This window comes from Streptomyces chengmaiensis, from assembly GCF_029846775.1.
Classification (GTDB): domain Bacteria; phylum Actinomycetota; class Actinomycetes; order Streptomycetales; family Streptomycetaceae; genus Streptomyces; species Streptomyces chengmaiensis.
On sequence record NZ_JARWBG010000009.1, the window covers coordinates 56,179 to 171,521 of the forward strand.

Sequence of the window (115,343 nt, forward strand, 5' to 3'; positions counted from 1 at the left end):
GCGGGCACGTTCGACGGCCCCACGGGCGTGTTCGCCGGCGTGGCGGGCAGCGGCTATCTGCGTGAGCGGGTGCCCCCCACGTCACAGGACGGCCGGGTCTCGGACGAGATCCAGGTCGCCGTCGGCAACGACCCGGGCATGCTCGCGCTGCGTGTGTCGTACAAGCTCGGTCTGACCGGGCCCAGCTTCACCGTGCAGAGCGCCTGCTCGTCATCGCTGGTGACGGTGCATCTGGCGGTGCAGTCGCTGCTCACCCGGGAGTCGGATCTGGCGCTGGCCGGCGGTGTGGCGGTGCGGGAGTTCGAGCCGCGCGGCTACCGGTACGAGGAGGGCGCGATCCTGTCCTCTGACGGCCGCTGCCGTCCCTTCGACGCCGCTGCTACCGGCACCGTCTCGGGCGACGGCGTGGCGATGGTGGTGCTCAAGCGGCTGGAGGACGCGGTCGCCGACGGCGATCACATCCATGCCGTGATCCGCGGCAGCGCCGTCAACAACGACGGCTCCGCCAAGATCGGCTTCACCGCTCCGTCGCAGCGGGGGCAGAGCGAGGTGATCGCCGAAGCGCTGGCCGTCGCCGGCGTGGAGCCGGGCACGGTCCAGTACGTCGAGGCGCACGGCACCGCCACACCGCTCGGCGACCCGATCGAAGTGCAGGCGCTCACCGAGGTCTTCGGCCCGGAACTCGCACCGGGTTCGGTCCATCTGGGCTCCGTGAAGTCAAACGTCGGCCACCTCGACGCCGCGGCGGGGGTCACCGGCCTGATCAAGGCGGTGCTGGCGCTGGAGCACCGCTTCATACCGCCGACCGCCCACTTCACCGATCCCAATCCGCGGCTGAACCTGGAGAAGGGGCCGTTCCGGATCGACGCCGCGGGCCGGCCGTGGCCACGGACACAGCTGCCGCCGCGCGCCGGGGTGAGCGCCTTCGGCATCGGCGGCACCAACGCCCATGTCGTGCTGGAGGCCGCCCCGGCCGCCGGTCGTCTCCACGGCGGCCTCGACGCCGCGGACCGGGACGGCGGGGCCGCCGCGGACCGGGACGGCGGGGCCGCCGCGGAGGCGGCCGACGACCACTGGCATGTGCTGCCGCTGTCGGCCCGCACGCCCGAGGCGCTGCGGGCCGCCGCGGAGCGGCTGGCCGCGGCCCTGGAGGCGGAGCCGGACGCAGGTCTCGGCGACGCCGCGTACACACTGCAGCTGGGGCGGGTCGCGTTCGCCTGCCGCCGTGCCGTGGTGGCCTCCGACCGCGCCGCGGCCGTCGCCGCGCTGCGCCGCCCCGCGGCCGCGACGGAACCCGTCCCGCAGGGCGGCCCGACGCCCGACGTGGTGTTCCTCTTCCCCGGTCAGGGGGCGCAGTTCGCGGGCATGGGCGCGGAGCTCTACCGCACCGAGCCGGTGTTCCGCGAGGCGTTCGACCGCTGTGCGGAGATCCTGCTGCCGCTGACCGGCTGGGACGTCCGCGAGGTCGCGTTCGCCGCCGGCTCCGGCGCGAAGGAGGCGGACGGACCCGGGGCGGACGCACAGGAGGCGGACGCACAGGAGGCGGCGGAGCGGCTGCGGCAGACCAGGTACACCCAGCCTGCCGTGTTCTGCGTGGACTACGCCGTGGCGCGGCTGCTGATGTCCTGGGGGGTGCACCCCGACGCCATGACCGGGCACAGCCTGGGCGAGCTTGTCGCGGCCTGCCTGGCCGGGGTGTTCACGCTCGAGGACGCGCTGCGGGTGGTGGCCCGGCGCGCCGAGCTGATGCAGGAGCTCGCGCCCGGCCGGATGCTGTCGGCGCCGCTCGACGAGAAGTCGCTCGCCGAGGCGCTGGACGGCCGTGCGACGATCGCCGCCGTCAACGCACCGGAGTCGTGCGTGGTCGCGGGCGCCCCGGAGGAGATCGCCGAGGCGCGCCGGCTGCTTCAGGAGCGGGGTGTGCCGGTGCGCGAGCTGGAGACCTCGCACGCCTTCCACACCGCGCTGGTGGAGCCGGCGCTGCCCGGGCTCGCCGAGGTGCTGCGTTCGGTGCGGCTGAACAAGCCGCGCATCCCGTTCCTGTCCAATGTCACGGGCGCCTGGATCACCGACGAGCAGGCTGTGGACCCGGAGTACTGGGTGGCCCACACCCGCCGTCCGGTGCGGTTCGCGGACGGAATCGCCGCTCTGGCACAGCGCGGTCCCGCCGTGCTCGTGGAAGTCGGACCGGGCAGTCAGCTCAGCGGTCTGGTGCGCAGCCGCCCCGAGCCGCCCCCGACGGTGACGCTGCTGCGCAGGCCGCGCGGCGAGCAGGGTCCGGCAGAGCAGCGGGCACTGCGCGAAGGGCTGGCGGAGCTGTGGCGGCTGGGGACCGGGCCGGACTGGGCGGCACTCCACCGCGGCAGGGAGCGACGCCGTGTCCCACTGCCCGCATATCCCTTCGAGGGCCGCAGCCATCTGCTGCCCAAGCCGCAGGAGGCGCCCGGCGGGAATCTGCGTGCCGACCCGGCCCGCTGGACGTACGCCCCGGTGTGGCACCGCGCGCCGCTGCTGCCGGACGCGCCGGAGCCGTCGGAGGCATCGGCGGCGCCGGGAGCGCCGGGAGCGCCGGGAGCGTCGGGAGCGCCGGGGGCGTCGGCCGGCGAGGCGGACGCGGGTTCCGCGGAGGCGACGGCGGCCTGGCTGGTCCTCGCGGACGAGCACGGTCTGACCGACGAGGTCTCCGCCGGACTGCGCGCCCGCGGCCACACGGTCGCCACGGTGCGCAAGGGCGCGGCGTACGCCCGTTCCTCGGCGTACGACTTCACCGCCGACCCCGCGGACCCCGACGCGCTGCCGCAGGTCGTGCGGGAGCTGGGGCGGGACGGCCTGCTGCCCGGCCGGGTGCTGCACGCCTGGTCGGTCACGGGCCGGGCGGACGACGGGCGGGACGCCGCCGGCCGCTGCGCCGAGGCGCTGGACGCGGGCTTCCACAGCCTGGTCTGTCTGGCCCAGGCCCTGGGCGAGGGCGGCGGGACCCGGCCGGTGCGCGTCGACGTGGTCACCGACGGACTGCAGGACGCCCACGGGACCGCCGTGACCCGGCCGGAGCGCGCCGCCGTGTACGGCGCGGTCACCGTGCTGCCCCAGGAGTACCCCTGGCTGGCCTGCCGCGCCGTCGACATCACGCTCCCCGAGGACGCCGCCGGGCTGGCCCGGACGACGCGCCGGCTGACCGCCGAACTGGCGGGCCCGGGGCGGGAGTCGCTCGTCGCCCTCCGCGGCGCGCAGCGGCTGGTGCGCGCGTTCGCGCCCGTGGAGCTGGAGGCGGTCCCGGCAGAGCGGGCATGGCGCGAGGACGCCGGCTACCTGGTGACCGGTGTGTCGGGTGAGGCCGGGCTGGCCTTCGCCGAGGAACTGGCGGCGGCCGGAGCGCGGCTGCTACTGGTCGGCGACCCGGAGTTCCCCGCCGAGGGCGACTGGGGGGCGTGGCTGTCGGGGACGGCGGGCGGCGACGAGCGGGTGCGGGACCGGGTGGCGCGGCTGGCGGCGCTGTGCCGGGCGCGGCCGGAGGCGGTCGCGTACCGCGGCGCGGACCTCGGTGACCCCGCCCAGGCCGCCGACGTCGTCGCAGGGGCCCGGGAACTGCTCGGCGCCGTCCGCGGTGTGCTGCACTGCGCCGACGCCCGCGGCTCCGGCCTGGTGGCGCTGAAGACGCGCGGCGACTTCGACCCGGTCCTGGCCGCCCGGGTGCGCTCGACCCTGCTGCTGGAGGAGCTGCTGGCCGCCGAGCCGCTCGACTTCTTCCTCGTCGGCTCGGCCGCCACAGGCGTCATCGGCGGCTTCGGCCAGTCGGAGAACTGTGCCGCCGCCGCGTTCCTGGACTCCTTCGCGCAGGCCGCCGCGGCGGCCGGGCGGAACACGGTCGCCGTGGACTGGGCGCAGTGGGAGTGGGACGACTGGTTCGAGCAGCAGATGGCGGGCCTGCCCGAGGTGCGGGAGCTGTACGAGCGGCTGCGCCGCACGCAGGGCGTGCCGGTCGCCGACGGCCTGGCGCTGGCGCGTGCGGCACTGGCCGGGGGGCTGCCGCAGGTCGTGGTCTCCAAGGCGGACTTCCAGGACGTGCTGGCCGATCAGGCGGGCCTGACGGCGACGTCGTTCACCGACGCGCTGGGCAGCGGGCGGGAGCAGTCCGACGACGACTGGGATCCGGCGACGGTGTGGCCCGACGACGATGTCGCCCAGTCCGTGGCCCGGGTGTGGCGCGACATGCTCGGGGTGTCGCCGATCGGCCCCGACGACGACTTCTACGACCTGGGCGGCAACTCGCTGTTCGCGATCCAGATCGTGGGACGGCTGCGGCAGGCGCACGGCGACTTCCCGATGAGCGCCGTCTTCGAGGCGCCGACCGTGCCGCGTCTGGCCGCCGCGATCCGCGCCCACCAGGCCGAGGCGATCGGGCTGGACGAGTTCGAGGCGCTGCTGCGCGAGGTGGAGGGCCTCTCCGCGGACGAGGCCGAGGCGAAGCTGAAGGGTGATCATGTCTGACGAGACCGAGACGACGCAGCGGCTCCAGGAACGGCTGGCCTCGCTGACGCCCGGTCAGCGCGCGGTGCTGGAGCGGTCCCTGCGCGACCGCGGCGCGAAGGCACCCGGCGGCCTGGGCGCCGGGGAGCGCACGGCTGCGAAGTCCGCCGCCCCGCGCCGCAGACGGAGGCCGGGCAGCACCATGGACTTCAGCCTGTTCTTCTTCTCCGGCGACGGGACCGCCGCAGGGCCGGGCAAGTATCAGCTGCTGCTGGACAGCGCACGCTACGCCGACGCCAACGGCTTCAGCGGCATCTGGGTCCCCGAGCGCCACTTCGTGGACTTCGGCGGCCTCTACCCGAACCCCTCGGTCCTGGCGGCCGCCATCGCGGTGCTGACCGAGCGCCTCCAGATACGGGCCGGCAGCACCGTCCTGCCGCTGCACCACCCGGTGCGGGTGGCCGAGGAATGGGCCGTGGTCGACAATCTGTCGGGCGGCCGGGCCGCGATCTCCGCGGCGTCCGGCTGGCACCCCGACGACTTCATCCTGGCGCCGGGCGACGGGCAGCAGCGCTACCCGCGCCGCAAGGACGAGATGTTCGAGGCGATCCACACCATCCAGCGGCTCTGGGCCGGCGAGAGCGTCGAACTGCCGCGCGCCGACGGCTCGCCGCAGACCGTGCGCACCCTGCCCCGCCCGCTCCAGCCGGCGCTGCCCGTGTGGGTGTCCGCACAGGGCAGCGTCGAGACGTTCACACGCGCCGGGGAGATCGGGGCGCATGTGCTGACCGGGCTGGTGGCGCAGCGGCCGGCCGATCTGAAGGACAAGGCGGCGGCCTACCGCGAGGCGCGGGCGAAGGCCGGGCACGATCCGGCCGCGGGCCGGGTGACGGCGATGGTGCACACCTTCCTGTGGCCCGACGAGGACGAGGCCAGAGAGCTCGTGCGCGGTCCGCTGACCGGCTATCTGAAGACCTTCCTGGCCCAGCAGGACAGCTTCGGCAGCGAGTTCTCCAAGCTCGGCGAGGCCGAGCGGGACACGATGCTCGCCGCTTCCTTCGAGCGGTACTTCGACACGCTGGCGCTGCTCGGCACACCCGACAAGTGCGAGTCGCTGATCGAGGACCTGGTCGACATCGGGGTGGACGAGGTCGCCTGCCTGATCGACTTCGGCCTCGGCCAGGACCGGGTGCTGAAGGGGCTGGAGCACCTCGCCGAACTCAAGAACCGGTACCAGGGCATGTCCGAAGGAGAGCAGCCGTGACCGAACTGGCTGACCGGCTGGCCGGTCTCACCCCGGCCCAGCGGGCCCTGCTGGACCGCAGGATGCGCGAGCGCGCCCAGGCCCCCGCGACGACGGGCCCGGTCACCCGGCGCACCGGCGGCGACCGGGTTCCGCTCACGGTGGACCAGGAGCGGATCTGGCTCATCCACCAGTTCGACCCCGACGACCCGGTCTACAACGTGTACTTCGCCTCGCGGTTGCGCGGCGAACTGGACGCGGACGCCCTCCAGCGCGCGGTGGACGCCTTCGTACAGCGCCACGAGGCGATGCGCACCACGTTCGAGCAGGACGGCCACGCGCCCGTGCAGGTCGTGCACGAGGCGATGCGGGTGCCCGTACGCCATCAGGACCTGCGCGATGTGCCGGCAGAGCGGCGCGAGGAGGAGATGCTGCGGCTGGCCACCGAGGAACTGCGCAAACCGTTCGACCTGGTGCACGGGCCGCTGCTGCGGATCGCGCTGCTGCGCCTGGGCGAGCGGGAGCACGTCCTGGTCGGCACGGTGGACCACCTGGTGTGGGACCGCGGCTCGATGGGCATCTTCAACGCCGAGATCGCCGAGCTCTACACGGCGTTCGCCACGGGCCGCGAGCCGAAGCTGCCCGAGATCGAGGTGCACTACCCCGACTACGCGCAGTGGCAGCCGCGGTGGCTGCGGGAGGAGGCGGCGCGCCGCCATCTGCCCTTCTGGAAGAAGCAGTTGGAAGGCGCCGATCCGGTGCTGGAGCTGCCTGCGGACCGGCCCCGCCCGCCGCTGCAGACGTCCAACGGCGCCCGGTACCAGTTCGCCCTCACACCAGAGCTGACGCAGGCGGTGCGGGACCTCGCCAAGCGGGAGGGCGTCTCCGTCTTCGTCGCCCTGCTGGCCGCCTGGCAGCTGCTGCTGCACCGGCTGTCCGGACAGGAGGACATCGTGGTGGGCACCACGTCCTCCACCCGCGGCCGGCCCGAAACGGAGCCGATGGTCGGCTACTTCCTGACCATGCTGCCGCTGCGCACCGCGGTGCGGCCGGGGATGACGGTGCGCGAGCTGCTCCAGGCGACCCGGACGACGATGCTGGGCGCCTTCGACCACAACGACATCCCGTTCGGGACGCTCCTCGACGAGCTGGAGCTGGACCGCGACCCGAGCCGTACGCCGATCTTCCAGACGTCGTTCATCCTCGTGGACTTCCACTACGAGGACGAGGCGCCCATGGCGGGGCTCGACGTCGAGGAGCTGATGCTCGACAACGCCACCGCCAAGGACGATGTGATGCTGGGCTTCTTCGACGACCCGGCGGTCGCCGAGGACCACTTCCACGCGGTGCTGGAGTACAACACCGATCTGTTCGACGAGAGCACGATGGCGCGCCTGTCCCGCCAGATCGTGCGGCTGCTGGAGCAGATGACCGCGGACGCGGGCCGCACCGTGCGCGATCTGTCGCTGACGGGCCCCGAGGAGGTCCGCACCCTGCTCGTGGAGTGGAACCGCACCGCCGCGCCGCGCGAGCCGGGGCTGTGCCTGGAGGACCTGGTGCTCCGCCGGGCGCGGGCCACGCCCGACGCGGTCGCCGTCTCCTGCGGCGACGAGCGGGTCACATACGCCGAACTGGTCGACCGGGCGGGCCGGCTCGCCGCGCATCTGCAGCGCCGCGGGATCGGCGCGGAGTCGGTGGTCGGGGTCTGCCTGGAGCGCTCCGTCGAACTGGTCACCGCGCTGCTCGGCGTGGTGATGTCGGGCGGCGCGTACCTCCCGCTGGACGGGCGGCACCCGGCGCGGCGGCTGGCGGACATGACCGCCGACGCGGGGGCGGAGCTGGTGGTGACGCGCACCGAGCTGCTCGAAGCCCTCGCCGACTGCCCGGGCGGGCGGCTGTGCCTGGACGCCGACGCCGCGGCCGTCGCGGCCGAACCGCCTGCTCCGGCCCGCCCCGCGGGCGGTGAGGACCGGCTGGCGTACGTGATCTACACATCCGGTTCGACGGGCCGCCCCAAGGGCGTCGAGGTCACCCACCGCAACCTGGTCAATCTGCTGCTGGCCATGGCAGAGGAGATCGGGTTTGGCGCGGGCGACGTCCTCGCCGCCGTCACTCCGGTCACCTTCGACATCGCGGGCCTGGAGCTGTACGCCCCGCTCGTCAGCGGCGCGCGGACGCATGTCGTGCGCAAGGAGGAGGCCGTCGACGGCCGACGGCTGGCCGCCCTGCTCGAGGCGGTGGGCGCGACCGTCGTACAGGCCACCCCCGCCACCTGGCAGCTGCTGGCGGAGGCGGGCTGGCGCAACGACGGCTCGGTGCGGGTCCTGGTGGGCGGTGAGGCGCTGCCGCCGTCCCTGGCCGAGCAGCTCGTCCGCAGGCCGGGCCGCACCTGGAACGTCTACGGCCCGACCGAGACGACCATCTGGTCCACCGCGCACCGGCTGGACAGCGGCACGGAGCAGATCTCCATCGGCCGCCCGCTCGCCAACACACAGGTGTACGTCCTCGACGACCGCATGCGCCCGGTGCCCGTCGGCATGCCGGGCGACCTGTATCTCGGCGGCACGGGCGTGGCCCGGGGCTATCGCGGCCGCCCGGCGCTGACCGCCGAGCGGTTCGTGCCGGACCCGTTCGGCGACCGGCCCGGCGCGCGGCTGTACGCGACGGGCGACAAGGCGCGGCTGCGGGCGGACGGTTCCCTGGTGTTCCTGGGCCGGGACGACGGGCAGGTCAAGCTGCGCGGGTTCCGCATCGAACTGGGCGAGATCGAGGCCCGGCTGGAGGAACACCCGGGGGTGCGCCGCGCGGTCGCGCTGGTGCGCGAGGACCGTCCCGGCGACAGGCGGCTGGTGGGCTACGTCGAAGCAGCCGCGGGCGCCCCGGACGCGGACGGCGCCCCGGACGCCGACGACTCCGTGACCGCGGAGCAGTTGCGTGAGCGGCTGCGGGGCGTCCTGCCGGACTACATGGTCCCCTCCGTGATCGTGCGACTGGAGTCCTTCCCGCTGAACGCCAGCGGCAAGATCGACCGCAGGGCTCTGCCGGAGCCGGCCGTCGAGCGCGACGCAGCGGACTATGTGCCGCCGCGGGACGCCGTGGAGCTGGAAGTGGCCCACATCTGGGAGGAGGTGCTCGGAGTCAGGCCGGTCGGCCTGCACGACCGGTTCTTCGACCTGGGCGGCCACTCCCTGCTGGTGCTGCGGCTGATGGCGGAGATCGAGAAGCGGTTCGGGCAGCAGCTGCCGATGGCCGCGATCTTCCGGGGCGCCACCGTGGAGCGGTTCGCGCGCATGCTGCGCGAGGGCTACACGGAGGACGACGGCGTCCACCTCGTGGAGATCGGCTCCGGCGGCGCGGGCGACCCGGTGTTCTTCGCCCACCCGGCGGGCAGCGAAGTCGTCTGCTACATGCCGTTCGCCGGGCTCGTCGAGGGCGACCGGCCGCTGTACGCCCTGGCGTCGCCGCCCCCGGTCGACGGCGCACTGCCCTTCGCCGGCTTCGGGGAACGTGCCGCCGCCTACGCCGACCTGATCCGCGAGACGCAGCCCACGGGCCCGTACACGCTGGCCGGCTGGTGCTACGGCGGCGCCAACGCCTTCGCCGTCGCCGGTGAGCTGGAGAAGGCAGGCGCAGAGGTGTCCGTCGTCATGATGGACGCGCACGCGCCCGCCGTGGTGCAGGCCGGGTCGGAGCCGGACACGGCCGACATCGTCGAGGCCGTCGCGGCGAACCTGCAGTGGGACTACGGCGAGCGGCTCAGGCCTGCGGCGGAGCTGCGGGCCATGACGGCCGATGAGCAGCTCGACTATCTGCTGGGCATCGCCCGCGCATCGGACTATCTGCCGCCGGACGCCGGACGGGAGCAGATCCGCCATGTGCTCGACCTGTGGGCAGCCAATCTGCGGCTGCTGTGGAACTTCCGTCCCGCGCCCCTCAAGGGCCGGGTGACCCTGCTCCAGGCGGCGGAGGAGGAGCACGACCTCGCCGCCTCGTGGCGCGAGCTGACCGGTCAGGACGTCACCGTGCGGACGGTCGCCGGCAACCACTACACGATGATGCGCCACCCGAACGTCGAGGACGTCGCGAGGGCGCTCAACGAGGTCCTCGGCGGTGCCGCGGACGGAACGGCGGCCACGGATGCTTGAGCTCCTCACGGACCGGACGTACATCCGGTACTGGCTGGCCGTCGTGGCGTCCTTCCTCGGCGACGCCATCACCAAGATCACTCTGATCTATGTGGTGGCCACCGAGACGGCCAACCCGGTGCTGTACGTGTCGCTCGTCGTCATCGCGCAGCTGCTGCCCTCCGGCGTGCTCGGCGCGTTCGTGGGGCCGCTGGCCGACCGGCTCCCGGCCCGGCTGCTGATGGTCGGCTCCGACCTGGTGCGCGCCGTCCTGGCGCTGGCGATGATCGCCGTACGGGACGCTCCGCTGCTGCTCCTCACGCTGATCCTGCTCAGCGGTGCGGCCAAGGCGGTCTTCGAAACCGCGCGGATCACGGCGATCCCGCTGATCGTGCGGGGGCACAGCATCCCCACGGCGGTGGCGCTGTTCCAGTCCACCAACCACACCCTGAACCTGGTGGGGCCCGCGCTCGGCGGTCTGCTGCTCGCCTTCGGCAGCGTCACGGCGGTCTTCGTCATCGACGCGGCCACCTTCGTGGTGTCGGCGGTGCTGCTGGCCAGCATGGCGGTGCTGCGCGAGGTCCCGGCGCCCGGCCCGGACAGCGGCCGCGAGTCCTACTGGCAGTCCCTGCGGACCGGTGTCGGCGGTGTGCTGGCGGTGCCCTCGCTGCGCTTCCTCGCCGTCGTGCTGGTGCCGGTGATGCTGGCTCTCGGTCTGTTCACCACCAACCTCAACTCCCAGCTGCTCGCGGTGTTCGGGCTCGGTCCCCTCGCCTTCGGCCTGGCCCAGGCCGCGTTCGGGGCCGGCTCGATCGCCGGGGCGCTGACCGGGCCGCCGCTGGTCCGCCGGTTCACCGACCGGAAGCTGCTCATCGGCTCGATCGTCCTGTTCGGCGCGTCGCTGCTGCTGCTCGACCCGACGGGCCGGCTGCGGGACTCGCTGGGGGTGCCGGTCGTGCTGGCGTGGTGCCTGCTGGCGGGGCTCGGCTCCGGGCTGTTCCAGGTGCCGGTGGCCAACACTCTGCTGAGCGACCTGCCCGAGCATCTGCGCGGCCGCGGCGTCGGACTGCTCAACGCCCTGATGGTGAACTTCACCATCCTCGGCGTGGTCCTCGGCGGCGTCGTCGCCGACGCGGCCGGCATCGCCGAATCGATCATCTTCACGGGTGCGCTGCTGCTGCCCGCCGCCGCTCTGCTCGCCGCGGTCTCGCGGCGCGGCTCCCGGCGCACCGGGCACGGCGGCACGGCCGTCGGCCCGACGCCCGCCGACTCGGAGGTGCCCCGGTGACCGCGGACTCGCATCTGCCGCTCACCCCCGCCCAGCGCAGGCTGTGGACGCTGGCCCAACTGCGCCCGCAGGACCCGTTCTTCAGCGTCCCGTTCGCCGTCGCCGTCGACGGGCCGCTCGACACGGCCGCCCTGGGCCGCGCCCTGGACGAGCTGGTGCGCCGGCACCCCGCGCTGCGTACGCGCATCGTGCGCGGTGCGGACGGCGAGCCGGTGCAGTGCGTCGACGCCGCCCCGCCCGCCGGGACCGCGGTCGAGGCCGATGTGGTGGCGTCCGGGGAACGCGCCGCCCAACTCGCCGACGACTTCGCCCGCACTCCCTTCGAGGTGGACGGCGGCCCGCTGCTGCGGGTCCGGCTGCTGCGACTCGACGACACGGCGCACCGACTGCTCGTCGGCGTCCACCACATCGTCTTCGACGGGGCTTCGCTGGAGGTCTTCACCTCCGAACTCGCCGCGCTGTACGAGGCGTTCTCGAAGGGCCTGCCCCCGCCCCCGACCGAGCCCGCCGTCGACTACGGGACGTTCCTCGCGGCCCGTACGGCGCGGGACGAGCGCGCCCGCGGCGAGAACCTGCGGTACTGGACCGAGCGGCTGGCGGACGCCCCCGAGGTGCTGGAACTGCCGCTGTCCGGGCCGCGTCCGGCGCGCGGCGGCCACGAGGGCGGCCGCCGCACCGCCGTGGTGCCGCACGAGACGGCGGAGCCGCTGCGGAGGCTCGCGCGCGCCAGGCGGTGCAGCCTGTACATGGTCCTCAAAGCCGCGACGGACGTGGTGCTGAGCCGGTACGGCGGCGTCGACGTGCTCACCGGCATGGCCGTCTCCGGCCGGGACACCCCCGGCAGCGCCGGGCTGATCGGCTATCTCACGCGGCCCGTGGTGCTGCGCGGCGACCTGTCGGGCGACCCGCGCTTCGAGGAACTGCTCGGCGCGGTGCGCGGCGACCTGCTGGACGCCCTGGACCATGCGGACCTGCCCGTCGACGAGGTGATGGACGCCCTCGGCGTCTCCCGCGATCCGAGCTACCACCCGCTGTACCAGGTGATGTACACCCATCAGCCGGCGGCGCGCGTCCACCGGGCGGGCGAGGCGGTGTTCCGGGCCGCGGAGCTGCGGCTGCCGACGATGAAGACCGATCTGGCCATCGACACGGTGGAGACCGACGAGGGTCTGCTGGCCGTGGTCGACTACCGCACCGAGCTCTTCGAGGACGCCGCCGCCGAGCAGTTGCTCACCTGTCTGCGGACCGTGCTGGAGCGCGTCGGCGCCGACCCGGCGGCCCGGGTGTCCGAGCTGCTGCGGCCCACCGAGGCGGAGCTGCTGCGGTCGGCGCCAGACGGCGGGCGGACGGCTGGGGAAGCCGTCGAGGAGTGTGTGCACACGCTGGTGGCCGAGCAGGTCGCGCGCACGCCCGACGCGGTCGCCTTGAGCGCCGGGGAGCGGTCGTGGACATACGGCGAGCTGGACGCGGCGGCGGAGCGTCTCGCGGACCGGCTGCGGCATCGCGGCGTCGGCCCCGAGGTGCGGGTCGGCGTGTGCGCCCCGGCCTCCTTCGAACTGGCCGCCGCTCACCTCGGCGTGCTGAAGGCGGGCGGCGCATGCGTCCCGCTCGATCCGGCGCTGCCCGCCTTCCTGCTGCGGCTGGCCGTCGAAGACGCGGAGGTGGAGACCGTCCTCGCGGACGGCGTCTCGTTCTCCCTGTTCGACCACACACGCGTGCACGTGGTGGAACTGGACGACGCGCGCAGCGCCGTGCCGGACGCCCCCGCGGCGTCGGATGACGGCGGGCCGGACGCCCGCGCCCGGTCCGCCGGCCCCCGCAACGCGGCCTGGGTGCTGCGGACCTCAGGCGTCACCGGGGAGCCGCTGCCCGTGGTCGCCGAGCACCGCCAGCTGGCGTCCCGGCTGCGCTGGGCCCACCGCGAACTGCCCGCGGGCGCGCTCGACTCGGTGGCGCTGCAGAGCCCGCCGGACACCCCGGGCGCGGTGTTCGAACTCTTCGCGCCGCTCACCCGCGGCGGCCGGGTGCTGGTTCCGGACGGCGACGCCGTCTCCGGCACGGTGTACGCGGCGCCGTCGCAGCTGTCGGCTCCCGAAGCGGCCGGGGCGGCCTTCGTGCTGGCGGGCGGCGAACCGCTGGAGCCCGCCCAGGTGCGGGCGGCCTACGACGCCGGGGCCCGGGCACTCCACCATCTGTACGTCACGGCCGAGACGGCCGGATGCGCCCTCGCCCAACCGGTCGGCGCGGATGACGCGGTGCGCACGGTCGAACTGGGCGTGCCCGCCGGGGCCACGGCGTATGTGCTGGACGCCCTGGGGCGGCCGGCGCCGCCGGGCGTCGTCGGTGAACTGCACATCGGCGGCCCGGCCGTGACCCGCGGCTACCTCGGCCGACCGGGCCTGACCGCGGAGCGGTTCCGGCCCGATCCCTTCACCGGGAGCCCGGGCGCCCGGCTGTTCGCCACCGGGGATCTGGCGCGCCGAACCCCGGACGGCCGACTGCTGTTCGCGGGGCGGACCACGGAGCAGGCGCGGGTGCGGGGCGTACGGGTGTCTGCTTCCGACGTCCGGGCGGCGCTGCTGGCGCACCCGGCCGTCGTACACGCCGAGGTGCTGGCGGATGCCGGAAGCGACGCGGACGCCGCCGCGGCCGGGACCGGCGACGCGGCCGCGGACGCGAACCGGACCGCAGCCGCGAACGGGACCGTCCCCGCAACCGCAAGCCCGGACGCGACCGGGACCGGCGACGCGGCCGGGGTCGCCGGGACCGGCACGAGGGGCGGAATCGCAGCCCGGGCCCGGGCGGCAGCCGGGAGCGGGGCGGAGACCCGGGCCGGGGCCGCAACCGGCGCCGGGGCCGCGGTCACAGCCGAAACCGGAGGCACAGACGCGGACGGGACCATCGCCGGGACGCCGACCTCGCACGTGAACAGGACCGCAGCCGGCAGCGGGGCCGCGGTGGCAGCCGGAGCCGAGGACGCCGCCTGCGGGAACGGGGGCGCGACCGGGACCGGGGCGGAGCGCCGGGCCGGGGTCGGGGCCGCAGCCGGCGCGGAGGCTGCGGTCGGAACCGGGGACGGGACCCGGGCGGCAGCCCGGGGCGGCGGCCTCGTCGCGGCGGCCGTCGTCCGCCCCGGCTCGGGCGTGACCGCCGACGTTCTGCGCACCCGTCTCGCCGAGACGCTGCCCGGCTTCATGGTCCCCGCGCAACTGGAGGTGCTGGACCGCATTCCGCTGCTGCCCAGCGGGCGTACGGACCGGTCCGGCCTGGTCACGGCGCTCGCCGAGGCCGCCGCCCGGCGCACGGCGGCGCGCAGCGCGACGGGGCGGCCTGCGAGCTCCGTGGAGCGGCATGTCGCCGATGCGTGGGAGCAGGTCCTCGGCCGCGCCGTCGGCCCTGACGTGAGCTTCTTCGACGCGGGCGGCAACTCGCTGCTGCTCATCCGGCTGCGCGACCGGCTGCGCACCGCGCTGGAGCGCGACGTCGACCTGATCGACCTGTTCCGGCACTCCACCGTCCGGGCCATGGCGGCGCTCCTGGCCGGTGCGAACGACGCCGCCGGCGCGGCCGAAGACGCCCGGCCGGCCGCCTCCGGCCGCGCTCAGGCACGGCAGCTGGCCATGAAGGCCCGCGGCCGCACACGCACCCACGGGAGGACACGATGACGGTGACGGCGGTGGACAGCACCGCGGCCGTGCCCGAGCTCGGCCGGGGATACGCCGACGACTGCGCGGCGACGGCCCGCTGTCTCGCGCGCTTCGAGGACGAACTGCGTGCAGCCGGGCCGGGCGAGGCCGCGGTCCGGCTGCACACGGCGGCCCGCCGGGCCCGGCGGCGATTCGTCGAGCTGCACGCGGAAACCCTGTACGCGGAACTGACCGACGGCCGACGGGCGTTCCTCCGGCTGGACGACCTCGCCGCCGGGGCGGCCCGTCTGATCCCCGGTCTGACGCCGACGAAGGAGCAGATCGAGGCGGAGCGACGGCGTCCGCAGCGGGAGAAGGAAGGCCGGGAGATCGACCACGGCATCCTCTTCTGGGGGCTGCTGCGCTCCGCCGCCGCGGGGCGGCATCTGATGGAGGCCATGCGCAGGCCGACCCCGAAGGCGCTGGCGGCCCTGCCGGCCTTCCGTGCCACGGGCCGGGCCGACTTCGGCATCGTCTCCGTCGAACGGCGGGACGGGGTGGGCGAGGTGACCGTGGACAACGCGCGGTTCCTCAACGCCGAGGACGACCTGCTGGTCGCCGCGCTGGAGGCCGCGGTCGACCTGGTGCTGCTGGACGACGGGATCCGGGTCGGCGTGCTGCGCGGCGCGGCGATGACGCACCCCCGCTACGCCGGACGGAGGGTGTTCAGCGCGGGCATCAACCTGACTCGCCTGTACGAGGGCGAGATCTCGCTCATCGACTTCTTCCTGGCCCGGGAGCTCGGGTACATCAACAAGATCTTCCGTGGTCTGAGCATGCCGGACGACGGCGGCGACTGGCTGCCCGAGCCCGTCGAGAAGCCGTGGGCGGCCGCCGTGGACACCTTCGCGATCGGCGGCGGGGCGCAGATCCTGCTCGTCTTCGACCGGGTGATCGCCACCGACGACGCCTACTTCACGCTGCCCGCACTCCGCGAGGGCATCATCCCGGGCGCGGCCAACCTGCGGCTGTCCCGGGTGGCGGGCAACCGGCTGGCCCGGCAGGCGATCTTCGCGGACCGGCGGATCGACGCGCGGTCCGGGGAGGGCCGGCTGCTGTGCGACGAAGCCGTGCCGGCCGACCGCATGGACGCGGCGGCAGCGGCGGCGGCCGCCGAGCTCGCCGACCCCGCGGTCGTGGGCAACCGGCGCATCCTGCACGCGCATGAAGAGCCCGAGGACGTGCTGCGGCTCTACCTGGCCGACTACGCCGTCGAGCAGTGCCGACGTCTCCACAGCCCCGACCTGGTGGAGAACCTGGAGCGCACATGGATATCGAGGAACCGATGACAGCCGTTCAGCAGCGCACCCTGTACCAGTGGTTCGAGGAGACCGCCGTGCGGCTGCCGGACCACCCCGCCCTGGAGGTCGGCGACGAAGTCCTCAGCTACGCGGAACTGCGGGCGCTGGCCCTCACGGTGGCCGAGCGGATCGTGCACAAGCACGGCCGCACGCCCCGCCGGGTGGCGCTGGCGGCCTCCCGCACCGTCGCCGCGTACGCCGGGTACCTGGCCGTCCAGCGGCTCGGCGCCGGCGTGGTCCCGCTGAACTCCGACCATCCCGTGCAGCGCAACCTCGACGTCGCCCAGCGCGCGGGCGTCGAGGTCGCCCTGGTCGACGGCCGGTCCGCCGGCCTGTTCCGGCAGCTGCCCGAGCGCCACCGGCCGACGGTGCTGGAGCTCGCCGAGGACGAGCGGGCAGACGCTCCGCCGCCGGCGGGGGCGCTGCCGCCGGCGGCGCGCGACCTCGACGGCGAGGCGTACATCCTGTTCACCTCGGGGTCGACGGGCCAGCCCAAGGGCGTGCCGATCCTCCAGCGCCAGATCTCCCCGTACCTCGCGCACAACATCCCGCGCTATGAGATCGCGCCGGGCAGCCGGCTGTCACAGGCGTTCGGACTGACCTTCGACGCGCATGTCTTCGACCTGTTCGCGACATGGGGCGGCGGCGGCACGCTGGTCGTGCCGACGGCCACAGACCTGTACACGCCGGTGGACTTCGTCGTGGAGCGCCGTCTGACGCACTGGTTCTCGGTGCCGTCGGTGGTGCGGGAGGCGCAGCGGCTCGGCAGTCTTCCGCTGGGCCGGGCCGTCTCCCTGAGGCACAGCATGTTCGGCGCGGAGCCGGTCACCGCCCAGCATGCCGCGCTGTGGCGCGAGGTGGCCCCTCAGTCGCAGATCCACAATGTGTACGGCCCCACCGAACTGGCCATCTGCTGCACCAACCACAGGCTGACCGGCCCCGGTTCCGACTGGCCCGAGTACCCGGGCGGCACCGTGCCCATCGGGACCATGTACCCGCACATGGAAGGCGTCCTGCTGGACGACGAGGGGCTGCCCGCCGACGAGGGCGAGCTGTGCGTGCGCGGCCCGCAGCGGTTCGACGGCTATCTCGATCCGCGGGAGAACACCGGCCGGTTCCTGTCGTACGAGAAGGGCGGCCGGGCCGTCGTGTACGACGGCTCCGCCCCGCTCACCGCAGGCCACTGGTACCGCACCGGCGACCGGGTCCGGCGTGTGGACGGGGTGATGGTGCACTGCGGACGCCTCGACCAGCAGGTCAAGGTACGCGGCCACCGGGTGGAGACCGGCGAGGTGGAAGCGGTGCTGCGACGCCACCCGCATGTGGTCGACGCCGCGGTGGTCGCACTGCCCGCGGACGACGGCGAGACCGAGCTGGCCGCGGCCTACGCCGGACGCGCGGCAGACCCGGCGGCGCTTGACGCATGGCTGCGCGACCAGATGCCGCTGCACATGGTGCCGGCCCGGATCCGGCTGCTGGACGGCCTGCCGCTCAACGACAACGGAAAGACGGACCGCACGGCGCTGGCGCGGATCCTCGGCACCCGGGAGGGGTCATGACCGACGCAACCACCGACGCGCTGGAGCGGCGGCGGACTGAACTGGCGGACCTGGAACCGCTGGAGCTGCCTGCCGACCGGCCGCGCACCCTGGCGGCGGACGGCGGCACGTCCCGGCACACCCGCCTCGTCCCGGCGGGTGTCGCGGACGCCCTGCGCAAGGCGGCGGCCGACCGCGGGGTCGGTCTGCCCGCCGCGCTGCTCGCCGTGTACCACACGCTGCTGGGGCGGTGGAGCCGTCGGCACGATGTGGCGGTGGGCGCCCTGGTGGACGACGTCCCGGTCGTCGTCCGGGCGGATCTCGACGCCGGAGTTCCGTTCGGGCGGCTTGCGGAGCAGGTGGACGCGGCCCTGCGGCTCGCCCCCGAGCAGCCGCCGTTCGAGCGGCTGGCCGCCGCCCTCGTACCGGAGCCGACCGCCGGCCATCATCCCCTGGTTCAGGCCGTGTTCACTCGGGCGCAGTCGGTGTGGCCCGTGCCGGCCGGGAGTTGTCCGCCCGATCTGGCGCTGGCCCACGACGAGCAGCGCTCCGGTCTTGTGCTGCATCTGGACTACCGCACCGCGCTGTTCGACGCCGCCACCGCCGAGCGGTTCGCCGGGGCGTACCTCACGCTGCTGGAAGCCGTGGGCGACGCGCCGGACACCGTCCTCGGCGAGTTCGACCCGCTCACTCCACGGGAACGGCATGTGCTGGTGGGCGCATGGGGAAGGAACGCCGTCTCCTTCCCGGCGGACACGACGGTCGCCCGGCTGTTCGCCGAGCAGGCGGCGCGCACCCCGGGTGCGACGGCGGTGGTCTTCGGCTCCGAGGAGGTCGCCTACCGGGAGCTGAACGCACGGGCCAACCGCCTCGCGCACCGCCTGAAGGACCTGGGCGTCGGCCCCGACGTCCCGGTCGGGGTCTGCCTGGAGCGCGGCGTCGAACTTGTCGTGGCGCTGCTCGCGGTGCTGAAGGCCGGCGGGGCGTATGTTCCGCTCGATCCGGAACACCCCGTGGAGCGGCTTGCGTTCGTCCTCGGCGACACGGCCGCGCCGGTCGTCGTGACCCAGCGCTCCCTGTGTGAGCGGCTCGCCGGGGAGGGCCGCGCCCTTGTGGCGGTGGACGGGGACCGGGAGGCGATCGCCGCCGGCCCGGACCACGACCCCTCCCCCGCGGCCGGGCCGGAGCATCTGGCGTATGTGCTCTACACCTCGGGCTCCACCGGCGCCCCCAAGGGCGTGGCCGTCACGGTCGTGTCCCTGGTGAACCTGGTCTACGGGATGCGCGAGACGTTCCCCGCGCCGACGAGCGACCGGGTGCTGTTCACCACCTCCGCCACGTTCGACATCGCGGGTGTCGAGGTGTTCCTGCCGCTGACCACCGGTGGCCGGATCATCGGCGCGGACCGCGACCAGGTGCACACCCCGAGCGCGCTCGCCGAACTCGTCGACCGGCACTCCGTCACCCTGGTGCAGGCCACCCCCTCGGCCTGGCGGCCGCTGCTGGACGCCCTGGGCGAGCGGGAGACGCCGCGCGATCTGACCGTCTTCACCGCGGGCGAGGCCCTGCCCGCGGAGCTGGCCGCGCGGATGCTGCGGGCGGGCCGCCGCGTCGTCAACGGCTACGGGCCGACGGAGACCACCGTCTATGCGACCGTCGCCGAGATCCGGGACGCGACGGGCCCGGTCCCGATCGGCCGGCCCACCCCCAACACCGAGGTGTACGTCGTCGACGCCTCCGACCGGCCCGTGCCGACAGGCGTCCCGGGTGAACTGCTCATCGGCGGAGCGGGGGTGGCCCGCGGCTACCTTGGCCGGCCGGAGCTGACGCGGGAGCGGTTCACCGACACGCGGATCGCGGACGGAGCGGCCGGGCGCGTGTACCGCACCGGCGACCTGGTGCGCTGGTTGCCCGACGGCAACCTGGAGTTCCTGGGGCGGCTGGACCACCAGGTGAAGGTGCGCGGATTCCGCATCGAGCCGGGCGAGATCGAGGCGGCGCTGCTCGCCCACGAGGACGTCGCCTCCTGTGTGGTGACCGTCCGGGAGGACGTGCCGGGCGAGCGGGCCCTCGTCGGCTACTGCGTTCCGGCTGCGGGGCGCACGCTCGGCGCGGAGGCGCTGCGGGCATGGTGCGGGCGCACGCTGCCCGGCTATATGGTGCCCGGCGCGTTCGTCTTCCTGGACCGGCTGCCGCTGACGCCCAGCGGCAAGACGGACCGTGCGGCGCTGCCCGCGCCGGACGGCGGCCGGTCCGGCCTGGAGGCGGCGTTCACCGCGCCGCGCACCCCGGCGGAGCGGGCCGTGGCCCGGATCTGGGCCGAGGCGCTGTGGGCCGACGAGGTCGGCGCCCACGACGACTTCTTCGCCCTGGGCGGGGACTCGCTGATCGCCACCCGGGTGGCGCTGCGGCTCCAGGAGGAGTTCGGCCTTCAGATCCCGGTCCGGGTGCTGTTCTCCTGCTCGACGGTCGAGACGCTCGCGCGGGCGCTGACGACCGCACGCCGGGGCGGAGGCTTCCCGGCGTCCTGAACGGGTGCGCGGCCGGCCCTTCCCCCCCCCGTCGGCCGCGCACCTTCTCCCCCGCGCTCCCCCACCGCAGGCGCCCCGCCCCCGCGCGCCCCGCTTCGCCTTTCCGACCGACACAGAGGTTGAACCCATGAGTGACCAACCGGTGCTGCTCGTCGTCTACGACGCCGGCAGCCTCGCGCCGACCCGGCTGGCCGAGGCCGCCCGTCAGGCGGGCTGCGCGCTCCTGTTCGCCGTGGCCGGCACCGACCACGCACAGGAGATGATCCCGACGCTGGAGACGGTCGGCTCCGTGGTGAACACCGCGGGCCGCACCGAGGCGGAGACCGTCGAGGCCCTGCGCGCCCTCGGGCCCGCGGGCATCATCACCTTCAGCGAGTTCCAGATCTCCGCCACGGTCCGGCTGGCCGACGCGCTGGGCCTGCGCTACCACCGGCCCGCGGACGTCGAGGCCATCACCCACAAGGACGCCCAGCGGGCCCGCTTCGCGCAGGCCGGTATCGACTCGGTCCGCTTCCGCACGGTCACCTCGCCGGAGGGGACGGACGCAGCGGTCGCGCACGTCGGGCTGCCGGCCATCGTCAAGCCCGTCATCGGCGCCTCCAGCCGCAACACCCGGGCGGTGACAACCCTTCAGGAGTGCCGGGACGCCGTCGCCGAGGCGTTCGACGCGGCGGGCGGCGGTCCGGTGGAGACCGCGGTGATGGTCGAGGAACTGCTGGTCGGCCGCCCCACCCCGGCGCCGTGGGGCGACTACATCGCGGTGGACTGCGCGGCGGACGGGGACGATGTCCGACCCGTCTTCGTCACCAGCAAGTTCGCGCTCGCCGAGCCGTTCCGCGAGCGCGGCGGATACGGCGGCTTCTCGGCGGTGTCCGAGGAGGACGAGCGCGCGGTGCGGGACCTGGCCTGTCGCGCGGTGCGCGCGCTCAACATCCACGGCGTCGCCGACGTCGAGATCAAACTGACCGCCGACGGTCCCCGGGTCATCGAGGTGAACGGCCGCCTCGGCGCCTGGGTGGACGACCTGGCGGTCCGCTCCGGCACCTCCGATCCGGCCCATGTCGCCGTCGCCGCCGCCCTCGGCCTTCCGTACACGACGCCCGAGGTGAAGAAGGACGGGCCGATCGCCTTCCACTACCTGATCGTGCCGCCCGCCGGCGCCCGCCGGGTGCGGGCGATCCGCAACGTCCCGGCGCTGCGGCGGCTGCCGAACGTGGACCGGGTCGCGGTGCTCACCGAGCCGGGCGCGCCGGCGGACTGGCGCATCGGCGCCCGCGGGAACACCGCGGCCGTGCTCGGCTCGGCCGCCTCCCACCAGGACCTGGCCGCCACCGTGGCCGCCATCGAGAGCGTGGACTGGATCGACTATGAGTGAGCTGTTCGTCATCTTCGACCTGGACGGCGTCCTGGTCGACACGCAGGACGCCGAGAACGGCGCGCTCGCCCACGTCGGCGAGCTGATGGGCCTGTCGCTCGGCACTGAGCAGCGCGACGAGCTGTTCTCCGGGAAGAAGATGCAGGAGTGCCTCGACCTGATGGCCGAGCTCACCGGCAAGGCTCCTCCCCGCGACGCCATGCCGATCGCCCGCGCCAAGTGCGAGGAGCTCATCGGCGACCGGCTGGAGCCCCTGGAGGGTGTCGCCGACGCGCTCGACCGGCTGAGGGCACTGCCGCTCGCCGGCATGTGCGTCGCCTCCAACAGCCCCCTGGAGATCATCGAGAGCCGGCTGGCCAAGGCGGGGATTCTGCACTGCTTCGACGGCCAGCTGTTCTCCGCGTACGACGTGGGGGCCTGGAAGCCGGATCCGCGGCTCTTCTCATGGGCGGCCGAAAGCTGCGGCGCGGCCGCCGAGGACTGCGTGGTGGTCGAGGACAGCCCCGTCGGCGTGGACGCCGGGCTCGGCGCCGGCATGCGGGTGCTGCAGTACACGGCCGATCCGGCGGCAGGCCCGCACCGCGAGGGCGCCGTCGCCTTCTCCTCGATGCACGAGCTGCCCGCCCTGATCGGCGATGCGCGGCGGCTCGTCCCCCTTCCGCCCGCCCTTGTCACCGCTTCCCCCGGAGGTACCTCGTGAACGACGCACGCAAGATCATGGTCTTGGGCGCGGGCGATCTGGGCCGCCGGGTGTTCCACGAGCTGGCGCACAGCGACCGGCCGCGCCAGGTGCAACTCGTCGGCAGGGACGGGGAAGCGGTGCTGCGTGCCGCCAACCTCACCCGGTTCTGCAGCATCCAGCGCGGCCACACCCCTGCGCTCAGCCATGCGCTGACGGATCTGACGGATGTGGCGCGGACCGCCGAGCGGATCGCCTCGTTCGCGCCCGACGTGCTGTTCCTGGCGGCGAGCTACCAGTCGTGGTGGGTCATCTCCACACTGGAGGAGTCGGCGTTCAAGCGGGTGTACGCGGCCAACTACGGCCCCTGGCTGCCGATGCACCTGACGCCGGTGATGAAGGCGATGGAGGCCGTCCGGCTGTCCGGGACCGAAGCCGTCGTGGTCAACGCCGCCTACCCGGACGCCGTGCACCCGGTGCTCGGCGCGGTCGGGCTCTCGCCGGACATCGGCATCGGCAACGTCGCCAACAACGTCCCGGGCATCACCGCCACCGTGGCCGACGAGCTGGGCCGCGCCGCGGAGGACGTCGAGGTGCGGCTGGTGGCCCACCACTATGTCTCGCACCGGCTGTCCCGCCACGGCGACAGCGGCCCCGCCGCCATGGGGCTGGGCGTGCGCGTGGACGGCCGGGACGTCACGGCGGAGCTGGACGTGCCGGGCCTGCTGAAGCGGCTGCCCGCGCGGTACCGCCGCACCGGAGGCATGGCCGGGCAGGCGATGACCGCGGCCTCCGCCCTCAGCGTGCTGGAGCCGCTGGCCGACGGGAGGGACGCCGTCGTCCACGCTCCCGGCGTGGACGGGGCGCTCGGCGGCTACCCGGTGGCGATCGAGTCCGGGAAGTTCCGCAAGCTGCTGCCCGAGGGCATGACGGAGGAGCAGGGGCACGCGGTCAACGTCTCCGGGCAGGTGCAGGACGGCATCAGCGAGATCCGGGCCGACGGAACCGTCGTCTTCGAGCCGTCGTCGATGGCGGTCATGTCCGCGGAACTCGGCTACGAGTGTGCCGAGATGACGCCGGCGGAGGCGGAGGGCCGCGCCCTGGAGATCGCCGAGCGCTTCGAGGCGTACCGCGTGCGGACCTCCGGGTGACGCGGCGGTCGACGCCGCCGCGGCGGGCCGACCCGACGGGAGGTCAGCTGTGAAGACTGTGACTGTGAAGGGAGAGCTGTGAGACTGCTGTTGCTCGGGGGCACGGACTTCGGGGGCCGGGCGATCGCCGAAGCCGCGCGTGACCGCGGCTGGGAGGTGACGGTCTTCCACCGCGGCGAGCACCCGCCGCCGCCCGGCGTGGCCGTACTCCACGGGGACCGCACCGCACCGGACGGCCTGGCGGCCCTCGCCGCCGGCGAGTGGGATGCCGCCGTCGACACCTGGACCTCGGCGCCGCGCGTCGTGCGGGACGCGGCGAGACTGCTCGCCGGACGGGTGGGCCGCTATGCCTTCGTCTCCAGCCGCTCGGTGTACGCGTGGCCGATCCCCGCGGGGTTGGACGAGGACGGCCCGCTGGCGGACGGCGACCCGGACGCCGAAGCGACGGACTACGCCGCCGACAAGCGGGGCTCGGAGCTGGCGGCGGTGCGGGAGTTCGGTGCGGAACGCACCCTGCTGCTCCGGGCGGGGCTCATCCTGGGGCCGCGTGAGAACTCGGGCCGGCTGCCGTGGTGGCTGGAGAGGGTGTCGCGGGGCGGCCCCGTCCTGGCTCCGGGCCCCAGGGACACCCCGCTGCAGTACGTCGACGCCCGCGACCTGGCGGCGTGGACCCTCGACGCCCTGAAGACCGGGCTGCACGGAGCGTTCAACGTGGTGAGCCCGACGGGGCACACGACCATGGGCGAGCTGCTGGACGCCTGTGTCGACGCCACGGGGTCCGACGCGAAACTGGTGTGGACGGACCCGGCGGCCATCGAGGCCGCGGGCGTCGCCGCCTGGAGCGACCTGCCGATCTGGTGCCCGCCCGGCGGCGAGCTGCATGACGCGCTGCACCGCGGCGACGTCTCGCGGGTCCTGGCCGCCGGTCTCCGCTGCCGCCCGGTCGCCGAGACGGTGGGGGACACCTGGGCGTGGCTGCGGTCGCTCTCCCCGGCGTCCGAGAGCGCCTGAGCGCGTCTCGGCAGCCGGTCGCAGGCAGGCAGAGCCTGACCGCGACGCCCGCCGACGGGCTTGCGGCCAAGGCCCGACGCCCCTTGGACGGGCCGCTCATGCGGACGGACAACAGACCGCGCCCTGGTTCACGGCAGCACTGCGGTGACGGCCCGCTGATCGACGTCGCCGTCCGGTGGCCGGGCGCCAGGGCGCGAAGCGCGCGCAGCGCCCCCGCGTCAGGCGCGGTGCGGGTGGCGGCGGCCGTGCGGCGTGCGACCGGCGACCGGCGACCGGCGACCGGGCGGGCGCCGGTCTGCTCGTGGTGGGCAACGGCCGGTAAGGTCGCCCCATGACGGAGGCACCGGCCCATGCGCACCGCGGTATGCGGTCGCGGGACGCGATTCTCGACACCGCGACGGAGCTGATGTCGCTGCACGGCTACGCCGCCACGTCCATTTCGATGGTCTCCGCCGCCTGTGGTCTGCCGGCCAGTTCCATCTACTGGCACTTCGGCAGCAAGGACGGCGTCTATGTCGCGGTGCTCGAACGGGCCAGGACCTCCTTGCTGTCGGCTCTGCCCCCCGTCGAGGTGCCGGGCGCGGACGTCTCGCAGCGGCTGGACGGATTCCTCGGAGCGGTCGGTGAGGCCTTCCAGCGCCACCCGGACGGCGTGAAGCTGCTGATCGGCCTGGGCATGCTGCAGCGGACCGCCAGTGCGGCGGCCGTGGCCGAACTGCGCCGCTACCGCGACGGCCTGCTGGCCTGGGCGCGCGACGCCCTGGGGTTCGTCTTCGATGTGCGCGACCGACCGGAGGTGGCCGAGGCACTCGCCCGCTTCACCCTGCGAGCGGCGAGCGGGACGGCGGTCGCGCGGTGGTTCGATCCGGCCGCTTCCCTGGACGCCGAGTCGCTGCGCGTCGCGTTGCTCGCCCTGGCGGCCCATCGCGGCGTTCCTGTCGTCACCGGCAGGGGATGACGACCCGGAACTTGCCGCCCGCGGACTGCACGGGCGGCTCCTGGGCACGTTCGACCGTGACGTGGGCCGCTCCGTGCCGGGTGAGCAGGCCGGTGATGCGGGCCCGTACCGCGCACCACACCCGGTCCGGGTCCGCTCCGGCAGCGGGCCGTATCCGTATCCGTACGGTGGTGGGTGTGGTCTGCACGATCTGGAACAGGTCGATGTCGGGGACGGTCTCGACGAGGGTCTCGAACGCCATCGGCACGATGCGGACGGGATCGCCGTCCGGTCGTGGGAAGGACAGCAGGTCGGCGGCGCGACCGCGGACTCTGATCGCGGGCAGTGGATCTCCGCAGGGGCAGGGGTCCGGCCGACACAGGACGCTGTCGCCCAAGTCGTAGCGGAGGATGGGCTGCACCAGGCGGCACAGGCTGGTCAGCAGCACGGTGGAGGACTGCTGTCCGGGCGGCGTGGGACGGTGGTCCGCGTCGACCGGTTCCAGGATCAGCCAGTCGCTGTGCACATGCAGCCAGCCCTGTGGGCAGCCGTACGCCAGCGCGAGGCTCTCGTTGCAGCCGTAGGTGTCCATGACGCGCGCCGCTGTAAAGGCCCTGCGGATACGCCGGCGCCCGCCGTCGGTGAGACCCTCGGCCACCAGGGACACCAGGGCCGGTGCGATGCGCAGCCGCCCGGCCAGTTGCTCGCCAGCCAGCAACGCGATCACGGTGGCGTAGCCGACCAGGACGAGGGGACGGCACCGGTTGAGCTGCTCCACCAGTTCGGGCAGAGGCGTGTGCGCGGAGAAGACCCGGCCGGCCGTGGCGTGCCGGCGGCCGTCCGCGTGCATCCTGGTGATGACCGCGTTCGCGGCCAGATGGCCGCCGGTGGCGATGACATGGGCCGACGGCGCCCGCCGGGCGAGCATCCGCACCAGCAGTCCGGGGGTGAACACACGGGAGGCGGCGCGGAGCGACAGCGCTCTGAACACCGTCGCGGCGCGCTCGTCGAGCAGGAAGATCCCGCGGTGTCCGGTGGTACCGGAGGTGGTGGAGACCAGGTACCTGCCGAGGAAGCGGTCGCCGATCCGGTGGGGGTCGTCGACGAAGGACCGCACCCGGTCGAGGGTCACCTCCCGGTCGGTGACCCAGTCGTCGAAGTGCCTCATCAGGGTCTGTTTGTCCGTCACCGGCAGCAGGGCGGGGTCCGTGACCCGGGTGGGGACTCGTCGGTACAGCCGGCGGTAGTACGGGGAGTGGACGCGGGCGAAGTCTGTCATCGCGGCCAGGCGGTCGCGGCGACGGGCCGCCAGGGCGTCCGGGCCCTGGCGGCAGGCCCGGCGTCCGTCCCGCAGCAGTGCGAACGTCGACGTCGTCCGCCGGGAGGCGTCCATCACGCTGCCCCGTGCCGCTGCCAGAACGCACAGCGGTGATCCGCCGCGAAGGCGGTCGTGGGGGCCGTCCGGTCCGGGGCGAGCACCTGGACGGCGTCGCGGTGGGCGGTGTACCGCGGCCATGCGGGAGCGCCGGGCCCGTTGGGGTCGCCGGTGGCGGCGAACCTGGCCCAGTAACCGGTCATCGTCGCGGAGAGCCGCCGCTGGGCGGGGGTCAGCGGGCGCAGGGCGTCCGTCGGGAACAGGTAGGCCAGTTCCGCGGCGTGGAACGCGCCCTGCGGGGTGTGCGGCGCGGGGATGAAGGGCGGGGCCTCGGGATCGTCGAACTCGTAGGCGTAGACGGCTGCTCGGCCGCTGTACAGGCGACCGTCGCCCCTCGCCGGGCAGGCGAACAGCCGGTCCGTGCCGACGGCGGAGTACGCCAGGTTGGGCGAGGGGTGGGCGGAAGCCGGGTAGGCGGCGAGGACGGCGGCCGCTTCGCCCGGGTACTGCTGCCGGATCAGCGCGGCGTAGGTGCTGGGCGTGAGCGGTCCGTCTCCGAGCAGGTCGACGCGCAGGGCGGTGAAGTACCGGTACTCGTCGTGGGTGCTGCCGCTGAGTACGGGGACCGCGTTCGCCCGGCCCGCGGCCCACGCCTCGCGAGGCGAGTGCGGAAGGATGCGCGGACCGGTGTTCGCCGCCCACGGGGACGCGGTCCCCGAGCCGTCGCGGATCAACTCGGTGACGGGGGCGGCCCTTAGGCAGGCCGCCGCGGTCGAGGGGTCGGCGCAGCCGACGGAGGCCGCGAAGCCGTGGCCCCGCCTCTCGGCCGCGGCCAGGGTCAGCGGGGCGAGGGCGGCGTCCGACAGGCAGCTGCCGCTCTGCTGAATCGCCCGGTGGAACAGGCCCTTCGCGGTCGGCGAGGCGATGTGGAGGCAGGTGTCGGCGGACCCGGCGGACTGACCGCCGAGAGTGACCCTGTTGCGGTCACCGCCGAACGCGCCGATGTTGCGCCGTACCCAGCGCAGGGCGGCCTGCTGGTCCATCAGACCGTAGTCGCCCGAGGCGTGGTCGGAGCTCTCCGCCGAGAGGGCGGGGTGGGCGAGGAACCCCAGGGCGCCCAGGCGGTAGTTGACGGTCACCACGACCACTCCCCGCGCGGCGAGGGCGGCTCCGTTGTAGTCGCTCCCCGCGCCGTAGGCGTTGGCGCCTCCGTGCAGCCAGACCAGCACCGGCAGACTCCTGCCGGCGGTGCGGACGGGGGTCCATACGTTGACGTACAGACAGTCTTCCGAGGTGCTGCCGGTCCTGTTGGAGTCACCGGGCAGGACGGGACCGCCGTCCGGGAGCAGCGTCAACGGCTGCTGGGCGCAGGGGGCGGCCGGTGCGGTGGCGTCGCGCACCCCCGACCAGGGTGCGGCCGGCCGGGGCGGGCGCCACCGCAGTGCCCCCGTCGGAGGCGCGGCGAAGGGGATGCCCTGGAAGACCCGGCCTCCATCAGGGCCGGCGGCGCCGCGCACCGAGCCGGCCGCGGTCCGGACGACCAGTGGGTCGTGGCCGCCGCTGCCGACGCTCACATCGGGGGCAGCCGCTGCGGGTGCCGGGCTCGACAGCAGCAGGGCGGCGAGGGTCGCCGCGCTGGCGGCCATGAGACGGGTCGCGGTGCTGCGGGTCGCCGTGCGGCAGGAGTTGCGGTGCGCGGTGCGGGTCGCCGTGCGGAGTGCGCTGCGGGTCGCCGTGCGGCAGGAGTTGCGGTGCGCGGGGCGGGGGGCGCTTCGGTGTGCGCTGCGTAATCTCATCGTCTGCTTCCTCACTGCGTGCGCTCGTAGGCGCCGATGTCGCAGGCCTCGCCCTGGGGACGGGAGACGCCGCGCTGGTCGGTGGCGAAGCAGTGGGCGGCCGCGTCCAGGGCGGGGCTGCCCGGCAGAAGCGCATGGGTGTCGGTGGGTCCTCCGTTGTCGGCCAGAGGCCCGAGCAGTGCGGGACGGCTGGGCAGGTCGCCCTCCGCGGTCAGACGGCAGCTGCCGTCGCTGTCGATGTTGTGCCCGAGGGACTCGATGACGGCGAAGGCCTTCGCGCAGTCACCCGATGTGCCGGCGGCGCCGGTGTTGCCGGCGACGATCGAGTTCTGCAGGACGAGATGACCCAGCGGCAGGTCGATGACGTCGGGGATCGGCCGGGGCAGGCTGTCCAGGTACGCGGGGGCGATGTTGATCCCGGCACCGTGGGGCGAACTGTTGCCGGTGATGGTCGAGTTGAGGATCTTCACGGTGCCGAGGCCACGGATGTCCACGCCTCCGCCGTAGCCGCCCAGGCTGCCGGGACGGTCGCCGGGATCCGTCACACGGTTGCCTGTGATCGTCGAGTTGATCACTGTGCCGCTGTCGTCGAACCTGATCCCTCCGGCCTCCCCGGCGGCGTTCCCGCTGACGGTGCTGTCGATGAGGTCCAGATGGGAGCCTGGGACGTTGAAGATGCCGCCGCCGTAGCCTGCGGAGTTCCCGGTCACGGTGACGCGGCGCAGCGTCATTTTCTCGGTGTTGGCGATGCCGCCGCCACCGGGGTCTGCGATGGGCACCTCTCGCTGCTTGGCGACTCCTCCCGTGATCGTCAGATCGGACAGCTCGGTGTCCGCCCGCATGCGGAAGGCCCGGTCGACGCCGTTGGCGTCGATGACGGTGGCGCGTGCACCGGCGCCCCGGATCGTGGTGGGTGCGTTGACGTTCAGGTCGCCCCTGCTCGGATCAGCGTAGGAGCCGACGAGGAGCAGCGGGTTGGGCGGGATGGTCAGGCGGTATCGGCCGGCGGGCAGAGTGATGGTGCTGCCCGGCCGGGCGTTGGCGGCCATGACCGCCGCACGCAGGCTGCACAGGCCGGCCGCGGTGCGGCAGACGCCGTCCGACGGATCGGCGTCCACGGCGTCGGACGTGGTGTCGACGGTGAACTCCGCCCGGGGGGCGGGCGCGGCCGAGACGGCGGGTGCGGCGGCCAGGCTCGACGCCAGGGCGAGGAGTGCGGCGGTGAGCGCGGTGGGTACGGGTCGGTCCCTCATCGGGGGAACTCCTGTCCACGTAGGGGCGCTGATTCGTGTTCCGTGCCACGGGATGAGCCGAGAGAGCAAGGCGGGCGTGCGCGTCGAGCACCGCCGAGGGGTGGGGCGAGCGCATATGCCCGCGTGCGGGGCGGCGCGATCGGCGCCAACCGCACTCTGTAACGAGCGTTCCATTCAGAGTCGCCTGCTGTCCAGAGGGCCGACACGGAAAGAACGGAGGCGCCTTCGGCCCCGTGCCCGCGCGCACCGGGATGCACCGCTACGCGACGCGCACGGGATGGCACGACCACCTTCGGACAGCCGACCCTGCCGACGCCGGCGGCACGCCCTCGACGGCAGAGCGGGCGCACCCGCAGGGGCCCGGCCCGGGGGCCGGGCCCCTGCCCGCGCTCATGCGCATGCTCATGCGCATGCGGCGAGAGAAGCGTCAGGCTGTGGCGAGGTCGATGTCACCGGATGACGTATCCGAGGCGTCCGTCCTTGTTGGGGTAGCCCTCACAGTTGGGGCTGGTCGTGGTGAGGTGGTCGCCGTTGCCCGGGTTGTAGCAGCGGTACAGGGGGATGGAGCCGCTGACCTGGGTGGTGTAGATGAAGCCGAGGCGTCCGTCCTTGTTGGGGTAGCCCTCACAGTTGGGGTTGGTCGTGGTGAGGTGGTCGCCATTGCGCGGGTTGTAACAGCGGTAGAGGGCGACGGCGTCAGGGGCTTGTTGGGCGGGAATGTGGCCGAGGCGTCCGTCCTTGTTGGGGTAGCCCTCACAGTTGGGGCTGGTGGTGTCGAGGTGGTCGCCATTGCCCGGGTTGTAGCAGCGGTAGAGAGCGACGTGGGCTGTCGCGGTCCCGCTGGCTGTGACGGGGGCGGACAGAGCGCTGGTGTTCCTGCTGCCGTCGCTCGCGGTGATCCTGTAGGTGTAGGTGGATCCGGGTGTGACGTCGGTGTCGGTGAAGGTCAGCTGCGGGCGCTTCCAGTACATGGAGGAGCCGGTGACGGTGTGGACGGGGGTGCTGGAGCCATTGCGGTAGACGCGATAGGTGAGCTTGCTGTCGTCGTGGTCGAAGCTGGACTTCCAACGGACGTCGATCTCGCCCGATCTGGTACTGGAGGCGCTGACCTCCTGCGGCACCGACGGCGCGCCGGTGTCCGGGCCGCTGGCGAAGCGGGTCAGGCCCTGCTGCGGCTTGTCGGCGTAGAGGCTGGTCGAGGTGCCGGTCACCTTGGTGAACTCGCCGCCCACCCACAAGTAGTCCGTGCCGTTCTTGGAGGCGGTGGTCATTGCACGTGGCCCGACTCCCTCGCCGAGCCCGTTGTTGGTATCGGGGGTCCAGCCCAGCAGCGCCGGGGCGTTGACCGACTGGGCGAGCAGATGCTGGCGCAACCCGTTGGCCTGCTCAGGGAAGCCGTCAATGCCGCTGCAGTCGTGTGCGTGTGATCCGGAGTAGACCACGCCCTTGTGGACCTCGACCGCCTGGGTCGCGCCCTTGCAGGGGTCCCGCCAGCGCTGGCGGAAGTCGGAGAGGCTGATGGCGGACCGGCCTTCGTCCTGGCTTCCAACGGCCTCGCTGGCGGTATAGAAGCCGGTGGCGTCGGTGGTGATGTCCTTCACCACAACGAGGGCGGCGAAGAAGCCCAGCGGATAGTTCCGGGTCGGGGTTCCCCTGTTGCTGTCGACGACGGCGAGGGCATGGGAGTCGGCGCCGTTGATGCGGAAGAAGTCGCCGCCGAGGAGGACGTTGTTCCCGTCCGGGGTCACCTCGATCGCCCGGCCTGTTTCGTCGGCGTCGGCCTTCCAGGGGCGCAGCGCGCCCGAAGTGGTGACGGAGGCGAAGTAGCGGCGGGCCTGGCCGGCTACGGAGGTGAAGTCGCCGCCGAGGTAGACGCTGCCGTTGGCGACGGCCAGCGCCCGTACGGTGGCGTTCACCACTGGCCTGAAGCTGGTCTTCGGTCTGCAGGTGGCGATGTCGATGGCTGCCACATTGCTCACCCCGACGCCGTTGACTGCGCCGAAGCGGCCACCGGCGTACAGGGTTTTCTTGTCTTTCGAGACGGCCAGGGCGCGTACGGTGGCGGTGCCTTCCCGGATCGTGAAGGAGAGGTCGCACGAGGTGGGCTTACCCGTGGCGGCGTCGAGCGCGGCAAAGTTCAGCGCCTTTCGCTCCGGGCCGGCCGTCCCGGCTGGCGGGCGGACCACCGAGAAGGTGCCGCCGGCGAAGACGACGCCGTTCGCCTGTGCCATGGCCCACACGATGCCGTTCGTCTGCCAGGTGGGCAGGTTGTCGGCGGTGAACCCCACGGGCGGGGTCACCGCGGATGCCTTCGGCACCACTCCCGCACCTATTCCGATGCCGGCGCCGACCAGTGAAAGGACGAGAGCTGCGGTCAGCCTTCTGGATCTACGCATTGATTCTCCTGGAACAGTCACCTGGTTGAGTGACTCTGGGTCTTGCCGTTGATCAAATGCACGCGCGCGGCGCGGAGGCGCGAAGGGCCGGCCGGCTCGGCCCCAGGCCGCTGGCGCAGACCCTTGTCAGGGGCCTACGGGGCACCGCGTGGGTCGTGCTCTGGTGGTGCAATGCGAGCTTGGCCTACCCGCGGCCACAGCCTCGACCTTTGGCACCCTGCCCCCGGACAGTGCTTGCACTCCGCGCCGGGCTGCAGACCCAGCACGCGCACGCGACGATCAGCCTGGTCCACACCCGATTCACGAACCCGGCGCAGGGGGCAGTCATGCGTACCTCAATTCCTTGGTCATAGGAGTGGGTGCACGGAAGTCTGCCAGACCCATCGATGAGGTAACTCAGACAAACGGGAAGACGCTGCGAGATATCTGACCGTGACCTGGACATGTGATCTGATGAACTCTCACTTCTCTTTATCTGCAAGCGAGTTGCATCGCAGACCCCTGGAAGGTCCGTACCTTTTCGACCGACGTCGTTATCAAATCGAGATATTGGCCAGGGTCTATTGACGATAAGTCAGTCAGCGATTCGGCCGGCCATCATGGACCGAACCCCTAGGTTCTCCGAGGCACCCCGGGGTAAGGGAAAGGCCGTCACAGCGCCTCGGGCGGGCCTGAGGAAACGGAGAGGCCGACCGCGAGGCCCAGCGGCGGAACGCCGCATGGGCCACCCTGGCGTCGGCCGATGCGGACCTCCCGGGCGCCGACGCCCCGGAGGTGTCAGCTGCCAGGCTGCTGCACTGGTCCTAGGGTCAGCGCGCGCGCTTCCGTTTCCGCGCCGGGGTTTCGGCGCTCTTGGCCTCGTGGGCGGCCGCGGAGACCACACGCGGGTCCGGGTGGCGGTCGGCGAGGTCCGTCAGTACGCGCAGCGCCGAGGCCGCGCCGGCGGCGGCGAGCGCGCGGAGGAGCCCCGCGGAGCCGCCGGGCCAGGTGGCCGCCGCCGTGTCGAAGGCGTCGAGCAGGGCCCTGGGCGGGGTCTCGGGCTCCCCCTCCCCCGCCCCGGCGGTGACCTGGGCGCGCCGGTCCGCCAGCCATGCCCGGTCGAGGTCTTCGAGCAGCAGCACCGCACGGGCGTTCTCCGGCACCGCGTCCTCAGGAGCGTCCTCGCCGCGGGCCAGCAGGCTGCGGCGGGCGTAGCCGCCGATCACCGGGTCGGCGAGGGCGGCGCGCAGGGCCGTTGCGGGGATCTCGGCGCGGTCGAGGCGGGCGAAGACCGCGGGGGTGGCGACATGCGGGAGGTCCGCCCCCCTGGCTGCGGAGAGGGCGCCGAGCAGCTGGCTCCATGCGGGCTCGCCGCCGTGTGCCTCGGCCCACTGCCCGAGCTCCGCGGCCGCCACGGCGATCGGCCAGGCCTGGGCCGCCCTGACAGTGTCCTCGGCGTTCCAGGAGAGGGCGGTCTGAAGGTCGGGGGCGGCGACATGGGCCGCGGTGAGGACGTAGCGGAGTACGGCGGAGCCGAACGAGGTGAGCCCGTAGACGTCGCCGGTGCGGAACACGCAGCCGGTCTCGGCCAGCCGGTCGACGACGACCGCCAGGGCGCGGGCGTGTGCGTCCAGTTCCGCACGGTCGTCCTCGGTGAGGCCGGGGATGCCGAGCGTCGCGGAGAGATCGGCCGCGGCGGGCGTGACATACGGGGCGGTGTACGCGGCGGCTGTGTCCGGCACGTCGACGGGGGCGTCCTCCAGGTCCGGGTCGACCCGCCAGTCGGCCATGTCGGAGGCCTTGCGCGCCACCGAGTCCGGGGTGCCGCCGCGTTCGTACAGGGCGTACAGCACATGGACGGCGTCGAGGTCGTAGCCCTCGTCGGCGGCTTCCGGCCCGGCCGATGCGGCGGGGATGCGGTCGGCCTCCAGGGCGAGGACGTTCGCGGCGAGTTCCAGTGCCTCCTCGGGGGTGCCGGACTCCCAGACGACGTCCGCGGGGCCGGGGAACCCGCACTGTTCGGCGAGCGGGCGCAGTTCCTCGTCGTCCGCGGCGCCCGTGGCGAGGGTCGCGGGCAGCGGCGCGGCATGCAGCAGGCCGAGGATCTCGTCCGGGTCGGGCAGTGCCTGCGGCGGCGGAAGCGGGACGCCCGAGTCGCCGTAGTAGTCGAGGTGCTCGTCCAGCAGGCGGTCCGCGAGCGCCATGTGCGGCATGGTCTCGGGGCCGGGGGCGAGCTGCGCGAACGGCCCGGCGAGGGCCTCGCTCAGACCCGCCGCGCTCCAGCGGTCGACCAACGTGGCCGCGATCCGTTCCAGTTCCTCGGTGAGGGCGTCCTCGGGGCGGTCGGCGGACAGGGCGGGGGTGACCGGCAGCAGGGGCCCGGCCGGGGAGGGGGCCTCCACATCGCGGGCGAAGGCGGCCAGCAGCCGCTCGGTGAGCCAGGCGCGCACGGCGAAGGTCCGCGCCGTGACGTCGGCGCGGTGCAGCGGTGCGGGCAGTTCGGGCCGATCGGCGTGCGGCAGGGCGTCATGGGCCGCGAGCCACGACCGCACGGCGTCGGGGTCGTCGGCGTCCACGCCGTCGGCGCGCAGCAGCGAGGCGTACCAGCGCGGCCAGGTCAGCTTCCACGGGCTGGCGGCGGCGCTGCGCGCCCCGGGTACGAGGTCGTCGACGGCGTCGAGCAGCCGCGCGCGGCGCTTGGCGTTGAGCCGGCCGGCGGCGCGGACCCGGTCGACAAGGGCGGTGAGTACGTCGGGGAGCGCGTCGAGCTCCGTCTGGATCGCGGCGAGCAGGACCGGCGCGTCGTCGTGCAGCACCTGCTTGAGCAGTTGTGGCGTCGGCTCCGGCACACCCGCCCTGCGGTCCGCACCCCGCAGGGCGAGCAGTGTGAGCACCGCGTCCGCGGTACGCGCGGGCAGAGCGGTGCCGCGTTCCTGCTCCGCCCAGGAGAGGAAGTCCTGGAGTCCGACGTTCAATGCAGCGCTTTGGGTCACCGAGGGAGCCTATGAGCGCGCGGCCCGGCAGTCGCGCTGCGGCATCCGCTGATGGCCCGATCAGGTGACCTGCTGCCCTGCGCCGATGAGTTTCGGGCGGCCGGCCGGTCTGCCGTCGTATGGACTCTTCCACCGCCGCCGACCACCCCGACCTGCGGCCCGCCGCCCATGGTGTGGCGCGGCTCCTCCGCTCCGTCCGCGACGACCGGCTGTCCGGTCCGACGCCGTGCCCCGAGTACGCGGTACGGGAGCTGCTGGCCCATCTGACCGACCTGTCCGCCGCCTTCCGCGACGCCGCCCGCAAGGACCTCGGGCCGACGACCGGAACGGACCCCGGCGCCGCGCCGCCCGTGCTGCGTGACGACTGGCGTGCCGTCCTGCCGCGGCGCCTCGACGAACTGGCCGACGCCTGGCGGCAGCCTTCCGCGTGGCAGGGCGACACCCAGGCGGGCGGCGTGCGCCTCCCGGCCGCCGTGGCCGGGCGGGTCGCCCTGAACGAACTGCTGATCCACGGCTGGGACCTGGCCCGCGCCACCGGTCAGCCGTACGCGCCCGAGGAAGCGAGCCTCGAGGTGTCGTACGAGATGCTCGCGCCTGCGGCGGAAGGCGCGGGTGAGAGCGGTGACGGCACGGACGGGGGCGGACTGTTCGGCCCGCCCGTCCCCGTTCCGCGGAGCGCCCCGCTGCTCGACCGGGTGATCGGTCTCAGCGGCCGCCGCCCGGACTGGCGGCCGGGAGACTGACCGCCTCGGCGCGCAGCGCGCAGCGCGCCGCCGACGCGATGGCGCACGGCGCACGCGTGGCGTCAGGCCACCGGCGCACGCCGCTCTCGGGCCAGCAGGTCGCGGGCGCATGCGCGGAACAGTTCGTCGCGCACCACCGCTTCCCAGACGAGATCCGAAGCCGCCACGCGACGGTCTCGTTCGGCCAGTTCGGTCAGCCGGGGCAGCACCCCGCCGCTCGTCCGCAGCTCCGGGTGGTGCGCCAGCAGTTCCCGGAGCGCGTCGAGGGCGCTCTCCGGCCCCGGGGCGCACTCGGCCGCGTCGAGGAGCCGGTCCGCCACGCGGTCGGGGTCGGTGAAGCGGTGGCCGAGGGCCAGCAGGGCGCCGACTGCGGCCGGGGCCGTCTCGGGGTCCCCCAGGAGGCGCTCCAGCGCGGGGATCAGCGGCCTGCCCTCCGGGCCGAGTCCGGCTGCGGCTTCGGCTGCGTGGAGCACCGGCCAGCGGCAGCCCGGCCGGGCGCGGGCGACGTCGTCCAGCACGCCGGAGAGGACGGCCACCGCCTCGTCAGCCGTGCCGCCCAGCCGGTAGAGCGCGAGGGCCGTCTCCGCTTCCGCCGCCAGCTGCCGCTCGTCGCGGCCGATTTCATCGCGCGGGGCGAGAGCCGAGCGGAGGGCAGGCCGCAGCCGCGCCGCGCCACGGCCGAGGCCTGCTGCCTGCGCGGCGGCGTTCGCGACCTGGAGGCCGTATCCGTCCAGTGCGTCGGGGAGCGCGTCGAGCAGCGGCCCGGTCTCCTCCGTCAGCTCGTGCAGGGCTGCGGCGGCGGCGAGCCGTCCCTCCTGTGGGCCGTGAGTCGCGGCCGCACGCAGCAGTCCGGCGACACGGTCGCGGTCCGTCGAGCCGTGTGTCGGGCAGACCGCGGCGAGTGCGCCGGGGACGTCGTTCGGGAACCGGGGCAGCGCGGCGGTGAGTTCGGGCAGGGCGGCCGCGGCCGCGGGGCCCCATGCCGTGAGTCTGCGCGACAGCATGTGCCCGTCGAAGGCTTCAAGGTCGGGCACGGTCAGCCGGGCGCGGACCGCGTCGAGCAGCTCGGGCGTGCAGGGTATCGGCGGAGCCGGACGGTCCTCGGGCAGGCCGCACGCGGCCGCCAGCGCGCCGGGCCGCAGTCCGAGGGGGCTCCGGGCGAGCAGCGGGGCGGACGCCTCGGGGGCCACCCGGACCAGCGCTTCGAGCGCGCGGTCCGCGAGATCGTCGTCGTCGGCCGCGGCGAGGGCGGTCAGCTCGGGGACAGCCGGTGCGGCCTGCCGGCCGAGCCTGGCCAGCAGGTCCAGCGCCTCCCGCACGACGTCCGGCTCGTCCGCCGGTGCGGCGTCGCGCAGCAGGGCGGCGAGGGCCGGAACGAGCCTGCCGGGCGCGGCCCGTGAGACGGTGCAGGCGTGGTCGGCGGCCTTCAGCGCCTCTGCCTGCGCCCGCGGGTCGGGGGACCGCAGTGCCGCGTCGAGCAGTGTGTACGCGCTGTCCCTGTCCTCGTCGGCCCCCCGGGCCAGAAGTGCGTCCAGCACATAGCGCACAGGGTCGGTGCGCTCCTGGTCGTGGGGGGCGAGAACCAGTGGTTCTGCCGGCAGCAGCGACAGCGCCGTCTCGTGCAGGGACGGCGTCCACGGCAGACCCGCGTCCAGGCACATCAGCACGGCGACGATGCGCACGGAGCCGTGGTGCTCGGAGCCCAGGGACGGCAGGGCGAACTCCGCGGCGCACCGGGGGTCGAGGCGCACCAGCCCGGCGAGCAGCTCGGCCCGCACGAGGGGGTCCTGCTCCTCGGCCCAGCGCCGGCGGAGCACCGGGGTCGCCTCGGCTGCCGCGCCGGTGCGGGCGGCCGCCCAGGCGGCGGTCTGCCGCACCCTCGGGTCCGCGGTTTCGCCGGTCAGCGGGAGGATCAGGGGCAGTTGGGCGGCCAGGGCACGGCGGCAGGCGGCGGTCTCCGCCGACGGGGCGTGCTCCTCCCGCGGGTCTCCCGTCGCAGCGCCCAGGAACTCCAGCAGTCCGCGGGACTCGCACCCGGCGGCGGCCAGCCGCGCCAGGAAAGGGATCGCCGCGGCGGTCGCCTCGCAGACCGCGCCGTCGTCCAGCAGCGTCTCGTAGAGGCCGAGGAAAGCGGTGTCCGCCTCGTCCTCGTCGGCGCTCGCCAGGGCGCGCAGCATGCCGGGGACATGCTCCGCGCTGCCGCCGCCGCAGGTGCGCAGCTCCCCCCACGGCGCCTGGCCCACATCCGCGAAAATCTGTGCGATGTCCATGCGCGGAGCATGGCACGGGGGTCTGACATCGACGGCCGGCGCAGGGCGCGCCCCGGTCCGACACGGCTCAGTGGCCTGGACCTGCCACGTGCTGTCCCGCCGTCGTCCCAGTCGCCGTCGCCCCAGGCACCGTCGGCTGCGACTCGGCGTCGGCCGTGCTCCCGGCCGTACTCGCCTTCCTTCCCAGGTGGTTGAAGGCGAGATTCAGCAGGATCGCCGTGATGCAGCCGGTGGAGATGCCGGAGTCCAGAACCACCAGGAGGTCCTCGGGGAAGGAGTGGTAGAAGGCGGGCGCGGCGATGGGGATCATTCCGACGCCCAGGGAGCTGGCCACGATCAGCGCGTTCTCGCCCTTCTCCAGCGCGGCCGCGGCCAGCGTCTGGATTCCGCTCGCGGCGACGGAACCGAAGAGCACGATGCCCGCGCCGCCGAGGACCGGCAGGGGGACGAGGGCGATGACGGAGGCGGCGACCGGGAACAGGCCGAGCAGGATCAGGATGCCGCCGCCCGCGGCGACGACGAAGCGGCTGCGCACCTTGGTCATCGCGACCAGGCCGATGTTCTGGGCGAAGGCGCTGCACATAAAGCCGTTGAAGGCGGGGCTGAGCGCGCTGCCGAGGGTGTCGGCGCGCAGTCCGCCCTCGATGGTGCGCTCGTCGGCGGGCCGGTCCACGATCCTGCCGAGGGCGAGCATGTCGGCCGTCGACTCGGTCATGCACACCAGCATCACGATGCACATCGAGACGATGGCGGCGATCTCGAACTGCGGCGCGCCGAAGTGGAAGGGGGCCGGGAAACCGATCAGATCGGCGTTCCTGAGGGCGCCGAAGTCCGTCATGTTCAGCGGGATCGCGACGAGTGTGCCGATGACGAGGCCGAGCAGGATCGCGATCTGCTGGAGGAAGCCGCGCAGCACCCTGCGCAGGACGAGCACGACGGCCAGAGTGAACGCCGCCATGCAGATGTTGCGCAGCGAGCCGTAGCCGGCGGCCGTGGGGTCCCCGCCCTGGGACCAGTTGAAGGCGACGGGCAGCAGCGAGACCCCGATCAGGGTGATGACGGTGCCGGTGACCACGGGCGGGAAGAAGCGCACCAGCCGGGAGAAGTACGGGGTGAGCAGAAAACCCAGCAGTCCCGCGACGATGATCGCGCCGAAGATGACGGCGATGCCGTCGGCGCCGCGGTCCTTGCCGATGGCGATCATCGGGGTGACTCCGGCGAAGGAGACGCCGTTGACGAACGGCAGCCGTGCGCCGACCTTCCAGAAGCCGATCGTCTGGAGCAGGGTGGCGAGGCCGGCCGTGAACAGGCTCGCCCCCATCAGGAAGGCGGTCTCCACTGCGCTGAGGCCGACGGCGGGCCCCACGATCATGGGCGGGGCCACCACGCCCGCGTACATGGCGGCCACATGCTGCAGACCGCTGGTGAACATCTTGAACGGCGGGAGCGTCTCGTCGACGGGATGCTTGGGAGCGGCCACGAATGTTCCTCCGGTCGGCTGGACACGTCGGCGGGGACGTGGGTTTCAGGGAGGTGGTGCGGGTGCTGCACGGGGTGGCGCGAGTGGTGTGCACGGACACGCGTGAGGTGCACGGACAGCGGTGCACGGGACGGTGGTGCACGGGGTCGGTGGCGCACGGGGTCGGTGGTGCACGGGGTCGGTGGTGCACGGACGGTTGGCACGTGTCACCGCACCGGGGGGCACGCACACCGCCTGGCGGCGTCGTACCCCCCGGTCACGGCTGCCGTGGACCCCGCTCGGGTTCACGGCCGGCCGGTCGAGGGCCGTCCCCCTCGACCGGACGTATGGGGGTGTTGTCAACCCTGGGCGGCGATGCGCGCCAGGCGCTGTGCCTCGGCCCGCGTGGTGCGGGCGATGGCGTCCTCGTCGACGGTGGTGAGCCGGCTGTTCTCCACGATGGCCTTGCCGTTGACCAGGGAGAGCGTCACCGGGGCGGCCGCGCCGAAGACCAGTGCGACGACCGGGTCGGCGATGGAGGAGTGGGCGAGCGTGTCCAGCTTCCACAGCACGAGGTCGGCAAGCTTGCCGGCCTCCAGGGAGCCGATCTGGGCGGCGCGGCCGAGGACCTGCGCACCGCCGTAGGTGCCGAGCCGCAGCGCCTGGCGGGCGTTGAGGGCGGCCTCGCGGTGCGCGCCGAGCCGGTTGATGAGCAGGGCGTTGCGCAGTTCGGTGTGGAGTTCGCCGGACTCGTTGGAGGCGGTGCCGTCCACGCCGAGGCCGACCGGGACGCCCGCCTTGAGCATGTCGGGCACCCGCGCGATGCCGGCCGCGAGCCGGGCGTTGGACGACGGGCAGTGCGCGACGCCGGTCCTGGTCCGGGCGAAGGCCTCGATGTCGGAGTCGTTCATATGGACGCAGTGGGCCATCCACACGTCCTCGCCGAGCCAGCCGGTCGACTCGAAGTAGTCGGTCGGTCCCATGCCGAACAGCTCATGGCACCACTTCTCCTCCTCCACCGTCTCCGAGCCGTGGGTGTGCATGCGCACACCGAGCCGGCGGGCCAGTTCGGCGCCCTGCTTGAGCAGTTCGGTGGAGATGGAGAAGGGGGAGCACGGGGCGACGGCCACCTGCGTCATGGCGTCGAAGGAGGCGTCGTGGTGCAGCTTGACGGTCTCCTCGGTGGCGGCGAGCGCGCCTTCGAGGGTCTCGACGGCGAAGTCCGGCGGCAGGCCGCCGTCCTTCTCGCTGCGGTCCATGGAGCCGCGGGCGAGGGTGAAGCGCACACCCGTCTCCCGGGCCGCGCCGATGATCGCGCCGGACAGGTCGCCGGCGCCGTGCGGGTAGACGTAGTGGTGGTCCATGGCGGTGGTGACGCCGCCGCGGGCCATCATGGCGAGGGAGCCCTGCGCGGCCGAGCGGGCCATGGGTTCGTCGATGCGCGCCCAGATCGGGTACAGCGCCACCAGCCAGTTGAAGAGGTTGTGGTCGGTGGCCAGGCCGCGGGTGATCCACTGGTAGAAGTGGTGGTGCGTGTTGACCAGGCCGGGCGTGACGAGGTGGCCCGTGCCGTCGACGCGCCGTACGACGTTCGCGAGGCCCTCCGGCGCCTTGCCGGCCCCGACCGACTCGATCCGGTTGCCTGCGACGACGACATGGCCGGAGGCGTACTCGGTGTCATGGGCGTCGACGGTGGCGATGGCGCAGTTCTCGATGACGATGCGCTCGACCGCGTCGACGAGCGCGCCGGCCGCGCTGTCAGGGGCTGCCGATCCTGCCATGGCTGATCCTCGTTCTTTCTGTGGCGGTTTGGGCACGGCAGGGCCCTACGGGATTTGAGTGCCGGAGCCGGACCCGGCAGCTGACAGCACTGCCGTCCGTGGGGATGCTCCGGGTGCCGAGGTTGAGGAAGCTGCGGGAGGCCTCCCGTCAGCGGTTGTGCCTCATACGGGGGCTCCCTTCGTGTGATCGCGTTGCGGTGCGGTCCCCCGCCGGCGGTACGGCCGCCGGGGTGTGTCCCCGGTGGTACGTCCCCGGCGGGGACCGACGGGTCAGAGGTTGGTCATGTCGACCGGGATCTGCGGCTCCACGCCGTCGCGCAGCACGGTGGCCTCGATCAGGCCGTACGGGCGGTCCGCGGCGAAGTAGACCTCGTTGTCGTTCTTGAGCCCGAAGGGCTCGAGGTCGACGAGGAAGTGGTGCTTGTTGGGCAGCGAGAAGCGGATCTCGTCGATCTCGCTGCGGCTGTTGATGATGCGCGAACCCATCTGGTACAGGGTCTGCTGCAGCGACAGGGAGTAGGTCTCCGCGAACGCCTGGAGCATGTGCTTCCTCGCCTGCGCATAGGACTTGTCCCAGTTCGGCATGCGCTCCTCGTCAGAGGACCAGCCGTAGCGCCACTGGGCCGCCACCTGGGTCGCGAGGATGCGGTCGTACGCCTCCTGGAGCGTCGTGTACTTGTCCTTGACGTAGCCCCAGAACTCGGAGTTGGTCGAGTTCATCACGACGAGGTCTTTCAGGCCGGAGACGACCTGCCACCTCTCGCCGTCGAAGGTGATCTGCGTCGTGCGGGTCTCCTGGCCCTTGCGGACGAAGGAGTGCTTGACCTCGTCGGCGCCGATGAACTTGGAGTTGCCGTCGGAGGTCTCGATGCGCTCCCAGGCGTACTCCTCGATGCGGATGCGCGCCCGGTGGATCGGCTCCTGCGAGGTCACGAAGTGACGGGCGAGGTGGATGCCGAACTGCTCGGCGGAGTCGATGCCGTACTCCTTGGCGAACGCGTACACCGTGTTCTTGGTGGTGTCGGTAGGCAGGACGTGGGCGTTGGAGCCGGAGTAGTGGACGTCGTCCATGTCGCCGGAGAGGGCGACGGAGACGTTCAGGTCCTTGATGTGGTGCGTGTCGCCGTCCCGCGTGATCCGAACGACGCGGTTCTCTGCTTTGCCGTACTGGTTCTGGCCGAGAATCGTAGGCATTTCTCTGCTAGCTCCCTCGGTAAACGGAGTAGCCGAACGGGTTGAGCAGCAGCGGTACGTGGTAGTGCTCGCCCGGTACGACGGCGAAGGTGATCGCCACCTCGGGGAAGAACACGCCGCTGTCCCGTGTCGCGGGGGCGTCCTGCTGTGCCTCGGCTTGCTTCTTGACGAAGTACGCCTCGGTCTCGAAGTCGAGGCGTACATGGGTGGTGCCTTCCGGCAGCGCCGGCAGGTTCTTGCAGCGCCCGTCCGCGTCGGTCGCTCCGCCGCCGAGCTCCGTCCACTCGGCGTCGCCGCCGCTGCGGGCCGCGAGCCGGATGGCGACGCCCTCGGCGGGGCGGCCGGCGCTGGTGTCCAGGATATGCGTGGACACGGAGGCCGTGGTCTGGGTGCTCATGCGCTCTGTTCCTCCATGAGGTCCTCCATGAGGCGGGTCAGCCGGATGCGGTTGATCTTGCCCAGCTCGACGCGGACGATCTCCCGCTCCTCCTCGGGCGTGTTCCCGATCCGCTCACGGAGGGCGTCGCGCATCTGCTCACCGGTGCGGCCGGTGGCGCAGATCAGGAAGACATGGCCGAACTTGTCCTGGTAGCCCAGGTTGAGTTCGAGCATCTCGGCCTTGAGCTCCTCGGAGGCCCCGGCCATCCCCCGCTGCTCGCGGGCGGAGGTCGGATCCCCGGGCTTGGGCCGGCCGATCGGCGGGTGCCCCGCCATCGCCTCGGCCAGATCCTCGGCGCTCAGCTCGGCCATGGCGGCGTCGCCGGCGGCGAGCAGGGCCTCCACGGTGGCGTACGGACGCTGGGCGAGCAGCTTGCTCCCCCACGCCGAGCTGGCGCACGCCTCGTGCAGGGCGGCCAGTGCCGCACCGCTCTCCAAGGCGTTGAAACGGGCGAGGCCCGGGATCGAGGACGACGTCACGGGTGCCTCCGTGGGTGTTTCTCTCGGTGCGTGGACGGGCTGCGGACAGCTAACGCCCTTCGGCGACGCAACGTCAACACTTTGTTGAAAACTCGTCTACGAGGAGGGGGTGCGCTGACGCCGCGTATGCGCTGGATGACGCGGGGTAGTTCCCCCGCCCTCCCCGAAACCGGGGCTTCGCCCCCGCACCCCCGCGCCTCACACACCGGCGGGGCCGGGCATGCGCCTCAAACGCCCGTGAGGCTTGATTGCGCGGGCTCCTCACGCCTCTGCGCGGAACTGGACCGGGGCAGCCGATTACAGCCCGCTGGGGGACACCTCCACGGGGGGGACCCCTGAGGGCGCCTCCGCGGGGGTACCCCCGGACGGAGTCTGGGGGAGGCAGCCGGGGGAGGAGTCCGGGGGAGGCAGCTGGGCGAGATCGAGGACACGGCCGGAGGCCGTACCGGGGCCCGGGGGGCCTGACCTCCGGTTTCGGGAAGGGGCGGGGTGGGGGCAGACAACCCCCACGGCCGCCTACGCGTTCTTCGCCGCGTTCTCACGATTCAGGTAGTTGTACACCGTAAACCGACTCACCCCCAGCGCCCCCGCCACCGTCTCCACCCCATGCCTCACAGAGAACGCCCCGCGGGCTTCCAGTGTGCGGACGACCTGCTGCTTCGTCTTGCGGTCCAGTTCGGACAGCGGCCTGCCCCGGGTGCGCTCCATCGCGGCCAGGATGTGGTCCAGGGACTCCGAGAGCTGGGGCAGCCGGACGGCGAGGACGTCCTCGCCCTCCCAGGACAGCACGACATCGTCGGCCCCCGCCTGTCCGGGCTCGAGTATCTCCGCGCCCATGGCATCGACCAGCGGCTTCACCGCGGCGACGAAGGGGTGGTCACGGCGCTCGGTCATCGCCCTCCCTCCCCTCCGGCGCCGCCCGCGCCGATGACGTTGACCTGGAGCGAGACCCGGGTCGCCCCGGCCTCCAGGGCGCGACGCAGCAGCGCGTCCACGGCGGTGAGCACCTGGTCCGCACCGCCTTCGGCCGTGTTCCCGAACGGTCCGACGTCCACCGCGTCCAGCTCGGCGGCCTGGATGACCTCGCGCGCGACGACCGCGTGCGCGGGCGCCTCGTCGAGGTCGAAGGGTTCGGTCGTGAACTCGACTCGCAATCGCTCCATGAGGGTCACCGTAGCCGGGATTTCACCGGGCCCCCCTTGACAAGCCCGGCAACCCGACTGCAATCTTCCATTAAGCAGAAACGAACTTCCGCAATACGGAAGGAGCGCATACCCCTCATGGGATACACGGACCAGCGCTTCGATGTGAACCTCTCGATCCTCTTCACGGAACTCCCGCTGCTGGAGCGCCCCGCGGCCGCCGCCGCGGCCGGCTTCGGCGCGGTCGAGCTGTGGTGGCCCTGGATCGAGACCCCCACTCCCGACCGGGCCGAGCTCGACGCCCTGAAGAAGGCGATCGAGGACGCCGGGGTCCGGCTGGTGGGCTTGAACTTCTACGCGGGGAAGCTGCCCGGGCCGGACCGGGGCGCGCTCTCCGTCCCCGGCGAGGAGTCCGACCGCTTCCGCGCAAACGTCGACGTGGCCGCGGACTTCGCCGCCTCGGTCGGCTGCACGGCGCTCAACGCGCTGTACGGCAACCGCGTCGAGGGCGCGGACCCGGCAGCGCAGGACGAACTCGCCCTGGAGAACCTGACCCTGGCCGCCCGCGCGGCCGACCGGATCGGGGCGACCCTGCTGATCGAGACGCTGAACCAGCCGGAGTCCCCGCTCTACCCGCTGGTGAGCGCTCCCGCCGCGATCGAGGTCGTCGACAAGGTGAACGCGGCGACCGGCCTCGGCAACGCCAAGTTCCTGCTCGACGTCTACCACCTGTCGATGAACGGCGAGGACGTCGGCCGGGCCATCGAGGCGTACGCCGACAAGACCGGCCATGTCCAGATCGCCGACAACCCCGGCCGCGGCGCACCGGGCACCGGCTCACTGCCGCTGGCGGATCTGCTGGACCAGCTCAAGAAGGCCGGTTACGACGGCTGGGTCGGCCTGGAGTACAAGGCCGGCGACCGCCCGAGCGCCGAGTCCTTCGACTGGCTGCCGCGCGAGGCCCGCGCGGCCCGCTGACCGCCCGCAGCGGCCAACTCACCTTCGCACCGAGAGCTTTGAAAGAGGCACCCCCATCATGACCACCGCGCTCCCCAAGATTGCGTTCATCGGTCTCGGCATCATGGGCTCCCCCATGTCCGAGAACCTGATCAAGGCCGGTTACCCGGTCACCGGCTACACCCTCGAGCAGGAGAAGCTCGACCGCCTCACCGCCGCCGGCGGCGCCGCCGCGGGCTCGATCGCCGAGGCGGTCGGGGACGCCGACGTCATCATCACGATGGTGCCGGCCTCCCCCCAGGTCGAGGCCGTCTCCTACGGCCCCGACGGCATCCTGGAGAACGCCAGGAAGGGCGCACTGCTGATCGACATGTCGTCGATCACCCCGCAGACCTCCGTGGACCTGGCCGCGGCCGCCAAGGAGAAGGGCATCCGCGTCCTGGACGCCCCGGTCTCCGGCGGCGAGGCCGGCGCCGTCGAGGCCGTGCTCTCGATCATGGTCGGCGGTGAGCAGGCCGACTTTGACACCGCCAAGCCGGTCTTCGAAGCTCTGGGCAAGACCATCGTGCTGTGCGGCCCGCACGGCTCCGGCCAGACCGTGAAGGCCGCCAACCAGCTGATCGTCGCGGTCAACATCCAGGCCTGCGCCGAGGCGGTGGTCTTCCTGGAGAAGTCCGGTGTGGACCTCGCCGCCGCGCTCGACGTCCTCAACGGCGGTCTGGCCGGTTCCACGGTGCTGACCCGCAAGAAGGACAACTTCCTGAACCGCGACTTCAAGCCGGGCTTCCGGATCGATCTGCACCACAAGGACATGGGCATCGTCACCGACGCCGCCCGCAACGTCGGCGCGGCCCTGCCCGTCGGCGCGACCGTCGCCCAGCTCGTCGCCTCGCTGCGCGCCCAGGGCGACGGCGGCCTGGACCACTCGGCCCTGCTGCGCGCCGTCGAGCGCCTCTCCGGCGGGCAGGTCTGAGTCCCGGCCGGTCCGGCCTCCCAGACTTCCGGGCGGCGGCGCCGCCGACACCTGTCCTGTCGCGCCCAGGCGTCGCCGCCGCCCGGAACAACACTTAGCAATTTCAACAAACTGTTGACGCCAGATGTTCGGCTTCTTACGCTCCTGACACCGTCAGCAGCTCCAGCACGGAAGGTCCACGATGTCGAAGCGCGTGCTCACCTCGCGAATTCTCACCACGGAGGCCGGCGCCCCCGTCGCCGACAACCAGAATTCGGCCACCGCCGGCGTCGGCGGCCCGCTCCTCCTCCAGGACCAGCACCTGCTGGAGAAGCTCGCCCGCTTCAACCGTGAGCGCATCCCGGAGCGCGTGGTGCACGCGCGCGGCTCCGGCGCATACGGCTACTTCGAGGTGACCGACGACGTCACCGGCTTCACCAGGGCCGACTTCCTCGGCGCCGTCGGCAGGCGCACCGAGGTCTTCCTCCGCTTCTCGACCGTGGCCGACTCGCTGGGCGGCGCGGACGCGGTGCGCGACCCGCGCGGCTTCGCCGTGAAGTTCTACACCGAGGAGGGCAACTACGACCTCGTCGGCAACAACACCCCGGTGTTCTTCATCAAGGACCCGATCAAGTTCCCCGACTTCATCCACTCCCAGAAGCGCGACCCGTTCACCGGCAAGCAGGAGCCGGACAACGTCTGGGACTTCTGGGCGCACGCCCCCGAGGCGACGCACCAGGTGACCTGGCTGATGGGCGACCGCGGCATCCCCGCCTCGTACCGCCATATGAACGGCTACGGCTCGCACACCTACCAGTGGACCAACGCCGAAGGCGAGGCCTTCTTCGTCAAGTACCACTTCAAGACGAACCAGGGCGTCCGCTCCCTGAGCAGCGAGCAGGCCGCCGAGCTGGCGGGCAACGACCCCAACTCGCACCAGACGGACCTGCTGCAGGCCATCGAGCGCGGGGTCAACCCGTCCTGGACGCTGTACGTCCAGATCATGCCGGCCGCCGAGGCCGCGGAGTACCGCTTCAACCCGTTCGACCTCACCAAGGTGTGGCCGCACTCCGACTACCCGCTGCAGCGCGTGGGCCGCCTCGTCCTCGACCGCAACCCGGACAACGTCTTCGCCGAGGTCGAGCAGGCCGCGTTCTCCCCGAACAACTTCGTGCCCGGCATCGGCCCGTCCCCGGACAAGATGCTCCAGGGCCGGCTGTTCGCCTACGCGGACGCGCACCGCTACCGGCTGGGCGTCAACCACACGCAGCTCCCGGTGAACGCCCCCAAGGCCGTTCCCGGACGGGGTGCGGACAACTACGGCCGTGACGGCTTCATGGCCACCCGCAACGGCTCCCGCCACGACAAGAACTACGAGCCCAACTCCTACCAGGGCCCGGCCCAGACCGACGCCGCGCTCTCCGCCCCGCTCGCCGTCTCCGGCTACACGGGCGCCCACGCCGCCCCGGCCCACGTCAAGGACGACGACTTCTTCCAGGCGGGCGAGCTGTACCGGCTGATGTCCGAGGAGGAGAAGTCCCGCCTGGTCGCGAACATCGCGGGCGGCCTGTCCCAGGTCACGCGCGACGACGTGATCGAGAAGAACCTGGCGCACTTCCACGCGGCCGACGAGGACTACGGCCGCCGCGTGGAGGAGGCGGTCCGCGCCCTGCGCGAGGACTGAGGCCTCGGCCGCCACACAAGCCGCGTACGAGGCCTGACTGGAGGTCACGCTCCGTACGCCGCCCGAACCGCCGGCCCGGATGAGGGGTGGCCTGCGGAGAGGGCAGGGACGGGGACCGCAGCGGCGGCGACGCCAGTGCGGTGGTGAAGGTCCCCGGGCGCTCTGTCCGACCTGACGTCAGAGCACCCGGGGACCGATCGCCCCGCTGCGGTCCCAGCCCGAGTCCGCGCCCGGCGCGGCAGCACCCCCAGTCCCCGTCCGGCGGCGCGAACGTCCTGGTCCCGCCAGCCTCGCGCCGTCGGGCGGCAACAACTCCACGACGAGAGCGCCTGGTTCGGTTTACGGTCCCGCACCACGCGCTCGAAGACCAGGGCCCGACCTGCGCACAGCGGTCGGGCCCTGGTCTGTTCGCTCCCCGTGCGGTCCCGGCGCCGGGTCGCGTCGGGGCGTTCCGGTGCTCCATGACCAGAGGGGCGCGCGTGCTGAACGGGGACGGTCCACGCCAGGCGCCCGCCGCTCACGGGGGCTTCTCCCCCGTCCCGCCCTCCCCCTGCGACCTGGGGGGCGTGAGGGCCTGTCCCGGAACCGGAGGCAAGCCCCGGACCCCCGGTACGACCTGAAGGCCATGTCCTCGATCTCCCCCGGACTGCTCCCCCAGCTACCTCCCCCAGACTCCGTCCGGGGGTACCCCCACGGAGGCACCCCCAGGGGTACCCCCACGGAGGTGCCCCCAGGGAAATGCCCCCCAGACGGGCTGGAACTGCCTGCGGCAATCCGGCCTCGTCGGCGTGTGAGGACCGGCAGATCAAGCCCCGCCGGCGAGGCGCGGGGAGCCGGGGATCAAGCCCTGCCGACCACCCAGCCACGAGGGCCCGAGGATCAAGCCCCGCCAGCGATTGAGGCGCGGGAGGCCGGGGATCAAGCCCCGCCGACCACCGAGCCACGAGGGCCCGAGGATCAAGCCCCGCCAGCGATTGAGGCGCGGGAGGCCGGGGATCAAGCCCCGCCGACCACCGAGCCACGAGGGCCCGAGGATCAAGCCCCGCCAGCGATTGAGGCGCGGGAGGCCGGGGATCAAGCCCCGCCGACCACCGAGCCACGAGGGCCCGAGGATCAAGCCCCGCCGGCGATTGAGGCGCGGGGGTCCGGGGGCGGAGCCCCCGCAAACGGGGTCTGGGGCGCAGCCCCAGTTCGGGAAGCGGTGCCCCACGCCCCCAGGGCGTAGCGGCAGGGCAGGGGACAGGACCCGGAAACCCCTCAGGGGCGGTCCCCCGCTCGGGAGACCGCCCCTGAGGGGTCGGAGTGAAGAGCGTCAGCTCTTCAGGGTCTTGACGGCCGTCGGCGCGTGGCCCGGCTCCGTCGCCAGGTCCTCCCATTCCGTGATGTCGCTGATGTCCATCGTCCGGCTCATCGAGATGTTGGTGACCCGCTCCAGGATCGCCTCCACCAGCACCGGCACCCGGTACTCCGCCGCCAGCTTCTTCGCCTCCTCGAAGGCCGGCAGCAGCTGGTCGGGCTCGGTGACGCGGATGGCCTTGCAGCCCAGGCCCTCGGCGACCTTGATGTGGTCGACGCCGTAGACGCCGAGCTCCGGGGAGTTGAGGTTCTCGAACTCCAGGTTGACCTGGAAGTTGATGTCCAGGCCGGCCTGGGCCTGGCGGATCAGGCCCAGGTAGGAGTTGTTGACCAGGACATGGACATACGGGATGCGGTGCTGCGCGCCGACCGCCAGTTCCTCGATCATGAACTGGAAGTCGTAGTCGCCGGAGAGCGCCACGACCTGGGCCTCCGGGTCCGCCTTGGCGACTCCGAGCGCCGCGGGGATGGTCCAGCCGAGCGGACCGGCCTGGCCGCAGTTGATCCAGTGGCGGGGCTTGTAGACGTGCAGCATCTGCGCGCCGGCGATCTGCGAGAGCCCGATGGTGGTGACGTACCGCGTCTCCGGGCCGAACGCCTTGTTCATCTCCTCGTACACGCGCTGCGGCTTCATCGGCACGTTGTCGAAGTGCGTACGGCGCTGCAGCGTGGCCTTGCGCTCCTGCGTGGAGGCGACCCACCCCGAGCGGTCCGGCAGCCTGCCCTCGGCCTTCAGCTCGCGTGCGACCTCGACGAACAGCTCCAGGGCGGCCTTGGCGTCCGAGGCGATGCCGTAGTCCGGCGCGAAGATCTTGCCGATCTGGGTGGGCTCGATGTCGACATGGACGAACTTCCGGCCCTTGGTGTACACGTCCAGCTTGTAGCCGGTGTGGCGGTTGGCCCAGCGGTTGCCGATGCCGAGAACGAAGTCGGACTCCAGGAAATTCGCGTTGCCGTAGCGGTGGGAGGTCTGCACGCCGACCATGCCGGCGTTCAGCTCGTGGTCGTCGGCGATGGCCCCCCAGCCCATCAGGGTGGGGATGACCGGCGTGCCGGTGAGTTCGGCGAACTCGACGAGCAGGTCACAGGCGTCGGCGGTGATGATGCCGCCGCCGGCCACGATCAGCGGCCGCTCGGACTGCAGCAGGAAGGAGATCGCCTTCTCGATCTGGGCGCGCGTCGCCGCGGGCTTGTAGACCGGCAGCGGCTCGTAGGTCTCCGGATCAAATTCGATCTCGGCGAGCTGGACGTCGATCGGCAGGTCGATCAGGACGGGTCCGGGGCGGCCGGACCGCATCAGATGGAAGGCCTGCTGGAACACGCCGGGGACCTGCGCGGGCTCCAGGACGGTCGTCGCCGCCTTGGTGACCGGCTTGGCGATCGAGGCGATGTCGACGGCCTGGAAGTCCTCCTTGTGGATCACGTTCGTCGGCGCCTGGCCGGTGATGCACAGGATCGGGATCGAGTCACCGCCGGCGGAGTACAGCCCGGTGATCATGTCGGTGCCGGCCGGTCCGGACGTGCCGATGCAGACACCGATGTTGCCGGGGTGCGTGCGGGTGTAGCCCTCGGCCATGTGCGAGGCGCCCTCGACATGGCGGGCGAGCGTGTGGTCGATGCCGCCGCCCTCTTTGAGGGCCTTGTAGAAGGGGTTGATCGCCGCGCCCGGCACACCGAACGCGTTGGTGACGCCTTCGCGCTTGAGGATCTCGACTGCCGCACGGGCAGCGGTCATACGAGGCATGGGTGCTCCTGCTTCGGCCTTGCGGATCGGGCTCTGTCGCGCCACCTGAGAGCTGCGATTCCGTACGGGGATTCCGCACCGCACTCCCCTTGGGATTTCGCATTGCGGAATTTAGATTCTGTTATACGGAAGCAATGTACGGTGTGGGCCGCATGGCGTCAAGGGAGCTGAGCAGGGGCGCACTCCACCGCGTACAGAAGGACGGGAAGTGTCCGAAGTACCTCGCCGAGGCTTCACACTTGGTGGACGATGGACCCGAGCAGAGGGGAACCCCGCACCGGGGGAAGGGGGGCACGATGACCGAGAGCGTGCCGGTGCGCTGTCCGGCATGCCGACGGGACCACCGTTTTGCGCCACCCGTCTATCCATGCGCCTGCGGCGCTCCGCTCGCACCCCCGCTGCTGCGCGGCGCGGCCCCGGAGCCGATCACACACCGCACCTGGACTGACGACTGGGTGACGGTCCGCTGCCCGGAGTGCGCCCGCCAGGGCCACTGGCCGCAGCCGGAGCTCGGCTGCCCCTGCGGCACGGTGCTGCGCGTCCCGGTCCGCCCCGCGAACGCCCCCGTTCCTCCCGCGGCCGCGGCGAGCCGCGGCCGCGAGGAGCGGGGCGGCCCCGGCCCCGGCCTCCCGGAGGGCCAGGACACGCCGGGGGGCCGCCCGGGCGACGGCGGCGACCGCGGCGGCTCCGACAGCCAAGCGGACCACGAGGGGCGCAGGCCGCGGCCGGCCGGTGACCCGAGAGGCCGGCCCGCGCACATCCCGCTGCCCCGCACCGCGACCGCTCCCCGCCGCGGCGCCTTCCGCCCGGTCACCATCCGCACGGCGCGGGACGCGGTGACGGCGGCCGCGCACTACCTCAGATGGCTCGGCTTCCGCGACGTCACCCGGCCCGAGCAGCGCACCGCGGCCCCCGGCGTGGATCTGCACGGCCCGGGCCTGGTCGCCCGGGTGGACCCCTCCACGCGCCGGACGACGCTGCGGGCGGTCGAGTGCCTGTGGCTGCACGGGCTGCACGACGCGGCGGCGAGCGTGCACTTCTCGCTCGCCGGATACGCGCAGGACGCACGGGTCCGTGCCGACGCCCTCGGCATACCGCTCTTCGCCATGGATCTCACCGGCAGCCCGCAGCCGGTGAACGACGCGGCGGACGAGCTGGTCGGCGCGGGCGCGCCATGGCCCGGAACATCCGAAGCACCCGGAGAGCCCGGAGAGCCTGGAACGCCCGGAACACCCGAAGCGCCCAGAACACCCGGAGAATCCGGAGGGCCTGGAACGCCCGACCCGCCAGGAGAAACGGGCCTGCGCTGACCACCGGTCACCGCCCTTGACAGGACGGGCGTTCCGCAGCCTTGCCCCGCCCCGCCCGCACCCCCGGCGGCTCGGGGCGGGTCCGGGACCCGCCGCGAGCCGCCCCTCCGTGTGGTGCGGGCCGCGGGCTCCGCCATACTCGGGCCATGCGCATCCGACCGGCGTCGCGCGCCGAACTGCCCCTGCTCCAGGAGATCGAAAGGGCGGCCGGCGAGCCGTTCCGCGCCCTCGGCATGGCGGCGGTCGCCGACGACGAGCCGCCCTCGATCGAGACGCTCGACCGCTTCCGGCGGGCGGGCCACGCCTGGGTGACGGCGGACTCCGACGACCACCCCGTGGCGTATCTGCTCTGCGAGGAGGTGGACGGAGCCTCCCATGTCGAGCAGGTCTCGGTCCATCCGTCGGCCGCCCGCCGCGGTCTCGGCAGCGGGCTGCTCGACCATCTCGCCGTGTGCGCCGCCGCCGACGGGCTGTCGGCGCTGACCCTGACGACCTTCGCCGACGTGCCGTGGAACGCCCCGTACTACGCGCGGCTCGGCTTCCGCGCCCTGCCCGACGACGAGCTGACCGAGGGGCTGCGGGAGATCCGGCGCGCGGAGGCGTCCTGCGGTCTGGACCAGTGGCCGAGGGTGTGCATGCGCCGGGAGCTCATGGGCGCCGTCGCCAGCCCTCCCCGGATCGTCCCGGTGCGGACCCCGCGTCCGCGTGCCCTGCCTCCCCGCACCCTGCCTCCGCGTACCGCCGGCGCAGCTCCGCCTTTCTGACCCTGCCGCCGGCCGTCAAGGCGTGGCGAGCAGCTTGGGGATCGTGACGGCCGGAGCGGGGGCCGAACAGCCGTTTCAGCAGGCCGCGGTAGGTGTCGGGGCGATGCTGGGCGGCCGCAGGATCAGAACGCCCTGCCTGCTACCGCAGGGTCACCGCTGGCAGCCGTTGCCGAATCACCTCGGCACTGCGCCGCGGTCAGCGGTCAGTTCACTTGGCGGTCGCGACCTGACCAGTACGGTTCGCGGAGCTTGAACTTCTGGATCTTGCCGGTGGCCGTACGCGGGATGGCGTCTCGGAACTCGACGGTCGTGGGGGCCTTGTAGCCCGCCATGCGCTGCTTGCAGTGGGCGATGATGTCGGGCTCCTGCGCGGTTGCTCCCTCGGCGAGGACCACCAGGGCCTTGATGGTCTCGCCCCACTTCTCGTGCGGGACGCCGATGACGGCGACCTCGGCGACCTCGGGGTGGCTGAAGATCGTGTCTTCGACCTCGATCGACGAGACGTTCTCTCCTCCGGTGATGATCACGTCCTTCTTCCGGTCGGAGATCGTCAGGTGGCCGTCCTCGTCGTCGAACGTGCCACCGTCGCCCGTGTGGAACCAGCCGCCCTCCAGCGCTGCATCCGTCTCCTCCGGATTCTCCCAGTAGCCGTCGAGTACGACGTTCGAGCGGGCCAGGACCTCGCCCGCGTCGGAAACCTTCAGCTTCACGCCCAGCGCTGGAAGGCCCGCGCGGGACAGCTTCCGTGCCCGCCCCTCAGCGGGAAGTTCCGTGTCCGCGGGGCGGGTGCGGTTGAACGTGAGCAGCGGCGAGGTCTCGGTCAGGCCGTAGATCTGTGTGAACTCCCAGCCCAGTTCCTCGCCGATCCGCTGGATCATGCGGCTCGGCGGCGGGGCGCCCGCGCAGACGATCCGCACGCGGTCGCGCCCCGGGATCTCCCCCTCCCATGCAGCGGCCGCATCCAGCACCGCGTTCCAGACCGCGGGAGCGCCGCACATGAGCGTCACGCCCTGCTCCTCAACACGGCGCAGGATCTCTGCGCCGTCGACCTTGCGCAGCACCACCTGCTTCACCCCCAGTCCGGCCATCACATAGGGCATTCCCCAGCCGTTGCAGTGGAACATCGGCAGCGTGTGCATGTAGACATCGCGCTCCCACACACGGGTGTGCAGGCCAAAGGTCAGACCGTTCACCCAGATGTTGCGGTGTGTCAGCTGCACGCCCTTGGGGCGGGCAGTCGTGCCCGACGTGTAGTTGATCGTCGCGGTGGCGTCCTCGTCCGGCTGTGCCCACGGGCGGGGCTCCGCACCGAAGCGCATCAGCTCGGTGTCCGTCTGCTCACCGAGGACGAATCGGTGGCGTGCCTTCACACCGGCCAGAGCTTCCTCCAGTTCCTGGTCGACGAGCAGGGCCGACGCCCCGCTCTGCTGCACCACGTACTCGACTTCTTCCGGCTTCAGGCGGAAGTTGACCGGCACACAGATCCGGCCGCTCATCGGCACGGCGAACAGCAGTTCAAGCAGCCGGGCCGAGTTGTGGCTGACGACCGCCACCCGCTCACCCTCGCCGACGCCAAGCGCGTCCAGCCCCGCCTGCCATGCCCGCACCCGCTCGCCGAGTCGCCCATACGTCGACTCCGGCAGTGGCGGCGCCGGCTGGTCCGGCTCGTCGACCACGCCGGGGCTGGAAGCGAACCCCAGCTCCGCCCTGTCCAGGAAGTCCGTGATGGTCATCGGTACCCGCATAGCTCTCTCCTCTACCGGCACTGCCCCTCAACGACAACGACTACCAGCTGCCCACGTTCACGCGGACGACTGAAAAGAAGAGCTGCGCATGGCCCGCGGGGCGGCGTGGGCGGGCGCGTGGGCGAGCAGGTACGCCGACGGGCAGGTGCGTGGGCGGGCAGGTGCGTGGGCGGGCGGGCTCATTGCCGGACGGCGCCCCGCCATCGTGTAATCGGTGACCTGGGTCTCACCACCCCCGTTCGGGGGGTGACGACGAGCAGCACGGGGAGTGGACCTGACGTGAGCGAGCCGGAGGAGTCGGCGGAGATCCGCGCCGCCCTGGTGCGACTGCGCCGTACGACGGGGCTGCCGGTGGCGTTCGGCGGGCTGGTACGCGGCGCGGGCGCGGGCACGGCCGGAACGCTGCGCATAGCCGAGTTGAGCGGCGCGGCGACCGGGGCGCTGCGCGGGCTCGGCGTGTACAGCGGGAACGGCCTGGGCGGCAAGTCGATGGCGCTGTCGCGGCCGTGCGCGGTGACCGACTACCGCACGGCACGGCACATCAGCCATGAGTACGACGCGGCGGTGGCGGCGGAAGGGCTGCGGGCGGTGGTGGCGGTGCCCGTCGTGGTGGGCAGGAGCGTGCGGGGTGTGCTGTACGGCGCGCTGCGGGAGGCGCTGCCGCTGGGGGAACGGACCCTGGACGCGGCGATGGCGACGGCGCGGGATGTGGAGCAGGCACTGGTCGTACGGGACGAGGCGCAGCGCCTGCTGGCCCGGGCCAGGACCCGCGCCCCGGCGGCGGGGGCGTCCGGCTGGGAGGAGGTGCGCCAGGCGCACGGCGTGCTGCGCGCCCTGGCGCCGCGGGTCGCCGATCCGGCGCTGAGGGAGGAGTTGCTCGCGGTGTGCGGGCGGCTGGCGGCCGCGGCCGCCCCGGCGTCGCATCCGCTGCGGGTGGCGCTGACCCCGCGGGAGGTGGACGTGCTGGCGATGGTGGCATCGGGTGCGACCAACGCGGTGGCGGCGCAGCGGCTGGGGCTGCGCCCGGAGACGGTGAAGGGCTATCTGCGGTCCGCGATGCGGAAGCTGGGTGCGCATACGCGACTGGAGGCGGTGGTCTGCGCGCGACGCGCGGGCCTGCTGCCGTGAGGCTCGGCGTGCACCGCCGGGTGGGCCAGACGCTGAGTGCCACTGCCGGGGGGCGCTCCCGGGCGTGCGACCGCCGGGGCGCCGCCGCCGCGGGTGCACGGACAGGCGGTGGCCGGACAGGCGGTGCCCGGAGTGGCAGTGCCAGGAGCGGCAGTGCCAGGACTCGGGGTGCACGAAGAGGGGGCACGCGGACTTGGGGTGGCCGGACGGGCGGCGGCGGGAGACGCGGTGGCCGAGTCCGGGGAGACCGAGGTCGGGGCAGAGAGCCGGTCACGCTGCGACAGGGCCGAATCGGACCTGGCGGCGGTCGGCGTCGGTCAGGATGCGGGCCCGGGCTTCGGGCCTGTCGTCCCCGACCGCGGATATCCTGCCTGCGCGGATCCCGACGGCCCGGAGGTGACAGGTGATGCTCCCGCACTGGCGGCGCCGGTCGGGCTCTTCGTCAGAGGAGCCGCCCGAGCCCTCGTCCGGCGGGGACGGCGCGCCGGACGCCGGACGCACGGCCGGGGGCCGCGGCCAGGACAGCGTGGTGCACGCGGCGCTGTACCGCGACGGCCGCCGCGTCTCCACCCCGGACTCGCTCACGGACACCTTCCGCCAGCTCCGCGCCCAGTCGGACGGCATGGCGTGGATCGGGCTGCACCGCCCGACCGAAGGGGAGATCCTCTCCCTCGCCGAGGAGTTCGATCTCCATGAACTGGCCGTCGAGGACGCTCTTGAGGCCCATCAGCGCCCCAAGCTGGAGCGCTACGGCGAGACCCTCTTCGCCGTGCTGCGCGCCGCCCGCTATCTGGACGCCCAGGAGGAGGTCGACTTCGGCGAGCTCCATGTCTTCGTCGGCAAGGACTTCGTCATCACGGTCCGCCATGGCGCGGCCCCCGACCTCTCGGCCGTTCGCCACCGTATGGAGCAGACCCCCGAACTCCTGAGCCTCGGTCCCGAGGCGGTGCTCTACGCGATCCTCGACGCGGTGGTCGACGGCTACGCCCCGGTGGTCGCGGGCGTCCAGAACGACATCGACGAGATCGAGACCGAGGTCTTCGGCGGCGACCCCGCGGTCTCCCGCCGCATCTACGAACTGGCCCGGGAGATGGTCGAGTTCCAGCGTGCCACCCGGCCCCTGGTGGGCATGCTCAACGGCCTGATGGCGGGCTTCGCCAAGTACGGCACCCACGAGGAACTCCAGCGATACCTCCGCGACGTCGCCGACCACGTCACCCACACCAGCGAGCGCGTCGACGGCTTCCGCCAGGCCCTGGCGGACATCCTCACGGTCAACGCCACACTGGTCTCCCAGCAGCAGAACGCGGAGATGCGGGCGCTGGCGGAGGCCGGCTTCGAGCAGAACGAGGAGATCAAGAAGATCTCCGCCTGGGCGGCCATCCTCTTCGCCCCGACGCTGGTCGGGACGATCTACGGCATGAACTTCGACCATATGCCGGAGCTGCACTGGGCGTTCGGCTATCCCTTCGCGATCACCCTGATGGCGATTGTATGTGCCAGTTTGTACGTCGTCTTCAAGCGGAGGGACTGGCTCTGAGCTATCGGCGGCCTCGGCCGCCGGCGGTGCGGCTGCACCGGGTCTTCTGCTATCCCTTCTCCCCGGCTCATCGCGGACGGCAATTTGCAGGGAACCTGCATTTGTCGTTTCCCGGCGGTACGGCCGGGCCAGTTCCGTCCGGACGCCACACTGCAACATAACGTTTCAGCAAAGAGGCGGGACGGGTCATGAAGGCAGCCCCTCTGAACAAGTGCAGCCACCGCAACGACCGCACCCAGCGCAGAAGAGGTCCCCCGCTTGCACACCTCAGACAGCCCGCCGCCCCCCACATCGGCACCGCCGCCGGCCGATCGTCCGCGGCGCCCAGAACCGCACATCTCTTGCATATGCAGCGTTGGGAAAACAGGGAAGGCTCTGCTGGCGCATGCCCGTTGGTGACAATGCACGTCTCCCCGACGCGCAACCGGCGGCGTCGGCCGTGGAAACAGCCCCCGACATCGCGATAGAGGAGCTGTATCGACTCCACCGCCCAGCGGTCCTCTCGTATGCGCGGAGTTGCTGCCGTGATGCGCACACCGCCGAGGACCTGGTCTCGGAAGCCTTTGCCCGCACTCTGCAGGCGGTGCGGTCCGGACGCGGTCCGGAAGCCGCCTGGCGTCCGTATCTGCTCGCGGTGGTGCGGCGTGTCGCGGCGGAGTGGGCGGCCACGGACCGCCGCACCCAGCTGTCCGCCGACTTCGGGCAGTGGCTCGACCACCTGCCCGGCATCGCCGGGGAAGAGAGCGCCGAGGAGCGGATCCTGCGCCTGGAGGACTCCAGCCTCGTGCTGCGGGCGTTCCGCTCGCTGCCCGAGCGGTGGCAGACCGCCCTGTGGCACACCGTCGTCGAGGAGGAGTCCGCCTCGACGGTCGGCGCACTGCTGGGGCTTGGCCCGAGCGGCGTCGGCTCGCTGGCGGCCAGAGCGCGGGAAGGGCTCCGCGAGGCGTATCTGGCCGCGCACGCGGAGCGCGCGTCGGCGAGCGAGGAGTGCCGCCGCTACAGCTCCCTGCTGGGCGCCGCGGTGCGCCGGGCGGGCCGGCGGCCGAACAGGGACCTCGACCGGCACCTCGAACACTGCGCGCCCTGCCGGGGGGCGCTGTCCGAACTCATCGAACTCAATGAACGCCTTGACGCCAAACTGCCGGCCGGCGTGCTGCTGTTCGGCAGCTCGGGCTATATCGCGGCGCGGGCGGCTGAGACCGGGGCGGGCGCAGCCGGTGCGGCGTCGGCACTCGGCCGCCCGGGCGACAGCGTCCTCCCGGACGGCGTCGCCCGGGCCTGGCAGACACGGGCGACAGGCTCCCCGGCCCAGCTGGGAGCCGTCGCCGGGGGCATCGTCGCCGTCATCGGCGTCACCGTGTTCCTCCTGCCCTCGCCGTTCGACGACGGCCGGAACGCCGCCGGGCCGTGGAAGGCGGCCGTCGAGGCGCCCCGGACGTTCAGCCCCTATCCGCCGCCCGTCCGGCTAGACGCCGCCGAGCCGAAGGACTCACCCTCCCCGAGGCCGCTCTCCCGGACCCCGTCCCCCACCTCCGCCCCCTCCCCCGCCACTCCGCCCCCGGCGCCTCGCACGACCGAGTCCAAGGTCCCGGGAACGATCATCTGGTCCGGCCCTCTCCGCAGTCTGGGAGTCGGTACGCAATGCGTCGAGCCTGCCGCCGCGTCAGTTGTCCAGAGGGCCTGCGACGGCGGCGAGGAGCAGCTCTGGCAGGCCGTGTCGTTCCATGGAGCGAAGAACCACAGGCTGCTGCGCAACGCGGCCACCGGACAGTGCGTGGACTACACCGCAGGCGTCCGGAAAATCGTCAACAACGCCGCTTTCTTTCCTGTCAGGATGGCTCCCTGCCGCGAAAACGGCGAAGGGCAGAAATTCAGCCTGGACGCGGCGTTGGCCGAAGGTGAGATCAGTTACCTGCTGCGTACTGAACGGGACGTCAGTAAGCCGTGGTTCAACATGCAGCTCGGAATGTTCAACTGGTGCCCGACATGCCCCGGATACGATCCAGAACTCAAACAGGCAGAACCATTGACGCTCACTCACAATTACTACCACGCGCCAAGGCTGCGCTATCTCCTCGACGGCATGAAGATTCGCCCGGATCAGCCGGTCTATGTGCTGGCCGGCCCGTCGGCTTCTGAATCGGCCGGGTAAAGCCCGCACCAGGCACATACCGGCGTACAGCTGCCGCCGCCGACCGAGTGGAAGGTTTCTCCGTGCACCTGCTCTTGGGCTCGCGTCCGCCGCAACGCCCGCTCTCCGACGCCGCGTTGCTGATCTCCTTACGCAGGGGACAGACCGGATCCTTTCGGTATCTCTACCGCCGCCACTACGCCGCCGTGCAGGCCTACGCCTCCCAGTGCATGTCGGGCCCGCTTGACGCCCAGGAGGTGACCTCGAGCGTCTTCGCACGTCTGCTCCAGCAGACCTCGTCCGGAGAGTCCTTCGTCGAGGGGCGTCATCCGGGGTGCCTGCGCCCGCAGCTGCTGGGGATGGTCCGCACCGCTGCGGTCGATCGCTGGCACCGGGAGCCCCATGCCCTGTCCCGGCGCTTCCGGCAGTGGGTCGCGGCGGGATCACAGTGGCCGTGGGGCGAGGACGGCCAGCTCGCTCTCGCGTACGAGCGTCTTCCGGCCGCCACTCGGCGCCTGCTGTGGCACTCGGTCGTGGAAGGGGATGACCCGGCCCTGACGGCGCGCATCACCGGGCTGGCGCGTCATGAGATTCCGGAGGCGTGCGAGCGGGCCCTGGGGGTGCTCCGCGCATTCCGTGCCGACCTGTATCTGGAGCGGCTGGAGCGCCCGGACTGCAGGGAGTTGTTCAAGCGCTTGCAGGCGCAGCCCGGAGAGCGGCCCGACGAAGCGGCCGCGAACCATCTCAGCGCGTGTCCTGGCTGCCGGAACGTCTACAAGGACCTCGTACGGCTCGACGAACGGCTCGCGGCGCAGCTGCCGGTGCGTCTGCTCGGATGGTGGCCCGGACGGGAGTACCTGCGTGCGAAGGCCGCCTTTCCCGTGCCGCTGGGCGACCCGCCGTTCCTTGCGAGACTGCTGGAGCGGACGGACGCTCAGGCCCCGGCGAGGCCGTCGGCGCTGCGCCGGACCGCCCGGGCCGCCCGGACCGCCGGGGCCGCCACAGGCCGCTGCGACGGCCTGCGGGCGGTGCTCTCCCGGCGCCGTCCCGGCCGTTCTCCTGCCGCTCTCGCGATCGCCGGCTTTCTGGCCGGGGTGGTCGCGGGCATGTTCGCGCTCTCCGCCTGCGACCAGCGCAGCGGACCGGGGACGCCGCCGCCGTCGGCATCGGAGCCGGAAGCCGCACCAAAGAGTCCGCCCCCGCGGCAGTCTCCGGGTCCTCCCGCGCTCTCCGCCCGCTTTCCCGTCCCGGCCGAAGCCCACACCTCGCAGCAGGGCGCCCGTGCCGGCGACGCATCCGGCAGCCGCGTGCTGGGAAACTCCTCCGTCCTGCGCTATGAGCGGGTCGACTTCGCGGCCGGCGGTGACGGCTTCGCCCGGGCCAGGCTCACCGGGCCGCCGGGCGGCGGCGCCTGGATCGAGCTGACTCTGGACGCCCCGGAACGACCGCCGCTGGCGCGGATCGTCCCCGACTCCGGCGGAGCGGCATCCGATGTCTCGGTGCCGATCAGTCCCGTCAGAGGAGTGCACAGCGTGCATGTCACCGCGCGCTGCCCGACGGCGGAGCCGTGCGTGGAACTCCAAGCGTTCGGCACGACGCCGGGGCGCGCGCCCTGACCCCGTCGCGACCGTGGTGATCACATCCCCGGCCGGGACGCGGGACAGGACGCGGATACACGCTCGTCAGGAGCCTTTCGCCGGCCGGACCCACCCCAGGGACCGCTCGACGGCCCGCTTCCAGCAGTCGTACTCCCACTCCCGGCGCTCGGGGTCCATGGCCGGCAGCCACTGGGCTGCCCGGTGCCAGTTGCCGCGCAGGACTTCCATGTCCGGCCAGTAGCCGGCCGCCAGGCCCGCGGCGTAGGCGGCGCCGAGCGACACGGTCTCGGCGACCAGGGGCCGCACCACGGGAACGTCGAGCACGTCGGCCAGGAACTGCATGAGCAGGTTGTCGGATGTCATGCCCCCATCCACCTTGAGCTGCTTGAGGGCGAGCGCGGAATCGGCGTTCACGGCGTCCACGACCTCCCGCGTCTGCCAGCCGGTGGCCTCCAGAACGGCCCGGGCCAGATGCCCCTTGGTGATGTACGAGGTGAGGCCGACGATGACGCCGCGGGCGTCGCTGCGCCAGTGGGGGGCGAACAGGCCGGAGAACGCGGGGACGATATAGCAGCCGCCGTTGTCCTCGACGCTGCGCGCCAGGGTCTCGATCTCGGGCGCGCTGCTGATCAGGCCCAGACGGTCCCGGAACCACTGGACCAGCGAGCCGGTGACGGCGATCGGGCCTTCCAGTGCGTAGACCGCCGGCTGGTTCGCGATCTTGTACGCGACGGTGGTGAGGAGCCCGTGCCGGGAACGCACGAGGTCGGTGCCGGTGTTCATCAGCAGAAAACTGCCGGTCCCGTATGTGCACTTCGCCTCGCCCGGCGAGAAGCAGGTCTGCCCGAACAGGGCCGCCTGCTGATCGCCGAGGGCGGCCGTGATCCGCACGCCCGGGAGCACCGTGCGGGCCTCGCCGTAGATCTCGGCCGAGGACCGGATCTCCGGCAGCATCGAACGCGGGACCCCGAAGAAGTCAAGCAGCTCCCCGTCCCAGGTCAGCGTGCGTATGTTGGCGAGCATGGTGCGGCTGGCGTTGGTGGCGTCGGTGATGTGCAGGCCCCCGTCGGGTCCGCCGGTGAGATTCCAGATCAGCCAGCTCTCCATCGTGCCGAAGAGCACCTCGCCGTCCCTGGCACGCCGCTCCAGCCCGTCGACGTGGTCGAACAGCCAGCGGATCCGGGGCGCGGAGAAGTAGGTCGAGGGGGGAAGGCTGCAGCGTTCGAGGAAGTACTCGTCTCCGGGCCGGCCTCTCAGCTCGTCGACGAGCGGAGCGGTGCGGGTGTCCTGCCAGACGATCGCCCTGCCCAGCGGGGAGCCGGTCCGCCGGTCCCAGAGCACGGTCGTCTCGCGCTGGTTGGCGATCCCGATGGCCGCGACCTGTCCGGCGTCCATGCCGGCGTTGGACAGCGCTTCGGGGACCACGCGCTGGAGGTTGCGCCAGATCTCGGTGGCGTCGTGCTCGACCCAGCCGGGCCGGGGGAAGTGCTGGCGGTGCTCCCGCTGCGCGACCGACGCCAGTCGCCCCCGGTGGTCGAACAGGATGCATCGTGTGGAGGTGGTGCCCTGGTCGATGGACATCACATACCGAGCAACCATGGTCGGGCCTGCCTTCCGATGGGTCGCGAAACTGCCGGACCTACCAGCGCGTCGCGCCGAGGTCCCTGGAAATCGCCCGTGCCGCCTCCCGGAGCAAGGTGATCAGGGCCGGACGTGGCCGGCCTTTGTCGTCGCACAGCCGCTCGACCGGGCCGGACACTCCGATCGCGCCCACCACCAGGCCGCCGTGCCCCCGGATCGGCGCGGCGACTCCGGCGTCCCCCATGCTCATCTCCTGGACCTCGGCGCCCCAGCCGATCTCCCGGATCTCGTCGAGAGCCCGGTTGAGGTCCTCGGGGAGCACCAGGGTGTGCCTGGTGTACGCCTCCGGACCCGACTGCAGCACGGGGTCGAGGGGCGCGGCCCCGAACGCCAGCAGGACCTTGCCGAGCGAGGAGGCGTGCAACGGGAGCAGCGCCCCCACATCCAGGGTCTGGAGGGTGTCGTCCGGCCGGAAGACGTGGTGCACGATGAGCACCTCGCCCTCCAGGGGCGTACCCAGGCGGACGGCCTCGCCGCTGCGGGCGGCCAGGGCGTCGGCCCAGTTGATGGAGCGCGACCGCAGCTCGTTGACGTCGAGGTAGCTGGTGCCGAGATGGAGCAGCGCCGCCCCGAGCTGGTACTTGCCGGTCGCCGGGTCCTGCTCCACGAAGTCCACGTGCTGGAGGGTGCGCAGAATGCCGTGCGCGGTGCCTTTGGCCAGCCCCAGCGATGACGCCACCTCGCCAAGCCCCAGCCGACGGGGGCCGGCGGCGAGCAGTCGCAGGATCGCGGCCGCCCGTTCTATGGACTGGACAGGGCCGACCATGAGGCGATGGTACGTCCGATATCCGACATAGACCAGCGTTCGACAATGCCGACCCCCGTTCATTGACCGGCCGCGCTTTTGTCCCTAGCGTTCCAACACGTCCGGCTTTCAGCCGGCCGACAGCTCCGGGAGGAGGGGCAATGACAGCAACGCGGCCCGGTCCGGCACTCCGCGAGGACACAGCGCCTCGCGAGGACACAGCGCTTCGCAAGAACGCAGCGCTTCGCGAGGACACAGCGCTTCGCGAGGAAGCCGAGTACATCTTCTCGCTGCCGCACACCCCCGGGGCCGTCCCGGCCGTACGCCGTCGGGTACGCGCGGTCCTCGCCGACTGGCGCCTGTCCGCGGACGCCGCCGAGGACGTGCTCCTGCTGGCCTCGGAGCTGCTCACCAATGCGGTCGTCCACGCACTGCCCCCCGCGACGCTGCGGCTGTCGCGGGTCTCGGCGGACAGACGCCGGGCCGTGCGCGTCGAGGTCACCGACATGGGGCCCGCCGCCCCGGCCGGGCTGTCGGCGCTCGAGCAGGACCCGGACGAGCACGGCCGGGGCATCGGCATCGTCACGGCGCTGTCGGCCCGGTGCGGCGTACGCGAGCACCTCGGCGGGACGGGCCGGTGGGCGGAGGTGGCCGTGGGGTGAGACCGCGGCAGCGATCACGCCTTGACACCCTTCGACACACGGGGGTATGGCAGATGTATGGGTCGGCATGGGTCGACGGAAAGCGCCGGGCGGCGAGTCGCCCGTGACCGGCCGAAGAGCGACGCCTTGCTTTCCGCCGCCGTGGTCAGTGCGGTCCAGGAGACGTCCGCCCACGCCTCCAGCGTCTTCCTCCGGTCGGGCGACGGGAGCGCGATCGTGCTCGTGGCGGCGTGCGGGACACCCCCGTCGCTGCTGGGGGGCTGGCGGCTGATCCCCGTGACCAGCGGGATTCCGGTCGCAGCGGCCTACCGTTCGGGACGGACCGTGCATCTGGCCGACGCGGACGAGACGGCACAGCGGTTCCCGCAGCTGGCGATGGCGGTGCCATACGCGTACGGCTCGGCCTCGGTGCCGGTGCGGGCAGGGTCCGACATCCTCGGCGCGCTGGCCGTCGTATGGCCCGCGCCGCCCGGGACCGCGGGGCTGTCGAAGACCCAGCTGCGGCATCTGCGCCGGGTGGCCAACCGACTCGGTTCCTCGCTCGCCGTGCTGGAGGCCCGCGGTGAACTCCCCGCACCGGACGCGCGCACCATCCCCATCGAGGTTCCGGCGGCGTCCCCGTCAGGCGTGCGGGTCGGCCTCTTCGACTGGCACCTCGGCACCGGCGCCCTCGCGGGGGACGACGAACTGTGCGCGATCTTCGGTCTCACGCCCGAGGAGTTCGACGGACGCGCCGAAACCCTCGAGTCCCGCATCCACCCCGCGGATCTCGGCGACTTCCACGCCGTGGCCCGGAACGCGGAGGAGGAGGGCCGGGCGTCGGCACAGCGTCTGCGGGTCCGGGGGCACGACGGCAGGATGCGCCCCGTCGAGATCTGGGGCCGCGTGCCGCAGACCGGGGACGGGGAGGGGCGCCGGCACCTCGTCGGCGCCGTCCTGGACCCGGGGGCGGGCAGCCGGGCTCTCGCCGCCGTCGAACGGCTCGGCGACGGTGTGGCCTCACTCGACCCGGACGGACGGCTCACCTACGCCAACCGCGGCTTCGAACAGCTCCTCCACGTCGACGTCGAGGACGTCCTCGGGCGGTGCCTGTGGGACGTGCTGCCATGGCTGTCCGATCCCGCGTACGAGGACCGGCACCGGGCCACCGTGGTGTCCCAGCAGTCCACCTCCTTCCTGGCCTGCCGACCGCCCGACCAGTGGCTCGCCTTCACGCTCTTCCCGGCCGCGGACGGCGTGACCGTGAAGGTGACCGGCAGGGGCAGTCCCGCTCCGCCTTCGACGACGCAGGCCGCCGAGCCCTCCCCTTCGGCGGAACCCGCGCGTCTGGGCGCCATCTACCACGTACTGCAGCTGGGCAGCGGGTTGACCGAGGCGGTGACGTCCCAGCAGGTCTGCGAGGTCGTCGCGGATCAGCTGCTGCCCGCCTTCGGCGGCCGGCACACGGCGATCTTCGTGGTCCGGGAGGGCCGTATGCACCTGGCGGGCCACGCGGATCACGACGCGGGGTTCCTGGACTGGCTGGAAGGGGCGCCGCTGTACGCCCATCTGCCCGGGACAGAGGCGCTGACCTCCCGCATGCCCCTGTTCATCGAGTCGCAGCAGGACCTCGCCGCGGCCTATCCCGGAACCCCCACGGGCGGTGTGCACTCCTGGGTCTACATCCCTCTGATCGCCTCCAGCCGCCCCGTCGGCACCTGCGTACTCGGTTTTGACGAGAACCGCCGTTTCACCGCGAACGAGCGCGGCATCCTCAGCGCGCTCGGCGGGCTGATCGCCCAGGCGCTGGAGCGGGCGCGGCTCTACGACGAGGAGTTCGCCGTCGCCCGCGGCCTCCAGCACGCCCTCCTCCCGCACCGGCTGCCCGCCGTCCCGGACGTCCGCATCACCGGCCGCTATCTGCCCGGGACCGGCGGCATGGACATCGGCGGCGACTGGTACGACGTGATCAAGACTCCGCATGGAGCCTCCCTGGTCATCGGGGACGTCGAGGGGCACAGCGTCGCCGCCGCTGCGACGATGGGACAACTGCGCAGCGTGGTGCGGGCCTTCGTCGGCGCCGGCAAGCGGCCCGGCGAAGTGGTCGCCGGAACGAACCGGCTCCTCGGGGACCTCGACACCGAGCTCCTCGCCTCCTGCTGCTACCTCCAGTTCGACTCCGACACGGGAACGGCGGTGGCCGTGCGCGCCGGACACTGCCCGCCGCTCCTCCGCAGCGCCGACGGAACGACACGGGTGGTGCACCTGGAGACCGGGGCGCTGCTCGGCGCCGACCCTGCGGCCGACTACCCGGAGACAGAGCTGGAACTGCCGCCCGACTCGGTGCTCGCCCTCTATACGGACGGCCTGGTCGAGGAGGTCGGCGCCGACATCGACGTGGGAATCGACCGCCTCCGCACCGCGTTGGCCCACACCAGCGCGAGCACCCTGGACGAACTCGCCGACCGGCTCCTGGTCAAAGCCCGGCGCTCCGCCGACCGCGCTGACGACATCGCCCTGCTGCTCGCGGAGTACTCGCCCGGCAACGCCCCGGCTGCGGCGGGGCGTTGACACCGCACCAGTTAGTTAGTTAACTGACTAACATGGATCGAGCACAGACCGGAAAGCGCAGCCGCCTGGTGCAGTCCGCGGTGAAGCTGGTGCATGAACAGGGCTTCCACCGCACGACGCTGGCGGACATCGCCCGTGAAGCGGACGTCCCCCTGGGCAACGTCTACTACTACTTCAAGACGAAGGACGAGCTCGGCCGGGCGCTGATCGAAGAGCAGGCCACACGTCAGGAGGGCCTGCGCCGCGCATGGGAGTCGCCCGGCGACCCCCGCGCCGAACTGGACGCCTTCATCACCATGACCCTCGACAACCGGGCGTCCCTGGCCCGCAGCGGCTGCCCGATCGGAACGCTCTGCGGCGAGCTCGGCAAGGACGGCGGACCGCTGGCCGAGAACGCCGGAGGCCTGTTCACCGGCATCCTCACCTGGCTCACGGACCGGTTCCGCGCCCTGGGGAAGGGCGATGAATCGCGCGACCTCGCCGTACATCTGCTGTCGGCGCTCCAGGGAGCGAGCCTGCTGACCCACACCTTCGGCGACCCCGACTTCGTCCAGGGCGAGGCCGAGCGGCTCCGGCAGTGGCTGACCACGCTCTGAGCCGACCGCCATCCCTCCGTACCCGACCCGAGACCAGCGGAGCCGACTTGTGACGACGAACGACGGCAACAACGACAACACGACCCGCAAGACCCGGGTGCTCGTCACCGGAGCGACCGGGTTCCTCGGCGGACAGGTGCTGCACGCCCTTGCGGCGCATCCGCGGGCCGAACCGGTGGCCGCCTGCCGCACCCCCGCCCGCCTTCCCTCCGGCTTCACCGGAGAGGTCCGCGCGGGCGACCTGCTGGACGCCGACTACCGCCGTGCCGTCGTACGCGGGGTGGACGTGGTCTGCCACGCCGGCACCTGGGGCGCCTTCTGGGGCCATGCCGACCAGGAGCGCAGCCACTTCCTGGAACCGGCCGTCGACCTCGTCGACCAGGCGCGCGCGGCAGGCGTCCGCCGCTTTGTCCTCGCCTCGACCGTGGCGATCGGCACCCCGTCACAGGACGGCGGCCCCGTGGACGACTTCTCCCCCATGCGCTACACGGGCTTCTGGCCGCACGCGGACCGGCTGATCGACCTCGACCTCCATATGCGGGAGACCAGCGGACGCGGCACCGAGATGGTCACCCTGCGGCTCGGTCACTTCGTCGGCGCCGGAAACTCCCTCGGCATGGTGCCGGCACTGGTGCCGCGGCTGCGCACCCGGCTGGTGCCGTGGCTCGCGGGCGGGCGCAGCCGGCTGGCGCTCGTCGCCGACACCGACCTCGGGCAGGGCATGGCCCTGGCGGCGCTCGCCGAAGGACTGGACCCCTATGAGTCGTTCAACATCTGCGGACCCGAATTCCCCACCATGCGCGAGGTGCTGGAGTTCATCGCCGACGAAACCGGGCTGCCCGCGCCGCGCTTCAGCGTCCCCTACCGCGCGGGGTACGCCTTCGGCCAGCTCATGGAGGCCCTGCATCCCGTACTCCCCGGCTCCTCGCCGTTTCTGACGCGTTCCCTGGTCCACGTGGCCGAGGACTGGCACTGCCCCAACGACCACGCTGCGCGCAAACTCGGCTACGCTCCGGCGAAGAACTGGCGCACCGCCGTGCGGGAGACCCTCGCGGCGCTCGCCCCCCAGGGCTCCCCCTGGCCGAGGCTCGCTCAGGAGGCAGCATGAGCACCGCGTCCCGCACCTTCCGCCGTGGCGACCGTCCGACGCCCCGGCTGACGCCCGGAGACGCCGTCGCACCCCGGATACTGACGACGATCACGTCCGAGCGCCTGCGCGTTCCCGACCCCGCCGCCCTGGTGCATCTGCAGTTCCGGCGCTTCGCGGGGTGCCCCGTGTGCAATCTGCACCTCAGGTCCGTGGCCCGGCGGCACCAGGAGATCAGGGCCGCGGGTATCCGCGAGGTGGCCGTGTTCCACTCCACCGCCGAGTCGATGCTCCCGCACCAGGGCGACCTGCCCTTTCCGGCCGTCGCCGACCCGGGCAAGTCGCTGTACGCCGCCTTCGGCGTGGAGTCGTCGCCGCGGGCGCTGCTCGATCCGCGCGCGTGGCCCGCCTTCTTCCGCGTAGCCTTCACCCGCATGCCGTCCGCCCCCGGGCCGGGCGGGGCCCTCGGCCTCCCCGCGGACTTCCTCATCGGGCCGGACGGGCTCATACGCGAGGTCAAGTACGGGCGGCGCGCCGACGACCAGTGGCCCGTGGACGAACTGCTGTCCCTGGCGGCCCGCCACCGGTAGTCGGGGCGCTCACCGGGTGAGCGACGACGGCCCCGCCGCCCTGGTGCAGCCGTGTGGCTCACGGGGGCGGGCGGGGCCGGGCGGCACAGGCTCGTCCGTCAGCTGCCGAGGACCCTGATCACATCCCCGGACCGGCCGCCGCGCAGGACGTCGATGCGGACCCCGGTGTCCGGGTCGGTGAAGGACTGGCCGGGAGCGAACGCGGCCATGTCCAGGGAGGTGCAGCCGGCGGGCGGCTCGGCGTACGGGTTGGCGTTGACGACGCGGACGGGCCCCTCGCCGGTCGGGGTCGCGGAGTCGACACGGTAGATGAGGACACCGGCAGAGCAGGCCGCCTCGTCGTTGCGCAGGGCACGGCGGGACTCGGCGACGTACGCCGTCGTCTCACCGGTGCGGATCACCGCGATCTTGGTGCCGCCGGGGCGTTCCACAGGGGTCAGCCTGACGGTCCGCCGCTCGGGCCCGGTGACGCAGGCGACCTGACGGTCACGGGTCCAGCCGAGCTTCCAGGAGTGCCAGCCGAGGAACTGCGGGGCCCGGCCCGCGATATCGCCCATGACGTCCCAACCGCCGGCGAAGCCGTGGGTGTCGCCGGTGAAGGCGTACAGGTCGGGCAGGCCGAAGGTGTGGCCGGTCTCATGGGCGACGACCTTGTGGCCCCAGCGCCACATGTCCTGGCCGAAGGTGACGGCCCACTTCAGCCGGGCGCCGTCGGCCTCCACTCCGGGGGCGGCCGGGTCGTAGAGGTACGTCGGCGAGAAGGGGATCGCGGTCGCCTTCCGGGTGGGGACGATGTACACCATGTCGTAGCGGGAGAAGTCGGCGTACGGGTCGGCCGCGGCGATGGCGTCGCGTACGTACCGCTCGTGGGTCTCGAAGGTCAGGCCGCGCTCGAAGCCGTACGAGGTCGAGTCCTGGGGCATGCGGATCCAGCGGTGCAGGGACGTCATCTGCAGCCGGAGACGGCCGTGGCTGGCGGTCCTCAGCCATGTGGCCGCGGGCGCGAGATGGTCAGCGTAGACCTGGGTGGCCTCGGTGGCCGGGGCGTCGGGGAAGTCCGCGAAGAGGGTGAGGACCCGCCGCTTTCCGGTGGCGGGCTGGAACTGGCGGCTGTCGGTGTCATGGCCTTCGTCGGTCCAGCCGGTCCGGCCGGGCAGTGCGCAGTCGGCGGCCGGGGAGGGCGACGCGGCCGGCCCCGCGGGTTGCGCTGTCGCGGTCGCCGGTACGGAGAGGCAGGCGGCGAGCGCGAGGGCCGCGGCCACAGAGCGTGAGCGGGTCGGCAGAGCGGGCATGGTGGCTCCTTGGGGTCGGGGGGAGGGGAGGGCGATGGGGGCGGGGGTCAAGCGCGGCCTGCGGCCAGGTCCATGAGGCGGGCCAGCACGCGGCCGCCGGAGGCCGAGATGCCGTCGTGCTCCCACTCGTTGGTCACCCAGGCGCGGGCGGCTCCCACCTCGCGCACGGTGCGCAGCGAGAGTCCCGCGTCCACGTACATGTCGTCGTGGTAGACGATCGCGGCGAGAGGGATCTGGTTCGCGGCCAGCCGGGAGGGGTCGTAGAGCGCCGGCCAGTCGGTGCGTTCGGCGAGCAGGCCGGCGGCGTCCGCGAAGGGTCGCAGGCCCGCGATCTCCTGGAACATCCAGGGGTAGATCATCTCTCCGGTGAGCAGCAGCGGATCGGCGTCTTCGGCGAATGCGGGGAAGCCCGCCAGAGCACGGTCCGCCGCCCAGCCGGCGGGCTTGCCGCCCTGGGCGTAGATGGACTCCTGCAGCACGGCGAAGAGCGGGTTGTCCATGAAGCCGGTCAGCGCCATGACCTGGTAGCGGAAGGTGTCGGTCAGTTCGCCGTGCTGGTCGAGGGCTTCGTCCAGCAGCCAGTGCAGGCGCTCGAAGCCGTCGCCCATGCCGAGCGCGAGTCCGAGGGTGCGCAGCCTGCGGACGGTGAGGCGGTCGCCGTCGGGCAGCCGCACCTCGGTGCGGGCGAGGAGTCCGGCGATGCGGCGGAGCCGGTCCGCGTCCTGCGGATAGCGGTCGTAGTGCTCCAGGACCCGGTCCCGCACCCGGGGGTAGGTGCGGGCATAGACCTCGTCGGCGGTCGCGGTGAGACCGGGCAGTCCGCCCGCGACGTAGCACGCCTTCAGCCCGTGCGGTGCGCGGGAGAGATAGGTGAGGGTCAGGAAGCCGCCATAGCTCTGGCCGAGCGTCTCCCATGGTTCGTCGCCGCACAGTTCACGGCGGATCAGCTCGGCGTCGTCGACGATGGAGTCGGCGCGGAAGAAGGCCAGGTACGGGGCCAGCTGTGCCGGGTCGGCGAACCGGGCCGCGCCGCGGGCGGTGACGGGAGCGGAGCGGCCGGTGCCGCGCTGGTCGAGCAGCAGCACCCGGTGGGTCTTCAGGGCGTGTGCCAGCCAGCTGGGCGAACCGGCTGACGGGCGGGGCGACTTGCCGCCGGGTCCGCCCTGCAGATACAGCAGCCAGGGCAGTTTCTCCCCGGCACGGACCGGGTCGACGACCTCACGGGCGAAGACCTCGATGGCCGGCCCGTCCGGAGCGGCGTGGTTCAGGGGAACGGTGAAGACATGGTCGGCGGTGGCATGGGCGGGGTTCATGGTTCCCCCTTGTACGCGCGGTCAGCGGTGGCCGGCGGCGACGGCCTTCTCGGTCGCCTCCCGCACCCCGGCCTCGATCGTGCCGGTGAGCGGGGCGCGGGGCGGGCGTACCGGGCCGCCGCGGCGGCCGCCGATGTCCATGGACAACTTGATCGACTGGACGAACTCGGCCTTCGAGTCCCAGCGCAGCAAAGGGTGGAGGGAGGCGTAGAGGGGCGTCGCCGTGTGCAGGTCGCCGGAGACCGCGGCGTGGTACAGCTCGGCGCAGGCGGCCGGGAACGCGTTGGGGTAGCCGGCGATCCAGCCGACCGCCCCGGCGATCGCCAGCTCCAGCAGCACGTCGTCCGCGCCGATCAGCACATCCAGCTCGGGAGCGAGTTCGGCGATCTCGTAGGCGCGGCGGACGTCTCCGCTGAACTCCTTGACGGCGACGATGTGCCCTTCGCCGTGGAGCCGGGCGAGCAGCGCGGGCGACATGTCGACCTTGGTGTCGAGGGGGTTGTTGTACGCGACCACGGGCAGCCCGGCCCCGGCGACCTCGGCGAAGTGCGCCTGTACCGCCTCGTCGTCGGCGCGGTAGGCGTTCGGCGGCAGGAGCAGCACGGAGCCCGCGCCCGCCGCCGCGGCCTGCTCGGCCCAGCGGCGGGACTCGGCGCTGCCGTACGCGGCCACGCCGGGCATCACCCGCGCCCCGTCGCCGGCGGCCTCGACCGCGGTGGTCACGACCCGGGCGCGCTCCTCGTCGGTGAGCGTCTGGTACTCGCCGAGGGAGCCGTTGGGGACCACGCCGTCGCAGCCGCTGTCGATCAGCCAGCGGACGTGCTCGGCGTAGGCGTCGTAGTCGACGGAGAGGTCCGGGCGCAGCGGGAGAGCGGTGGCGACCATGATGCCGCGCCAGGGGCGCGTGCCGGACCAGGTGGCGGTCATATCCAGAAAGACCCTTCTGTGGTGTGTGACATTTTATTAGGGGGTGGATGAGGCGGAGTGGCAGTGTTTCTTCCCTCTCCCTGCCGCCGGGAGAGGTTGGGGCGCGGAGATCCGGGGGCGGAGCCGCCGGCTGCGGGAAGCAAACCTCCTGGCGCGGCCTCAGGCCCCGCCCGCCCCGCCCGGTTCGTGCGCCTCGGGCCCCGGGCGGGGGCCGTCGGAGGGCTCTGGGCGCCCGGGGCTCGGGGGCGGCTCGTCGAGTGAGGCGAGGGCCGAAAGCGTGACGGGAACGGCCAGCGGACGGCGCTCGGACGAAGGCGGAAGGGTGTCCGCACCGGACGCGAGGCAGGCCACGGCCGTGCCGCACATACGGCCCTGACACCATCCCATCCCCGCTCTGGTGAGCAGTTTGACGGACCGGGCGTCCCGCGCCCCGAGCCCGGCGACCGCCTCGCGGATGCGGCCCGCCGTCACCTCCTCGCACCGGCAGACGTCGGTGTCGTCGGCCAGCCATCGGGTCCATCCGAAGCCCGGAGCATGGGCGGCGGCCATGACGTCGGCGAAGGCGCGCATCCGGGCCCGGCGGCGGCGCAGTTCCCGCATCCGCCCGCTCCGGACGAGCGCGGACCGCCCGGTCAGCCGGGCGGCGATGGCATGGCCTGCCATCTCGCCCTCCTCACGGGCCAGCTGGGCCCCGCCGACGCCGCCGGTCTCCCCCGCGGCCCACACGCCGTGCACGGAGGTCTCCTGAAGCGGGTCGAGGACGAGGGCCGGCGTCCCGTCGGCCGCACGGCGCACCGCACAGCCCAGTCCGGCGGCCAGCTCGATCTGGGGGACCAGGCCGAAGCCCACGGCCAGTGCGTCGCACGCGATATGGCGGCCCGTCCCCGGTACGGGCCGCCACTCCCGGTCCAGCCGGGAGACCGTAACCGCCTCCACCCGGTCACGGCCGTGCACCGCGGTGACCGCGCTGCGGCTGCGCAGCCGCACCCGGTGGCGCAGCAGGGCCGCCCCATGGACGGCGGCCTCCGCGAGCTTCTGCGGGTTGGCGGCCAGGGCGCGCGGGTGCCGCGCATACCCCAGATAGCCGGACGCCTCCGCCACGGCCGGGACGCGGGCCCCGGCCGCGGCGAGCGAGGAGGCGACGGCGAGCAGCAGCGGGCCGCTGCCCGCGACGACGACCCGTCTGCCGGGCAGCACGAGCCCCGACTTGAGCATCGCCTGGGCGCCGCCCGCGCCCACCACGCCCGGCAGGGTCCACCCGGGGAAGGGCAGCTGCCGCTCGTATGCGCCGGTCGCGAGGAGCAGCGCCCGGGCCCGGATCCGCACCGGCCGCTCCCCGTCGCCGTCGGCGCCGGTCACCGCGTGCACGGCCCACAGGTCGCCGTCGTCACGCGTCACCGTCCAGACATGGTGTCCGGCCAGCCGGGTGATGGCGCAGGCCTCCTGGCGGCGGCGCAGATCGGCGAAGGCCGACCAGTCGTGGTGCAGCGCTTCGGGGCGTACGGCCCCGAGGGCGGGCGCGGGGTGCCGGTAGTACTGGCCGCCGGTCTGGCCGGAGGTGTCCAGCAGGGCGACCGACAGGCCGAGTTCCGCGGCGGTGACGGCGCCGGAGAGACCGGCGCAGCCCGCGCCGACGACCGCCAGGTCGTACGGGCCGCAGACCGGGGCCTGGGGGTCAGACTCCGAGGTCGGCATGGCCGTGTCCTTCCTGGGTGGTGATGGTGTCTCCGGGGGCGGCGGGCACCAGGCAGGCCCGCCGGTTGGGTGTTCCGTTGACGATCGCCAGGCAGTCGTAGCACTGGCCGATGCCGCAGAACGCGCCGCGCGGCCGGCCGCCCACGCGAGTGGTGCGCCAGGCGAGGATGCCGGCCGACCACAGGGCGGCGGCGACCGACTGCCCGGGCAGGGCGGTGACGGCACGGCCGTCGAAGGTGATCTCGAAGGGCGGTCCGGGCTGGGCCCCGGCCAGCTCGACGGGGTTACGGGCCACTGCGGGCCTCCTTTCGCATGCGCGTCACAGCGGGTCGGCCTGCGGACGCTCGAAACGCTCGGGCCGGAACGGGCGCGGATCGAGCGGCGGTTCGCCGCCCGTCAGATGCCGCGCGACGACCAGGCCGGTGGCGGGGGCCAGCCCGACCCCCGCCCCTTCATGGCCGCAGGCGTGCAGCAGACCGGGCACCCGGGGGTCGGGGCCGATCGCGGGCAGATGGTCGGGCAGATAGGGGCGGAAGCCCGTATAGGTGCGCAGCATCCGCACCCCGGCCAGTACGGGGAAGAGGGCGACGGCCCCAGTCGCGAGCCGCCGCAGCACCTCGGTCGAGAGCGACCGGTCGAAGCCGACGCGTTCCCGGCTGGAGCCGATCAGCACCGGTCCCGCGGCGGTGCCTTCGACCACCGCGGAGGTCTGCAGGGCCGCGGAGCCGCTGGCCACGTCGGCGACGTAGTCGGCCGCGTACACCTTGTGCCGCACCACGCGCGGCAGTGGCTCGCTCACCAGGACGAACCCCCGGCGGGGCAGGACGGGAAGCTCGACCCCCGCCAGGCGGGCGAGTTCGCCGCCCCAGGCCCCGGCGGCGTTCACCACGTACGGGGCGGGCACCGGACCGCTCCGCGTGCGCACTCCCCGCACCTCTCCGCTGGCTCCGGTGATGAGTCCGGTGACCTCCTCGCCGAGCAGCAGCCGCACCCGGTCACCGCCCGCGCGCAGCAGATGCGCCGCCGCGAGCGCGGGCATGATCTGGGCGTCCTGGGGGTAGTGGAGGCCGCCTGCCAGACCGGGTGCGAGATGGGGCTCCAGGTCGTGCAGCCGGCCGGCGGAGATCTCGTGCGCGGTGACGCCCGCCTCGCGCTGCCCGGCCGCGAAGTCCCGCAGCGCGGCCAGGCCCGCCTCGTCCGAGGCGATGACGACGCCGCCCTTGGGTTCGTACTCGACGGCGGGCGGCAGCAGTTCGGCCAGTTCCCGCCAGAGTCCCGTGGAGAGCAGGGCGAGTTCGAGCTCGGGCCCCGGCTCCTTGTCGGAGACGAGGAGGTTGCCCTCGCCGGCCCCGGTGGTGCCGCCTGAGACCGGGCCGCGGTCGATCACGGTGACGGTGAGGCCGGCGCGGGCCGCGTAGTAGGCGCAGGCCGCGCCGACGACACCGGCGCCGACGACGATGAGGTCGGAGGTGTTTCCACTGAGCACCCTAGTAATATTTCACATTGCACAACGTTTGCCAAGACCCCGCGCCGGCCAGCCGCCCCCACTTGGACACGGGTGAATAACGGCGTCATCTACACCTTGTGGAGTACCATTTCACATTACTATGTTACCGGTCACATTCCAGCCACCCATGGCTGTCCGACTGTTCACGGAGTGACCACAGATGAACAAGCGCACTCTCTCCGCCGTCGCCACCGCCCTGGGGGCGACCCTCGCCCTCGGCGCGGCCGGCTGTTCCGGCGGCAGCGACGCAGAAGGCTCAGCCCGCGACGGCGGCAGCTCCGCCAAGAACCCCGTCACAGCCAACAACGGAGCCGTGGTCGGCGGCGCCCCCGAGAAGGGCGGCACCCTCACGGTGCTGTCCAACACGGACTTCACCCATCTCGACCCCGCCCGCAACTGGGTGATGGGCGACATGGACTTCGGCACCCGGCTGCTGTACCGCACACTGGTGACCTACAAGGCCGCGCCGGGCGCCGAGGGCGGGGAACTGGTCCCCGATCTCGCCGAGGACCTCGGCGCCTCCTCCAACGGCGCCAAGACCTGGACGTTCAGACTCAAGAAGGGTCTGAAGTACGAGGACGGGACCCCGATCACCGCCCAGGACATCAAGTACAACGTGGAGCGGTCCTTCTCGCCGGACCTGCCGGGCGGCCCCGACTACGCGGCCCGCTATCTCGCCGGGGCCGAGGGCTACCAGGGACCGGCCCACGGCAAGCACCTCGACTCCGTCAAGACGCCCGACGACCGCACGATCGTCTTCGAACTGCGCAAGCCCTTCGCGGAGTTCGCCTATGCCACGGTGCTGCCCACCTTCGCCCCCGTGCCCAAGGCGCAGGACAAGGGGCCGCAGTACGACAACCGGCCCTTCTCCTCGGGGCCGTACAAGATCGAGTCGTATGCGCGCGACAAGCGGCTGGTGCTCGTCCGCAACACCCACTGGGACCCGGCGACCGACCAGGTCCGCAAGGCGTACCCGGACCGGATCGTCGTGACGATGGGGCTGAAGGGCAACCAGATCGACGACCGCCTGATCGCCAGCTCCGGCGCCGACGCATCCGCCGTCTCCTGGGGCAAGATGCGCCCCGAGAGCACACCGAAGGTGCTCACCAAGGCCGACGTCCGGGCCCGGCTGCTCGCCGAGTCGAGCAACTGCACCGAAATGGTGCAGATGCACACCGGCCGCGCCCCGTTCGACGACGTCAGGGTCCGCCGGGCCGTGCAGTACGCGCTGGACCGCGAGGCCATCGTGACCGCCTCCGGCGGGCCCGCGCTCAACGACGCGGCCACGGCCCTGATGCCCGGCTCGCTCTTCGACGGCAAGCAGCCCGACACCCTGAAGATCCCGCTCACCGGCGACGCGGCGAAGGCCAAGGAACTGCTGAAGCAGGCGGGCAAGCCGGACGGCTTCGCCACCAGCATCACCGTCTCCAACGGCGACAAGGGCGTAGGCGAGGCGATCCAGCAAGCCCTCGGCCGGGCCGGGATCAAGGTGACCATCGAGACCGTCGACCCCTCGGCGTTCTACGACACCATCGGCGACACCGAGAACCGCACCGACCTGGTCTACACCGGCTGGTGCCCGGACTACCCCTCCGGCTCCACCTTCCTGCCCTTCGTCTTCGACGGCCGCTATATCAAGGAGAAGGGCAACTCCGGCAACCACTCGCTCTTCCGCGACAAGCCGACCATGCAGCGCATGGACGAGATCGCCGCGATGACCGACGCCCAGCAGGCCAACCAGGCCTGGCAGCAGCTGGACGGCGAGATCCTCGCCAAGGCCCCGACGGCGCCCGCCGTCATCGAGCGCATGCCGCTGCTGCTCGGCGCCAACATCGCGGGGGCGTACGGCCACACCTCCTTCGGCGGCCAGATCGACTACGCGACGGTCGGCCTCAAGGACCCGGCCAAGAGCGCGGGCTGAGGCAGCACACCATGGCTGCCACCCTCAGCTCCACCTCACTTCCCGCGGGCAGCGGCCCCTGGCAGCTCGCCCGCGCGGAACTGCGCCGCCGCACCTCCGTGAGGATCTCCCTCAGCGTCGTCGCGCTGTTCGTGTTCATGGCCGCGGCGGCGCCGCTGCTCAGTGCGCTGGGCGGCTGGTCGCCGGACGAGTTCGACAAGTCCGCCGTCGACCCGTACCTCGGCGGACTGCCGATCGGCCCGTTCGGCGGCATCAGCGCCGACCACTGGCTCGGCGTCGAACCGGTCACCGGACGCGATCTGTTCGCCAGGGTCGTGCACGGCGCTCAGGTCTCGCTGTTCATCGCGTTCGCCGCCACCGCGATCGTGGTGACGGCCGGCACCGCGGCCGGAGTCACCGCCGGCTACTTCGGCGGGCGCACCGACGCCGTGCTCTCCCGGCTGATGGACCTGACCATGTCCTTCCCGTCCCTGATCTTCATGATCGCGATGCTGTCGGTGGCGAAGGACGTCAACCGCATCCTGCTGATGACCGTCGTCATCGGACTCTTCGGCTGGCCCGGCATCGCCCGCGTGGTGCGCGGCCAGACCCTGAGCCTCAAACACCGGGAGTACGTGGACGCGGCAAGGGTCGCCGGGGCCGGGCCCTGGCGGATCCTCAGCCGCGACATCCTCCCGGGCGTCGCCGGGCCGGTCATCGCATACACCACCCTGATCATCCCCGGGATGATCGCCACCGAGGCGGCACTGAGCTATCTGGGCGTCGGCGTCCGCCCGCCCACCCCCTCCTGGGGTCAGATGATCGCCGAGAGCGTCGCCTTCTACGACACGGATCCCATGTACTTCATCCTCCCGAGCAGCTGCCTCTTCCTCACGGTGCTCGCCTTCACCCTGCTCGGCGACGCACTGCGGGACATCCTCGACCCGAGGGGAAGCCGCATATGATCCTCTACCTCGGCCGGCGGCTCCTCGGCGTCGTCGGCGTGCTGATCGCGATCGCCGCCGTCACCTTCACCATCTTCTACGTCCTGCCCGCCGACCCCGCGGCGGCGGCGTGCGGCAAGTCGTGCAGCGCCGACCGACTGGCCGCGATCCGCGCGCACATGGGCCTGGACCAGCCGGTGTGGCGGCAGTTCGCCGACTTCGTCACCGGCATCTTCACCGGCCGCACCATCGGCAGCGGACAGTACACGCTGCACTGCGAATTCCCCTGCCTCGGCTACTCCTACGAGAACAGCCAGGCAGTGTGGGAGCTGCTGATGGACCGGCTGCCGGTCTCCGCGTCGCTGGCGTTCGGCGCCGCGGCGCTCTGGCTGGGCCTCGGGCTCAGCGCGGGCGTCACCGCAGCGCTGTGCAAGGACACGCTTGCCGACCGCGTGCTGATGGTGGGCGCGGTCGCCGCCGCCTCGCTGCCCGTCTACTTCACCTCGGTGCTGCTGATCTACGGTCTGATCCGGGCGACCGGGCTGCTCCCCTATCCGCAGTATGTGCCGCTGGGCTCCGACCCCGTCCAGTGGGCGTCCAATCTGCTGCTGCCGTGGCTGGCGCTGGCCATCCTGTACGCGGCCATGTACGCGCGGCAGAGCCGCAGTTCGATGATCGAGACGATGGCGGAGCCGTATATCCGCACGGCTCGCGCCAAAGGGCTGCCCCGCCGCACGGTCGTGGTCAAGCACGGTCTGCGGGCCGGGATGACGCCGGTCCTCACCATCTTCGGGATGGACCTCGGAGGACTGCTGGCCGGAGCGGTGATCACCGAGTCGATCTTCGGGCTGCCGGGGGTGGGCCGGCTGTTCTACGGAGCGCTCTCCAGCGGCGACCAGCCGGTCATCCTCGGCGTCACCCTGCTCGCCGCCACCTTCATCGTCCTGGCCAATCTGGCCGTCGATCTGCTGTACGCCGTGGTCGACCCCCGCGTGAGGTACTGATGTCCGAGAGTTTGCCGCCCGACAGCCTGCTGTCCGTCAGGGATCTGACGGTCACCTTTCCGACGAAGCACGGGCCGGTACGGGCCGTGGACTCCCTCAGTTTCGAGGTGCGGCGGGGCCGCACGCTGGGCATCGTCGGCGAGTCGGGGTCGGGGAAGTCCGTCACCTCGCTCGCCGTGCTGGGCCTGCATGCGAACGCCCGCGTCAGCGGCTCCGTCATCCTCGACGGACAGGAGCTGACCGGCAGGGACGAACGGGAGCTGAACCGGCTGCGGGGCCGCAAGATGGCGATGATCTTCCAGGATCCGCTCTCCAGCCTGCACCCCTACTACACCGTCGGGGAGCAGATCGCCGAACACCATCGGGTCCACTTCCGCTCCGGCCGCAGAGCAGCCCGCGCCCGGGCCGTCGAAGCCCTCGCCGAGGTCGGCATCCCCGAGCCCAAGCGCCGGGCCGGCGAGTATCCGCACCAGTTCTCCGGCGGGATGCGCCAGCGAGTGATGATCGCGATGGCGCTGGCCTGCGAACCGGAGCTGCTCATCGCGGACGAGCCGACCACCGCCCTCGACGTCACCGTGCAGGCCCAGATCCTGGAGCTGATCGCCCGGCTCCAGGAGCAGCGGGGACTCGCCGTCGTGATGATCACCCACGATCTGGGGGTGGTCGCCCGCGTCGCCCACGACGTGCTGGTGATGTACGGGGGCCGGGCGGCCGAACAAGCCCCCGTTGACACGCTGTTCGCCTCCCCCGCCCATCCGTACACCCGCGCCCTGCTGGACTCGCTGCCGCGCCTCGACGACGACGATGACGAGCCGCTGCGGGCCATCCCCGGCAGCCCGCCCTCACTGCTCACCCCGGCCCCCGGCTGTGCGTTCGCGCCCCGCTGCCCGCGGCTGGCCGCCGCCTCCTTTGACGGCGAGCGGTCCCGCTGCGAGACCGAGCGCCCCGAGCTCGACGGACCGACCGGGCCGGCCGGGCATCCGGTGGCCTGCCACTTCCCCGCGTACGAAGGCATCAGCTCATGACCACACCTCTGCTCCGTGTACGGGACCTGACGATGACGTTCCCCGGCCGGCGGGCCCGCTCGGCTCCCGTCCGGGCCGTCGACGGCGTCAGCTTCGAGGTGGCGACGGGCGAGACACTCGGCCTGGTCGGCGAGTCCGGCTGCGGCAAGTCCACCACCGGCCGGATGATCGTCCGGCTGCTGCAGCCGACCTCCGGATCGGTTGAATTCGGCGGACGCGACATCGGCCGTCTGTCGCAGCGGGCGCTGAAGCCTCTGCGCACCGAGCTCCAGATGGTCTTCCAGGATCCGCACTCCTCCCTCAACCCCCGTCAGACGGTGGCCCGGATCATCTCCGACCCGCTGATCGTGCAGGGCGCCGCGGTCGCCGAGGCGCGCAGACGGGCGGCCGAGCTGATGGAGCTGGTCGGCCTGATCCCGGAACACATCGACCGCTACCCCCATGAGTTCTCCGGCGGACAGGCCCAGCGCATCGGCATCGCCCGCGCGCTGGCCACCAGCCCCCGACTGGTGGTCGCCGACGAACCCGTCTCCGCGCTGGACGTGTCCGTGCAGGCCCAGATCGTCAATCTGATGGAGCGGCTGCAGCGGGAGCTGGGCCTGTCCTATCTCTTCATCGCCCACGACCTGTCGGTCATCAAGCGGGTGTGCGACCGGGTCGCCGTGATGTACCTCGGCCGAATCGTCGAGATCGGCGCGAAGGAGCACCTGTACACGGCCCCCGCCCACCCCTACACGCGTGCGCTGCTGTCCGCGGTGCCGCTGCCGGATCCGGCCGCCGAGCGGACCCGGGAGCGGATCACCCTGCTCGGCGACCCGCCCAGCCCTGCCGCGCCCCCGCCCGGCTGCACCTTCCATCCGCGCTGCCCCAAGGCGCGGGACATCTGCCGGACCGAGGCCCCGGCACTGCGGATCGCGGCCGCCGGGGAGGCGCGTCAGGTGGCCTGCCACTTCCCCGAGTCGGGCTGAGGTCCAGCCCCTCCGGCACTAGTAGTCGCAGTCGCCGCACTGGCAGGGCGGCTCGTACATGTCCCGTCTGCGGCTCTCGTCGCCGGGGCGGGCGAGCTGGTGCTCCGGCAGATGGTCCTGCATCTGCCACCACTGAAGCGTGAAGCAGTGCTCGTCCTCGAAGACCAGGAAGGGGCCGTTCTCGCGCAGCGGCTCGTATGTGTACCAGCGGTCCTTCCGGGCGAGCACCGTGTCGGGGCCGGGCGGGGCGGGGCTGCCGCTTGTGTATGCGTAGACACGGTGGACGTCCGCCGCGGTGATGTCGCGCACGGGAGTGAGCACAAGGGGCCAGGCGGCGGGGGCGTCGGAGCCGTCGACGCCCTCAGGAACGCTCGCGGGCTCGCCGCTGAGGGCATGGACCGTCCATTCAGGCAGCCCGGTGGCTCTGCGCACCTGTGCCATGGGCACACCGGCGCGTGCCGCGTGCACGGCCAGCGCCTCCGTCTCGGTGAGACCTCTGCGGCCGCGCTCGACCGAGATGGCGGCTTCGCCGGCCCTGCGCAGCCAGTGGCACGGGTCGCGGCCGTCCGGCGGCGGATCGCCGAGATGGTCGGCGCAGCGGCTCCCGGGGCCGGCGGGGGCCTTGTTGGAGCAGAAGGCGTGTCCGCACAGCTCGACGACGCTCTGGGTGCCCAGCTCGGGGTCGAAGAGGGTGCAGGCACGGAAGGTCCGTCCGGGCTCTGTGCCGACCGCGGTGAAGAACCGTATGCGCTCTCCTCGCTTGGCACGCTCGACCTGGAACGTCCTGACCTCCCATGCAGACAGGACATGCCCGGCCATGGCGATCGCCAGGGCCGGAAAGGGCCGGAAGGGCAGCGGGGTGGAGTCGTCGAGGGTCGGGATCTCAGTGAAGGGGCGGCGGGTGTCGTAGTCGTCGAGGTGGCGGAGCGCGAGCGTGAGGAGTTCTGCGGCGTCGACGTGTGAGCTGTCGGCTTGTGGCATGCGCTCTCCGTTGCAGGGGCCGGCGGGTTGGCCGCGGGGCAGGGCAGAACCGGAGGATACTCAGATCCGACGTCAGCCCTTGCGCAGAAAGCGGCGCAGCCTGGTCAGCGGCCAGGCGTTGACGACGTCGTCCTTCGTGAGCCAGCCGCGCTGGGCGGTGCCGACTCCATAGCGCAGATAGGGCAGATGGGTGGTGGAGTGGGCGTCGGAGTCGATGGCGAACTTCACGCCGTACTCCCTGGCGCGCAGGATGTCCTCGTCGCGCAGGTCGAGCCGCTCCGGATGTGAGTTGATCTCCAGGGCGGTGCCGGTGGCCGCGCAGGCTTCGAAGACGGCGTCGAAGTCGGCGTCGATGGGCGGGCGTTTGCCGATGCGGCGGGTCGTGGGGTGGCCGATGATCGCGACGTGCGGATTCTCACAGGCGCGGATCAGACGGCGGGTCAGGTCCCGGCGGCTCTGGTTGAAGTGGGAGTGGACGGAGGCGACGCAGAGGTCGAACTCGGCGAGGAACTCATCGGGCCAGTCGAGGTCGCCGTCCGGCCCGATGTTGAGCTCCGTGCCGTGCAGCAGCCGCATTCCGCGGAAGGTGCGGTCGAGCGCTCGGACGCGGTCGCGCTGGGCGAGCATCTTCTCGTCGGTCATGCGCTGCATGTAGAGGTTCGGGGCGTGGTCGGTGACCGCGTAGTACGCATAGCCGCGGTCGGCCGCTGCGGCGACCATGTCCTCCAGGGGGGCGAGGCCGTCGGTGAGGTCGGTGTGCGTGTGCAGATCGCCCCGGATGTCGTCCTCGGCGACCAGGTCGGGGAGTTCGCCCGCCAGTCCTGCGGCGATCTCGCCGCGGTCCTCGCGCAGGGGCGGCGGGATCCACGGCAGGCCGAGGCGGGCGTAGATGTCCTCCTCCGTGCGCGAGGTGACGCGCCGTCCGCTCTTGGCGTGGAAGAGTCCGTACTCGGAGAGTTTGAGGCCCTTGCGCACGGCGATCGCGCGGGTGCGGATGTTGTGCGCCTTGCTGCCGGTGAAGTACTGCAGACCCGCGCCCCAGGAGACCGGCGGCAGGACCCTCAGGTCCACCTGGAGGCCCTTGGTGGTGCGGATGGAGGTCTTCTTCTCGCCGTGGGCGATGGTCTCGGCGGTCTGCGGAAGGCTGCCGAGCGCCTCCATGAAGGGCGCGGAGTCGTCGGCGGCCACCAGGATGTCGATGTCGCCGATGGTCTCGCGCATCCGGCGCAGCGAGCCCGCGTAGGCGCACCGCTCGCAGCCGGGGATCGCGGACAGTTCGCCGGTGATCTGCTCGGCGACGTCCAGGGCGGCGCTGAGGAGGATGCGGCCTTCGCCGGCCTTCTGCATCAGGGAGATGCCGTGCAGCAGGTTCTCCTCGGTCTTCTCGCCGAACCCCTTGAGGTCCCGCAGCCGTTCGGCGTGGATGGCGTCGAGGAGTTGGTCGACGGAGGAGACGCCGAGCTCCTGGTGGAGCACCAGGGCCTTCTTCGGGCCGAGCGTGGGGATGGCGATCAGTTCGCGGACGCCGGCCGGGATCGTCGCCCGGGTCTCGTCGATCACCGGGACATGGCCGGTGTGCAGATACTCCCCGACCTTGTCGGCGATGGACTTGCCGACGTTCGGGATCTCCCGCAGTCCTTTGGCGTCGAGCTTGGCGATGTCGGCGGGGTGGCCGCCGATGGCGCGTGCGGCCTTCTCGTAGGCGCGCGCCTTGAAGGCGTCGCCGCCGCTGATTGCGATGAGATCGGCGTACTCCTGGAGCAGCGCCTCGACCTCCTCGTTGGCTCGGGCCATGTCTCCAGCATGGCCCGCGGCGGCGGGGCGGGCATGTCCGCCGAGCGGTGCGCCGCGGCCGCGCGGTGCACCATGAAAGGGACAGGAGGCGACTGTGTACCTGCCACCCGAGAGCGCCGGCCGGCGCAGTGTTCCGCACACCGCGGATCTGCGGGTCGAGGCATGGGGCCCGACGCGTGAGGAGTGCCTGGAGCAGGCCGTGCACGGGGTCTGCGAGTCGTTCCTCGATCTGCGGGGCGCCCAGGCCGTCGGCAGGCGGGAGGCGGCGGTGCTCGCCGGGAGCGACGAGGAGCTGCTGGTGGCGCTGCTGGAAGAGGTCGTGTACTGGCTGGACGCCGAGGGTGAGGTGCCCGTCGGCGTCGAGGTCGCACCTGTCGACCGCGGTGTGCACGCCGTGCTGCGGATGGCCGACGCCCGCTCCTGCCCGGTCGTGGGGGCCGCGCCCAAGGCGGTCACCTGGCACGGCCTGGAGTTCGGGCGGGGGCCGGCGGGCTGGCGGTGCGCGGTGACCGTCGACGTGTGAACGGCCCGCGAGCGATGTGCGGGGGACGTATGAGCCGGTGAGGAGGTGCTTCGCGGTGGCGGATGTGGAGCTGGTTCCGGACGGCGCGTTCCGTTTCCGCATTCCCCGGGGCGAGGGGATGCGGGTGCCGGGGGTCGTCTTCGCCTCAGCCGAGCTGCTGCCGGACGTCGCCGGGGACCAGGCGCTGCAGCAGGTGGTGAACGTGGCCACGCTGCCGGGCATCGTGGGGGCCTCGTATGCGATGCCCGACGTGCACTGGGGGTACGGCTTCCCCATCGGGGGCGTCGCGGCGACCGAGCCGGACGCCGGCGGGGTGATATCCCCCGGCGGGGTCGGCTTCGACATCTCGTGCGGGGTCCGGCTGCTGGCCGCGCACTGCGGCAGCGAGTCCCTCGCACCCCGGCTGCGGCAGCTGATGGATGTGCTCAGCGCCCGCGTGCCCCGGGGCCCCGGCCGGGGCGGCATCTGGACCCTGCGGCGGGCGGAGCTCGGCGAGGTGCTGACGGGCGGCGCGCGGTACCCGGTGGAGCACGGCCGCGGTGTGGCCCGCGACCTCGTGCGCTGCGAGGACGGCGGGGTGCTTGCGGGGGCGGCCGCCGACGAGGTGAGCGAACGGGCGGTGGACCGAGGCCTCGGGCAGGTCGGCAGCCTCGGCTCCGGCAACCACTTCCTCGAGGTGCAGAAGGTGCAGAAGGTGTACGACGAGCGGGCCGCGCAGGTCATGGGGCTCGGCGAGGGGCAGGTCTGTGTGATGATCCACTGCGGTTCGCGGGGGCTCGGCCATCAGATCTGCACCGACCATGTGCGCACGATGGACCGGGCCATGGACCGCTACGGCATCCGGGTGCCGGACCGGCAGCTCGCCTGTGTGCCCGCGGACAGCGCGGAGGGCCGCTCCTATCTGGCGGCGATGGCGGCCGCGGCCAACTATGCGCGGGCCAACAGGCAGGTCCTCGGCGACACCGCGCGCCGGGCGTTCGCCGAGGTCATGCACTGTCCGGTGGATCTGGTCTACGACATCTCGCACAACATGGCCAAGATGGAGACCCATACGGTCGACGGGCGGGAGCGGCGGCTGTGCGTCCATCGCAAGGGCGCGACCAGGGCGTTGCCCGCCCGGCACCCGGAACTGCCTGACGATCTGGCCGCGGTGGGCCAGCCGGTGCTCATCCCCGGCACGATGGGCACCGCCTCGTATGTGCTGGCGGGTGTGGAGGGCGGCGGCGCGTGGCACTCGACCTGCCACGGCGCCGGCCGGGTGCGCAGCCGCCACCGGGCGGCCCGCGAGGTCGACGGCCGCCGGCTGCGGGAGGACCTGGAGGCCGCCGGCGTCGTGGTCCGGGGCTCCTCGGCCCGGGGGCTCGCGGAGGAGGCGCCGCTGGCGTACAAGGACATCGACGCGGTGGTGCGGGCGAGCGAGGGGGCGGGGTTGTGCAGGCGGGTGGCGAGGCTGGTGCCGCTGGGCGTGCTCAAGGGGTGAGGCCCCTTGTCCAAGCCGGGGGCTCCGCCCCCGGCCCCCCGCGCCTCAAACGCCGGCGAGGCTGGAGCTTGGGCAGCGCCCGCATCGCGCGGTTCGCGGCCGCCGCGTACGCCACTCCGAAGACCAGCGACGCCAGGAACGCCAGATGCCGGGAGAAGCCGTCGATCAGCGGATAGATCTGCCAGTGCGTCAGATAGATGTACAGCGAGGCGGTCGCCAGGGCTCCGGCGAGCCGGTTGAGCCGCTCGTGGCTGGGGAGCACCGGGACCCACACCAACAGGGCGAAGCCCGCCACGATGAGCGCCTCGCGCATGGGTTCTTCGGGGAAGAAGCCCGGCACGGTGGCCAGGGTCGCCGCCGTGACCAGCAGCCGCTGTCGTACGGTCGTGGCCTTGGCCGCCGCCCAGCCCAGGGCGAACAGCCAGAAGACGGTCACGGCGTCCGGCATCAGCGAGCGGTCGGGCAGACCGAGGAGGTCGTAGCGCGTCAGCAGCCCGGCGGCCGCGATCGCCAGCGGCAGACCGTACGGGAAGCGGCGCTCGGCCCGGTCCGCCCAGCGCAGGGCAAGCAGCGCCACGACGGCGACCAGGATGTAGACGAGGGCCTCAATGAACCAGAAGTGCATTCCGGTGGGGTTGTCGTGCGGCCCGAGGACGCTGTGCAGCAGGGCGAGATTGCTGAGGGTGTAGTCGTCCGCGAGCAGCAGCATGCCCGCGATCCACACCATGCTCGGCACCGCGACCCGCGCGATGCTGGTCCAGGCGTGGCGGATGCGTTCACGCCGGGGGGCGTCGGTGAGGTGGAAGCGGGCGAAGTTGTATCCGGCGACGGCGAGCAGCAGATGGGCGCCGCCCTTGACGCCGAAGACATGGATGTGCGAGCCGACGATGAAGAAGATCGCGAGGGCGCGCAGGGCGACGCTGGTCTCCAGGGTCCGCCTGCGGGGCCGGGGCCGGGAGGGGGCCTGTGGCGTCGCGGTCTCTCGTGGCGCGAGGTCGCGGATGGGCCTGGTGTGCCAGTCGGGGGGCAGGCTGCCGAGTCGCTTCTCCAGTTGGAGGGACATCTCCACATACGACAGCGAGTCCCCGCCGAGGCTGACGAAGCTGCTGTCGGGGGTCACGTCGGTGCGGTCGAGGATGCGGGCGTAGAGCGGGCACAGATCGTCGGGCAGCGGCCGGGCGTCTTTACTCTCCCGGGGGAGCGCGCGTATCGCCTCGTAGTCCGGCTTGCCGCTGGGCAGCCGGGGCAGGTCGGCGAGCAGCCGGACGTCGACCGCACGCGGCGGCAGGCGGCACTCCCGTATGGCAAGGCCGCGTATGCGGTCCGCGTCGGCGTCCGGAGTGTCGACCGCGGCGATGACGAGGGAGGTGTCGTCGCCGGTGCACAGCGCGGTGACGCCCTGGCGGGCGAGGGCCGTCTCGATGCGCTGCGGGTCGATGCGCAGGCCGAGGATCTTCACAAAGCGGCTGCGCCGACCGACGATCTCGTACAGCCCCTCGGGGGTGCGCCGGGCGAGGTCGCCGGTGCGCAGTTCCCGGATGTCCCGGCCGCGTGCCAGGTCGGCGGGGGTGCGGGCGTAGCCGAGCATCACGTTCGGCCCGGTGTAGACGAGTTCCCCGGCATCCGGGCCGGGACCGTCGTCCACGGGGTCGAGACGCCCGGCGTCCGGGCCGGGACCGTCGTCGCGGCGTTCATCGTCCACGGGGTCGAGGCGGAAGGCGCCGCCCGGCACGGGGACGCCGATGGACGCAGGGTGGGCGGCCGCCAGGTCGGGCGGCAGATAGGCCATGCGGGCGGTGGCCTCGGTCTGGCCGTACATCACGAACAGGTCCCATCCGCGGCGCTCGCCCAGTTCGGCGTAGCGGGTCACGGTCTCGGGGGCGAGGCGGCCGCCGGCCTGGGTGACATACCTCAGATGCGGCAGGTCCATGGCGTCAAAGCCGACGCGGTCGAGCAGGTCGAAGGTGTACGGGACGCCTGCGAGGGCGGTGCCGTGAGCGGAGCGGAACAGCTCCCAGAAGCAGGCGTCGGCCACCGAGAGGCCGGTGAGGATCAGGCCCGCGCCGCGCAGCAGATGGCTGTGGAGGACGGACAGCCCGTAGCAGTAGTGCATGGGCAGGGTGGTTGCGGCGCGGTCGGTCTCGCGGATGCCGAGGTATGCGGCGATCGACTCGGCGTTCGCCTGCAGGTTGTCGTACGAGAGGCGGACCAGCTTGGGCGAGCCGGTGGAGCCGGAGGTGGACAGCAGCAGGGCGAGGTCCGGGTGGAGGTCGTGGGCGGTCCCCGTACGCCGTTCGTCGAGGGCCCACGGCTCGCCGGGTGCGGCGGGCCGTACGACGACGTCGGGGTCGTAGGCCTCCGTCAGCGAGCGGGCCGCCTCCGGGTGGTCGCCGGGCACGAGCAGGACGGGGTGGCCGGCCGACAGGGCGGCGAGATGGACGATGAGCGCCTCCGGCGTGTTTGCGCCAGGCAGCAGCACCAGACGGCGTTCGGGGCCGAGGCGGCGGGCGGTGTCCGCCACGCGTGCGGCCAGCTCGCGGTAGGTCATCTCCCCGTCGGGGGTGAGCAGGGCCGTACGGTCGCCGTGGGCATCGAGGCCGTGGGCGAGGGGCAGGGTGTTGCCGCTGGTGAGCAGGGCGGGGTGGATCGTCACGGCGGGCATAGTAGGTAAGGCTGGCCTTATCCGGAAGGGGGCGTGCGCCGCCGGGCCGATGCGCGGAGCCCTCGTGCGCGCCGCCCGCGGCGGCAACTGCTTGCGCTCTCCGGGGCCTTGGGCAGGAGCGAAAGGATCAGGCCAAACAGTGTGGTCAAATCCACACCCGTTTTCGCAGCCGAGCTGTTACATCCGAAACCCTTGACCCTTAGGTTAGCTTTACCTTATTCATACTCTGTTCTTCGGTTCCTCCCCGGCGCCGATCCACCGCCCTTCGCCGGCCCCGCACCCGTGCGGCGCGCCGACGGCGGGCACAGCAGGAAGGCATCCCCCGCTCATGCGACGCCCGTTGGCCCGCTCCCTCACCGCGCTCGCCGCGGCAGCCCTCATATCCCCCTTGCTCGCGGGCTGCGGCAGCGATGAACCGGCCGGCCTCGTGATCTACTCGGGCCGCAACGAGAAGCTCGTGGGGTCCCTCATCGACAAACTCGAAGAGTCCCTCGACACCCGGGTCGAGGTCCGCTACGGAGGCAGCGCGGAGCTGTCCGCGCAGCTGCTGGAGGAGGGCGACGCCACCGAGGCGGGCCTGTTCCTCTCCCAGGACGCCGGCGCCCTGGGCGCGCTGTCCAAGGAGGGCAGGCTCGCGCCGCTGCCGCAGACCGCCCTGGAGAAGGTCGAACCCGCCTACCGCGGCGCCGCCGGAGACTGGGTCGGACTCAGCGGACGCGTCCGCGTCATCGCCTACCACCCGGACAAGGTCGCCACCCCGCCGGACTCCGTCCACGAGGTGGTGAAGCCGGAGTGGAAGGGCAAGATCGGCTACGCCCCGACCAACGCCTCCTTCCAGTCGTTCGTCACCGGCATGCGCGTGCTGGAGGGCGACGACGCCACCCGCACCTGGCTCAAGGGGCTCAAGGCCAACGGCAAGCCCTACGACAACAACCTCGCCGTGATGGACGCCGTCGACTCCGGCGAGGTCTCCCTCGGCCTCGTCAACCACTACTACTGGTACGAGCGGGTCGCCGAGAAGGGCGAGGACGAGCTCGACGTCAGAATCCACTACCTCGCCAAGAGCGACCCGGGCGGTCTGGTCAACGTGGCCGGCGTCGGCATGCTCAAGGGCGCGGATCCCGAGCAGAGCGCCTACGCCCGCAAGGCCGTGGACTTCCTGCTGTCGGCCGAGTCCCAGCGGTACTTCGCCGACAAGACCAAGGAGTACCCGCTGGCCGCGGGCGTCACCAGCGACGTCAAGGACCTGCCGCCCTTCGAGTCGCTGACGAAGCCGGAGATCGACCTGGGCGAACTCGACTCCCTCAAGGGCACCCTGGCCATGCTCCAGGACGTCGGAATGGTCTGACGTGACCGATCCGACGACCGGTCACTCCGCCGACCGCCCGGCAGCGGCAGCCACGCCGCTCGCCGGGCGGCGGCGCGTCGCCGCGGGCCGCCGCCCGTCCCCCGTACTGCTCGTCCCCGCCTGCGCGGCCGCCCTGCTGGCGGTGCTGCCGCTGGGCTATCTCGCCGTCCGCGCCCTGGAGCGCGGACCGGCCTACGCCTGGGACGTCATCGCCGACGACCGTACGGCGCTGCTGCTCGGCCACAGCCTCGGACTGACCGCCGCCGTGGTGCTCGGCTGCCTGGTGCTGGGCGTCTCGCTCGCCTGGCTGACCGTGCGCACCGCGCTGCCCGGCGCGCGGATCTGGTCGGTGCTGGTCACCCTGCCGCTGGCGGTGCCCAGCTATGTGGCCGCCTTCACCTGGCTGTCGGCGGCGCCGGGCCTCGCCGGCTTCACCGGCTCTGCGCTGACGCTGACCCTGGTCAGCTTCCCGTATGTGTATCTGCCCGTCGCCGCCGCGCTGCGCCGCACCGACCCCGCGCAGGAAGAGGTGTCACGCTCGCTGGGACACGGCAGAATGCGCACGTTCCTCCGCGTCACGCTGCCGCAGCTGCGCCCGGCGGCCGCCGGAGGCGGGCTGCTGGTGGCGCTGTATGTGCTCAGCGACTTCGGGGCCGTCTCGCTGATGCGGTACGACACCTTCACCCGCGGCATCTACACCTCGTACCGGGCCAGCTTCGACCGCACCCCGGCCGCGGCGCTCAGCGCCGTACTGGTGCTGATGACGGTGGCGCTGGTGGCGGCGGAGACCCGCACCCGCGGCCGGGCCGGGCACGCCAGGACCGGCACGGGCACGGCCCGCCCCGCCGAGCCCGCGCCGCTGGGCCGGCTGCGGCTGCCCGCGCTGGGCTGGTGCGGCGCGGTCGTCGCCCTCGCCGTCGGCTTCCCCCTCGCGACGCTCGGCTACTGGCTGGCCGTCGGCAACTCCGCCACCTGGGACCCCGGCACTCTCGCCGACACCTCGCTGACCACCCTGGGCACAGCCGCGGCGGGCGCGGCGCTCACCACCCTGCTCGCCCTTCCGGTGGGTGTGATCGCCGCCCGCCACCGCGGCCGGGGAGCGCGGCTGCTGGAGCAGGCGGCCTATGCCGGACACGCCCTGCCCGGCATCACCGTCGCCCTCGCCCTGGTGTTCTTCGCGGTCCGCTACGCCCGGCCCCTCTACCAGGAACTGCCGCTGCTGGTGTGCGCGTACGCGGTGCTGTTCCTGCCCGTGGCGGCGGCCGCCACCCGGGCCGCGGTCCTCCAGGCCCCTCCCGTGCTGGAGGACGTCGCACGCTCGCTGGGGCGCTCGCCGCTCGCGGTGCTGCGCACGGTCACCGTGCCGCTGGCGGCGCCCGGCGTCGCCGCCGGGGCGGCCCTGACGTTCGTGGTGTGCATGAAGGAGCTCCCCGCGACTCTGCTGCTGCGGCCCACCGGCATGGACACCCTCGCCACCCGGCTGTGGACGGAGACCGGAGCGGGTTCGTTCGCCGCCGCGGCCCCCTACGCCGCCGCGCTGATCCTGCTGGCAGCCGTCCCGTCGTACCTCCTCGGAAGGCACAGAACATGACCGACCTTCAGATCAAAGGACTGGTCAAGGCGTACGGCCCCGAGGCCGCCGTCCTCGACGGGCTCGACCTGACGGTGCCCGGCGGCGCGCTGGCCGCGGTCCTCGGCCCCTCGGGCTGCGGCAAGACGACCATGCTGCGCATCGTCGCCGGGTTTCTGCGGCCCGACGCGGGCAGCGTCGCCGTCGGCGGGCGCGTGCTGAGCGGGCCAGGTGCGCATATCGCGCCGGAGCGCCGCCGCGTCGGCATCGTGCCGCAGGAGGGCGCGCTGTTCCCGCACCTGAGCGTGGCCCGCAACGTCGCGTACGGGCTCAGCGGCGTCGACCGGACCGCCCGCCGTGCCCGGGTGGAGAAGATGCTGGAGCTGGTCGGGCTCGCAGGCTACGGCGAGCGCATGCCCCACGAGCTGTCCGGCGGACAGCAGCAGCGCATCGCACTCGCCCGGGCGCTCGCCCCCGAGCCGCAGCTGGTGCTGCTCGACGAGCCGTTCAACGCCCTGGACAGCGCGCTGCGGGCGGGAGTGCGCGACGATGTGCGCGCCGCCCTGCGGGCGACCGGGGCCACGGCCGTGCTGGTCACCCACGACCAGCAGGAGGCGCTGTCCACGGCGGACCTCGTCGCCGTCGTCCGCGACGGCAGGATCGCCCAGTGCGGCACGCCCGAGGACGTCTACCACCGCCCTGCCGACCCCTGGGTGGCGGGCTTCGTGGGCGACGCGGTCCTCGTCTCCGGCACGGCGGACGCGGCGGGCGCGGCCACGGCCGCCACCGCGCTGGGCCGGGTGCCGCTGGCGGCCGCGCCCGCCGGGCCGCGCGAGGGCCTGGTGCTGCTGCGCCCGGAGCAGCTCCGGCTGACCGACGCCGCGCCGGGCGAGACGTGCGGCACCGTGACGGACGTGCGCTTCTACGGCCACGACGCCATGGCCACCGTCACGGTCGAGGGACTCGACGCCCCGGTCGACGTGAGGGTGCCCGGACCGGTCCCGGTGCGCCCGGGAGGCCGGACGGGCATCCAGGTGACGGGCGAGGCCACCTGGCACCCTGCGGTTGTGTCGCCTCGGGCCTGCGGTTAGGCGCGCCCGGTGGGCCTTTTCCCCACGCCCCCGGGCGTGGGGCGCGCGCTTCCCTGAGCCGGGGCTCCGCCCCTGGACCCCGTGCGGGGGCTCCGCCCCCGGACCCCCGCGCCTCAAACGCCGGCGAGGCTGGATTTGTACGGCACCCCGCACCTCAGCCGGTGAGGCTGGATTTGCGCGGCACCCCGCACCTCAGCCGGTGAGGCTGGATTTGTACGGCACCCCGCACCTCAGCCGGTGAGGCTGGATTTGTACGGCACCCCGCACCTCAGCCGGTGAGGCTGGATTTGTACGGCACCCCGCACCTCAGCCGGTGAGGCTGGAGCTTCCCGCCGCTGGAGGCGTCTCCGTGGGGGTGCTCCCGGGAGGGGCCTGGGGCGGGCAGCCGGGGAGTCGAGGTCACGGCCTTCAGGTCGTACGGGGGGCCGGGGGCTTGCCCCGGTTGCCGGAGTGGGCGGGGAGGGGAGCTCGGCCCTCGGCTGACAGGAGCCCTGCGGGCTGCGGAGGGACAATGGCAGGAGGGCATCAGGCACAGGGGGGCGGGAGAGGCGGACGCTGCGATGCCGTACACAGCCGTGACCGCGCTGAGCCACTCCGGACTGCTGCGCGACCACAACGAGGACAGCCTGGTCGTCGGCCCCTGGACGCTGTGCGCCACCGAGACCGAGACGCCGCAGACCCTGGTGTTCCCGCACGGCAGACCCCTCGTCGTCGCGGTCGCCGACGGCATGGGCGGACAGCCCGCGGGCGAGGTCGCCAGCGCGCTGACGGCGACCAGGATCGCGGCCCTCGGTTCGTCCATGGACGACGAGCACGCCGTCCGCGACGCCCTGAACGTCTGCAATCACGCGGTATACGCGGCCGCCGACCGCGATCCCTCGCTGACCTCCATGGGGACCACGGTCGCGGGCGCGGTGCTGCTCACCGAGACCCTGCTGGTCTTCAACGTCGGCGACAGCAGGGTCCTGCGGATGACCGACGACGGGCTGAGCCGGCTCAGCGTCGACGACAGCCCGCCGCTCTCCCCCGGCGAGCGCACCACCTCACTGGTCACCCAGGCCCTGGGCGGGGCACCCTCGTTCATCTCCGTCGTCCCGCATGTCACGACGGCCCCGCTCGCGGTCGGCGACCGATTGCTGGTCTGCACCGACGGTCTCACCGACCCGGTGCCGCAGGACGCGCTGGAGGAGCTGCTGCGCGTGTACGACGACGGCAGGGCCGCCTTCGAACTGTGGAAGGCGGCCATCGAGGCGGGCGGACCCGACAACATCACGCTCGCCCTGGTGCGCGTCGGAGAGTAGCCGGGGCAGGGGATCACCCCGGGGGTCCGGAGCCGCCGGGCTGGTAGCGGAACTCCAGACCGGCGAGCAGCAGCGGTTCGTCGGGTGCGCACACCGCCTCCCGCACGGCCCGGTCGGCGATCCGGCAGCGCAGCCGCAGCGTCGGGAAGCCGCCGAGCCGCCCCGGTGAGCCCTTGATCCAGAGTGTTCCGCCGTCCTCCACCAGCGTGGAGAGGTCGGCCGTGATGGTGCGGCGGCCGTACAGGCGGATGCGCAGCGGCGCGGGGCGGTCGACCGCCTCGGCGACGAGCATGCCGTGCATCGGGCGGTTCCGGCGCAGGACGAGATAGCCGGAAGCGGCCAGGAGCACGGCGAGCACACCGAGTACCCCGGCCCACCACTGCGCCGACGCCGAGGTGACGACGGTGCCGACGGCGGTCAGCGGCTCGCCCTTCGGCCGGTCGGCCAGGTTCACGGAGACGCCGTCGAGATGGCGTTCGACGTCGGCGGACAGCGGCGAGGAGACCGCTCCCTCGACGGTAAGCCGCCAGCTCTCCCGGTCCGTTCCGTCGAAGAGTCCGTCGGCGTGTTCGACCGCTTCGTCCAGGGTGAAGACGACATCGCGCCGCTCCCCCGGACCGAGTTCCAGAGGCCCGGACGGCTCCGCGGAGGCGCGCACCCCCTCGGGGAGTCCGCCCAGCCGCAGCGGGCCGACCCGCACGGGGAGCGCCTCGGTCGTCGCGGTCAGCCGGGCGCGGATCTCGCCCCCGGCGCGCAGCGGCTGGTCCGGCGTCGCCGGCCAGGAGACGGCCACTCCCTTGCCCTCGTCGCCCCGCACGCGCTTGACGGCCTGCCGGATGCGGATGTCGTCATGGGCCCGGGCCAGCGAGTCCGCCAGCTCCTGCCCCGACGCGTCCAGCAGTTGGTACCGCGGGAACACCTTCGCCAGGACGTCCCCCAGTTTCTCGCCCGATCCGAGCGGGATGCCGTAGCCGGTCACCTCCTGCCCGCCGGACAGGGACGCCAACTTGGCCCGCAGTGCGGCCCAGCCCGGGCTCTCGAAGGTCTTGAACCGCGGGTCGTCGGGCGCGTAGAGCTGTGCGTCGGACATCAGCAGGACCCCGGAGACCTCCGCGTTCGAACGGCGCAGCCCGTCCAAGGCCGACTCGAAGGCGCGTCCGAAGTTGGACGCGCTGCCCGTGGCATGCTCGGGCAGCCGGGCCAACTGGGCCTTCGCCTCCGCCTTGGACACCAGTTCGCACTCGCTCGCCCCCTCGCTGAAGGGCACCAGGCAGACCCGGTCGTCGTCCGTGAGCGAGTCGATGAAGGCCGGCAGCACCTTCCGGGTCCTGGCGTAGTAGCCGCTGGACTCCATCGAGTCGGAGATGTCCACAGCCACCGCGTAGTTCGCGCCGCCGCGGGCGACGAGCCGGTCGAGCAGGGCGGTCAGCCCGCCCGGGCGCTTGTCGTCGGCGCGCGCCGGCAGGGGCTGCGCCAGCGGCGCGGCGAGGGCGAGCAGCACGGCGAGGGCAAACAGCGGCCGGAGCCCCGGCACCCGGGCTCTGCTGGGTAGGCGGTCAGTCGTCATCGTTCTTCCTCTGCTTGGACGGCTTGCCGGGCTTGCTGTGCTTGCTGTGCTTGCTGTGCTTGCTGCGCCTGCGCGTCGGCAGGGGGAGGTACGAGCGCAGGCGCGCCCGCCTCAGCCGGCGGTAGCGTCTGCGGAGCCACTTGAGCCGGTGCTTCTCCCACTTCAGATGGGTCCGGCCGTGCCAGCCGCTGCCGAGTTGCCCGGACGCCCGCTCGGACACGATCAGCATCACGAAGCAGTCGACCAGCTCATGGGCTTCGTGGGCGTCGAGCAGCTGCTGCTCGACGAGTTCCCGCAGCAGATGGTCGAGCAGGGTGTGGCGTCGTCCCGAGGCAGTTGTCCGGCCCCACCAGTTGCCGACGAGTACCAGGGACTTCTCGCCACTCGGCCCCACCGCCACCGGCGCCCACGCCCGGGCGACCTCCTGTGGCGAACCGGCGGTGGACACCGCGTGGCAGAGCAGGTTCCACTGTGCGGAGGCCTCCGTCTGCTCCCCGGTCTGCTGCGGCCCCTGCGGCGGGGACTGGGCCGGTGGGGAGACTCCGGGGGACGCCGGTCGTACGGGCAGCTGCAACGCCGCTATGTCCGGCGCCGCGGCCGGGAGCGCTCCGGCTTGCGGGACCGTCTTCTCCCGGGCTGCGGCCTCCTGTTCCGCGTATGAGTGGTCCAGGGACCAGGGGTCGACGGGGTCGACGCCGTCTACGGCGAGGTCGTCGTCGAACCCCGGGTGGGCGGGGGCGTGCATATGCGCCGCCAGCCACTCGTTGATCCGTCCGGCCACGTCGTCGCGGCCGTGTCCGAGGGGCACCCGCTGCAGCACGTCCATCAGCATTCCGCTGACGGGGTCCCCCGGCTTCCCGCGCATCGCCAGGCTCGTCAGCGCTGTGACGAACCCCCGGAGATCGGGCCTGAGATACTCGTCGTAGAACAGCTTCTCGACATCCTGCCCATAGCGCGGAACTTCCAGCGGGCCGTCCCCGGGCCCGACGGGCTGCCCGCCCGCCAGACACCGCAGGGCGTCGGCGCGCGCCTGGCACTCCGCCCACAGATGCGGCTGCTCCAGCAGCTCCCGGAGCGTCGGCGCGCCCACTCCCACGGACACCGCGCCGGGGAAGGCGTCTTTCGGCTGGGCGGCGCCGAGGCCCAGCAGCGCTCTGCGCCGGCCGCGCTGCTCCTGCGCCGCCGGGCCGCCGCCCGGGCCGCTGTCCTCCCTGGCCGCCCGGAGCAGCGCCTTCCACAGGAAACGCACGACCGCCCGCAGCGGCGTCCCCGCCCCGGCACGCGCCGCGGCGGCCAGCACCAGGACCGCGTCGGCCGTCGCCGGCACGTCCGAGAGCACACCGAGGCCGGCGATCTCGGCCTCCGGGACGATCAGCGGCTGCCAGGCCCGCAGCCAGGGTTCCGCCACCGGGTCCCAGGGCCGGGCGAGGGTGAGCCAGGAGCGCAGCCGCTGGGCGTCGGCCGCCTCCGCGTACAGCAGCGCCAGCGTGATCCACGGCGCGTCCCGCAGCGCCGCTGCGGTGTGCCCGCTGTGGTGCAGCGGCTCGGGGCCGAGGAGGCGCAGACACTCCACCACCTGCGCGGTGTGCTCCAGGGCGGGTTCCCGCGTGCTGTGGGCGAAGAGCGCACGCAGCACCTCGTCGTCCTTCTTGCACTGGACGGCGAACTGCCACAGGAGCTGGCGGCGGCTGCCTGCCGCGCCCGGCTCGCCGTGGGCGGCGGAGTCGACGCCGGGCGCCAGCAGCTTCTCCACGACGTGCGCCGTCACGTCCTGGCTGGTCCGGGGGTCCTTCCACTGCACGCGCAGCGTCTCGCGCGTGGTGGTGGCCAGCTCGTCCGGATCGTCCAGGGCGGACTGGCCGGGGCTCACGGCGACGGCCCACACGGCGCGGCGCAGCGGGTCGAGCGGGGCGAGACCGTGCAGGATCTGCGAACGGTCCGTCAGCCGCAGCGGCTCGTGCATCTCCGCCAGTGCGCCGAGCACGTCCTGGTATCCGCTGCCGTCGATGAGGCGGCGCAGCCGCTCACGGAACTCGCCGCCCGCGGCGGGGTCCGCGGGCAGCCGGCCGAGGGAGATCCTGCGTGCGCCGGGTGTGTGTTCCGGGCCGAACGTCAGATCGGTACGCGGTGGACGCATGCCTTCGACACAGCTTCCGACGGCGAGGTCGCTGCGGAGTCCGTACGGCAGGAAGCCGACCACGGCGTCGAGCACGGAGAGGCGCTCGCGCAGCCCCAGGCCGGCCGCGCCGGTGATGACCACCCGGTCCCCGGCGAGGACGCAGGCGGCCGCGGCCGCCGCCCAGTGGGCCGCCGCCGTCTGGCGACGGCCCGCCTCGGCCGCGGCCGCGGGAGAGTCCAGCGCGTCGGCGATCCGGGCGAGTCCGATGAGCGCGGACGCATGGCGGTCGGCGGCGAGCCGCACCGGCACATGCGCGGGGGACCCTTCCGGGGGGAGCGGAAGCGTCTCCACCGCGTCCCACAGCGTCAGATATGTGGCGCCGCAGGGGACGGTGTCGTCGTACTGCATCATGAAGTAGCGTGTGGGCACGATGGCTCGGCCGCCGCCGTCGATGCTCTTCGAGTTCTCCATGCAGGAGACCCCGATCCAGCGTTCCCCCTGCCCGGTGCGGCCGTTGACGGTGATCCAGGGCAGCCGGTCCCCGCCTGCGTGCACGCCGGTCGGCGGGTTCCCGGGGGCGGAGGACCTGATGTACCCCTCGAAGACGCGTGCCTTGTCGGGTCCCCCGCTGCAGTGGAGCACGCTGTACTCCCTGCGGGAGCCGGGTTCCTTTCCGAACCAGGCCCACAGCGCTTCGACCTCGCGCATGCCGTCCATGTCACCACCGCTTCTTGATGCCGAGCAGGAGGGCGATCACCGGGTCCATGACGTTGTGCGGGTTGATCGCGCCGAGGATCTGCGGCTCGCCCCCCACCTGGTGCACATTGCCGAACCGCCCGAGGTCCACCCCGCCGCCCGGCCGGGTGGAGAAGCCGATCGCCGAAGTGGCGAAGAAGTGGATGCGGGAGGGGTGGAAGCTGCTTCTGATGGCCCGTCCGATGAGTTCCATGGTGCTGCCGTGCAGATCCTGCGCCAGCCAGTCGAAGAAGCCTTCCGGGTCGGGCACGACGGGCGTGCCCTGCGGTCCGAGTTCGGTCCAGTTGCCGCGTCTGGCCCGCTCGAAGACCTCGGGGTCGTCGAACTTGGTGACGCAGACGGCGATGTGGTGCGGCAGATAGGGGCCGTCGAGGGTGCCCGCGGCCATGCATCTGCGGGTGAGCCGGGCGAGGGTGCCGTTGAGGTAAGCGAAGGAGTCTCCGTCGACGGCCTCGCGCATCGGGTCGAACAGGTAGATGAGGCCGGTGGAGGCCGCCAGATGGGCCGTCGCGCGGTCGCCGTCGACGTTCTGGTAGAGGTCTTCGTAGTGGCCGCCCGGCGCATCCAGCACGCTGAACTCGAACTCCAGCTGGTTGGCGCGGCGGGACCGTCCGAACCGCTTCCTGGCATAGCGGGAGCCGGTGAGGTCGCCGCGGAACAGCCAGCTCAGCAGGCCGGATTCCCTGGTGGCGACGGGAAACCGGCGGTCGATGGTCAGTTCCCGTGAGGACTGGATCAGAAAGGCCTCGGACACATCGTCGGCCGCCACCACCTGCCAGCGGCCGTACGCGCCCGAGGGCTCCTGGGCGGCCAGCCGCAGTGCGGCGAGGAAGGTGGTCTTGCCAGAGGTGGGCGAGCCCCACAGGCCTATGCGCACCCGGTCGCCCGTGGGCCGCCGGGGAGCGGGGACCCCGGCCGACGCGTCGGGCACGGCCTCGCGCCACTGCGGGGCGCTTTCCGCCTGGGGTTCCTCGCCCCGGGTCGTCGGCCGCAGTTCGGGGGGGAACCGGACTTCGCCCTGCTCTTCTGCGCTCATGCTTCTCATCGCCCTTCTGGCTGTGCGGTGCCGCCCGTCAGGCCGTGGTCGATCGTCAGATAGCGGGTGTGGGAGGGGCCGGGCTCCTCGTCCGGCACATCGGTCATCAGCCCGGCCGCGGCGGACCGGCGCCCGGCGGACCGGGTGAAACAGACCGCCACGTCGTCGGGGGTGTGCCGGTCGAGGGTGAAGCGGCCCTGGCGGCCCAGCTCCTCCCAGAACCTCTCGATGCGCTCCCCGGTCGGCGGTCTGACGGGCCGGCCGGGGAGGCCGGGCAGCGGGTCGCGGACCGCGATCACCCGCAGGCCGAGCCGCTGTCGCAGATGGTGCAGGTGCGCCTCCCAGTCCAGTCCCGCGGGGCAGGGCAGTGTCTGATCCCGGCCCTGGCGGGGCGGGTGGGGCGGCCGTCGGCCGACGACCAGCAGGGCTCGCCGGGACCCGGTCCGCCAGTAGCCGGTGGAGCCGGCGGCCTGCAACGCCTCCTCCATGGGCGCTCCGAAGTCGTCCGCGACGCCGCAGTGCGAGAACCCCGGTAAGGCGTGGGCGGCTTCGCGTGCGGTGCCGGAGCCCCAGAAGAGCAGGGGCGCCTCGCCCGCGCGGTTGCGGCCAACGGTGCGGAAGGCGTGGTCGGCGTAGCCGATGAGCCCGACGCGCAGGGCGTCGCCGTGCGGCCAGACGGCGGCCAGCCGGTTCAGCACGGCCTGGAGAAAGCCGGTGCGCCGGGCGAAGTCATCGGCGTCGCCGCCCAGTTCGAGCAGCACCATCAGATCGGAGAGGGGTTCCGGCCGCGGAATCGGGGCGGGCGGCTGTTCGAGCAGCGCCCGCTCGTCGAAGTGGAAGGCGACGTCGGCGCCGGGGTCGGCGAGGGGCTCGGGCCCTTCGAAGCGCACCGCGCCGGAGGCGTCGAGCAGGACGGTCACTGTGGTGCGCCGCCCCGGTTCGAGGCGGGTCTGCGCGGTGCGCAGCACGCTCCAGCGCCGTGGGTGGGGCCCGCGGGCGACCACCACGGGCAGGGCGAACAGCGTGGCGTCCTGGTCGGGGGAGGCCAGGAGCGGCACCTTCACGGGGAGTTCGCCGGAGTCCGGCAGGCGGGTGCCGCAGGGGAAGAGCAGCCGGGCCCGAGCGGCGGGGCCTTCGGCGGCCTGGTCGGGCGGCCGGGTGAGCAGCGCATAGCCGTAGCGCAGCGGAACACGGCGGCAGGCGGCCGTCACCACGTCGGCCAGCGGACGCCGGTCGCCGTGCAGCCTCGGGTCGTCGGGCCGGAGGGTGACTGTGGCGGAGGGGGGCGCGCACCGGTCCAGCAGGGTCAGGGCGTGCCGCGGCCAGCGCCAGCCGGGGGCCGCGTCCACCGCGACGAGGGGGATGTCCCGGCCGTGCTCCCGGGCCGCCAGCAGGCCCTGGAGCCCTTCGTGCACGGCGTGTCGGACCGGTGTCTCCCAGGCTGTGTCGCTGGTCCCCGGCACTCCGCGGACGCCGTAGGGGGCGTCCGCGCCGATGCCGCCGGCCAGCAGGAACTGACGCTCCGGCGCGGGGTGGCGCAGCCAGGGCACCGCCTGCCCCCAGTCGAGGAACGCGGCGCGGTCGTCGCGGGGCCCGAGGGCGCCCCGGTCGTCGCGGCCCACTTCTTCCATGACGAGGCCCGCGGGTGACACTCCGAAGAAGCACACGGCGTCGACCTCGCCGGCCGCGAGAGCGGTCAGCAGGGAGACCGCGCCGGAGAGGTCTCCGTACGGCGTGGTGTCCGCGTCGCCGTCCCCCGCCGGGGCCGCGGGGCTTTCCGGTCCGCTGGGGTCTGCGTGGCCGTCCTCGACGCTGTGGGACCGGCGCAGCAGCGTACGCAGCCGGGGGTGCAGCGTCCCCTCGGGCGTCGCGGCGGCCCCTCGCTCCGTGCTGTGGGCCCGTGAGGCGAGGCGGGCGGCGCGCAGGTCCCAGCGCCAGGCGGCCGTGTGCTCCTGCCCGCGGTCGCCCCCGGCGGCGTTGTGACCGTCGCCGTCCCAGCCGCAGACCGGGCAGCGGGGTGCGGTACGGCGTGTCCGGCACACGGGGCACGGCCCGGGTGCGTCCTCCGGTCCGTGGCTGCCGTGGCCTGTGTCGTCTTCTCCGGCCAGTCGTCGGGTCCGATCGCTCTGACCCCACTGTGGGCGGGTCACCGTGCCGACTCTCGGGCGGGGTTCGCGGGGTGGGCCGCCCGGGGCTGTGCGGCGGCGGTGGCGGTGACGTTCATGGCTCCCCCCTGGGTGCGGCGCCGAAGTCTCTTCGCCGTGAGGCGAACAGGCGTGGCGCCGACCGCTGTGCGCCGTTCCGGAAGGCTCCGGACAGTGGGCCAAGCGCGGCGTCGTCGGCTGCACCGGGCGGCGGAGAGTGGCCTGAACATTACGCTCCGCCGTGGTGCGAGACCGATCGTAGTAGCCCGTTCAGAGCACTGTCCGGAGAAAATAAGGATTCATTCCGGCTTTTCTCATGGTGTGTCTGGCACTTCCGGAATCCAGGCGTCTTCCCGGCGCCGCAATGGCGTCAAGGAAGCGTCCACATGTACGGAGCGGAGTGTTCCGTCCAGCCCTCCGACCACCAGTTCGCCCGGCCCCGACCACAGGTTCGCCACGTTCCGAACACGCCATCGCCACACCTCGGAACCGTCTGCCGACGACAGTGCGCAGATGCCGTCACGGTCGGCCAGAAGAGCGCTTTCGCGGTCGGGCGTGCCGGGTGCGGCATCCGCACGGGCGTCCACACGGGCGTCCACACGGACGCAGGGCGGGGCCAGCGCCGCGAGCCCGGTATGGCCGCGCCGGCCCTGCTGCCAGATCTCCCGGCCGCGGGCGGCGTCCAGGGCCCACACCCGGCCCTCCACCGACCCCACGAGCAGCAGCCCGTCCCACGCCACGGGCGCGAGATGCACCGTGCCGTCGAACTTGTGCCGCCACAGCACCTCGCCCGAGGCGGCGTCGACCGCCATGGCCGAGCCGTCGGCGGAGACGGAGAACACCCGGCCCTCTGCGACGACGGGTCCCGCGTGCGCCGCCCCGGCCAACGGCACGGGACGCCACAGCAGTGCGCCGTCCGTGAGCGCAAGCGCCGCAAGCGCCCCGTCCGCCGTACGCACATACAGCGACCCGCCGTCCAGCACGGGCCGCCCTGCCGCCCCCGCCCATGCCGCCGTCCACCGCACGACACGCCCCTCGGCCTCCAGGGCCGTCACCCCGAGACGGCCGGCCACGATGAGCAACCGCGGCTCGCCCGGCCGCAGGGCGGGGGCGTATGCCACGGCACGGGCCGGCGCAGGCAGCTGGACCCGGGAGTGCAGCGGTCCGTCCTGGACGAGGCGCACCATATGGAGCGTCGCGTCGGCCGTGGCCACTGCGACGGAGTCGCCCGCCGCCGCCAGCCCGCCGCGGGCCGCGGCGCCCAGGTCCAGCCGCCAGCGCGTTGTGCCGTCGGCCCGGTCGACCGCGTACAGCACGCCGTCGGCGGTGACGGCCAGCACCAGCGCGCCCAGCACCGCGGGAGCGGCGCGCAGCCAGTCGTAGCAGTGCCACTGCCACCGGGTGCGCACCGCTGGTTCCCGGCGCTTCGGGGGCTCGTACCACGCTGCCGCAGGGCGGGGCACGGCCACTTCGTCGTACTCGGTGAAGTCGTCGTCCACGCCCGCCACGGCGCGCAGTTTTGTGCGGTGCTCGTCCAGCACGCGCAGCGCCGGGCCGGGCAGCGGCAGCCGACGGGACCGTACGGCCCCGGCGGCTTCCTCGGCCCGCTGCAGCACCGCGGCGGCTTCGGGACGGTCGCCCGCCTCGAACTCCAGGCAGTCGCCGACGAGGCCGCGGAGTTCGCCGCGCTCCAGCCCGGACGTGTCCGGGCTCTCGGTGAGCGCCCGCAGCCGGATGTCGAGCTGGTTCCGCCCGCTGTAGGGGGGATGTCCGGTGGCCGCGAACAGCAGGGTCGCCCCGAGGGCGAACACATCGGCCTGCCCCTGGGCGCGCCCGAGCCCGGCGGCCTGTTCCGGCGCGGCGTACTGGAAGCTGCCCATGGCGTCCGCAGTCGCCGTCAGGCTGGGGTCGCCGACCAGCCTGACCAGACTGAAGTCGATGACCCAGGGGCGCACCCGGGTGATCAGCACATTGCTGGGCTTGAGGTCGCGGTGGTACAGCCCGACCTTGTGGAGGTCGGTCAGCGTGCCCGCGAGGCCGGCGGCCAGCGCCCAGACGGCTTCCTGGTGCAGCGGCCCCGCCCGGTCGACGAGTTGCTGCAGACACGGGCCCGGTATGTAGCGGGTGGCCAGCCAGGGGCGCGCCGCCTCGGGGTCCGCGTCCAGCAGCTCTGGAATGCCCTGTCCGCCCGCCCTGCTGACCGCCTCGATCTCGCTGCGGAAACGCGGACGGAGCCGCTCCGAATCCGCCACGTCCTGCTTGATCAGCTTGATGGCGGCAAGCCGACGGCTCCGCCGGTCGTGCTCGCGGGCGAGGAAGACATCGCCGAAGCCTCCCGAGCCGATCCTGCACAGCACGGTGAACCGGCCCAGCTGTCCGGGGTCCTGCGGACGCCGTGGCTCCATCCCTCACCTGCCCCGACCCCGTGCGGCGCTCCCCGGGGCCCCGTGCCGCGTACGGCCGCCGAGGCGGGCGGGCCGCTTGTCGGCGGCCAGTTCGCGCAGCATGCCGAGGGTGCCCAGCTCCTGGCGCAGCAGCCGCAGCCGCGCCAGGTGGGCGCGGCCGGTCCGCGAGGAGACCTCCGGGGGCTCCGACTCGAGGACCCGGACACGCTCGTCGGCCGGGTCGCTGTGCGTGTAGCACAGCCAGGGGGTGTACGGGCCCGGCTCCGACGCCCAGGTGGCAGCGGTCAGTCCGGCCCGGCACCCGTACGGCAGCAGCCACGCGACGGCGTCGATGGTGGCGAGCCGGGTCATGGCGAACCGGCTGGAGCGCGAAACCAGGGCGAGCGGCCGCTCCAGGGCTGTCGCGGCGGTGGCCGCCGCCCAGTCGAATCCCGGCTCGCCGTCGAGGAGTTCGGCGACCTCCGGCAGCGGATCGGGGCCCGTGGGCAGGGCGAGACGGCGTTCGCCGTCGTCGGGCGGCAGCTCCACGGGGCGGACGGCGTGCCACAGCCCGGTCAGCCCGAGGCCGGTGCGGGCGAGCTCCTCGTACGGCACGGCGAAGAACCGCGTCGCGGCGATGCGCCGCCCGGAGGAGTCACAGTACGCCTCCGAAGGGCCGCTCCAGTGGGTGATGGAGATGCTGATGTGCCTGCGGGGCAGGTCGCTCTCGCCGAAGGCCCCGAACGAGATCCAGGGCAGGCCCTCCCCCGGCGCTCCGCCGTCCGCCCACTGCGGGGGCGTGCCGAACAGGGTCCGCCGTACCAGGTCGTCGAACATGCCGTAGGCGGAGCGGCCTTCACTGCAGGCGAGGACACGGTACTCGCCGCCGTCTCCGCCGGGTTTGGACAGCAGCGCCCACACCGCCCGCAGCCCGTCCTGGTCGCCGCCCATTCAGCGCTCCCCTCGTCTTCTGCGCCGCTTGCCCGGTTCTTCCGACTCTGTACGCGTCCGTCCCAGGGCGACCAGGGGTTCGAGCACGTTCAGCGGGCGGGCCTGCCCGCGCAGCATCGGGATGCCGTCCTCGTCGCGGGTCTGGTTGGAGCAGTCGTCGAAGTCGACGGAGCCGTCACGCCGTCGGTGGATCCCGATGGCGGACAGCACGAACCAATGCACCCGCTCCTCGAGGAAGTTCAACCGCACCAGACGCACGATCTCGGCGATGTCCTGCGAACTGCGTCCGAGCCAGGAGATAAAGCCTTCCGCGTCCTCGGGCGGCACACAGGGGTCGCCCTGCTCGTTCTGGCCGACCCAGTTCCCCCGCCGCGCGTCGCGGAAGACCCTCGGGTCGTCGAACTTGCTCAGACACACGGCGACCCGGTGCGGCAGCCGGCCCAGCTCCAGCCGGCCGCTCTCGAAGTGGTCGCGGGTCAGCCGCTCCAGATGCGGGGTGAGATAGGCGGCCTGCGGCTGCCGGCTGGGTGGGCTGAAGGGATCGACCAGCAGCAGGATGCGGTTCGACCGCCCCAGATGGCGGTTCACCGCGTCGTCCTTCCCATACCGGTCGTGCATGAACTCCCCGCCGCCCGCGTCGAGCAGGTCGAGGGTGAAGTCGACACGCAGCCGCCGCTCGGACGGCGCCCGGAGGTTGGCCAGGTCGGCCCGGAAGACATACGAGAAGTGCCGGGGCGTCAGCGTGGGCTCGGGGAAGCGACGGGCGCGCGCAAGGCTGCGGGTCTGCTGAACGAGGAAGTCCTCGGCGCCGCCGTCCTTGGGGATGACGTTCCAGCGGCCCCGCTCCTCGGGCATGTTGACCGCGGCCAGCCAGGCCGCGGCGAGGAAGGTCGTCTTGCCGCACATGTTCGCGCCGAGGACGGCGACGCGGGCGTCCGCCGCGGAGTCGTCGTCGACGGGGGCCCGCGGCGGGGCCGTCGGGGCGGGCCGCCCCTCGGTGTGCTGCCGGGACCGCTCGCCCGGTACCGGCTCACCGGCCGCCCGCTCGCCCGGTGCCGGCTCACCGGTCCACCGGTCGTCCGATCGGCGCCGACGGCGGGCAGCGCCCCGGTCCGACGCCGCTCCCGCCGCCGAGGCCGGAACCTGTACGGGCCCCTGCACGAGCCCCTGGACATGCCCCTGCCCCTGCGGCGCGGTGACCGGGACGCCTCGTGCTGCGGCCTGCTCGATGCGTTCGACGGCACTCCGGTAGGCGGGGCCGAGGCCCTTGAGGATCTCCGCGGCGACCCTGGCGAGCGGCTGGAACTCCGCGTCGATCTGGCGGATCAGCTCGGTGTCGCCCGGAGAGGCCAGCAACGCGGGGAAAGCCAGGGGGGAGCGCCTCAGCCGATGGGCGACCTCGCGGGAGACGGTCATAAAGGTGTCGATCGCCTCACCCCGCTCCAGTCCGCCCAGCAGCAGCCCGCGCACGCCGTCGACGAACTCGTAGTCCTCGCCGCCCGGCTGTCCGTCGCCCTGTGCTCCACTGCCGGGGGCCCGGCGCAACAGCCCGCCGAGGAAGACCTCCGCGAGGGGAGCGGGGTCGCTGCACTGGTTCCGCTGTCTGCTGGTCGCGGTGTGCACCAGCCACATCGTGTCCAGGTTCAGCGGCGCGGTGGCCAGACTGCGCAGCAGCCGTCGCGCACGGGGACTCGCCGTGGCGTCGAACTCCCTGATCAGACGGCCGGGTGAGGTGTCGCCCCGTACGGCGGCGTCCATCGTGTCGGGCTGCTCGTCCGGCGGCCCGTCGCCGGCCTGTCCGTCGGCGGTGACGATCCAGGCGGAGCCCGAAAGCACCTGCCCCGGCTGTCCGCTGAGGAAGGCGACCCAGCGACGCAGCGACGCGGGATCGAGCGAGACGACGGGCACGGCGAGCGGAGGGTCGGTCTTCCAGGGCGGCTCTCCGGGCCGCAGGTCGCCCCACGACCAGCCCGCGGGGGTGAACCGGTCGGGCCGCACCCGGCACGGCACGTCGCCGACGCCCTCGCCGTCCGTGCGCAGGTACACGGGTAGCGGGTTGACCCCGGTCCGCGGCCACAGACGGCGAGGCAGCAGATGGATGACCACCACAGGCCCGTACCGGCTGAGGCGGTGGGCGTGCCGGGCGAGCTGCCCGTCGTGCCAGCCCCGGTTCACTCCGTCGGTGACGAAGGCCACGATGCGCCGGCCGTTGGGCTGGATCAGCTCGCCGAGCCCGGTCGCGCCGCCCCGCCCCGTCAGCGCCACCGGGTTGGCGTCGGACCGCAGCCGGCGCACCGTCACCGAGCGGAACGCGCCGTGCCGGGCCGCGCCGACCGCCATCTCCCGCAGCATCCGGTCCCACAGGCGCATCGACGCGCCGGTGTCGCAGACAAGCGTCAGCTCAAAGTGCGGCTCCTTCGCGGGCGTGCTGACGGGGACCAGCATGCCGCTGGTCGCCCACTGCTCGGCGGTGGCGTTCTCGTCCACCTCTGTGGCCACCGGCGAGGGGCTGGTGCGCCGCAGCTCGCGCAGGGCGCCGGCAAGGCCCAGTCGGTGCGGGAGGGTCCAGGTGGGCGCGGGGCCCTGCACACCGCCGCCGGACACCCGGCCCGCGGCGGACAGCACCGACCCCGCGCGCAGCAGATGGACGTCCATGCCCGCCCCGGCCTGCCCGGGGCCGCTCGTGGGGGCGGTGCTCTCCCTCGGTGCGCCGCCGGGCTCAGACCCGAGGGCGGGGTCGGGCGGCGTCTCCTCGTCCTGCACGGGGGGCGTCGCACCGGTCATGCGGCGGGCCAGCCAGGCGACGTCGAGCACCTCGCCGAGGCCGATGTCCGCCTCCGTGCTCAGTAGGGCCGCCGCCACCGCCGGGTGCACCGGTCACGCCCCGGACAGCGGGTGCAGCACGGCCTGCTCGATGGTCGCCAGATCCTGTGGGCCGATCTGGGCACTGAGACGCAGCCGCACGGCGTTGATGAGCTGGTCCGGGGAGAGCTGGCGCCCGTCCCTGCCCAGCTGTTCATAGCGGTCCAGCACATCCTGGACCTCGTCGAAGTCGGTGAGATTGTCGAGGTGCTCCTTCAGAATCGCCTTCAGCCGCTCCGTGGTGGGGGGTTCAAGCCGGAGGAAGAGACAGCGCCTGCGGAAAGCGGGCGGGAATTCCCGCTCGCCATTGCTGGTGAGGATGACGATCGGAAACTGGGCGCAGCGCACCGTGCCGCCGTGCACGGGGACGTTCTCCCCGCCGTCTGCGGACCGGACGTACACCAGGTTGTCCTTCTTGCTGATGCGACGCAGCTCCGGAATCTCGTATCCCCCCGTCTCGAAGACATGCAGCAGATCGTTCGGCAGGTCGACGTCGCTCTTGTCGATCTCGTCGATGAGCAGCACCCTCGGCCGCAGCCTCGGCAGCAGGGCGTCCCCCAGCGGCCCCAACCGGAAGTAGCCCCCGATGTCCTCGCTCTCGGCCTCCGGCTTCTTCCAGAGTGCCGTACGCTGACGCACGTTCATATCGTGCATTCGGCCGAGAACGTCGTAGTCGTACAGCCCCTCACGGAGTGTGGAGCGGCTGGTGATGCCCCAGCGCAGCACGGGGCCGAGCTCGAGTTCCTTGGCCACGCTCGCGGCGAGGGTGGTCTTCCCCACGCCGGGCGGTCCGGTGACCAGCAGGGGCCGACGCAGATGGATGGCCGCGTTCACCAGATCGTGAGCCTTGCTGTCGCCGTGGTAGGCGACCGCGATGTGCTCGTCCCAGGCCAGGGCGCGGGGGTCGGGCTCGGGGGGAGGGACGGGATGCCAGGGATCGTCCCCGGGCCTTTGCGGATCGTCCGCGCAGGCGCGCGCTTTCTCCAGCCCGAACACACGCCAGGGCGGCGGGTCCGGGATTTCCGCTCCTTCGTCCCCTTTCCTGGCGGGGCGTGTCGCGGGGTCCGCCCCGTTCTTCCACTGCCCCTGATAAACCCACCACGCAGGAGGGGGACCGCCGAGCTCTTTATATGTGTCCATGGTCAACCACCTTCGGCAGGCTCGGCAACCCGGGTGCGGGCCATTGGAAAACGAAGCGGATCTTCGAAGATCACGGCCATGTCGGGAAATTCCGCAGTCCCGGTGCGCAGTTCGAACATGATGTCCGGGATATCCTTCAGCGGCCTTTCCAGAAGCATTCCCTCCAGCGTCTGCCGGAACTGGCCGCTGCGGCACAGACGGCGGTCGACCATCGTCCCCTTGCTGGCGTCCAGGCAGGCCTCGTACGGCCAGATCGCCACCGTCGCACCGTAGTTGAGGGCGGTCGAGACATGGTCCTGCGCACCCTTGACGCCGTTCCTGGGCTGGGCGAGGACGATTCCGGCGCTGCTGACCGACGCTCTTCCGCTGAAGGCTTTACGCACGGTCGCGAGGTCGCAGGGCGTGATGCATGCGTCCCACAGGAAGCAGTCGGTCGCCGCGAGCGTCTCCAGATGCTCGCCGCTGATGCGCGTCCAGGCTCTGGATGTTCGTCCGTACGTATGCCGCCAGCGGTCTCTGAGCACGACCGGGACGAGCTCTCCCAGCAGAGGTGCGGCCCCGCTGTCGGCGGCATAGCAGGGGAAGCGGTGGAAGCGCTGGTCCAACAGCTCCCTGTCGACCAGGAATTCGAAGCGGGACTCGTGCAGTTCGTCCGCCGCCAGCTGCCGGGAACTGCGGTCGTAGACCTCCAGGAACGCCTCGCCGAGCTGCGATTTGCGCCATGCCCGGGTGGGGAGGGGGATGTCACGTGGCTCCCCGTCGCTGTAGAACCGCGCGTTGAGGACATAGAGCGGGTTACGCCGCGACGCCGCCGTGATCTGTCCCTCTTCCTCTGCTCGTTGGATCTCGACGACCAGGCTGGACTCGCACGGCCGCACGGGGGCCTGCGTGGGGGCAGCCGTCAGCGGAGGAAACCCGGCGCGCTCGCTCAACGGTGCGTACCAGCCGCGGATCTCGGGGCCGATCGAGTCGAAGTCCGCCAGCACGGAGCACAGCACGGTGATCGCCGGCGGTCCTTTCTGCCGGGCGAGCAGCCCGGCGACGTGCACCGCCAGTTCCTCCAGCGGCATGTCCGGCTCGGCGAGATGGACGTCGGCATGGTGCAGTGCGCTGGCGACCGCACCCCGCTGCGCAGCGGTGAGGTCCACCCCGGCCACGATGGAGCGCAGCGCCTCGATCTCCCGCTCCTTCAGCTGGGTGTAGGGGCGGTAGTCGCTCCGGAGCACATCGGTCCCCGCGCGGGTCGCGCGGAAGTGCGTGGGGATCTGGTCGACTTCATGGCGTGCGTACTCCTCGGCGAAGCGCTCGTTCAGCCGCTCCACGGCCTGCTTGATCGCCGTCAGTTCGAGTGCGTCCCGCGGCGTGAGTCGTTCCAGCTCGCCGAGGAGTCTGCCCGTGAAGACCCCGCCCTCGCTGTCGACGGCCGCCTTCTCGCCCTCGCGGGCGGCGTAGAGGACGAGTTGGTCGGTCCACCCGGGGTGCGGCGTCTGCCCATTCGCGGTGATGAGCGGCTGGGTGCCGTGCACATCCTTCTCGTGCTGGACGTACCGCTCACGGCAGGCGTCGACGACGTACAACTGCCGCTCGGGCCTGCCCTTGTTGCACATGAACGCGCGGAGATCCTCCAGCACGGTGCAGGAGGGGCGTTTCAGGAAGAGCCAGTGGCGACCGTCGTAGCCGCAGACGGCGCCGTGGCCGAGCCAGTAGAGGACGAAGGCGTCGTCCGGGCCGAGCTGCTTCAGCCGTGCCTCGTCGTCGAGGAACTGCTCACTCAGGCTCCCGCGGTCGGCGCGGGCGACGTCGAAGCGGTGACCGCCTTGGCTCGCGAGCCAGGTCAGGCCGTTGACGTCGTGTTTGGGAAGGTCGGCGTTGGTGAACACCGTGATGTGGCACTGCTCGCGCACATGCTGGAGCAGCCAGCGGGCGAACCGCACCGCGCTGCGGTGCGAGTCGGGCAGGTCGGGCAGCAGGGCGCCGTCGCCGTAGCGCTCCGGGACGACGAGCAGAGCGCGCAGGGTCACCGTGCGCTCCTCTCGATCGCCGCCGCGATCGCCTGGTACACCTCCCGTGTGGCCCAGTAGGCGCCGTGCGCCCGCGGGAACGGCTCGCGCGTGTCGACGGCGACGTCCCGGACACGGCCCGGGAACTGCGGCTCGGCGGGGAAGCCCAGCAGATCGACGGGATCGTGCACATTGAGCCAGTCCGCCGTGAAGTGCCCCGGCAGCGGCGCGCCGTAGCGATGGCTGGCGAGCGCGTCCATGCCGTAGAGGTACGGGATCTGGCTGCCGACGCTGACCAGCAGCCGGACCTGCGGCAGCGCGGCGGCGACCAGGGTCTCGAAGGAGGCGATGCCGCCGAGGCTGTGGCCGAGCAGGACGACCGGGCCGCCGTCCGCCGCCGCCTCGGCGACCCGCTCGGCGAGATAGGTGCGCACCGGCTTGCCGCGTGCCTGGTAGAGGAGGATGTCCCCGGCGGCGGGCGTGGAGCGTTCGAGGATCTGATGCCGGTAGCGGCGCACTGCCGGGTGGGCGATGCGCTGCGCGGTGCGCCAGCCGGTCCGCAGCGCCTTCCGGCCGGCGCCGAGGGCCGTGCCGCCGAGGGCGTCCGCGACCTCCTGCGCCAGATCGTCCCGCTCGGCCGGGGTGACGAGGGGGCCGGCGGCTCCTTCCCGTACGGCGATGTACTGGGCGGTGACCGCACGGCCGACGAGGTCGTTCACCTTGGTCACGGCAAGCGCGGGCAGCGCGGCGTCGAACTCCTCGTCCGCCAGCAGCTCCTCGACGGCCCGGCGCAGCGCGGCGGCGCCTTCGTCGCCGACGCGCTCGCGGACCGTGCCGTGCTCCGGCAGGCCGCGTAAGCCGCTTTCGAGCCGCTTGACGACACGGGGCGGGACGGCGGAGGCATCGACGCCGGCGTCCAGGACGGCCAGCCGGGTCTCGTAGAGCGGGTCGTCGTAGAGTCTCGCCCAGACGGCTCTACGGCGATCCGCCTCGTCGGAGGCGCCGGCGGCGGTTTCGGGCGGCATGCCGTCGGAGGCGGGCCGGCGGACTCCCAGGACATCGCCCCAGGGGCAGGGTTCGACCGCCACGCCCGGCAGTTCGTCGGCGAGCCCCTTCGTCAGCCGTTCCAGATCGGCCGCGTACCGCTCGGCGCGCACACCGGTGCCGTGGACATAGAGAATCGTGGTCACTGCTCCCCCTTGTGCCCCCACGGCCCCCGCCCTCCCCGTCCGAGGGTGAGGAGCCGGATGCACACTGTAGTAGTGGCGTAGGTCACTGTGTGGGGGAATCGGGGAACATCCGGAAAGTCGTCGGCGGTCCACGACCGGCCGTCCACGACGCGCGCCCGACGGCGCGGGGGGTCACTCTGGACGCATGGAGAATCCCACCACCCCGGAGGAGTCCGGCCATCTCGTCGACGTGGCGCCTTACGACGCCGACAGCCGCTACCGGCGTGTGCGGTTCCGCGGCAGCGGTTGGGAGTCGCTGGAGCGGGAGGAGTTCGAGCCGCGTGTACGGCGGGAGTTCCCGGACATCGACCTGGACGATCCCGAGCAGGTGCACTGGGCGGACCGGCCGGGCGAGTGGCCGCCGTGGCACCCCGGCGAGGCGTGAGCCGGGGGACTTGAGCCGGGGGTCTTGAGCCGCAGGTGTGACACGCAGCCCGCGTGACATGCCGGCGGCGCGGCCGCAGTCCGGACGCGGCGGCGGGTGCGGGAAGACGGCCGAGTAGAGTGCCGGTCCGTCCCCTTCCGACCCGTGAGGTAACCGGCCGTGAGCTGCGCAGTCCCCCTGCCGTCCGTGTGTGTCGTCGGGATCGGCGCCGATGGCTGGGAGGGGCTGGCCGAGCCGGCCCGCGCGGCGCTGCGCGAGGCGGAGGCCCTCATCGGGGGCGCCCGGCAGCTCCGGCTGGCGCCCCCGGAGTGCGGCGCTGAACGCATCGCCTGGCCCACGCCGCTGCGGCCCGCCGTACGCGGACTGCTCGAGGCACAGGCCGGACGCCAGGTCTGCGTGCTGGCCAGCGGGGACCCCATGTTCTACGGGATCGGGCGCGCCCTGGCCGAGGAACTGGGCCCCGAGCGGCTGCGGGTGCTGCCGCATCCCTCGTCCGTGTCGTACGCGGCCGCCCGGCTCGGCTGGCCGCTGGAGGACCTGGAGACCGTCACCCTCGTCGGCCGTCCGGCGGCCCGGCTCGCCGCGGCCCTCCATGACGGCCGCCGGCTGCTGGTGCTCAGCGCCGGAACCGGCACGCCCGCCGAGGTGGCCGCCCTGCTGCGGGAACGCGGCTTCGGCCCCAGCCGGATGCGGGTCCTCGAACAGCTGGGGTCAGAGCGGGAGCGGTCCGTCGAGGGCGTCGCCGATGACTGGGCGCATGCGCCGGGCGACGCGCTGAACGTCGTCGCCGTCGAGTGCCGCAGGGCGGAGGGCGCGCTGCGGCTCGGCGGTGTGCCGGGGCTGCCGGACGAGGCGTACGAGCACGACGGTCAGCTCACCAAGCGTCATGTGCGGGCGGCCACGCTGGCCGCGCTGGCGCCCGCGCCCGGGGAACTGCTGTGGGATGTGGGCGGCGGGTCGGGTTCCATCGCGATCGAGTGGATGCGTGTCCACCGGTCCTGCCGGGCCGTGACCGTGGAGCGCGATCCGGCGCGGGCGGAGCGCATCGGCCGCAACGCACGGACGCTTGGCGTGCCCGGCCTGCGGGTGGTCACGGGCCGGGCACCCGAGGCGCTGGCGGGCCTGCCCGCACCGGACGCGGTGTTCATCGGCGGGGGCCTGACCGCCCCCGGACTGCTGGACGCCTGCTGGGAGGCGCTGCCCGCGGGCGGGCGGCTGGTCGCCAACACGGTGACCCTGGAGTCCGAGGCGCTGCTCGCCGACCGCTACCGGAGGTACGGCGGTGAGCTGGTGCGGCTTGCGGTGGCGCACGCCGTCCCGGTGGGCGGTTTCACGGGCTGGCGGCAGGCGATGCCGGTCACCCAGTGGGCTGCGGTCAAGCCCGGAGCCGCGAGCACCGCGGATGCTCCGGGCACGGCCCAGGCGTCGACCGAGGCGTCGGCCGCGCCGCAGACGCCGGGCAGACCACAGGCATCGGTCACCCCGGAGGCGCCGGTCGAGCACGGTCGGGCGGTCAAGCAGACAGGAGACGACACAGCATGACGGTGTACTTCATCGGCGCGGGCCCCGGCGCCGCGGATCTGATCACCGTGCGGGGGGCCCGGACGCTGGCCTCCTGCCGGCTCTGCCTGTACGCGGGCAGTCTGGTGCCCCGTGAGCTGCTCGCCGAGTGCCCGCCGGGCGCGCGGCTCGTCGACACGGCCCGGCTCGATCTGGACCGGATCGCGGAGGAGATGATCCGCGCCCATGAGGAGGGCCACGACGTGGCCCGGCTGCACTCCGGCGACCCCTCCGTCTTCAGCGCCGTCGCCGAGCAGATGCGGCGGCTGGACGCGGCGGGCGTGCCGTACGAAGTGGTGCCGGGCGTGCCTGCGTTCGCGGCGGCGGCCGCGGCGCTGAAACGCGAGCTGACCGTGCCCACGGTCGGCCAGACCGTCATCCTCACGCGCATCGCCCAGCAGGCCACCCCCATGCCGCCGGGCGAGGACCTGGCGACGCTGGGCCGCAGCGGCGCGCTGCTGGTCCTCCACCTGGC

The 115,343-nt window shown here is 72.8% G+C and carries 78 protein-coding genes (2 of these 78 only partly in view); 42 read left to right on the forward strand and 36 right to left on the reverse strand.

Annotated elements, in window-relative coordinates:
* The 13 genes from QCN29_RS10520 to QCN29_RS10580 all read left to right on the forward strand — a co-directional run.
* Positions 1-4,488, forward strand: partial view of a type I polyketide synthase gene (locus QCN29_RS10520; protein ID WP_279927542.1) — the 3' portion only. It extends 360 nt beyond the left edge of the window; 4,488 of the gene's 4,848 nt are visible here — the last part of the coding sequence; its start codon lies off the left edge, out of view; the stop codon is at positions 4,486-4,488.
* Positions 4,481-5,731 (forward strand): MupA/Atu3671 family FMN-dependent luciferase-like monooxygenase, encoded by a 1,251-nt coding sequence (locus QCN29_RS10525; protein WP_279927543.1) that lies wholly within the window; start codon positions 4,481-4,483, stop codon positions 5,729-5,731. Before QCN29_RS10520 ends, QCN29_RS10525 begins: the two co-directional genes overlap by 8 nt.
* The gene (locus QCN29_RS10530; RefSeq protein ID WP_279927544.1) at positions 5,728-9,855 is read left to right on the forward strand and encodes a non-ribosomal peptide synthetase; all 4,128 of its coding nucleotides are present in this window, start codon (positions 5,728-5,730) and stop codon (positions 9,853-9,855) included. Before QCN29_RS10525 ends, QCN29_RS10530 begins: the two co-directional genes overlap by 4 nt.
* Entirely contained in the window at positions 9,848-11,122 is a 1,275-nt protein-coding gene (locus tag QCN29_RS10535; RefSeq protein WP_279927545.1) for an MFS transporter, read from the forward strand. Before QCN29_RS10530 ends, QCN29_RS10535 begins: the two co-directional genes overlap by 8 nt.
* A complete protein-coding gene (locus QCN29_RS10540; protein WP_279927546.1) occupies positions 11,119-14,787 on the forward strand; it encodes a condensation domain-containing protein in 3,669 nt (1,222 codons plus the stop codon). The genes QCN29_RS10535 and QCN29_RS10540 overlap by 4 nt, the downstream gene beginning before the upstream one ends.
* The gene (locus tag QCN29_RS10545; protein WP_279927547.1) at positions 14,784-16,097 is read left to right on the forward strand and encodes an enoyl-CoA hydratase/isomerase family protein; all 1,314 of its coding nucleotides are present in this window, start codon (positions 14,784-14,786) and stop codon (positions 16,095-16,097) included. The genes QCN29_RS10540 and QCN29_RS10545 overlap by 4 nt, the downstream gene beginning before the upstream one ends.
* On the forward strand, positions 16,076-17,668 hold the full coding sequence (locus QCN29_RS10550) for an amino acid adenylation domain-containing protein (protein ID WP_279927548.1): 1,593 nt from the start codon (positions 16,076-16,078) through the stop codon (positions 17,666-17,668). The genes QCN29_RS10545 and QCN29_RS10550 overlap by 22 nt, the downstream gene beginning before the upstream one ends.
* Positions 17,665-20,178 carry a non-ribosomal peptide synthetase gene (locus QCN29_RS10555; protein WP_279927549.1) on the forward strand — a complete coding sequence of 838 codons (2,514 nt, stop codon included), beginning with the start codon at positions 17,665-17,667 and terminating at the stop codon, positions 20,176-20,178. Before QCN29_RS10550 ends, QCN29_RS10555 begins: the two co-directional genes overlap by 4 nt.
* Before the next feature lie 127 nt (positions 20,179-20,305).
* On the forward strand, positions 20,306-21,553 hold the full coding sequence (locus QCN29_RS10560; RefSeq protein WP_279927550.1) for an ATP-grasp domain-containing protein: 1,248 nt from the start codon (positions 20,306-20,308) through the stop codon (positions 21,551-21,553).
* On the forward strand, positions 21,546-22,253 hold the full coding sequence (locus QCN29_RS10565; RefSeq protein WP_279927551.1) for an HAD family hydrolase: 708 nt from the start codon (positions 21,546-21,548) through the stop codon (positions 22,251-22,253). The genes QCN29_RS10560 and QCN29_RS10565 overlap by 8 nt, the downstream gene beginning before the upstream one ends.
* Positions 22,250-23,383: a hypothetical protein gene (locus QCN29_RS10570; protein WP_279927552.1), complete on the forward strand. Its 1,134-nt coding sequence runs from the start codon at positions 22,250-22,252 to the stop codon at positions 23,381-23,383. Before QCN29_RS10565 ends, QCN29_RS10570 begins: the two co-directional genes overlap by 4 nt.
* 78 nt (positions 23,384-23,461) lie before the next feature.
* The gene (locus tag QCN29_RS10575; protein ID WP_279927553.1) at positions 23,462-24,394 is read left to right on the forward strand and encodes an NAD-dependent epimerase/dehydratase family protein; all 933 of its coding nucleotides are present in this window, start codon (positions 23,462-23,464) and stop codon (positions 24,392-24,394) included.
* Positions 24,395-24,725: 331 nt separating this feature from the next.
* Entirely contained in the window at positions 24,726-25,352 is a 627-nt protein-coding gene (locus QCN29_RS10580) for a TetR/AcrR family transcriptional regulator (RefSeq protein ID WP_240136138.1), read from the forward strand.
* Here QCN29_RS10580 and QCN29_RS10585 read toward each other — a convergent pair.
* The 5 genes from QCN29_RS10585 to QCN29_RS10605 all read right to left on the reverse strand — a co-directional run bounded on the left by QCN29_RS10585 (position 25,336) and on the right by QCN29_RS10605 (position 35,123).
* Positions 25,336-26,724 carry a phenylacetate--CoA ligase family protein gene (locus tag QCN29_RS10585; RefSeq protein ID WP_279927554.1) on the reverse strand — a complete coding sequence of 463 codons (1,389 nt, stop codon included), beginning with the start codon at positions 26,722-26,724 and terminating at the stop codon, positions 25,336-25,338. The two genes, QCN29_RS10580 and QCN29_RS10585, sit on opposite strands and share 17 nt — an antisense overlap.
* Entirely contained in the window at positions 26,724-28,502 is a 1,779-nt protein-coding gene (locus QCN29_RS10590; RefSeq protein ID WP_279927556.1) for a carboxylesterase/lipase family protein, read from the reverse strand. Before QCN29_RS10590 ends, QCN29_RS10585 begins: the two co-directional genes overlap by 1 nt.
* 11 nt (positions 28,503-28,513) lie before the next feature.
* Positions 28,514-29,755, reverse strand: a complete 1,242-nt coding sequence (locus QCN29_RS10595) for a right-handed parallel beta-helix repeat-containing protein (protein ID WP_279927557.1) — start codon at positions 29,753-29,755, stop codon at positions 28,514-28,516.
* 449 nt (positions 29,756-30,204) lie between these two features.
* Positions 30,205-32,151 carry a fibronectin type III domain-containing protein gene (locus QCN29_RS10600; RefSeq protein WP_279927558.1) on the reverse strand — a complete coding sequence of 649 codons (1,947 nt, stop codon included), beginning with the start codon at positions 32,149-32,151 and terminating at the stop codon, positions 30,205-30,207.
* Between the two features lie 809 nt (positions 32,152-32,960).
* Positions 32,961-35,123: a hypothetical protein gene (locus QCN29_RS10605; RefSeq protein ID WP_279927559.1), complete on the reverse strand. Its 2,163-nt coding sequence runs from the start codon at positions 35,121-35,123 to the stop codon at positions 32,961-32,963.
* Between the two features lie 119 nt (positions 35,124-35,242).
* Between QCN29_RS10605 and QCN29_RS10610 the strand changes: the two genes are divergently transcribed.
* Positions 35,243-35,866 carry a TIGR03086 family metal-binding protein gene (locus QCN29_RS10610; RefSeq protein WP_279927560.1) on the forward strand — a complete coding sequence of 208 codons (624 nt, stop codon included), beginning with the start codon at positions 35,243-35,245 and terminating at the stop codon, positions 35,864-35,866.
* Positions 35,867-35,928: 62 nt separating this feature from the next.
* Here QCN29_RS10610 and QCN29_RS10615 read toward each other — a convergent pair whose 3' ends face one another.
* The 8 genes from QCN29_RS10615 to QCN29_RS10650 all read right to left on the reverse strand — a co-directional run bounded on the left by QCN29_RS10615 (position 35,929) and on the right by QCN29_RS10650 (position 44,651).
* Positions 35,929-38,136: a HEAT repeat domain-containing protein gene (locus QCN29_RS10615; protein ID WP_279927561.1), complete on the reverse strand. Its 2,208-nt coding sequence runs from the start codon at positions 38,134-38,136 to the stop codon at positions 35,929-35,931.
* A gap of 67 nt (positions 38,137-38,203) precedes the next feature.
* Entirely contained in the window at positions 38,204-39,568 is a 1,365-nt protein-coding gene (locus QCN29_RS10620) for a nucleobase:cation symporter-2 family protein (protein ID WP_279927636.1), read from the reverse strand.
* Between the two features lie 386 nt (positions 39,569-39,954).
* Positions 39,955-41,376 (reverse strand): 8-oxoguanine deaminase, encoded by a 1,422-nt coding sequence (locus QCN29_RS10625; protein ID WP_279927562.1) that lies wholly within the window; start codon positions 41,374-41,376, stop codon positions 39,955-39,957.
* A 270-nt stretch (positions 41,377-41,646) separates the two neighbouring features.
* Positions 41,647-42,570, reverse strand: a complete 924-nt coding sequence (pucL, locus tag QCN29_RS10630) for a factor-independent urate hydroxylase (RefSeq protein WP_279927563.1) — start codon at positions 42,568-42,570, stop codon at positions 41,647-41,649.
* 7 nt (positions 42,571-42,577) lie between these two features.
* Complete coding sequence (gene uraH, locus QCN29_RS10635; RefSeq protein ID WP_240136124.1) at positions 42,578-42,967, reverse strand: hydroxyisourate hydrolase; 390 nt, start codon at positions 42,965-42,967, stop codon at positions 42,578-42,580.
* Positions 42,964-43,488 carry a 2-oxo-4-hydroxy-4-carboxy-5-ureidoimidazoline decarboxylase gene (uraD, locus tag QCN29_RS10640; protein ID WP_279927566.1) on the reverse strand — a complete coding sequence of 175 codons (525 nt, stop codon included), beginning with the start codon at positions 43,486-43,488 and terminating at the stop codon, positions 42,964-42,966. The genes uraH and uraD overlap by 4 nt, the downstream gene beginning before the upstream one ends.
* 516 nt (positions 43,489-44,004) lie before the next feature.
* A complete protein-coding gene (locus QCN29_RS10645; protein WP_240136121.1) occupies positions 44,005-44,382 on the reverse strand; it encodes a helix-turn-helix domain-containing protein in 378 nt (125 codons plus the stop codon).
* Complete coding sequence (locus tag QCN29_RS10650) at positions 44,379-44,651, reverse strand: thiamine-binding protein (RefSeq protein ID WP_279927567.1); 273 nt, start codon at positions 44,649-44,651, stop codon at positions 44,379-44,381. Before QCN29_RS10650 ends, QCN29_RS10645 begins: the two co-directional genes overlap by 4 nt.
* A gap of 117 nt (positions 44,652-44,768) precedes the next feature.
* Between QCN29_RS10650 and QCN29_RS10655 the strand changes: the two genes are divergently transcribed.
* From QCN29_RS10655 to QCN29_RS10665, 3 genes are all read left to right on the forward strand, one after another.
* Positions 44,769-45,608 carry a TIM barrel protein gene (locus tag QCN29_RS10655; protein WP_279927568.1) on the forward strand — a complete coding sequence of 280 codons (840 nt, stop codon included), beginning with the start codon at positions 44,769-44,771 and terminating at the stop codon, positions 45,606-45,608.
* A gap of 58 nt (positions 45,609-45,666) precedes the next feature.
* Positions 45,667-46,560, forward strand: coding sequence for a 2-hydroxy-3-oxopropionate reductase (locus tag QCN29_RS10660; protein ID WP_279927569.1), 894 nt, complete (start codon positions 45,667-45,669; stop codon positions 46,558-46,560).
* 181 nt (positions 46,561-46,741) lie between these two features.
* Positions 46,742-48,223, forward strand: a complete 1,482-nt coding sequence (locus tag QCN29_RS10665; RefSeq protein WP_279927570.1) for a catalase — start codon at positions 46,742-46,744, stop codon at positions 48,221-48,223.
* Between the two features lie 1,312 nt (positions 48,224-49,535).
* Here QCN29_RS10665 and gcl read toward each other — a convergent pair.
* Entirely contained in the window at positions 49,536-51,323 is a 1,788-nt protein-coding gene (gcl, locus tag QCN29_RS10670; protein ID WP_279927571.1) for a glyoxylate carboligase, read from the reverse strand.
* A 296-nt stretch (positions 51,324-51,619) separates the two neighbouring features.
* On the opposite strand from gcl, the gene QCN29_RS10675 reads away from it, so the two are divergent.
* On the forward strand, positions 51,620-52,633 hold the full coding sequence (locus tag QCN29_RS10675) for a hypothetical protein (RefSeq protein ID WP_279927573.1): 1,014 nt from the start codon (positions 51,620-51,622) through the stop codon (positions 52,631-52,633).
* A gap of 146 nt (positions 52,634-52,779) precedes the next feature.
* The gene (locus QCN29_RS10680) at positions 52,780-53,397 is read left to right on the forward strand and encodes a GNAT family N-acetyltransferase (protein ID WP_279927574.1); all 618 of its coding nucleotides are present in this window, start codon (positions 52,780-52,782) and stop codon (positions 53,395-53,397) included.
* 203 nt (positions 53,398-53,600) lie between these two features.
* On the opposite strand, the gene QCN29_RS10685 is transcribed toward QCN29_RS10680, so the two are convergent.
* Positions 53,601-55,142 (reverse strand): AMP-binding protein, encoded by a 1,542-nt coding sequence (locus tag QCN29_RS10685; RefSeq protein WP_279927576.1) that lies wholly within the window; start codon positions 55,140-55,142, stop codon positions 53,601-53,603.
* Between the two features lie 279 nt (positions 55,143-55,421).
* Between QCN29_RS10685 and QCN29_RS10690 the strand changes: the two genes are divergently transcribed.
* From QCN29_RS10690 to QCN29_RS10705, 4 genes are all read left to right on the forward strand, one after another.
* A complete protein-coding gene (locus tag QCN29_RS10690; protein ID WP_279927577.1) occupies positions 55,422-56,270 on the forward strand; it encodes a helix-turn-helix transcriptional regulator in 849 nt (282 codons plus the stop codon).
* A gap of 406 nt (positions 56,271-56,676) precedes the next feature.
* Positions 56,677-57,810, forward strand: a complete 1,134-nt coding sequence (locus QCN29_RS10695; protein WP_279927578.1) for a magnesium and cobalt transport protein CorA — start codon at positions 56,677-56,679, stop codon at positions 57,808-57,810.
* Positions 57,811-58,249: 439 nt separating this feature from the next.
* A complete protein-coding gene (locus tag QCN29_RS10700) occupies positions 58,250-59,962 on the forward strand; it encodes a sigma-70 family RNA polymerase sigma factor (protein ID WP_279927579.1) in 1,713 nt (570 codons plus the stop codon).
* A 62-nt stretch (positions 59,963-60,024) separates the two neighbouring features.
* Entirely contained in the window at positions 60,025-61,557 is a 1,533-nt protein-coding gene (locus QCN29_RS10705) for a hypothetical protein (RefSeq protein WP_279927581.1), read from the forward strand.
* A gap of 66 nt (positions 61,558-61,623) precedes the next feature.
* On the opposite strand, the gene glpK is transcribed toward QCN29_RS10705, so the two are convergent.
* Both glpK and QCN29_RS10715 read right to left on the reverse strand, forming a co-directional pair.
* Positions 61,624-63,138, reverse strand: coding sequence for a glycerol kinase GlpK (gene glpK / locus QCN29_RS10710; protein ID WP_279927582.1), 1,515 nt, complete (start codon positions 63,136-63,138; stop codon positions 61,624-61,626).
* A 40-nt stretch (positions 63,139-63,178) separates the two neighbouring features.
* Positions 63,179-63,946 (reverse strand): IclR family transcriptional regulator, encoded by a 768-nt coding sequence (locus tag QCN29_RS10715; protein ID WP_240136102.1) that lies wholly within the window; start codon positions 63,944-63,946, stop codon positions 63,179-63,181.
* A 140-nt stretch (positions 63,947-64,086) separates the two neighbouring features.
* Here QCN29_RS10715 and QCN29_RS10720 point away from each other — a divergent pair, with 140 nt between their 5' ends.
* The 5 genes from QCN29_RS10720 to QCN29_RS10740 all read left to right on the forward strand — a co-directional run bounded on the left by QCN29_RS10720 (position 64,087) and on the right by QCN29_RS10740 (position 69,410).
* Positions 64,087-64,587, forward strand: a complete 501-nt coding sequence (locus QCN29_RS10720; RefSeq protein WP_279927583.1) for an ATP-binding protein — start codon at positions 64,087-64,089, stop codon at positions 64,585-64,587.
* Positions 64,588-64,713: 126 nt separating this feature from the next.
* The gene (locus QCN29_RS10725) at positions 64,714-67,137 is read left to right on the forward strand and encodes a SpoIIE family protein phosphatase (protein WP_279927585.1); all 2,424 of its coding nucleotides are present in this window, start codon (positions 64,714-64,716) and stop codon (positions 67,135-67,137) included.
* A gap of 32 nt (positions 67,138-67,169) precedes the next feature.
* Positions 67,170-67,733 carry a TetR/AcrR family transcriptional regulator gene (locus QCN29_RS10730; RefSeq protein ID WP_279927586.1) on the forward strand — a complete coding sequence of 188 codons (564 nt, stop codon included), beginning with the start codon at positions 67,170-67,172 and terminating at the stop codon, positions 67,731-67,733.
* A gap of 49 nt (positions 67,734-67,782) precedes the next feature.
* Positions 67,783-68,841, forward strand: a complete 1,059-nt coding sequence (locus QCN29_RS10735; protein ID WP_240136098.1) for an NAD-dependent epimerase/dehydratase family protein — start codon at positions 67,783-67,785, stop codon at positions 68,839-68,841.
* The gene (locus tag QCN29_RS10740; RefSeq protein WP_279927587.1) at positions 68,838-69,410 is read left to right on the forward strand and encodes a peroxiredoxin-like family protein; all 573 of its coding nucleotides are present in this window, start codon (positions 68,838-68,840) and stop codon (positions 69,408-69,410) included. Before QCN29_RS10735 ends, QCN29_RS10740 begins: the two co-directional genes overlap by 4 nt.
* A 98-nt stretch (positions 69,411-69,508) precedes the next feature.
* Here the strand turns inward: QCN29_RS10740 and QCN29_RS10745 are convergent, their stop codons facing one another.
* The 6 genes from QCN29_RS10745 to QCN29_RS10770 all read right to left on the reverse strand — a co-directional run bounded on the left by QCN29_RS10745 (position 69,509) and on the right by QCN29_RS10770 (position 76,123).
* Complete coding sequence (locus tag QCN29_RS10745; protein ID WP_279927588.1) at positions 69,509-70,702, reverse strand: M6 family metalloprotease domain-containing protein; 1,194 nt, start codon at positions 70,700-70,702, stop codon at positions 69,509-69,511.
* Between the two features lie 47 nt (positions 70,703-70,749).
* The gene (locus QCN29_RS10750; protein WP_279927589.1) at positions 70,750-72,015 is read right to left on the reverse strand and encodes an alpha/beta fold hydrolase; all 1,266 of its coding nucleotides are present in this window, start codon (positions 72,013-72,015) and stop codon (positions 70,750-70,752) included.
* Between the two features lie 21 nt (positions 72,016-72,036).
* Positions 72,037-72,942 carry a dihydrodipicolinate synthase family protein gene (locus QCN29_RS10755; protein WP_279927591.1) on the reverse strand — a complete coding sequence of 302 codons (906 nt, stop codon included), beginning with the start codon at positions 72,940-72,942 and terminating at the stop codon, positions 72,037-72,039.
* Positions 72,943-73,101: 159 nt separating this feature from the next.
* Positions 73,102-74,637, reverse strand: a complete 1,536-nt coding sequence (locus tag QCN29_RS10760; RefSeq protein WP_279927593.1) for an NAD(P)/FAD-dependent oxidoreductase — start codon at positions 74,635-74,637, stop codon at positions 73,102-73,104.
* On the reverse strand, positions 74,618-74,932 hold the full coding sequence (locus QCN29_RS10765; RefSeq protein WP_279927594.1) for a (2Fe-2S)-binding protein: 315 nt from the start codon (positions 74,930-74,932) through the stop codon (positions 74,618-74,620). Before QCN29_RS10765 ends, QCN29_RS10760 begins: the two co-directional genes overlap by 20 nt.
* Before the next feature lie 24 nt (positions 74,933-74,956).
* Positions 74,957-76,123: an NAD(P)/FAD-dependent oxidoreductase gene (locus tag QCN29_RS10770; protein ID WP_279927595.1), complete on the reverse strand. Its 1,167-nt coding sequence runs from the start codon at positions 76,121-76,123 to the stop codon at positions 74,957-74,959.
* A 181-nt stretch (positions 76,124-76,304) separates the two neighbouring features.
* On the opposite strand from QCN29_RS10770, the gene QCN29_RS10775 reads away from it, so the two are divergent.
* The 5 genes from QCN29_RS10775 to QCN29_RS10795 are packed head-to-tail and all read left to right on the forward strand — an operon-like array spanning position 76,305 to position 81,985.
* The gene (locus QCN29_RS10775) at positions 76,305-78,065 is read left to right on the forward strand and encodes an ABC transporter substrate-binding protein (protein WP_279927596.1); all 1,761 of its coding nucleotides are present in this window, start codon (positions 76,305-76,307) and stop codon (positions 78,063-78,065) included.
* Positions 78,066-78,076: 11 nt separating this feature from the next.
* Positions 78,077-79,009, forward strand: a complete 933-nt coding sequence (locus QCN29_RS10780) for an ABC transporter permease (RefSeq protein ID WP_279927597.1) — start codon at positions 78,077-78,079, stop codon at positions 79,007-79,009.
* A complete protein-coding gene (locus tag QCN29_RS10785) occupies positions 79,006-79,992 on the forward strand; it encodes an ABC transporter permease (protein ID WP_279927598.1) in 987 nt (328 codons plus the stop codon). Before QCN29_RS10780 ends, QCN29_RS10785 begins: the two co-directional genes overlap by 4 nt.
* The gene (locus QCN29_RS10790) at positions 79,992-81,017 is read left to right on the forward strand and encodes an ABC transporter ATP-binding protein (RefSeq protein WP_279927599.1); all 1,026 of its coding nucleotides are present in this window, start codon (positions 79,992-79,994) and stop codon (positions 81,015-81,017) included. The genes QCN29_RS10785 and QCN29_RS10790 overlap by 1 nt, the downstream gene beginning before the upstream one ends.
* The gene (locus QCN29_RS10795) at positions 81,014-81,985 is read left to right on the forward strand and encodes an ABC transporter ATP-binding protein (protein WP_279927601.1); all 972 of its coding nucleotides are present in this window, start codon (positions 81,014-81,016) and stop codon (positions 81,983-81,985) included. Before QCN29_RS10790 ends, QCN29_RS10795 begins: the two co-directional genes overlap by 4 nt.
* Positions 81,986-82,003: 18 nt before the next feature.
* On the opposite strand, the gene QCN29_RS10800 is transcribed toward QCN29_RS10795, so the two are convergent.
* Both QCN29_RS10800 and polX read right to left on the reverse strand, forming a co-directional pair.
* A complete protein-coding gene (locus tag QCN29_RS10800; protein WP_279927602.1) occupies positions 82,004-82,966 on the reverse strand; it encodes a hypothetical protein in 963 nt (320 codons plus the stop codon).
* 72 nt (positions 82,967-83,038) lie between these two features.
* The gene (gene polX, locus QCN29_RS10805) at positions 83,039-84,760 is read right to left on the reverse strand and encodes a DNA polymerase/3'-5' exonuclease PolX (RefSeq protein ID WP_279927603.1); all 1,722 of its coding nucleotides are present in this window, start codon (positions 84,758-84,760) and stop codon (positions 83,039-83,041) included.
* Positions 84,761-84,854: 94 nt separating this feature from the next.
* Here polX and QCN29_RS10810 point away from each other — a divergent pair, with 94 nt between their 5' ends.
* Both QCN29_RS10810 and QCN29_RS10815 read left to right on the forward strand, forming a co-directional pair.
* Positions 84,855-85,283 carry an archease gene (locus QCN29_RS10810; RefSeq protein WP_279927604.1) on the forward strand — a complete coding sequence of 143 codons (429 nt, stop codon included), beginning with the start codon at positions 84,855-84,857 and terminating at the stop codon, positions 85,281-85,283.
* Positions 85,284-85,338: 55 nt separating this feature from the next.
* A complete protein-coding gene (locus QCN29_RS10815; protein ID WP_279927606.1) occupies positions 85,339-86,763 on the forward strand; it encodes an RtcB family protein in 1,425 nt (474 codons plus the stop codon).
* Here QCN29_RS10815 and QCN29_RS10820 read toward each other — a convergent pair.
* On the reverse strand, positions 86,753-89,416 hold the full coding sequence (locus tag QCN29_RS10820) for an AMP-binding protein (RefSeq protein ID WP_279927607.1): 2,664 nt from the start codon (positions 89,414-89,416) through the stop codon (positions 86,753-86,755). The two genes, QCN29_RS10815 and QCN29_RS10820, sit on opposite strands and share 11 nt — an antisense overlap.
* Before the next feature lie 337 nt (positions 89,417-89,753).
* Between QCN29_RS10820 and QCN29_RS10825 the strand changes: the two genes are divergently transcribed.
* The 4 genes from QCN29_RS10825 to QCN29_RS10840 all read left to right on the forward strand — a co-directional run bounded on the left by QCN29_RS10825 (position 89,754) and on the right by QCN29_RS10840 (position 94,735).
* The gene (locus QCN29_RS10825) at positions 89,754-90,773 is read left to right on the forward strand and encodes an iron ABC transporter substrate-binding protein (RefSeq protein WP_279927608.1); all 1,020 of its coding nucleotides are present in this window, start codon (positions 89,754-89,756) and stop codon (positions 90,771-90,773) included.
* Between the two features lies 1 nt (position 90,774).
* Complete coding sequence (locus QCN29_RS10830) at positions 90,775-92,364, forward strand: ABC transporter permease (RefSeq protein ID WP_279927609.1); 1,590 nt, start codon at positions 90,775-90,777, stop codon at positions 92,362-92,364.
* Entirely contained in the window at positions 92,361-93,434 is a 1,074-nt protein-coding gene (locus QCN29_RS10835) for an ABC transporter ATP-binding protein (protein WP_279927610.1), read from the forward strand. Before QCN29_RS10830 ends, QCN29_RS10835 begins: the two co-directional genes overlap by 4 nt.
* A 560-nt stretch (positions 93,435-93,994) precedes the next feature.
* Positions 93,995-94,735: a PP2C family protein-serine/threonine phosphatase gene (locus tag QCN29_RS10840; protein WP_279927611.1), complete on the forward strand. Its 741-nt coding sequence runs from the start codon at positions 93,995-93,997 to the stop codon at positions 94,733-94,735.
* Between the two features lie 13 nt (positions 94,736-94,748).
* Here QCN29_RS10840 and QCN29_RS10845 read toward each other — a convergent pair whose 3' ends face one another.
* The 10 genes from QCN29_RS10845 to QCN29_RS10890 form a co-directional block, all read right to left on the reverse strand.
* Positions 94,749-96,302: a vWA domain-containing protein gene (locus tag QCN29_RS10845; RefSeq protein WP_279927612.1), complete on the reverse strand. Its 1,554-nt coding sequence runs from the start codon at positions 96,300-96,302 to the stop codon at positions 94,749-94,751.
* A complete protein-coding gene (locus QCN29_RS10850) occupies positions 96,292-99,138 on the reverse strand; it encodes a hypothetical protein (protein WP_279927614.1) in 2,847 nt (948 codons plus the stop codon). The genes QCN29_RS10845 and QCN29_RS10850 overlap by 11 nt, the downstream gene beginning before the upstream one ends.
* Before the next feature lies 1 nt (position 99,139).
* Positions 99,140-100,213, reverse strand: a complete 1,074-nt coding sequence (locus QCN29_RS10855) for a hypothetical protein (protein ID WP_279927615.1) — start codon at positions 100,211-100,213, stop codon at positions 99,140-99,142.
* A gap of 5 nt (positions 100,214-100,218) precedes the next feature.
* Entirely contained in the window at positions 100,219-102,363 is a 2,145-nt protein-coding gene (locus QCN29_RS10860; RefSeq protein WP_279927616.1) for a hypothetical protein, read from the reverse strand.
* Between the two features lie 308 nt (positions 102,364-102,671).
* On the reverse strand, positions 102,672-104,762 hold the full coding sequence (locus tag QCN29_RS10865; protein ID WP_279927617.1) for an outer membrane protein assembly factor BamB family protein: 2,091 nt from the start codon (positions 104,760-104,762) through the stop codon (positions 102,672-102,674).
* 3 nt (positions 104,763-104,765) lie between these two features.
* A complete protein-coding gene (locus tag QCN29_RS10870; protein ID WP_279927618.1) occupies positions 104,766-105,692 on the reverse strand; it encodes a hypothetical protein in 927 nt (308 codons plus the stop codon).
* The gene (locus QCN29_RS10875) at positions 105,693-108,566 is read right to left on the reverse strand and encodes an SAV_2336 N-terminal domain-related protein (RefSeq protein ID WP_279927619.1); all 2,874 of its coding nucleotides are present in this window, start codon (positions 108,564-108,566) and stop codon (positions 105,693-105,695) included. It abuts the gene before it with no gap.
* Between the two features lie 3 nt (positions 108,567-108,569).
* Positions 108,570-109,694 (reverse strand): AAA family ATPase, encoded by a 1,125-nt coding sequence (locus tag QCN29_RS10880; RefSeq protein ID WP_279927620.1) that lies wholly within the window; start codon positions 109,692-109,694, stop codon positions 108,570-108,572.
* A 2-nt stretch (positions 109,695-109,696) separates the two neighbouring features.
* Positions 109,697-111,715, reverse strand: coding sequence for a VMAP-C domain-containing protein (locus QCN29_RS10885; protein WP_279927621.1), 2,019 nt, complete (start codon positions 111,713-111,715; stop codon positions 109,697-109,699).
* Positions 111,712-112,884, reverse strand: a complete 1,173-nt coding sequence (locus QCN29_RS10890) for a hypothetical protein (protein WP_279927622.1) — start codon at positions 112,882-112,884, stop codon at positions 111,712-111,714. The genes QCN29_RS10885 and QCN29_RS10890 overlap by 4 nt, the downstream gene beginning before the upstream one ends.
* Positions 112,885-113,068: 184 nt before the next feature.
* Between QCN29_RS10890 and QCN29_RS10895 the strand changes: the two genes are divergently transcribed.
* From QCN29_RS10895 to cobM, 3 genes are all read left to right on the forward strand, one after another.
* Positions 113,069-113,308: a hypothetical protein gene (locus QCN29_RS10895; RefSeq protein WP_240136041.1), complete on the forward strand. Its 240-nt coding sequence runs from the start codon at positions 113,069-113,071 to the stop codon at positions 113,306-113,308.
* Between the two features lie 159 nt (positions 113,309-113,467).
* Positions 113,468-114,850, forward strand: a complete 1,383-nt coding sequence (cbiE, locus tag QCN29_RS10900) for a precorrin-6y C5,15-methyltransferase (decarboxylating) subunit CbiE (protein WP_279927624.1) — start codon at positions 113,468-113,470, stop codon at positions 114,848-114,850.
* Positions 114,847-115,343, forward strand: the 5' portion of a protein-coding gene (gene cobM / locus QCN29_RS10905) for a precorrin-4 C(11)-methyltransferase (RefSeq protein ID WP_279927626.1). Its footprint extends 256 nt past the window's final position; 497 of the gene's 753 nt are visible here — the first part of the coding sequence; its start codon is at positions 114,847-114,849; its stop codon lies off the right edge, out of view. The genes cbiE and cobM overlap by 4 nt, the downstream gene beginning before the upstream one ends.

What these genes read in the sequence shown, in the direction of transcription:
- QCN29_RS10800 (WP_279927602.1), bottom strand. Translation starts at nt 82,966, where the DNA reads ATGCCACAAGCCGACAGCTCACACGTCGACGCCGCAGAACTCCTCACG.
- QCN29_RS10790 (WP_279927599.1), top strand. Translation starts at nt 79,992, where the DNA reads ATGTCCGAGAGTTTGCCGCCCGACAGCCTGCTGTCCGTCAGGGATCTG.
- polX (WP_279927603.1), bottom strand. Translation starts at nt 84,760, where the DNA reads ATGGCCCGAGCCAACGAGGAGGTCGAGGCGCTGCTCCAGGAGTACGCC.
- QCN29_RS10760 (WP_279927593.1), bottom strand. Translation starts at nt 74,637, where the DNA reads ATGCCGACCTCGGAGTCTGACCCCCAGGCCCCGGTCTGCGGCCCGTAC.
- QCN29_RS10555 (WP_279927549.1), top strand. Translation starts at nt 17,665, where the DNA reads ATGACCGACGCAACCACCGACGCGCTGGAGCGGCGGCGGACTGAACTG.
- QCN29_RS10610 (WP_279927560.1), top strand. Translation starts at nt 35,243, where the DNA reads ATGGACTCTTCCACCGCCGCCGACCACCCCGACCTGCGGCCCGCCGCC.
- QCN29_RS10660 (WP_279927569.1), top strand. Translation starts at nt 45,667, where the DNA reads ATGACCACCGCGCTCCCCAAGATTGCGTTCATCGGTCTCGGCATCATG.
- QCN29_RS10845 (WP_279927612.1), bottom strand. Translation starts at nt 96,302, where the DNA reads ATGACGACTGACCGCCTACCCAGCAGAGCCCGGGTGCCGGGGCTCCGG.
- QCN29_RS10565 (WP_279927551.1), top strand. Translation starts at nt 21,546, where the DNA reads ATGAGTGAGCTGTTCGTCATCTTCGACCTGGACGGCGTCCTGGTCGAC.
- QCN29_RS10895 (WP_240136041.1), top strand. Translation starts at nt 113,069, where the DNA reads ATGGAGAATCCCACCACCCCGGAGGAGTCCGGCCATCTCGTCGACGTG.
- QCN29_RS10590 (WP_279927556.1), bottom strand. Translation starts at nt 28,502, where the DNA reads ATGAGATTACGCAGCGCACACCGAAGCGCCCCCCGCCCCGCGCACCGC.
- QCN29_RS10835 (WP_279927610.1), top strand. Translation starts at nt 92,361, where the DNA reads ATGACCGACCTTCAGATCAAAGGACTGGTCAAGGCGTACGGCCCCGAG.
- uraH (WP_240136124.1), bottom strand. Translation starts at nt 42,967, where the DNA reads ATGAGCACCCAGACCACGGCCTCCGTGTCCACGCATATCCTGGACACC.
- QCN29_RS10595 (WP_279927557.1), bottom strand. Translation starts at nt 29,755, where the DNA reads ATGAGGGACCGACCCGTACCCACCGCGCTCACCGCCGCACTCCTCGCC.
- QCN29_RS10715 (WP_240136102.1), bottom strand. Translation starts at nt 63,946, where the DNA reads ATGGTCGGCCCTGTCCAGTCCATAGAACGGGCGGCCGCGATCCTGCGA.
- QCN29_RS10600 (WP_279927558.1), bottom strand. Translation starts at nt 32,151, where the DNA reads ATGCGTAGATCCAGAAGGCTGACCGCAGCTCTCGTCCTTTCACTGGTC.
- QCN29_RS10730 (WP_279927586.1), top strand. Translation starts at nt 67,170, where the DNA reads ATGGATCGAGCACAGACCGGAAAGCGCAGCCGCCTGGTGCAGTCCGCG.
- glpK (WP_279927582.1), bottom strand. Translation starts at nt 63,138, where the DNA reads ATGGTTGCTCGGTATGTGATGTCCATCGACCAGGGCACCACCTCCACA.
- QCN29_RS10675 (WP_279927573.1), top strand. Translation starts at nt 51,620, where the DNA reads ATGACCGAGAGCGTGCCGGTGCGCTGTCCGGCATGCCGACGGGACCAC.
- QCN29_RS10655 (WP_279927568.1), top strand. Translation starts at nt 44,769, where the DNA reads ATGGGATACACGGACCAGCGCTTCGATGTGAACCTCTCGATCCTCTTC.
- QCN29_RS10620 (WP_279927636.1), bottom strand. Translation starts at nt 39,568, where the DNA reads ATGTTCACCAGCGGTCTGCAGCATGTGGCCGCCATGTACGCGGGCGTG.
- QCN29_RS10855 (WP_279927615.1), bottom strand. Translation starts at nt 100,213, where the DNA reads ATGAGCGCAGAAGAGCAGGGCGAAGTCCGGTTCCCCCCCGAACTGCGG.
- QCN29_RS10865 (WP_279927617.1), bottom strand. Translation starts at nt 104,762, where the DNA reads ATGGAGCCACGGCGTCCGCAGGACCCCGGACAGCTGGGCCGGTTCACC.
- QCN29_RS10795 (WP_279927601.1), top strand. Translation starts at nt 81,014, where the DNA reads ATGACCACACCTCTGCTCCGTGTACGGGACCTGACGATGACGTTCCCC.
- QCN29_RS10545 (WP_279927547.1), top strand. Translation starts at nt 14,784, where the DNA reads ATGACGGTGACGGCGGTGGACAGCACCGCGGCCGTGCCCGAGCTCGGC.
- QCN29_RS10525 (WP_279927543.1), top strand. Translation starts at nt 4,481, where the DNA reads ATGTCTGACGAGACCGAGACGACGCAGCGGCTCCAGGAACGGCTGGCC.
- QCN29_RS10785 (WP_279927598.1), top strand. Translation starts at nt 79,006, where the DNA reads ATGATCCTCTACCTCGGCCGGCGGCTCCTCGGCGTCGTCGGCGTGCTG.
- QCN29_RS10880 (WP_279927620.1), bottom strand. Translation starts at nt 109,694, where the DNA reads ATGGACACATATAAAGAGCTCGGCGGTCCCCCTCCTGCGTGGTGGGTT.
- QCN29_RS10740 (WP_279927587.1), top strand. Translation starts at nt 68,838, where the DNA reads ATGAGCACCGCGTCCCGCACCTTCCGCCGTGGCGACCGTCCGACGCCC.
- QCN29_RS10665 (WP_279927570.1), top strand. Translation starts at nt 46,742, where the DNA reads ATGTCGAAGCGCGTGCTCACCTCGCGAATTCTCACCACGGAGGCCGGC.
- QCN29_RS10585 (WP_279927554.1), bottom strand. Translation starts at nt 26,724, where the DNA reads ATGGACGCCTCCCGGCGGACGACGTCGACGTTCGCACTGCTGCGGGAC.
- QCN29_RS10695 (WP_279927578.1), top strand. Translation starts at nt 56,677, where the DNA reads ATGCTCCCGCACTGGCGGCGCCGGTCGGGCTCTTCGTCAGAGGAGCCG.
- QCN29_RS10870 (WP_279927618.1), bottom strand. Translation starts at nt 105,692, where the DNA reads ATGGGCGGCGACCAGGACGGGCTGCGGGCGGTGTGGGCGCTGCTGTCC.
- QCN29_RS10680 (WP_279927574.1), top strand. Translation starts at nt 52,780, where the DNA reads ATGCGCATCCGACCGGCGTCGCGCGCCGAACTGCCCCTGCTCCAGGAG.
- QCN29_RS10780 (WP_279927597.1), top strand. Translation starts at nt 78,077, where the DNA reads ATGGCTGCCACCCTCAGCTCCACCTCACTTCCCGCGGGCAGCGGCCCC.
- QCN29_RS10850 (WP_279927614.1), bottom strand. Translation starts at nt 99,138, where the DNA reads ATGGACGGCATGCGCGAGGTCGAAGCGCTGTGGGCCTGGTTCGGAAAG.
- QCN29_RS10560 (WP_279927550.1), top strand. Translation starts at nt 20,306, where the DNA reads ATGAGTGACCAACCGGTGCTGCTCGTCGTCTACGACGCCGGCAGCCTC.
- QCN29_RS10750 (WP_279927589.1), bottom strand. Translation starts at nt 72,015, where the DNA reads ATGAACCCCGCCCATGCCACCGCCGACCATGTCTTCACCGTTCCCCTG.
- QCN29_RS10550 (WP_279927548.1), top strand. Translation starts at nt 16,076, where the DNA reads ATGGATATCGAGGAACCGATGACAGCCGTTCAGCAGCGCACCCTGTAC.
- QCN29_RS10745 (WP_279927588.1), bottom strand. Translation starts at nt 70,702, where the DNA reads ATGCCCGCTCTGCCGACCCGCTCACGCTCTGTGGCCGCGGCCCTCGCG.
- QCN29_RS10720 (WP_279927583.1), top strand. Translation starts at nt 64,087, where the DNA reads ATGACAGCAACGCGGCCCGGTCCGGCACTCCGCGAGGACACAGCGCCT.
- QCN29_RS10645 (WP_240136121.1), bottom strand. Translation starts at nt 44,382, where the DNA reads ATGACCGAGCGCCGTGACCACCCCTTCGTCGCCGCGGTGAAGCCGCTG.
- QCN29_RS10825 (WP_279927608.1), top strand. Translation starts at nt 89,754, where the DNA reads ATGCGACGCCCGTTGGCCCGCTCCCTCACCGCGCTCGCCGCGGCAGCC.
- gcl (WP_279927571.1), bottom strand. Translation starts at nt 51,323, where the DNA reads ATGCCTCGTATGACCGCTGCCCGTGCGGCAGTCGAGATCCTCAAGCGC.
- QCN29_RS10685 (WP_279927576.1), bottom strand. Translation starts at nt 55,142, where the DNA reads ATGCGGGTACCGATGACCATCACGGACTTCCTGGACAGGGCGGAGCTG.
- QCN29_RS10615 (WP_279927561.1), bottom strand. Translation starts at nt 38,136, where the DNA reads ATGGACATCGCACAGATTTTCGCGGATGTGGGCCAGGCGCCGTGGGGG.
- QCN29_RS10840 (WP_279927611.1), top strand. Translation starts at nt 93,995, where the DNA reads ATGCCGTACACAGCCGTGACCGCGCTGAGCCACTCCGGACTGCTGCGC.
- QCN29_RS10755 (WP_279927591.1), bottom strand. Translation starts at nt 72,942, where the DNA reads ATGACCGCCACCTGGTCCGGCACGCGCCCCTGGCGCGGCATCATGGTC.
- QCN29_RS10580 (WP_240136138.1), top strand. Translation starts at nt 24,726, where the DNA reads ATGACGGAGGCACCGGCCCATGCGCACCGCGGTATGCGGTCGCGGGAC.
- QCN29_RS10650 (WP_279927567.1), bottom strand. Translation starts at nt 44,651, where the DNA reads ATGGAGCGATTGCGAGTCGAGTTCACGACCGAACCCTTCGACCTCGAC.
- QCN29_RS10535 (WP_279927545.1), top strand. Translation starts at nt 9,848, where the DNA reads ATGCTTGAGCTCCTCACGGACCGGACGTACATCCGGTACTGGCTGGCC.
- pucL (WP_279927563.1), bottom strand. Translation starts at nt 42,570, where the DNA reads ATGCCTACGATTCTCGGCCAGAACCAGTACGGCAAAGCAGAGAACCGC.
- QCN29_RS10775 (WP_279927596.1), top strand. Translation starts at nt 76,305, where the DNA reads ATGAACAAGCGCACTCTCTCCGCCGTCGCCACCGCCCTGGGGGCGACC.
- QCN29_RS10625 (WP_279927562.1), bottom strand. Translation starts at nt 41,376, where the DNA reads ATGGCAGGATCGGCAGCCCCTGACAGCGCGGCCGGCGCGCTCGTCGAC.